We start from the raw sequence: 115,343 nt of genomic DNA on the forward strand, positions 1-115,343 counted from the left end.
TCCTTATTCTTTTCAATCTCCTCCTGAAGATTCTTATCGGAATCAAGTCCCCGCGGTCCATAAAATTCCACATATTTATCGAATTCTGTCATCTCACCGGTGACTGTGACTTCCACCTTGCACTTTTTCAGTTCATGGTTTCCAAAGTTCACCGCAACCGGATTGAAGAAGCTGTCGCTCTCATATTCCGTCTCGATAAAGCCGAAATCATTTCCGCGGATCGCAACCTTTACCTTTCCTTTAAAGTAGAGATCCATGTTGTCCGCAAAGGTTTCGAATGTAAATGTTCCATTCTGATATCCCTTACAGGTGTCTCTCATGTACGGGAATACATCTGTGAAGGTGCTGTAGGAGGTCTCATCCCGGAACGGTTCCGTTCCATCCTTGAATGTCAGTGCAGGGTTTGTTGTCACGATGTTGACACCCTCTGTGTTGACAGCGAATGCCATATCGGTAAACGAGCCTGTTTTCAGATCTGCAATACGGATGATTCCTGTTCCCGTCTTCTCCGGTGTGATGGTAAGCTTCTTTGTATCCGCATTGTAGAAGAGACTTCCAAGATACTTCTCCTCACTTCCGTCAGCACCACTGACCTCACGGACCGTCACGGACGGTTCCTCCGTCACTCTTGTATTGCTGATTCCCACCGGGATCTCCACGGTATTTCCAAGAATCAGGTTTAAGGTATCCGGAACCTCAAAGAGGCTGACCGGCTCCAGACTTCTGTAAAGGCTGTTATTGTCGGTTGTGTACTCATAGCCCTCTTTCTCGTTCCCGGCAAGAATCGTAAATCTGAGATTCATGGACTTTGTCGGGTCCTTCTCATCGTAGCAGGAAACCGGAAGCTTCATGGTTCCTGTCACGTTGATCGCGGATCTTGCGCTCAGAGTCTTGACCACATCTCCGTCCTTATCCTTCAGAGTAAAGATTCCATCGCTGCCGGCACTCCTTCTAAAGAGGCTGAAGAGAGAGGTTGCCTTGTCAAGCTTCCACTCCGGTCCGGCGATCAGGGCTTCTCCCTCTGTATCGACCGGATACCAGACCGTCTCCTCAACACCGCCTGTCTTCTCGATCTTCGAATACTCGACCTTGATCTTCAGACCATCTGCGGATTCTGTACCGGTATTGTTGATCTGCATATCCGCATAAACCTCAACCGTCGGCTCTCCCGCGGCTCTTGTCCGGCTTCTTGTCGTGATCGTCGTGTGACCTTCCGCTCCGACCTTCAGATAGCCAAAGCCAAGCTCCGGTTTTTTTCCGACAAAATAGCTTGCATTTGCCGTTCCGACCGAGCTCCAGGAGAACGCGTTTTCATGGAAATAGCTCTGATCCTCCGAGATCGTAAAGTACAGGGTCATCTCATCGATTCCTGCCGGAAGTGCTTTCGTCTGGGATTTCAGACCGGACGTATCCACAAGCTCCGAGGTATCTGCCTTCGCGCCTGCGAGGATATTCTCCTTCACCGTCCAGCTCATGAGCTCCTTCGCCTCTCCGTTTACGGAACCATCCTCATTAAGCTTCGCTGCCATAAGTCTGATGGTTGCAGGGTTGTCCTTGCTCGCACGGATCGCCGTATCTCCGCTGTTCCGGAAAGAGATCTGTGGTGTCAGGCATGCGCCCTCCACGAAATTGTAGGAGTCAAATTTCAGGGAAGCTTCCCCGATCTTCTGGTTTCCGATTCCGTAGGAAATCGCGTAATAACCGGTATCATATGCCATGCGGCCGTTTCTTGTCGCCGGGATGATCTCCGTTACCTCTTTACCTTCACGGTTCTTATACGGTTTCGCCTTAGTAAGTTCCGTCAATGTACCCTTTGTCACGATAAGAAGAGTTGCCTCTTTCGCATCCTGTAAAACATCGGCCACATCGCCGTCATCACTGCCGGCTGCTGTCTGTCCCGCCATGCCGCCGTTTTCATCATCTCCTGTATCCGGAGTGATCACTGCCACGGACTTTTTCTGTCCGAGAGCGATCGATGGTGCCGCAAAGATAAACCGGTCCATGCCGCCCTTATGAGTTTCATCGAAATAGTAGTCCCGGATCGTCTCATGATCCAGTCCGCTTCCTGCAGTATCCTCATAGACCTGCATGTGGTTCATCGCCAGCATCACCGGCGCGCCCCAGGTTTTGACCTTTGCGTCATAACGGCTGATATACAGCGCATTATTGACCGTATCCGGAACAGTATCCGTATAAACTGCTGAAATATTTCCATCTCCGTCTGCCCCAATGATCACATCGGAGCGGACATCGGCTTCCTGGCGCACGGTTCCGTCGGAATCCTGATAGGTCGACGGGGTAAAGAATGGCTTCACAGATACAGTGCCGTTGCCATTCAAAAGTGTCTCCACACCACGCTCATCAATCACATACGTATTTCCGTTCATGCCGAACAGGAAGAAATCTTCCACCTCCGGCGTCGTTCCATCATCGGACATGTGAAGCGCCCCATGAAGGAAGTTTAAGTTCGTAAAATACGGATTTTCGAAGGATTCCACAAGGCTTCCGCCGCTGTAGCTTCCATCTTTTGTTGAATCCTTATCGTTATCCACCAGTGTGTACAGAAGAACCGGCGTGCCGATTTCCGGTACACCGCCATCCGGATCAAACGTTACCTTCTGCAGGAAGAGCTGCTTTACATTGCTCTTCTCGCTGTCTCCATCCACCTGTGTGCCTGTCGTGCTGTATGCAAGGTAGTAAACACCTTCGCCTTCTGCCTTCCGCATCACGATGCTGTCGATTCTCGTGTGATTCTGCTTCCATGCATTGGACGGGCTTGCCACATAGACCTTCCAGTCTCTGGAGGCATCGGATGGGCTTGCTACTGCAAAGTTTAAGAACGAATAATCTCCGTATACACGGTCGATATCGTAGTTGACCGCCGCATTTGCCGCCGCGTGCGGATCCCCACTTCCTTCCGTGTGATCTTTGTCGATTGTCTCGCCGTCCCGGGTATTGAAGTACTCGTCATACGCATTTTTCCGCTCTTCAAGTGCATTCGCATCGTACGGATGGACCTCGGAGAATACCACAAGATCGTCACCTGCGGAAACCGGCTGGAAGCAATAGCCGTTGGAATCGCTTGCTTTCCACTCCCGTACGGTCTCTGTTACACGACCATTCTCATCTTCCAAAGTTCCGCCGAGCTGAATCTTCGTTGTTTTCACAACCGTATTCCGGCTCATGAGATAAGCTGCATTGGACGGGGACGCATCCTTCGGGAGCAGACCTGTTCCCTTATAGCTCACCCATGAAACATGGAGCGTTCCGTCCTTGTCAACAGAACCGTAAAAGTCCAGATCCCCCGCTGCATCCGGAGTTCTGAGATTTTTGTCTACAACGACATACAGCTCACTGCCATCCGGTTCAAACGGATTTACAAGACCAAGCCCCGTATTTCCTGCTTTCGATTTTGATACAAGCTCTGAAAGGACAAGCTTGCTGTCCTGCATATTGTGATCGCGGTCCTCATTGCTGTCAGTCAAATCCTTGCTGATCACATAGAGCAGGTAGTTATGATCTTCCCCGTCTGCATCCGTCCAGGTGAGAAGCTGGTATCTTGTACCACTTCCAAGATTTTCTGCCAGCTTATAGGCACTGGCGGAAGAACCGAAACCGCTGACCTCAAACGGCATATCATCTAACTGGATCGCTCTTGAGGACGGATCAGGAAGATTGTCCTCCGGCGCATAGATCCACTGGTCGTATTCCCGATCCTCCGGCCACAGGATATGGATTCCACGTTCCTCGTAGGCATCGTCGATGCTCTTTCTCGATCTTATGAGACTTCTTGTCCCGCCGCCGAAATTCTCTCCAAGCGCATGCCAGCGGAAGAACCATGTGTTCGCTCCGTCATCGGACCGGTTCTTATCATAGCCAGTCTCATAGCCGATGAGATCCATCTCATAGCTTAAGAAAAGAAGTGTGATCCTCATACCGACTGCACCGGTCGTTACAAATTTATCAAAGCTCGCTGCCGCGTCTTTTGTTCCAAAGGATGCCGCGATCGCCACAGAGAACTTCAGGTAAAGCTCTACATTTGCGACCTCCACACCGACACCGCCGCCTGCCTCGATATAGACTGTCGGGCTGATCTCAACACCGGAGAAGATCACCTTACTTCCCCTTGTGCCATCCGCCTTTGTATACTCCTCGACCTCCAGCCCTGTCTGGACTTCAAGATCTGCGCCAAATACAACAAATACATATACAATATGGACAGGCTCCGGATAGACCGTCATCTTCACAGAACCGCCCGCCGCCAGAAGGAATGCGGCCTGCTGGAATTCAAACTTGTTGCTGATCTGGCTGTATTTCCACAGGAAGGTCATATTGAGGGCAAGATCAAAGCCTTTCTCACTGGTCTTTCCCTGTGGTTTAACATAGTTCGTACCGTATGTTCCGGTTGTCTGGGTATTCGATTTCCTGCTTGCCGCGTCGCGAAGCTGGGAGATCGCGTTTTCTCCCTTTTCTCCAAATCCAACCGCATTCTTCATGTCATTTAATGCGTCTCTGGATTCCGTAAAGGTATTTCCCGTCTTTGTCTTACTGATCTTCTCGATCTTCGGCGTTTCCTTGGAATTCGGAAGATTGTTTCCCTTCTCCACATACTCGGTTTCCGTCTTCTTACTATAAAGCGGAATACCGATGGAAAATCCGACGGTATCACCATCCATAATCAGCTCCGCCGGGCCAAAACCAAGGTTCAGGTTCGGAAGCTTGATCTTCGGATCTGTCTTTGAGAGATTTGAGCCCTGACCGGACTGCGTGATATTCGAGTCCACCCCTACCACCGGCATCTCATCCTGATTGAAGGAGAAGGATCCCTTGGACGGTCTCGCATAAAAGCTTCCGAGTCTGGAATTTTCCAGCTGATCCCGGTAGAGGATCGTCAGCGCATATGTATCATTTCCATGAAAGCTTCCGAGATACGCATTGATCTGGTCTTTCCCCGTTGCCGCCGGATACTGGTCCGTGGTCATCATCGTATCATCCAGCCGGATCTCGCCCGGGTTCTCAAAAGCCTTTAAGAGTGCTCCGTGCCACTCCGGATTCCAGGCATATGCATTTTTACTGTCTGCCGTGTTTCCGGTATACTCTGCCGGATTATAATCACCGCCAAGTGGGAAGGAAACATAGCCTACCGAAGCTTTCTCCGTATAGACCTTCTGTGTCATCGTATCGCCGCCGTTGATCTGGCGATAAGACTGCATTTCCTTTGTGAGACGTGACTTCTGCTCCTCGTTCGTCACGATCGTCGTAAAGTTCGGAACGATCTTGCAGGTCTCATCCGCAGAAGCTCCCGGCGGAACTCTCAAACAGCGCGGGATCATATTGTAGCGGACAAATACCAGCTGGTTATACGTCTCTCCTTTGATGACCACCGGTTCAAGGGTTCCGATATCATAGCTGTCGTCCACAAGTGCCTGAACTAAGAGATCTGTCTTTCCGTCAACCTCCTCCAGTTCATAGAGACCTGTCTCCGGATTCAGCTTAACATCGACCTTTCCGTTCTCATTATAGTCTACATAAAGAGCCGCCTCCGCGATGCTGCCGATCTCCATCGTGCGTACATGTCCAAGAACGGTGTAATCGTAAAACTGGAATTCCAGAGTTTGCATGGAAAGCTCCGCAAGACTTACCGGGATCTCCTCGTCGCCCTGATACAGTTCACCATTGAACAGGATCACATCGTCATGCTTCAGATGGAAATTGACGGACTTTAAGTTCTTCACACCGGCCAGAAAGAAGGTATTATCCTTTACTGTAAGACCTTCCAAGGCAACCGTCCGGTCCTTATAATATTTATGGGTCCCTTCTGTGAGATTCTTATCGTACACGCCCTGGGTGATCGTTGCATTTTTCAGCATGCTCTCCAGACCGGACTTTGTGGACTCATATTCCTCAGCCGTCTTATTTCCGTCATTGTCCTTATCGATGGAGGCGGAAAAGTTTAAGACGAAATTCTGCGTTCTGTCTAACGGAACGTCCACATAGTAATTATCATTTCTGTTTGTCAGCTTATTGTCGTTCCGCAGTAAAGTGATCGACGCTGACTTTCCATCCGGCATTGCCGTATTCACGATCTTCTGGCTCCGGCAGTCGATCAGGCGTACCGTGTCATGGAACTTATAGATGCCGCTCTGGCTGTTTTCCATCAACTTCAGCCGGCTGCCTACGTACAGATTTCCCCATTCATCCGTACCGCCGTCCTCGATCCTGACGGACGGGGCAAGCTTCTTCCGGATAAACTGATCCGCTGCTTCGCTCTTTGCATCGGAACCAAAATTGCGAAGATCGTCCAGCATCTGGTCATCCGCCGTATGGATCCGGAGGATCGGGTTGTCCGTAAACGCATTTCGTTTTAAATACGCATTCCTGATCTGCTGTCTTCCGGTAATGTTCTTGTTTGCCTGGGACTCAACACGCATGTACAGATAATTGTAGTTTTTCAGTGTATCATATGACACACTTCCGCTTGTCACTGCCTGCCACAGGTTTACGGTTGTTTTCGTGTTTGATGTCCTCGCATCACTTCCGCATCCGGCCTGTCCGCCGAGATAGAATGCTTTTCTCTTATAATTTCCGGAATTTTCCGAGATAAAGGTACCATCATTCCGGAACATGACATTGCTGTCCGCGGCTTCATTTCTGAGAAACCTTTTTGCATTGTCCTGTCCGTCACCATAGGCCATATCCTTCGGATACTCATCATTCAGGTTTCCGACATAAGCAAAGGTCGCATTGTATTTTCCCGCTTTTTTGTGGGATGTATAGTCACTGTCCACATAGAGCGACTCATATTTATCGTACAGATGATCGATATAGAGTCTCGCGTAGATCGTATTGTTTGTTGCGATCTTCCATCCGTTGTCGGAAAATGTGAAATTTGTTCTATCCCTATCTGTACCGGAATCCACATACCTTCCGTACTTCCAGTACCAGTTGGAGCCTCCTGCTCCCTCCTTCCGTCTGGAGTCCGCGTTTGCGTATCCATTTACATCGTCAGATGCCCCAGGAGCCGAACCGGCGATCCGGGCATACTGCTTCCAGGCTCCTTGATTGCTTCCAAACTGGAGCGCGTCCCCGTAGAGGAATGTCCGTGTCATCGGCTGGCTCTCTGCGTCACCGAGAACCGGCGTAATATCGAGTGCTTCCACCGTTTCCCCGTCGTTCTCAACAACCTCTGCCAGAACGGTATCTCCCTCTGCCGGAGCAAGTGCCTCATCACTCATCACAAGACGGTCTGACGCGTCCTCCGCATCCGGAAGGTAGGTCAGCGTCGCAAGATTTTTCCTGTCGGCACTGTTCGTATTATAAAGGGAAACTTCGATGGTATCCCCACCGTCCGCCAGTGTCGCCGCCTTCGGATTCTTCAGATGGACCGTAAATGTCACGTCGTCCGCCTCATCAAGAGAAGCTTCCCCGTCATTGATCAGCTCCACGGTGATCGTCGTCGTATCGATCCCGCCTGCGAATCCGGTGCTGCCTTCTGCCTTCACATAGTCTTTTCCGGCTTCCGCAGTTCCATCCTCTGTGTAATAATCCACCTGGCTCACATACTGGATACCGCCGGTGCGTTTTAAGACAAGCTGTGCCTGTCCCTCTGACCGGTCCACACGGAGGTCCGACACTTCAAAGCCGATCTCACTGTCGATCGCTTCTTCATTATCGGTAACGCATACCGTCAGACGGTTTGCGGAGTCGTTAAATTCCGCCCCGGAGGCGTCATAGATCATAGCCAGAAGGAATTCCTCTGCCTCATGCTCATCATCGTCCACTGCAAAGATCAGGATATCCTTTACCCACTCACCATCCGCAAAGGTAAGGTCAACGAATAAGGTGCCAAACGGGTCCTCCGCTTCTGTGTCAAGCTCCGTGTAGGTCACTCTTGCCGCCTCCGCAGAGCTCGAAGTCGCGATCCATTCGGTACCGACCGGATCCTCCACCCTAAGCTTCACATCGTTCCAGCTCACTGCGTTCGCGGTGTTTAATTCTTCTCCCTCTTCCTCCATCTCTGCCGCGGCAGGTGTCAGTGCGATATGGGCAGTTGCCTCCCCAGCCCGGCCACCGAGACGGTACACCGTGAGCTTCTTTTCCTTTTTATCTCCCTCTTTTAAGTAAACTGCATTGTCTTTAAACGCAAAGACACCGTTCGGAAATGTTTCGATCCAGTCTTCCGTCTCACTGATCCCTGTTCCGTCATTTCCGGCTACGGTCTGCCTGCCGCTTTTCGGTTTGATATAACCGTATGCCGGCATACCGCCCTCGGCCGCCATAGCAGCCGCAAGAAGGACTGCCGTCCCCTGCCTCAGCCGCGATTTCCATTTCTTTCTCATATGATCCCTCCCAAAAATCTGATCTCCTGCTGCATAAAAAAGAATCTATCTTTTTGTGTGTTTTGGAATTCTTCAGAATCTGTTGCACAAAAAAAGCCTCTATACCTATATTGTACAGAAGCTTTCTTTTCATGTCCTCACCCCTAAGTAGTAACCTTTGAGGGATTTTTCCATGTTTCTATTCTATTTTTTTACCGGAAAAGCTTTTCCAGCTGCCGCCTTTTATCACGGCTGCTGCCGCCGATCTCCAGCTTTGCATAGATGTTTTTCATGTGGGTCTTCACTGTGTTTTCGGTCAGGAACAGGCGTCTGGCGATCTCCTGGTTGCTGATGTATTCCGATGCCAGTCTGGCGATCTCAAGCTCCCGCTCTGAAAGCACTGCGAGACCATCTCCGGAAGTTCCCGGGAACGTCATTCCCCTATAATGCCCGCAGATTCCGGCGATCTGCCGAAGATCATCCTGATAAGCCGGCACATCCGAAAGGGTTTTCCACAGCTTTGCCGGAATCTGATCCATGTTTTCCACAAACGGCATGTAGATCCTGTCAACAAAGGCAAGCTCCGCAGCTTTCTTTAACGCTGCTTCCGCCTCCTGTTCCTTTCCAAGGTGTGAAAATGCCGCTGCTAGCTGGATCTCCAGATAGATCGCAGGCATGACATAGACCACCCGGCTTCCGAGAAACTGCTTTTCCATGCTTTCTTTTCTCGCCGCAAGCTTTGAGTATTCTCCCCGCGCCAGCAAAACCTGATGGTAGATCGTAAGCGCCGATGCCATCGCTGCCCCTAACACGGAGGAGCTTTCCAAAAGACCGTCCGCGACCCACGGCACGATCTTCTCCGTCTCCCCGCGCAGAGCCGCAATAAAGCTGTCGCAGAGATCCAGACTGTGGATCATGATATACTGGCGGTTTTCCATCAGCCCCCGGCGGAAGCTTTTCCTCTCCTCCCCGAGCGTTTCAACCCCGCCATTCTTTTTTGCCATCCGCATCTTTAAAAAGAGACAGCAGGTCCGGATCCCCCACTGGCCGTAGCGCTTTGCCGCATCCACTGCCTTTTCCATGGCGATCCGCGCATCTGCATCCATCCCCCGGTCAAAAGCGGCCTCCGCCGCCATCATGTGCTCTGCCCCCTGTCCATGTCCCTCTGTCAGGCGGTAATAATACGGCATGCACTCATGCATCTCGTCCATTTCCCGGTCAAGGGACCCGCTGCCGCTGTGATACAGCCATAATACCGACGGCGAACCAAACGTCCAGCTGTTGGTGGTATCAAGCGTCACCGCCTTCTCCCTCATCAGGCTTCCCGCTTTCCGGTGAAGGACACTCATGGCGGAGATCTTATTGTATTCCAGGAAGCTCATATTCATATAAAATTCACCGAAATACTGGTTTCTCTGTTTTTCGTCGATATCTTCCGGATCTTCCATGCAGGAAAGGAAAAATTCCTTCATCTTCATCATCTCCGGCATCATCCCAAAGAAAAAGAACCGCCGCATGCAGATGATCTGAGCCAGATAATGCTTCTTTAAGATCTCCGGCGGACAATGTTCCAGCCAGACCTTTAACCGGTTCCGGTACTCATTGCTCTGCCAGGAGGACTGGGTCGTCTCCAGCGCCCCAAGCATGGAATCATAGTCTCCGGCACGGTAAAATGTCTCGATCGCCTCCGGGATCTCTCTGTTTTTCATATACCAACGGCCAAGATCCCGTAAATACTGATCCTGTTCCGTTTTGGGAAGTTCACAAAACGCCTCCCTTGCACATGCAAGCAGCATATGATGATAGCGATAGATTCCCGTCGTCCTGTCACAGCTGATAAACGCGTTTCCCGCAGTCAGGTCCTCCAGAAGCTTTTCACAGGAGCCTCCCCATAAAAACTCCGCCTGCTCCGCGGTAAATCCGTCTGACACAGACATGACCCGGAGAAATTTTTTATGAAGCTCATCTACCGTGTCAAAAAACAGCTTTCTCATTCCATCATAGATGGACTCGCCATCCGAAAGCAGACGTCCGCTCGAAGAAAGCTCCTTAAAATTCAGATAGATCATGGAGATCCAGCCCTCTGTCATTTTACTTAAGCTCTCTCCCTGAGCTTCACTTAAAGTGACGGAACAGTGCTTCGCGTACTGGAAGATCTGCTGTTTTTTCAGACACAGATCCTCTTTCCGGATCTCTAAAAGCCGGCGTCCGAGCTCCTGCTTTTCCTGTCCCTCAAAGACCTCACTCCGGCTCATGATGATAAGGCGGAACTGTTCCGGCAGCTGTTTGATCAGAAACAGGAGAAATTTCCGGATCGGTTCTTCTTTTACAAGATGGAAATCGTCCAAAACCAGATAAATATCCCGCGTCTCACTCTCAAGACCGTCAAGCAGGATCTCGAGAAACAGAGCTCTCGCCGCATCGTTCTTCGGCATTCCCATCTCGACGAATTCCTGTCTCAGCTTTGGAAAATTCCGAAAGCTCCGGCAGAAGCTGCTCCAGAAGATACTGCCCTCATCCGCCAGCATGTTCAGGCGGAATATAAGCGCAGAACTCCCAAGCCCCTTTAAAAAGCTGGTGACCGCCGTGGTTTTTCCGTATCCCATCGGGGCAACCACCGTCGTCACCGTATATTCCGGAATACTTTCCAGGATCACCTTCAGGCTTTCCTGTATGTAAATATCGTTCAGTTTCCCCATGTCCATACTCCCTGTAATACCGAAATGATCTGGTTCCATTTTATCATATCCGGCAGCGTTTTGTGAACATAAAAGATCGTGCTTGGGCACATTCTCGCGCCTCGCGCGGTCGCCTGCGACAATCTACAGTTTCACGCGAGTGCGCATCATTGGCACACCGTTAGGGTCTTTTGTGTAACAGGGAATTCTGCGGAATTTCCTGTTATATAAAAAACAGCATGTATTTCACGGAAACCGACCCGAAAAATACATGCTGTTCTTTTGTTCACAGATGTCCGCCAACCTCAGCCGGACACCCTGCCATATTCATATGTTATGTAAATCTACATTAAGCCTCCGGCTTCTCGTAGCTGCGATGCATGGAGAAGGAATCCATATCGTAATTCTTTAAGTTCTCCCATACTCCGCGGCCGTCTGCCTTCGCGATCACGGCGTCACGGTCTTTCTTGAATGCCATCTCCTGTTTCATGTTGCTCGGTCCGCCTACGCAGCCGCCCTGGCACATCATACCCTCAATGAAGTCTTCCGGAAGTCTGCCTACTTTGAGAAGAAGAAGGGCTTTCTTGACCTCAGCCGCACCGCTGCAGCGTGCAACCTTCACGTCTGTGCTCTCTCCCTTTTCCTTTAAGCACTCGATCACCGCGTTTGTCACGCCGCCGCCATTGCCGAAGCGTTTTCCGAAGACACTGCCTTCCTGCTTCGTCTCCTCGGCCGGCTCAAGCTCAACTTCTTTTCCGCGCAGCATTTCGATCGCCTCACCGAAAGTCAGAACATAATCTGCATTGTTCTCGATGGACTTGTCCGCAGCCTCGGACTTCTTCGCCATACACGGTCCGATAAATACTGTGATCGTCTCCGGATCGATCGCTTTTAACATTCTGGATACCGCACACATCGGGGATACCGTTGTGGACATATTATCGATCAGAGTCGGATAGTGTTTCTTGATCATATTTACAAATGCCGGACAGCAGGAGGTTGTCATCTTCTTGCCTTCCTTAAATGCCTCTGCCCATTCCATTGCCTCGTAAGCTGCTGTCATATCAGCACCGGCGGCAACCTCTACCATATCGGCAAAGCCAACCTTCTTTAATGCAGTACGCCAGCTCTCCATTGTGATATCCTGGCCGAACTCACCTTCAGCCGCCGGAGCAACCATAGCAACGACCTTCTTGCCGGCCTTGATCGCCTCGATCACCTGTACAACATATACCTTGGAGGAAATTGCACCGAACGGGCAGCTTCTTACGCAGGCACCGCACTGGATACATTTCTTTTCATCGATCTGGCAGATTCCTGTCTCCGGATCCATTGTGATCGCATCTACCGGACATGCGCGGCGGCACGGACGGATCAGCTCGGCGATCGCATTGTACGGACATGCCTGAGCACAGCGTCCGCACTCTTTACAGATACCCGGATCAATATGGGCACGGTCACGGCCGATCGAGATCGCACCAAAGTTACATGCGTTCTGGCAGGCTTTACCCATACATTTCTGACAGTTATCGGTTACAACGAATCTTGTGATCGGACACTCCTCACATGCAGAAGAGATGACCTGAATGATATTGTCGCTCTGTTTGTCACTCGGACATTTTCCCTCCGCGAGACGGATTCTCTGACGGATGATCTCTCTCTCCTTGTATACACAGCAGCGGAACTGTGCCTTCGGGCCCGGGATCAGTTTGAACGGGATATTGTCTCTCTCTTCCTCCAGCTTTCCCTCAAAAGCCAGCTTGGAAACTGTGCGCAGCACGTCATACTTGATCTTAAGCAGTGCCTCATCGTTGGTTTTCATACACTTTCCTCCTGTTTTTTCACAGCCGGTGATTTCATAAGATCCGATCATTTTTCATCGATCTCTTCTGTCTTCTACTCCCCTGAGACAAAAGAATCTTTACCGTTGCTCCATGAAATCTTTCCATATTTCAATTGCCATATTTATCCGAGTCATATTATCGCATATCGCCCTTTTCAAAGCAAGAAGCAAATTGTATATTTTTTAACGCAATATAAGGAAAAACCTTATTTTCTTAAATTGTATTCCAGAAAGTACAGCCCCCGCAAATTTCCCCTTTTCCCCGTATTTCCATGTCTTTCCATGAAGGATTTTTGTTCGTGTGCGGCGATGATATCACTCAGATATTTTGATAATTATTTAACATTCAGAACAATTCCACTGCCTACCCCACCGCCCTATGGTACTTCTTTATAAACTATTTCTACCAGCCAACCAAAACCGCCATCTCTGCGCCTGCCAAGCGATGAGCTTCCGCCACGATTGACATTCCTCACTCCCCATGCTATATTCTACTTAACTTGGTCGTGCTAACCCCAAAGGTCATAGAAAACATGTCCTGAAGGCAAAGACGAAAAGGATCCGGCGCAAATTGAATCTATATATGACCTCCCCAGGCTATCTTATCGCCTTTAAGGTCATCCCCATGAATTCACCCCGCCCGGTATGCTCTTTTCGTGTGCATACCGGGCTTTTATTATTCAACTTTCATGGAGGAACCAATTATGAGAAAAATGTTATCCGTCATGATGGCCGCTGCGATCGCAGGCTCTCTCCTCGCAGGCTGCTCATCATCCACAACCGAAACAACTGCTGCCGCTTCTTCCGCAGAAGAGACAACAGCAGCCGCTGAAACCGCCGCTGAAGCTTCCACAGAAGCAGCTTCCGCTGAGACCTCCGGTGATGAAACCGTTGTCCGCGTCGGCGGCTTAAAAGGACCGACAACCATGGGACTCGTAAAACTCATGGATGAGTCCGCAAACGGTGAAGCAGAAAACAACTACGAATTTACAATGGTAACCGCTGCTGACGAGATGACCGCAATGGTCGCAGGCGGAAAAGTCGATATCGCCCTGCTCCCGGCAAACGTTGCAAGCGTTCTCTACAATAAAACAAACAAAAACATTTCCGTGATCGACATCAACACACTCGGCGTTCTCTACTTCGTTTCCGCCGACAATTCCGTGACAACGATCGATCAGTTAAAAGGAAAAACTGTATATCTCCCGGGCAAAGGAACCACACCGGAATACGCACTCCGCTATGTGCTCTCCGCTGCAGGGCTCGGCGAAAACGACGTGACTCTCGAGTTCAAATCGGAAGCATCCGAGGTTGCTTCCGTACTCGCGGAAGACCCGAACGCCATCGGTCTTCTCCCGCAGCCGTTCGTTACAGCAGCTCTCGCCCAGAACGAAAAACTCTCCATCATCATGGACCTCACAAAAGAGTGGGACAATGTCCAGGGCGAAGCTTCCGGAAGCCACCTTGTAACAGGCGTCACGATCGTAAACAATGACTTCTTAAAAGAGCATGAAGATCTCGTCGACACCTTCTTACAGGAACATGAGGCGTCCATCCAGTTCACCTCCGAGGACCCGGATACCGCTGCTGAGCTCATCGCAAACGCTGAGATCGTTGCAAAAGCCCCGATCGCCAGAAAGGCACTTCCGTACTGCAACATCACCTTCCTCTCCGGAACTGAGATGAAAGAGGCACTCTCCGGTTATCTCCAGGCTCTGTATGACCAGAACCCGGCATCCGTCGGCGGCGAGCTCCCGGATGATGGATTCTACTATGTAAAATAATCACATCCGGATCATGAGCATGGGGTATGGCGGATTAGTCAGCCATACCCCATATTTATGTCTGTCAGTGTCAGCTCCTTTGTTTGTTCCAGAAGCGATCAACGTTCTGGAGATAACACAAAATTTATGCACCTAATTCATCTTTAAAATAATGGAAACACAGTACATGTTTTTCAAATGTATTAAGTGCTAAAAATATCTGCTATAATTATCTTATCCATTCATTCTGCACATTGAATAATTGTATCGATACACTTTTTCATTTGATTTCTACTTCTCAAGGAGGCACCTGCCATGAATAAACAGCTCCCCGGCTTCGCCCGCAGAATCCTGATCATCCTCTTCTGGATCATCCTCTGGCAGTTCGCGGCCTCCCTGATCCGGAACCATATTTTCCTTGTCGGTCCCGTCGACACACTGCGCGCGCTCTGTGAACAGGCCCTACTTCCGGCTTTCTGGTCCGCCATCCTGTTTTCCTTCGGGCGGATCTGTCTCGGATTTTTCCTTGCCTTTTTCCTCGGGCTCTTCACTGGGTCCCTGGCGTACCGTTTTCCCATCGTTTCCGAATTTTTAGAACCGCCGGTGCAGCTCATGAAAACAGTGCCCATCGCCTCTTTCGTGATCCTGGCACTCATCTGGACCGGATCCCGGAATCTCTCCGTGTTCATTTCCTTTCTCGTCGTCTATCCGATGATCCATGTGAACACGAAAGCCGGTCTCTTATCCACGAACCCGGAGCTTTTAGAGATGGCATCTGTTTTCCATATCCCGCTTATTCGAAGAGTCTGGTATCTCTACCGCGGCGCGCTCTATCCATACTTAAAAAGCGCCTGCCGGACCGCGCTCGGCATGGGCTTCAAGTCCGGGATTGCCGCCGAAGTCATCGGAGTTCCGGACGGATCGATCGGGGAAGGTCTGTATCTCGCAAAGATCTATCTGAGCACTGCAGAGCTCTTCGCATGGACCTTCATGATCATTGTGGTCAGCACACTGTTTGAAAAATTATTTTTGTGGATCTTAAAGAAATTTGCAGGAAAGGGGGCTCTTATCGATGAGTAAAAACACAGCTGACATCCCGGCTCTGTCTCTCCGCTCCATCTCGAAATCCTACGATGGACATCCGGTCCTCACCGGTCTTTCGATGGATTTCTTCTCAGGAACCGCCTACTGCCTGATGGCGCCGTCCGGAAGCGGAAAGACAACACTCTTCCGCCTGATCCTCGGGCTGGAATCGCCGGACCGGGGCGAAATTCTATTTAAGGGCTCACTTCGCCGCCCGCAGATTTCTGCAGTCTTCCAGGAAGACCGCCTCTTAGAGGGATTTTCCGCTGTTGAAAACCTGTTTTTTGCGCTCGGGAACCGGTATTCAAAAGAAACACTCACCACTTCACTTCTCCGCCTTCTCCCCGCAGATGCGCTCGAAAAACCGGTCTGCGAATTCTCCGGCGGAATGAAGCGGCGTCTTTCCGTCCTCCGCGCACTCCTCTCTCCGGCCGAAATTATCCTCATGGACGAGCCGTTCACCGGACTGGATCCCGCGACAAAGCAGACCGTCATCGATCTGATCAACGAACTCTGCAGCGGAAAACTTCTGATTGCTTCCACGCACGCGAAGGAAGATGCCGTGCTTCTTAATGCCAAAATCATCCTCTTATAGTAAAATGCCCACCAACACGCGATGCAGAATTCCGCATCATGCGCTGGTGGGCATTGATTTTTTATCCCTGATTCCCCATAAACTGCCGTTCCAGCCCTTTCATATGCCGGAAGTAGATCACAAACATCGATCCACCTGTAAACAGCCAGGACGCCACATACACATTCATCAGCATCTCATAGCTCGTAAACATCCGGAAGATCGTCATGAGCGAAATTCCGAGAACTGCCCCGAATGTCAGGATCGTGTGGACCATGCTGTTGATCTTTCCGCGGTTTTTCTGTCCGATCAGGTTCGCAAGCGCCGCGTTCGGTCCTACCGCGAGTCCGCCGTTTAACATATCCATTTCTTTTGACTTTTTTCCTGTCTGCTCCACTGTCTGTTGTCCTTTCCGATCTTTTCTTGTGTAAAAAATCAGCAAAAAGAGATGCCGACGGATCAATATGAGCCACCAGCATCTCTTTCTATATTTACGTATTTTAATTATTTTGTTATCCGGCTATTTTAGTTCCCGTCCCCCGGAAATCCCGCGATATTTCCGATCGCTTCCGTCGACGGAGTCGCCGTCGTCTCCTCACCAGGTCCATTCGGAGCTGCCGCAGTTGTAGACGCGGCCGTCGTCGGAGCTGCGGTTGTCGCCGCCTCAGTCGCTGCAGTTGTTGCTGCTGCGGTTGTGGATGCCGCTGTCGTCTCACTCTGACTGCTCTTCGTCTCGCTGTGCGTGCTCTTTGTCTCAGAGCCACTTGTAGGCGCCGCAGTTGTTGCCGCTGCAGAGCTCTCCGGCGCAACACTCTCGCCCGGAACATATCCGTCCGGCATTCCGTCGATCGCTGCCGATGTGGACTCCGCAACCGTCGTCTCACTCGCAGCAACCTTCACAGATCCGGTATTTCTGCGGATCACCGCCGCATGTCCCTTATATGTCTTCGCATGGTCTTCCGTCTTTTCCACGACTGTGCCATTCTTCGATACGATCTTGTAAGTAATCCAGCGACTTCCGTTTGTTCCCGCCTTCTGGGTCACTTCCGTTCCAGGATCCAGAGTCGGATCTTCCACATACGTCGGCTCCGGCGGCGGAAGTTCATCCGTCTTCTCAGACTCCAGACTCCATGTAATTCCCTCTTCGAGGACCGGAACTCCGTAGAAGGAAACCGTCATCTTCCGGTTGCTGTAATTCGCACGGATCCCGATCGCCGCCTTTGAGGTATTGATAAAACGGAAATCCGGGATATCCCAGCTGATCGCCGCATCCTGTCCCGGAGTTACGTAGTTCGGCTCAAAGGTATGAGATCTTCGGAACGTGATCTGCATACCGGACTGAAATGCCACACGGTACATCGTGGAAGATACCTGGCAGACACCACCGCCCGGTTCCTGTACGACCTCGCCACCGCTGTACGCGGCAGCTTCCTGGTAGCCTTTTTCCGCTGTACGAGGACCAACAACCTTGTTAAAGGAGAATTCCTCTCCCGGCTGTACGATCGTTCCGTTGATCGCCTGCGCCGCCAGCTTGACATTCGTATTTCGCTTCTCGTTCGCGGTCGTCTCCGTCGTAAACGTTGAAAGTCTCTGATACTGCTCTCTCGCATCGGCCTCGGAAAGCTCCGGTGCCGTCTCATTGACCTCCGCCTGGATCACCGCATCATAATTTCCACTCGTCACAGCCGCAACAAGATCCGACGCAAGTTTTTCCTGATCCACGGCCTTACCCGGCGTTCCGTCTGTGAACAGGAACTTATCACTCGCTGCGTCATACTCGGAGATCGAGCTGTTCTTCGCCTTCACATCCCATTTTGCCGCTGCGTCTGCCGCTGCCTTTGCCGCTGCGGACTGCAGATCTTCAGAATCTTCCACCGAGAATGTATATTCTCCGCCATTCTTGTCAGCAGAAATCCCGTCCAAAAAGGCATCCAGCTCGGTGTCGATCATATTGTCCGCGTCCACGCTCTCCCCGTTGTAAGAGATCTTCACATTCCACGGAAACTTCGCCTCGATGGCAGCTTTCGCCTCACTCTTTGTCATTCCCTTTAAAGAAATCCCGTTGACGCTGATATCGGATGCCTGGAATGTGGATTCCTCCGCGGAAGTATCCGTTGTCTTCTCTTTTCCATGCCCGAACAGACCGGAAATAAGCCGGATCGCTCCGATGATCAGGATCAGGCAGATGATCGCTCCGCCGATCATGATCCGTCGTCTTAAGATCTGTTTTCTCTTCCGCCTCTGCGCCCGGATCCAGGCCGGGGAATGCTGCCTGTACTCGTCTCTCTGGTCTCTCTGGGTTCTGGGATCTCTCTGGTCTCTCGGTCCCCTTGATCCCCTCTGGTCTCTCTCTCTGTTCATGTCTGTATTTTCCTTATTTTACTTTATCAGAATTTATCAGGATGCAATGACAGGGTCCGCACCGAAATGGTGCCGAACCCTGATATGTATCGGTTATGATTATGTAATATCGTTCCAATTACGGTATTTTTACAAAATCTCATCTGTCTGTATCAGACAATTATTCATTATATCGGTACCGGAATGCCTTGTCAAGAACGCCGGACAACAAAAGTTATGCCGATGCTCCGCATTCCGAATCGGCAAAATCCGCACTCCAACGGTATCATACGGAATTTTCAGTTCAGAAAATTCCTACCCGTGAAAAGTAACCTCTTAGTCCAAAAATGGACCCCCGGAAGTTTTCTCTCCCAAAGATCTATTTTTTCAACTTCTTTATCTGTTCCGGTCCTCTCCTGCTGCCGTTTTTTCGTGATCCGGCCGCGCTTTTCAGGCTCAGCCAAGGAATCCAAGATGCTCCAGCAAAATCTTGATCCCCATGAGGACCAGGATCAGTCCGCCGACAAACTCTGCCTTCGACTTGTACTTCATTCCGAATACATTACCGACCTTCACGCCGATCGCCGACAGGATAAATGTCGTACATCCGATGAAGGTCACTGCCCAGACGATGTTTACATGTAAAAACGCAAATGTCACGCCGACCGCAAGTGCATCGATACTGGTCGCCACCGCCAGGGCTAACATCGTCTTCACGTCAAAGCTGGCGTTCAGTTCTTCGTCCTCATCCTCTCTGGATTCCTTGATCATATTGATTCCGATGATCCCGAGAAGAACAAATGCGATCCAGTGATCGATCTGTGTGATCATGGACTCAAACTGGCTTCCGAGAAGGTAGCCGATCGTCGGCATCAGAGCCTGGAATCCGCCAAAATATGCACCGCAGATCAGTGCGTGCTTCGGTTCCATCTTTTTTACCGACAGCCCCTTACAGACAGACACCGCGAAAGCGTCCATCGACAGTCCTACCGCAAGAATAAAAAGTTCCAACAGTCCCATGATTCCTATTCCTCCTAAATTTAACCCATCATAATTTCTTCTTTGAATGTATCCTGCTTCCCGGGTCCGAGCTTTTCGCATAATAGTCCGGAGCGGCTTTCATCTTTACATACAATGTTTTTTATGCTGCCATGAATTTTCCATTACATAAAACAAATCTCTTATGGTACATTCTCACACCAGGCGCAGTCACTTGAGATGTTCTTCCATTTCACACGAGTGCACATCTTAGATACACGGCGTTTCTCTGTTCAGCAGGAAATTCCATTGAGACTTCCGATCATACAAAAAAAGAGACCTTCTCTGTCATCTTCCGACAGATAAGTCTCATCATTTCAAGTAAAGCCAGGAACATTTCCAGTATGTTGACCTTACTGCGCTTTCCGGCGCCGACTACTCCCTTATTCTGGTAAGTCCGTAACTGTATTGTATCGTCACAGTTACATGAGTATCTTTTTGTTCTACAGAAGAGTGCGGATGAAGGGATTTGAACCCCCACGGTTGCCCGCCAGCTCCTAAGGCTGGTGCGTCTGCCAGTTCCGCCACATCCGCGCATTCTCCGATAGACTCTCATTATAGCGTGTTTGAAAAGAATTGTCAATTATGGATTTTCTTCGTCTCCTCATCGTAGTCATCCAGGAAATTGTAACTCCAGTCTCCCTTGTGATATCCGATGACCGTCTTCAGATTGATGTTGTGAACACTGTTGAAGATGTTCATGTCGATCGTGTCACAGCGCTTTCTGAGCTCCGCGATCAGCTCCTTCATCTCGTCGCGCTTCGATCCCTTTTCGCCGCCGCATGTCGCACAGCGCTCCGTGAAACGGCACGCGCACTGGATAAAGTGGAGGTGGTTGTAATCTCTCCACGCCTTGATATCCGCCTCGCGGACCATGTACATCGGGCGGATCAGCTCCATACCCTCAAAGTTCTTGCTGTGGAGCTTCGGCATCATGGTCTCGACCTTTCCGCTGTACAGCATTCCCATCAGCGTTGTCTCGATCACATCGTCAAAATGATGTCCGAGCGCGATCTTGTTGCAGCCGAGCTCCTTCGCGTGGGAATAAAGGTACCCGCGGCGCATTCTCGCGCAGAGATAACACGGGCTCTTATCCACGTCGGCAACGATATTGAAGATATCGCTGTCAAACACCTGGATCGGGATTCCCAGAAGCTTCGCGTTATTTAAGATGATATTCCAGTTGTCCTCATTATATCCCGGATTCATCACGAGAAATACAAGGTCAAACTTCACTTTTCCATGAAGTTTCAGCTCCTGTAAGAGCTTTGCCATGAGCATCGAGTCTTTTCCGCCGGAGATGCAGACCGCGATCTTATCGCCTTCCTTGATCAGCTCGTAGTCATGAACTCCCTTTGTAAACCGTCTCCAAATCGATTTGCGGTATTTTGTGATGATGCTGCGCTCGATCGCCTTCGTGCGCTCCGCGACCTCCTCCTCGTTCATGACCATCATGGACAGGGACAGGCGCAGGAAGGAGCGGTATCCGCCTTCCACGCTTCCGGCATCAAATCCGGCATCGCTCAGAAGTTCCGCCACATACAGGCTCTTGTTTCCCGTATGGCAGAGAACCCAGACCGGCTTGTCCTTCGGGATCGCCGCGAGAAGTTTTCCAACATTTACGCCCTCTTCCCAGGCCTTTCCCTCTCCGATCGTTCCGGACTCCATGTCCGCCTCCTCCGGATTCTCCAAGTATTCCACCAGCTTGTCCTCCGGGATATTTAATGCGGCGTCCATGGACCCTTTTTTATATTCCTCCGCCGGGCGGATATCAATGATCGTCCGGTCGAAGGTTCTTCCATTGATCAGCTCTGCGGCTGTGATCGTTTTAATCATTCTTTTTCTATTCTCCATTTACGGCCATTTCCCTGATCTGGGCGCCGTCTCCTGTTATTTCTATTTTTCCAAAATATCCTTCAACATATAAACCCTGTTGAACGGGAATGAGAAGTAATATCCGTCCGCGAAGTCCTCCACCAGCTTCATGACTTCCTTCGCAAGCTGGATGCCTACGGCCTCGCCTTCCTTCCGGCTGGATTTTTCAGGGTATCTCGCGACGATCTCATCCGTCACATTGACGCCCGCGATCTCATTTTTCATGAACATCGCGTTCTTTCTGCTGATGAGCGGCATGATCCCGCAGAGGATCCGCGCCCCGGTCTCATCCTTGATCCGGCGCAGTCTCGCCGCGTCCTCCTCCGTGAATACCGGCTGGGTCAGGAAAAACTCCGCTCCCTCTTCCATCTTCTTCTTTACACGTCCGATCTCCACGTCCAGGTTCTTTCTTCCCTGGTTGATCGCACCACCGTAGCAGAGCGGATTCTTCGCGAAGACATCCTCGTTCATCTCCTTCGCGATCTTCATAAGCCCCGTGGAATCCGAGTTGAACACCGCTTTGACCGTCTGTCTCGCCGTCGACGGGATCGGATCTCCCGTGATGATCAGGAAGTTGTAAATATCATTGATGGCAGCTCCCAGAAACAGGGACCGCATCGCGATCGCATTCCTGTCACGACAGCAGATATGCGGCATCACGTTTAATCCCGTCGCCTGGCGCACCTTGTTCGCCATGAGGACAGAATCGACTCTCGTTCTTCCGGACGGGGAATCCGGGAATGTGAGGACATCCACGCCTGCATTCTTTAAAAGATGGGCGGATTCCAGGAGTTTCTCATCATCCGCGTCAAACGGCGGCGCCAGCTCGACCGCGATAAGCTTCTTCTCTTTTCTGTTTCCGTTCTCATCATAGAGGAATCCATGTCTTACCACATGTTCACTCTGTCCGCTGCTCTCCGCCTCTTTTTCCGGAGCACTTTTCTTCAGGATTCCGTCCCGGGCGGACATTTCACGGATAAATTCCGGATCCGTTCCACAGCAGCCGCCGAGAATGTCAGCACCGAGCTCCTGAAGCTCCTTCATCTTCTCCGCAAAATATACCGGAGTGTTGCCAAACTGAAGTTTATTTCTCGTCAAAGTCGGATATCCCGCGTTCGGGATCGCCAGCAGGAATTTATCCCCAGGACGTCCCGCTTTTTCCAGGATCTGGCGCATATGAGCCGGTCCCACACCGCAGTTTAAGCCCACCGCATCGATCTCCGAAACAGCCGCCGCGTCCGCCAAAAGGCGCTTCGCGCTGAGTCCTGCCGCGCTGTAGCCGAACTGGTTCACGGAAAAAGAGACTGCGATGAACATGTCATACTCGGCGCGGATCTTTTTGATCGCCGGAAGGATCCCGTCGAGGTCTGCAAACGTCTCAAAGTCCAGGACTTTGACTCCTGCCTCCGCAAACGTCTTTGCGATCTGATAATACTCGTCCGCCGCTGCCGCCGCGTCCTCCGTCCCATTCACCGGGATCGGACCGATATCGCCTGCGATCCAGACGTTCTTCCCCTCCGCCGCGCTCCTTGCGATCTCCACCGCCGCGCGGATGTTCTTCTCAACTTCCGGAAAGCTCTCCTGCAGCGTCTCTGTGTTCGCCGCAAAAGTATTCGTCCGGATAAAATTTGCTCCGGCATTCAGATATTCCTCATGGATCTTCTTTACTTTCTCCGGGTCCGAGAGATTCGCAAGCTCCGGGATCTCCTGCGTCTGGTATTTTGCTGCAAAGTAAGTTCCGAACGCGCCGTCGGTGATGAGGTTGGTTTCTTTCAGATATTCACGTAAATTCATGCTCGTCCTCCTGGGGGGTAAAAAAGAATGGGCCTTGGCACATTCCCGCGCCGAGCGCGGTCGCTTACGACGATCTTCATCTTCGCGCGAGTGCGCATCTTAGGCACGCAGTGCCTTTTTGTTTAACAGGAAATTCCGACGGAATTTCCTGTTAAACAAAAAATCGGACCTCTAAATCCAGAGGTCCGACGCTTCAAAAAGCGGGTGATGGGAATCGAACCCACGTATCCAGCTTGGAAGGCTGGTGTTCTACCATTGAACTACACCCGCGTATAAACAATGAGAGGCAGCTGCTGATATGAGGAAAATTTCGTTGGGAGCTTGCTCACATAAGAAATTTTTCTCATATCAGCAGCTATCGCCGTTGCAAACGGCGATTATGGAGCGCAGCCCCATAATACCTCGGAGCCACCACAGCCATTCCCTTAATCTTTCCATCTCATCAAGCCTTATATCATCAAAAATGGGCGGAGGTGGATTCGAACCACCGAAGCAAGTTGCAGCAGATTTACAGTCTGTCCCCTTTGGCCACTCGGGAATCCGCCCATATCATTCTGACAAGTCAAAATGATACCATACATCGATTCAAAAATCAAGCATTTTTTATGACCAAATGCCCTTGAAAACACTGCGTATTACAGTCCCGGCACACGCACCATGATCGCCATCTACTCGCCTTTACTCCCAATAAAGATCATCGCCCCATTCGCCGCGATCTCCACTTCCATCACACCGTCCGTCACCGGATACCGCACAGTGCCCGCGTTGTACCGCTCCGCATCCGTCGCCATCACGCGGTCCATAAAATCGCCGTTCACTTCCGCTTCCCACACCGGAATCCGGATTCTCTGGGAATAATCCTCACTGTTCACAACGACAACTCCCTGGTCGTCCGCATCAAAACGTCCATACGCGATCACACCATTCTCCGCCAGCAGCGGCTTTAACGCCCCGTGTCGGAACGCCGGAGTCCTGTTCCGGATCCCCGTGAGATACCGGTGAAATTCCGTGAGTTCCAGGTCTTCCTTTCCCCAGGGGAATGTTCTCCGGTTATCCGGGTCCGTCCAGCCAAAGACGCCAGCCTCATCACCGTAATAGATCGTCGGTGCCCCCGGCCATGTCATCTGGATCACCGCGCCGGAGCGGAAGGTTCCGTAATTCACGCCGATCTCCGCTTTCTCCGCGTCCTCCGGCTTATAAAGCCGTCCCACGACGCGGTTCGTCCTCGTGAGGAATCGCGAATGGTCATGGTTTGAAAGTTCATTCATCGCCGCATAGAGAGATCCCGTCTGCATCCGGCTCATGTTGGAGAGCATGGAGCACATGAACGCCTGACTGTTGTGCAGAAGGTGGTCATCCTTCCGCTCGCTGTGCTTTTCCAGACCGGTCAGGAACCAGGATACCGGTTCCATGAACGCGTCATAATTCATCACCGTATCCCACTGGTCCCCGGAAAGCCATGACGTGGCATCCCCGTAATGTTCCGCCAGGATCAGCGCGTCCGGATTCGCCTCCTTTACGACCTTCCGGAAATCTCTCCAGAACCGGTGGTTCATCTCCGGCGAATGACCGAGATCCGCCGCCACATCGAGACGCCAGCCATCGATCGAGTACGGCGGGGAAAGCCACCGTTTCGCGATATCGAGCACATACTGATACAGCTTTTCCGATCCCTCATAATTTAATTTCGGCAGCGTGTTATGTCCCCACCAGCCTTCGTAGGAGTCATTGTCCGGCCAGCCGTTCACATCCTTAAACAGAAAGAAATCCCGGTACGGACTGTCCGCTGAGAGGTATGCACCCGGCTCATACCCGCCGTCCTTCTCATAGATCTTCTCCCGGTCCATCCACTTGTTGAAAGACCCGCAGTGATTAAAAACTCCGTCCAGGATGATCCGCATGCCCCGCTTGTGGACTTCCTGCACAAAACGGGCAAAAAACGCATCACTCGCCGCCAGGTTCTCCCGGTCGGAGGTCCGCACGGAATACCGCTTCGCATTGCGGTTATCCGACGCATCCGCCGCCACAAGTTCCCCTTCATCCTTCACGATCACCCCGTAATGAGGATCGATATGTTCATAATCCTGGCAGTCATACTTGTGATTCGACGGGGACACAAACACCGGGCTCAGGTAGAGCACTTCCACCTTCAGGCTCTGCAAATAGTCGAGTTTGTCCCAGATTCCCTGGATGTCGCCGCCGTAAAACCGGTCCACATCAAGGACGGAAAGCCGCTCATTCCATTTTTCCACCTTCGCCACCGGAAATCCGATGTAGACATATTCGTCTCCCAGGACATCGTTCGTCGGATCCCCGTTATTAAACCGGTCCACGAAGATCTGGTACATCAGGGCGCCTTTCGCCCACTCCGGTACATGGAATCCAGGTGTGATCACAAACGGAGCGTCCATCCCTCCCGGCTCCGACACACCGAGGCAGTTATAGTGACAGACTTCGTCTCCTTTTACAACCTCAAAATCATATATCAACGGGGTCTCCCCCAGTTGGATCGTTCTCTCATAAAAATCAAATCTTCCGGCCGTCTCCGCCTTCTCAAGCTCCAGCCGCCTGCACTCATTCCGGTTTCCGCCATCACGGATCACCGCGTATACATGGTCCACGTCCCCGGCCCCGGTCCGGAATCTTATCTTAACATTCTCCCCGCACTCCGGCTCTTCCGGGATGCGGTACTCTCTCGTTCCACCGCTGAAAAGTGCCGCCTTCAACATTTTGAATGGCCTCCTTGTTGGTCTGATGCAGCCTCTCTTGCGATATCCGGGCTGCATTTTCTGTATCTGTTCTCACTCATTTCTCACAAATGTTATTATACAGGATTATATCCCCATTTGCACGTTTTTTCTGAAAGTTCACTCCGGCGATCCTCAAAAACTGTTTTTGCAGATTAAAAAGAATGTGCCTCGGCACATTCGGGCGCCTCGCGCGGTCGCTTGCGACAACCTTCATCTTCGCGCGAGTGCGCATCTTAGGCACGCAGTGCCTTTTGGGTTAACCGGAAGTTCCATCGGAATTTCCGGTTAACCTAAAAATCTGAAGCTCCCGCACGGCACAGCAGGAGCCTCAGATTTTTTCTTTAAAATGGGCAGAAAGAAAGCCAGCGGGGGGAACCACTGGCTTTCTTCCGGAAAAGGTATTATGTCTCTTATGGGGTATAGCAAAAACTATATAATGTATTGGGGGGTTACGAGTAGTAATATAGCATAGGAGTCCGGATAAGTGTGCACAAACATTTAAAAACATGAAAAATTTTTTTGTTCATATTGCCACCGCCCCGGTTTTCTTTGTGCATTTTTGTCATTGTAAGTAAAAAATCGACGTTTGTCTGCATTTCTTTTGCACAAACGTCGATTTACTTAAGCTTCTAAAGTTTTCTGTTGTGAGATCTTCTGCCGGGGTGCAAATCCGAAACCTTACTCTAACTCCGGCTTCTCCGTTCCCTCAACGAACAGGCTGTCAAACTCTTCCTGTCCGATCTTCTCCTTCTCGATCAGAAGAGCGGCACACTTATGAAGGATGTCCTCGTGTGCCAGGATGATCTCCTTCGCCTTCGCGTAGCACTCATCGATGATCCTCTTGACCTCGCTGTCGATATCGGAAGCAACACGCTCACCGTAAGATCTCGTATGCGCCAGATCTCTTCCGATGAAGACTTCGTCATCGTCGCTGCCGTAGTTGATCATTCCGAGCTTCTCAGACATTCCGTACTGGGTTACCATCGCGCGGGCGATCGCAGATGCCTGCTTGATATCCTGGGATGCCCCCGTCGTCACGTCTCCGAAGATGATCTCCTCCGCGATCCGGCCGCCGAGAGAAACCATAATGGTCTCCAGCATCTTATTCTTTGTGTTGAACATCTCGTCCTTCTCAGGAAGCGGCATCGTATATCCTGCCGCGCCCATTCCGGTCGGGATGATGGAGATCGTGTGGACCGGTCCGACATCCGGGAGTTCATGGAACAGGATTGCATGACCTGTCTCATGGTAAGCTGTGATCTTCTTTTCTTTCTCGGAGATCACCTTGCTCTTCTTCTCCGCGCCGATCCCGACTTTGACGAACGCCTGCTCGATATCAGCCTGGAGAATATAGCGGCGCGCCTGCTTTGCCGCAAGGATCGCAGCCTCGTTTAAGAGGTTTTCCAGATCTGCTCCGGTAAATCCGGCCGTCGTCTGTGCTACTTTCTCTAAGTTCACATCGTCGCCCAGCGGTTTTTCCTTCGAGTGGACCTTTAAGATCTCCTCGCGTCCGCGGATATCCGGTTTTCCGACTCCGACTTTCCGGTCGAAACGGCCCGGACGCAGGATCGCCGGATCCAGGATGTCCACGCGGTTTGTCGCCGCCATCACGATAATTCCTTCATTGACTCCGAAACCGTCCATCTCAACGAGGAGCTGGTTTAACGTCTGCTCACGCTCGTCATGTCCGCCGCCCATACCGGTACCGCGGCGTCTCGCAACGGCATCGATCTCATCGATAAAGACGATACACGGAGCGTTTTTCTTCGCATCCTCAAAAAGATCGCGGACACGGGAAGCGCCGACACCGACGAACATCTCGACGAAATCAGATCCGGAGATCGAAAAGAACGGAACTCCCGCCTCACCGGCAACCGCCTTCGCGAGAAGTGTCTTACCGGTTCCCGGAGGTCCTACCAAGATCACGCCCTTCGGGATCCTGGCACCGACATCCGTATATTTCTTCGGATTTTTCAGGAAATCAACGATCTCTTCCAGTTCTTCCTTCTCCTCCTCGAGTCCTGCGACCTTGGAGAAGTTCACGGAATTCGTCCGGCTCATCTTCGCACGGCTCTTTCCAAAATTCATCATCTTGGAGTTTCCGCCGCCGCCCCCGCCGACTCTCGCGTTCATGAACATAAACATGAACATGATCACAACGGCGCTCAAAGCGACCGGGATAATGACAGACATCAGGTAGTTCTCCTGCGGGACATTCTCAACGACGTAGTCGATGGAATTGTCCTGGAGAAGTTTTTCCGCGTCCTTGACATCGGATACTGCAACCGTTGCCCGGTCCCCGCTTTTTAAGAGGATATCCAGGGTACCTGTCGGCGGCTGCTGGTTCTGATTGATCTCCACGGATTCGATCGTCTTATTCTCGACGGCCACCATAAATTCCTGGTGGGTCATCTCCTGGCTGAATAAGCTCCCCTGGCTCGTCAGGCTGGACGCGAACATGATGAGCGCGATCACAAGCAGGACAAGGCCAAGTCCGCGGAACTGCTGGTTCTGTTTCAACTTGGGGTGCCTCCTTACTGCTGCTCCACAACGCCGATGAACGGAAGGTTGCGGTATTTCTGGTCATAATCGAGGCCATAGCCTACAACGAACTCATCCGGGATCGTAAAGCAGGTGTAATCAACCTTCACCTGTTTCTTGACACGGCGCTCCGGTTTGTCGAGCAGTGTGCATAAGTGGATGGAATTCGGATTTCTCTTGTGTAAGATATCGATCAGGTATGCGAGAGTCCGTCCGGAATCTATAATATCTTCAACGATCAGGACATTCTTTCCCTCTAACGGCTGATCCAGGTCTTTTACAATCTTTACAACGCCGGAAGACTGGGTTCCGCTTCCGTAGCTGGATACGGACATAAAGTCAAGCGTTACCGGAACGGTCAGGCGTTTTGCGAGCTCGCAGGTAAAGAATACGCCGCCCTTTAAGATGCAGATCAGGTGAACTTCTTTTCCTTCATAATCCTTATTGATCTGGTCCGCGATCTCTTTGATCCGCTTGTCTACTTCTTCTTCACTTAATAATACACGAATTTTATCAGCCATGGTCTTCTCCTTTGCAATTCCAGATGCCTGCTCTCCCACCGCCGTCTTCCGACCGGTCTCCCCCGTCAGGCAGGATCATCTCCGCCTCCAGGACACGTTCAGTCTCATCTGTTATTTTATAATAATCACTGATCCGGTATCCGATCACCCATAATATATGGTCTCCGTCCGCCAGGACCGGAATTCGGTCCCGCTCTTTTTCCGGGATCTTTTCATCGATCATAAACCTTCCGAGCTTCTTTTTCCCTCCGCCGGAAAGTGTGAAATAATCCCCGTTTTTCCTGTATCGTATGGATAATCCATCTTTTATTTTATCATAGTCAAACCATTTCGTATACTGGTTTTTCGGAATTTCCAGTTCTTTTTTCCGTTGGGTGACATGAAGGCGGATCATGGTCGGACCGAGCTGCAGGATCTTTCTCTCTCCCGCTTCCGGATCGATCTTCTTTTTTTCTGTATCCAAAAGCGCTTCGCAGGATAAAGTTTTCAGACCTGCCATTTTCACCTCTGTGCATTCCAGGTCCTCTGCATTTTTCCTGAATTTATAGGCCGAAATGTCCCCAGTCTTCTCTCTTCTTTCTTTTTCTCCCACCTGGCACACTTTCCGGATCTCCAATGTCTCATACCCGCGGACCGCCTGCAGATCATACGGAAGGTCCGCAATACAGCCGCCGCCCGGACCGGAAAGATCCATGACCAGCCGAATGTGACGCTCCGTGATGTCTTTCGCCTTCCCGGCGGCATTTAAGATCATTCGGCGGATGATGTAGGTTTTTAAGATTTCGGGCTGGGGATCAAGGATTTCGGTGCGGATCTTTACAGAATTTCCGGTTCGGCTCTTTTCCTTCCGCTCACTTTCCCTTAAGACCCGCTCCGCTTCCGCCTCGAAATACGCATCCGCTTTGGCAGCAAACTCCGACACCGCCAGGATATGTTCCGCCGCCCGGCTGTTGATGTTCTCCGTCACCCAGGGCAGGAGCTCGTTGCGGATCTTATTTCTCGTGTAATCATTCTCCTTGTTTGTGGAATCTTCACACCAGGAATGTTCCCGTGATGTCAGGTATTCCTCGATCTCTTTCCGGGAGACGCATAATAATGGGCGGATGATCTCCGCTCTCACCGGCCGGATTCCCGAGAGCCCGGGAAGTCCGCTCCCGCGGAAGAGATTTAAGAGCACCGTCTCCGCATCATCGTCCTCATGATGGGCGACGGCGATCTTCGCACAGCCGTATTTTTCCGCCGTCTCCTTCAGATGGCGGTAGCGCAGGATCCGCCCGGCTTCCTCCGTCGACAACCCGTGATCCGCGGCATATGATCCTACTTTCTCATGCACCACGGTAAGCGGAACCCCCATCCGCCCGCAGAGTTCCTTCACGAACCGCTCATCCCGGTCCGCCTCCGCGCCGCGGATCCCGTGGTTCATATGGAATGCAGAGACATGGATCCCGAGTTCTGCTGCCAGTTCACACAAAAGCAGTAACAGGCAGACGGAATCCGCGCCGCCCGATACCGCCGCCAGGACCCCGTCTCCCCGGTCTGTCATATGATTTTTTCGCATAAAGGCAAGAACCTTCTGCCGGAACCGACCGATTCCTGCATTCATTTTTTCGTTCATTTTTTTCTCCGTTTTTCTTTTATCGCATTGATCCTATCTCTTCATCCTCAGCTTTCCCGGATTTTCACCATTCATCATACGACGGATCCATCCTGTTCCAACCTGGTCTATGAAGTTTTTCACCTGCGCTTTTACGCTCAGATCAGTAAACCCGCCTTCTGAGGGCAGCTTCCATTTCCAAATTCTTCCCGCCGCGTATCACCCGTAGATCCCGCCGACCAGCACCGTCATGTCATCACGCGGCTCTCCCTCAAACGACAGCGCAAACGTCAGGATCATCTCCGCCGTCTCCTGCACGCCGGCGTCGGGCAGTCCGTCGAGGAAATCCCGGAAAGTCTGCTCCTTTTCTGCCCCCGGCATCGCATCGAGAACGCCGTCGCTCACTAGGATGATCTTGTCCCCGTCCCATAGTTTCCGCGATATCATCACCGGCTCCACGGGATTCAATACTCCTGCTGGAACCGTCTCCGACTCCAGGATCTCCGCCTCCCCGCCGGATCTCCGGTCCGGCAGGAGAAAGGACGCCGCCGCCCCGAGTTTCATCATTTCCAGAACGCCCGTGTAAAGATTTACAAGTCCCAGATCCAGCGTCGCCGGCCGGTCGCCCATCCCGCTCAGCAAAAGCACCGTATTGATCAGCTTCAGCGTCGATCTCGCGGAGAATCCCGTGTCGAGAAGCTGTTCCGCGAGCTCCATGACCCGCCCGCTGTCCGCTCCCGCCGCCGGTCCGCTCCCCATTCCGTCTGAGAGACTCAAAGCAACCTGCCCTGGGAGTGTGTTCCGGAACATATAGTTGTCGCCGGAGACCTCTTCTCCCTCTTTCGGGGTCCTCGCAGCTCCAAACAACAGCCGGTAATTTCCTTTCTCGATCAGGCGCACCGTGGAAGTTTTTCTTGTGACCAGCGTCTTTCCGTTCCGCGATGGGACAAACTCCGCTCCGGCAGCCTGTCCGAACAGCGCCGCCATGTCCTTCACAGTTACACAGCGCCCGTTTGCTGTCCGCACCGTAAGGAATGCTTCCCGTCTTCCGTCCCCATACTTCAGGACCAGCATGTCCTCCAATGCAATCCTGCGTTTCCGGAATGCAGACCGGACCGCCGGGATCAGCGTCTCCGTCACGTCCGCCGCCTGCTCCATCTGTCCGGAAAACTCCCCGAGGATCCCCGCCATCTCCTCAAACTGCAGCATGACTGCGTCCCGGCTCTCGAGGAACCGGTTCTTCCAGGCGAGATTCATCGTGGAGCGTCCGAGACTCCGGTTCAATTCTCTGAGATAATCCGTCTTTTTCCGGCACCGGTCCAGAAACTCCCTGGGCATGTCCGGGTACTCCAGCGCACCTTTTTTCTCGAATGCGCGGAGCAGGTAATATAGGAAATAATGTTCCCCGTCCTGTTCATCCAGGCACTCCTGCTTCATGCCGCACCTGTCGCAGCTCCCGCAGACCACGGATGCCGCCGATTCCAGCGCCGTGATCCCGTCCTCTCTGGAAAGTCCCGGATCTTCACCGGAATTTTTCATGATCTTTGCGAGCTGCCCCAGTGAATCCGAGATCTCCGCGAGTCTTCCCGCCGCATATCCCCCGGCTCCGGACAGCTTTCTATGTATCTCCCGATCTCCAAACACAAAAATTCCCTCCTAACCTGCGTACCCTGTCACAAAAGACCATCCAGGTCTCCATGACCAGCCAAACGACGCGGAATACGCCATTTTATTATATGCAGGCAGGCGGGAAATATTTGTCGGATTCCCGTATTCAGTTTTTAAAAATTTACGACATCATCTGCGCTGATTTGAGCCAGACATTCATCCACTGTCATTTTACAGATGATGCGGCTCACAAGTTTTTCAGATGATCCGCCGATAAACATCAGTTGGATTCATCCGCCTTAAAAAGGATCTCATCCTTATTTACAAGTCCCAGTTTTTCTTTTGCGACTTTCTCGATATACTGTTTCGTCTGGACATACACACGGTACTCTTCGAGTTCGGCGGCTCGCGCCTCCTCCTTCGCCAACGTCTTCTCGAGTGCCTGTTCCCGTGCCTGGTATTCCAGATCACGTTCTCTCAGGGAAGTTCCGCCGATATGGACAACCACAGCAAGGCTTCCTACGACCACCGTGATCCCGATCAGCGCCATCCGGTTACCCAGACTGTTTCTCGATCTTCTTTTGTTCCGTCTGTTCCGGTTTTCTCCCATGACTCCTCGCTTCCTTCTTGATCTTGCCTTCTATCCTGATCAACCGGTCCATTCCGTTTCCCGTGCATGAACATGCCCATTCATGACAGGCAATCCATTTTCCTGTGGATTTTCCACACTCCCACGTGTTTCCGGGAATGACCTTTTATTTCTACATTTCAGACGGCCTGTTTCTTCTCTTTTCTGAGGCAGTCTTTCTTTTAATTTTATACCATTTTTTCAGCTTTTTCAATAGGTGGAACACATTCCTGCTGATGATTTTATCGTAAAAGATCATGCCGAAAAACACGCAGGCGATCACATAGGCACGGACGATCCCGCTGTTCTCATAAAACAACAGAAGAAAGGTCATGACAGCCGCGCAGATCCAGTAAAAAAAGTCCTCGATCCCCGTCCAGACCAGCCCGTGCGGAACAAAAAAGCGGAACCATCTTAACAGATCATAGCTTGCCATCAGAATGCATCCCAGCACGAAACTCATCCAGACAAGTCTCACTTCCACGGCAAGATATGTGCTCACTCTGCGATTCCTCCACAATTAAAAATCCATTCCGAATCGGCTTCGCCGATGGGATTTTTGCCTTCCACCCCATGTTTTATTACGGTCAGCGCAGCAAGTCTGCAGACCTGCTGAATCGTTACTATTATTTAAACAGTTTCGCCCAAAAGCTTCCCCCGCTCTTCGTGCCGCCGCCCGCCGAGTACACAAGGCTGTCTGTCCTGCCCTCAATGTCGATCTCGCCCTTTTCCAGGCTCAGCCTGTTCACATGGAGGTCTTTCCCCTTGATGGTCAGAAGTCCCATGTCTGTGTCCAGCACGATGGTATTTTCATCGAACGAGATCACATCCAGGATCCCCGTGAGATTTCCCTGATCTCGGTTATTCAAAACGATCTTATGCGCCATTCCCGGATTCTCTTCCATAAAGCACCTCCCGCATGTAAATCTGCCGCAAGCGACCGCGCCCGACGCAAAAATGCGCCGGCGTACATTCTCTTTTATATATATGATGGGAATAAAAATTTATGCCCACAGGCAGCGATCTCCGGGACGCCTTTTTCCCGGGGCATAAAGAAAACCTCACAGACTTATCGCCGTGAGGTTCCTTATTAAATATATTCGAACATTTCCTTCGTATCTTCCTTGCGGATCGTCTCCTGCACACTCGTCACACGCACCTTCACGGCCTTTGTTCCGAATGCGACCTCGATCATATCCCCGACCTTCACTTCCGCGCTGGCTCTCGCGACCTTGTCATTTAACATGACACGACCGCTGTCGCACGCCTCGTTTGCCACGGTTCTCCGCTTGATGATACGGGATACTTTCAGATATTTGTCTAACCGCATAACTGCTCCTTTTCGCGGCGATACCGCCGCCAGAATTCCTGCTGCCCGCCCCGGGCGGACACGTTTTCCCGGAAACAATAACCCCTCCGCAACGCACGTTCGCATCACAGAGGGGATTCACATGACCCGTCGCGATCAGGTCAAATTTATAAGTCAGTTCATTCCGAAAACAGAATTAAGCGTTTACCATATCCTTTAAAGCCTTACCAGCTTTGAATTTCGGGTTCTTGGAAGCTGCGATTGTGATCTTCTCACCTGTAAGCGGGTTTCTTCCCTCTCTTGCTTCTCTCTCGGATACTTCGAATGTACCGAAACCAACTAACTGTACTTTCTCACCTTTAACTAACTCTGCTGCAATAACATCTGTGAAAGCCTTCAGTGCCTTCTCAGCATCTTTCTTGGAAAGTTCTGCCTGCTCAGCAACTGCTGCGATTAATTCTGTCTTGTTCATTTGTTTTATTTCCTCCTAAAATTCATTTCAAAACCTGCGGACAAAGCCTGCCCGAAGGACCTTTGCATTGCACTCTTACATTTATATATGTTTCTGCATTCTTTGTCAAGGAGTTTTGCCCGATTTTACCGTGTTTTTCAGCGTTTTTCCCTTCCCGTACACACGTCTTCCCGGACATGCACAGGAACCGCATTTTGTCAATGCTTTCCGGCTTTTTTCTTCATTTCCCGTTCCTGTTTTTTGATCGCTTCCCAGAGATCTTTCTCGTCCTCGACCTCCGGGATCTCACCTCCGAAGATCCTCGGATGACGGCGGATCATCTTCTCGCAGATCCCATTTACCACGTCATCCACGGTGAAATTTCCGCGCTCCGCCTCGATCTCACTGTGGAACATGACCTGGAACAGGACATCCCCGAGCTCCTCACAGAGATTTTCCGTATCCCCGCTATCGATCGCCTCCAGCACCTCCGCACATTCCTCCACGAGATGCTTTTTTAGCGTCTCATGATCCTGCGCCCGGTCCCAGGGACAGCCGTCCTCTGCACGCAGCGTCTTCATGATCTGCTTTAAATCTTCAAACGTATACATGATGATTTCCTCATTTCTTTTTCATTTTTGCGATGTATAAATTCACCCTGTTTCCACATACTACCCATAAGGCACACAATATGGGAAACATGGTATGTGATATGCAGGAGGAATAAACGTTATGAAAGCTACTGGAATTGTAAGAAGAATCGATGATCTCGGCCGTGTAGTCGTTCCAAAGGAAATCCGGCGGACTCTGCGTCTCCGGGAGGGAACTCCGCTTGAGATCTTTACCGACCGTGAGGGAGAGATCATTCTGAAAAAATACTCACCGATGATGGAACTGAACGCGTTCGCAGGTCAGTACGCGGACGCGATGGCCCAGTCGACCGGGCTTCTCGTATGCATCACGGACCGGGACCAGGTAGTCGCGGCGGCGGGCGGAGCGAAAAAGGACTTTTTCCAAAAACCGATCAGCCGGGCGCTGGAGCATGTGATCCAGGAACGCACCGTCATCCAGGCAGGAAAAGAGGACCGAAATTTCACGCCTGTAACCGACGATGACGGGGACAGCATCACAGCCCAGGTGATCACACCGATCATCTGCGAAGGCGACGCCATCGGAGCCGTCGTTATCATGAGCCGGGAGCCGCGCGCAAAATTTTCAGATCCGGAACTGCGCCTGGCGGCAACAGCTGCCGGTTTCCTCGGGCGGCAGATGGAAAGCTAAGGAATCGCCGGGATCTCAAACGTCAGGAATTTCATCCCCTGATAAAGCTTTGAAGCGGTTGTCGTGACTGCGAGAACCTTTTTCCCGCTGCGGACGACCGTATCCCAGAAAAAAAGTGGCATTCCGGCAGGACCATCCCCTTCTCCGGTCATCATGGAGACATCAATATCTCCCGTGAGCTCCGGCTGAAGATAGATGTCCACGCCCGTCGGCTTCTCCGGGAAATTCCGGCTGATATAGTCATGGATCAGGCTGGTCGATAATTCCGCACAGTCGAAGGTGTGTCCGCCGCATACAGACAGCGGGATATAAGTAAAATCCATCTCCGAAGTCTTCCCGCCATCCCTGATACAGCGGACGATCTGGTAGACATAGCTTCCCGCGTCAAGACCGAGCTTTCGGCAGAGAACGGGATCCGCAGAGATGATCCTGTTCTCCAGGAGCGTGTGCGGTTTCTGTTCCGCTTTTTCCGGTGAAGCAAGCCGTATCCCGCCGCCGAAAGCAATCGTTCTCGATGCGGAAGCGGCGGATCCAGCCTGCGCGGCCGAAAAACCATCCGTCTCTTCCGAAATTTCCGGGTCGTCCCTCCTTACAAAGGTCCCCTTTCCCTGTCTGCGGACGAGGATCCCGCGGGCGGTAAGCTCTTTGATCGCGGTCGTGACCGTGATCCGGCTCACCCCGAACATCCGGACAAGCTCCGCTTCCGATGGGATCCGGTCACCTGTCTTCAGACGGCCGTTCCGGATCTCGCTTATAATATGATCTTCGATCTGTACATATTTCGGGGTGTAGAGTTTCTTGTCATCCGACTCCACTTACTTCGCCTCTTTCTTTTTCGAGTTTCCATAAATATACACCATAATGGAAGCGATCGCAACCAGGGCGCCGCCAAGGATCGAGGTATGTTTTACAGGCTCTCCGAGAACCACTGCTCCGAGAAGAATGCTGAACAGGATTCCGGAATAATTGTAGATACTGATCTCGGATGCCGGGGCAAAACGGTATGCGTATGTGATAAATACCTGTCCGAGAGAACCGAAGAGACTAATCAGCATCAGGAGCATGAACTGGCGCAGATCCGGCATGACAAAGTTTCCGATCACGAACGGCAGGGAGCCAAACACGCTGAATGTAGAAAAGTGCATGATGACGGTAATTCCATCGACTTTTCCTTTAAAATACCCTAAAAACGTGTACGCAATTCCTGATGTGATCGCGGAAAGGAGCGCAACGATCAGCGGAAACGGATCAGACTGGAAGCTCGGACGGAATACGATGAATGCGCCGAGCACGGACAGGACCAGCGCCGGGATCTGGATCGGGGAAAGCTTCTCCTTCATGAACACAGCTGCAAGCAGAGTCACGAAGATCGGAGAGAGCTTATTTAACACTGTGACATCGCCCTGCGCCGCATGGCTGGATGCGTAGAACAGGGTGATCAGCCCAAGGAATCCGAAGAACGAACGGCCAAAGAGATACGGCTGATACTTTTTCGGACCATAATAAGAACCGTGTTTCTTCCGGATAATGAAGAAAGAAACGATCAGGATGAAGAGATTGCGGACGCAGATCTGCTCCATCGTCGGAATTTCCCGGCTCATGCGGACAACCACCTGCATGGACGCAAAGGAAAGTGCGGACAGGATCATAAAGAGGATGCCCTTTTGTTTTTGTGTGATATTCATGATGTCCTCCTGAAAATTTAATAAAGAAATTCGTTCCCTGACACATGAAAATTTTTCTTAATTATCATGTTGACATGTCAAGTTGTGCAGCATATGCAAGTATACACCTGTCTGTGTCTTTCGTCAATTCCTGTCCCCTCGTGGCCACCTGCAGCCGGTTTACGCTTCTTGGGAATCTGCTTTCGGCTGCCGGTTTCATCGGAATTCCCTTCTGATCTGGAATGGGGATACAAAATGAGCTGCCGCACGTTAATGCGACAGCCCTTTCACACGATCTTACTTTTTTATTTTACTTCCACCAGCTCGATCTTAAAGTTCAGCTCTTTTCCTGCCATCTCATGGTTCGCGTCGAGAGTGATCATCTTCTCATCTTTTGCGGTAACCGTTACCGGGAACGGCTGGCCGCTCTGGTTTGTAAGGTATACCTTCTGGCCGACTTCCAGGTCCTCAGAACCCGGGAGATTTGCGATCTCAAGTGTGAGGATCGCGTTCGGATTCGGCATTCCGTAAGCTTCCTCCGGCATCAGATGGATCTCTTTGATCTCGCCGACTTCCATATCTGCGACAGCCGCATCAAATCCTTTGATCATCTGGCCTGCACCGCATACGAACTCCAGCGGCTCTCCACGATCGTAGGAAGAGTCAAACTGTGTACCGTCGTTAAAAGTTCCTCTGTAATGGGTCCGGCATGTCTTTCCGACATTGCGTCCTGTCATCGTATCCATTTTAAGTTCCTCCAATATTCTCTGTGAGTAACTTTCCAGCGCCTTCACGATTTCCCGGCAAAACTATCTTCCGGATTCGCTGCATAGGTCTGCTGAATCATTATCTCCATGATCTTTAATCTCATTCAGTATACCCGGTAAAGAGAATATTAGCAACCGGTTTTCCGCGTCTTCTCACATCCTGAAAATTCCGTTCTCACAAAATCCATGGCTTTGATCCAGGCTGTCGGATCTTCCAGCCGCAGATTACCGCCCATCAAGATCCGTTCAGCCCTGTCTGTTCTTTTTCTTTTCCAGTTCTTTCTCCTTCTGCCGCTCCTCTTCCAGTCCCGGAGACCACAGCGGCTCCTCATTCTCATCGAACACGATCTCCATCACATCCTCAACGCGGCAGTCCAGGATCCTGCACAAAGTTTCTACGGTATGAGTTGAAATATATAAATTTTTCCGCAGTCTGTTCAACTGACCGTTGCTGATCCCGTATGTCTTGATCAGGCGGTACTGGCTGATCCCTTTTCTCTGCATTGTCTCCCATAATCTCGTATATTTAACCATACTGTTTCCTCCTTTGTATCATTGAGCACCGTCGTTGTCTGCAATTCCTGTCAACATCCGAAAGAATCCGGCTTTTTTCCTTATATTTTCACAAATTTCCGACAATATCTTCTATTCTCTACTATGGCGGCTCTTTCGCCGCATTATATAAGGAAAGGAGGCATTCCTCATGATCGATTACAGTCCACTCTGGAACACCTTAAGATCAAAGCACATCAGCCAGTATCGCCTGGTCCGCAGCTATCATTTCAGCTCCGGCCAGCTTCAGCGGATCCGGAAGAATGAGCATATCTCCACTCATACTCTGGAAACTCTGTGCAGGATCTTAAACTGCAGTGTCGCAGACATCGTACGCATCTCATTTTGAGCCCGGCGAAAAAGAGGTTTAAAAACGGCTGGTCTTTATCGGAATCATTTTCCGGTAAAGATCAGCGTCCGTGAACCTGTTTTTCGCTCTTTTCGTCCTCGAAGGAAACTTCCATTACATCCTCGATCCTGCAGTCTAAGATCCTGCAGAGCGTCTCCAGCGTATGTGTAGAGACATATGTATTCTTTTTCAGACGGCTCATCTGACCGGAGCTTAAGCCAAACTCCTTGATCAGCCGGTACTGACTGATCTTTCTCTTTTCCATGGTCTCCCACAGGCGATTGTAACTTACCATTTTCTCCTCCGCACACGGCAATCCGGCACACGTTTCAGCCGAACAGATACAGGCCGAACAAACACTTTTCCTGATATCATCTATATACCATACATTGACACTATTTGTATATTGTCCATAATTGGACTATATATTTACCACAATTGGACAAGGCGGCATTATCAAAACGGCCGGCCAGCCATTCCTGACTGGCCGGCAACCATACTCACTGATCACACAATTGCAGGCACCGCACCTGCCGCTTTTTCATTTTCCCTGTTATTTTAATTGCCCGCGCACCGGCAGCCAGGCTCACCTTCCGTCCGGCTCTCCTTTTCGGCTTCCTCCTCCATCTGGAGCACCTGACATTCCAGCTGCAGTTTCTCCCGGTTCCAGCGGTAGATCGTCGACTGCTCCGCCGAACAGTTCCGCTCTCCTCTCACCGTCTCGATGATCGCCTCCCGCGCATAGTGCTTATGCGGGAGCATAATATCAGGAAGATTCAGGTGGATGCGTCCGCATATCTTGCATTTGTACCGGCGCAGAACAAACATCTGTACCGTCCCGTCGGACAGGATCAGCTTTCTTCTTTTACTGTCCCGGACCGTCATAGCTCCACCACAATGCGGGCATTCCGGAGCGCTCGATGGAATAATATAATACATTCCATTACGCTCAATTTTCGTGTACTTGTTTGATACGATCATATGTATTCCTCCTCCATTCGTTATCTGTCAGGACCCCATCGCCTTTCGGTTTGATCAAAAACCCGTATCCCGGTCTCATGGGTGTTGAGCCCGGAACAGCGCCCGCAAACTTATTGATCATGTCATATGATCCCGTTATCCCGCCTCACGAAAAGCCGCCGCCCGACGCCGTTTTCCGCATATATCCGACGCCGGCTCCCGCCCTTCCCGACAGGATCCGTTTTCCCTTAACATGTTCTACTAATATAAACGTAAGAAAATCAAAAATGTGACAGGAAAAATGAAAAAAGTTGAATTTTTTGACCAGGAAGAGATTCTTGCTTACGGGGTTGCATTTTGCAAGAAACGGTGTAATGTAATTGTTGAGAAGCTGAACAGATAAACTAAAAAAAGTGCCAAGTCAAAAGTTATCCCTTACGACTCGACACTTTTTATTTTCTTTACTCCACCGTCACACTCTTCGCCAGATTCCTAGGCTTATCCACATCCAGACCCTTTGCGACAGATACATAATATCCCAGCAGCTGCAGCGGGATCACCGCCAGACTCGCCGCGAATAACGGCTCTGTCTTCGGAATGTAGATCACGAAATCAGCGCTGTCCTCGATGCTGTAATTTCCATACGTTGTGAGTGCCATCAGGTACGCCCCGCGGCTCTTGCACTCGACCATGTTGCTGACCGTTTTCTCATAGAGATTCTGCTGCGTCAGAACGCCGATCACAAGCGTTCCCGGCTCGATCAGGCTGATCGTCCCGTGTTTCAGCTCCCCGGCCGCATACGCCTCAGAGTGGATGTAACTGATCTCCTTCATCTTTAAGCTGCCTTCCATGCTGACCGCATAGTCAAGCCCGCGCCCGATAAAGAACATATTCTGCGCATTCATCTGCTTTGCGGCAAACCACTGGATCCGCTCCTTGTCCTCGAGAAGCTTTTCGATCTTCTCCGGGATTGTCTGCAGCTCCGCAAGAAGCTCCGCCGTCCGGTCCTCATCGATCACACCGCGGACACGTGCAAACTCTGTTGCAAGAAGATACGACGCGATCAGCTGTGTGCTGTACGCCTTCGTCGTCGCAACCGCGATCTCCGGACCTGCAAGCGTATAGAAGACATGATCCGCCTCACGCGCGATCGTGGAACCGACCACGTTGACGATCGCCAACGTCTTCACACCATGCGCCTTCGCCTCACGCAGCGCCGCAAGACTGTCCGCCGTCTCCCCGGACTGGCTCACGATGATCACCAGGGAATTCGGTGCGAAGAGCAGTCTCCGATACCGGAATTCCGAAGCGAGTTCCACACGGACCGGGATCTGCGCCAGCTCCTCGATCACATACTGCGCCGCAACGCCGACATGGTAAGCCGATCCGCACGCCACGATATAGATCTGTCCAAGCTTTGCGATCTCCTCCTCTGAAAGCCCGACTCCGCTCAAGTCGATCTTTCCGTCCTTCACAACAGAATTGATCGTATCACGGATCGCCTTCGGCTGCTCATGGATCTCCTTGATCATAAAGTGCTCATATCCAGCTTTCTCCGCCGCTTCGGCATCCCACTGGATCTCTACCAGATCTTTTTCGATCTCGTCCCCGTCAAGGTTATAGAAGGTCACTTTCCCCTTCTGAAGACGGCACATCTCCATATTTCCGATATAATAAACACTTCTCGTATACTTTAAGATCGCCGGAACATCCGAAGCGACAAACGACTCGCCATCCGCCACACCGATGATCATCGGGCTGTCCTTTCTCGCCGCGTAGATCTCCTCCGGATAATCCTTGAACATGACTGCAAGCGCGTAGGAACCGCGGATCCGCACCATCGCGTGGTTGATCGCATCCACCGGAGTATGCTCATATTTCTTATAATAGTAGTCGATCAGCTTGATCGCAACCTCTGTATCCGTATCGGAATAAAACGTATATCCCTTATTCTGAAGCTTTTCCCGGAGTTCCTGGTAATTCTCGATAATTCCATTATGAACGCCGACAACGTTCCGGTCATCACTGCAATGCGGGTGCGCATTCAGCTCACTCGGCTCCCCGTGCGTCGCCCAGCGCGTATGACCGATCCCGCAAGTTCCATGCATCGCCATTCCATCATTCGTCTTCTCCGCGAGGACACGGAGACGTCCCTTCGCCTTGACGATCTCCACATCCTTCTCCCCGTCGCGGACCGCAATTCCCGCCGAGTCATATCCGCGATACTCTAACTTTGCAAGTCCCTCAAGCAAAATCGGGGCCGCCTGTCTATGTCCTGTAAATCCAACAATTCCACACATATATAAATCTTCCTGTCTTTCAAATTTTTATTCCCTGTCCGACGACAGTTATCCCGATTATATCATTTTCCGGCGGTCCATACAATAGCATCTTCGATGCAAAAGCCCGCAATGAAGAAAAGGAAGAAAAGGAAGCTCCTAAACAACAGAGCCGGTCCATCAACCGGAACCGGCTCTGTATTGCGAACTTTTCTACATGCTCTGGCAGGAGATTCCCCTTCCATTTACAGCATCTTCTCACACATCTCCAACGCCGATGCGATCACCGCATCCATATCATAATACTTATACTCACCTAAACGGCCACCGAATACGACCTTCTGCTCGCCCTCTGCGAGCTTTTTGTACTCCGCATAGAGATTTCCATTCTTCTCATCATTGACCGGGTAATACGGCTCATCTCCGGGCTTCCATTCGGAGCTGTACTCACGGCTGATCACCGTCTTCGGGATCTCGTTTCCTTCATCATCTTTTCCAAACTCAAACCACTTGTGCTCAATGATACGCGTCCACGGAGTCTCCGCATCCGTATAGTTCACAGCCGCATTGCCCTGGAAATTCGGTTTATCAAGAAGCTCAGTCTCAAAGCGGACGGAACGGTATTCCAATGCGCCAAGCTTAAAGTCAAAATACGCATCGATCGCGCCCGTGTAGATCACCTTCTCCGCCATTGCATCATACGCTTCCTTCTCCGCCAGATAATCCACACCAAGCTTCACCTCAATACCATCCAGCATGTTCGCGACCATCTTCGTATATCCGCCCATCGGGATTCCCTGATATAACGCATTAAAATAGTTATTATCAAACGTCAGACGCACCGGAAGGCGCTTAATGATAAACGACGGAAGCTCCGAACACGGTCTTCCCCACTGCTTCTCGGTATAGCCCTTTACAAGCTTTTCATAAATATCAGTTCCAACAAGGCTGATCGCCTGCTCCTCGAGATTCTTCGGCTCCGTGATCCCGGCCGCTTTCTTCTGCTCCTCAATCTTTGCAGCCGCTTCCTCCGGCGTTACAACGCCCCACATCTTGTTGAACGTGTACATGTTAAATGGCAGCGAATACAGCTCCCCGTGATAATTTGCCACCGGGGAATTCGTAAAACGATTAAACTCCGCAAACTGGTTCACATACTCCCATACCTTCCGGTTGTTTGTATGGAAAATATGCGCACCATATTTATGTACATGGATCTTCTCGATATCCTCCGTATAAACATTTCCCGCAATATTCGGCCGCTTATCGATCACTAAAACAGATTTTCCATGTTTCTTCGCCTCATGCGCAAATACTGCGCCGTAAAGTCCTGCTCCTACTACTAAATAATCGTACATTGTATTTTTCTCCTTCCAAAATATTTGATTCGTGTATACATACTTCATAACCTAAGCCTTATCGTCTCAACTCGTAATATGAAACACCCTAGGATCATAGGAATCAGAATCGACAACAGATACTCTGCAATTGAACCATCTCAGCTTCCGGTTCATACTGTCCTGTAATGACTGCATGATCATCTTTTTGCTGCGCGTTTTGCTTCCAAAATCTCCTTCCAGAAACAAGATTACATATTTCTTTTTTGAGTCATCCGAAAACGATTCAGATGACAAAAACTGGATAAACTTGTCAAATTCACTCAGACAATCTTTTTTATCCCCGAATGACTTTGCTCCGATTATGGAAGCTATTGTCATAGCTACTTTCTGTGTTACTTCAATATCCAGGCTATCTCTTCCTGTAAGATCAAGAGTTATACTGGCTGTTTCCTTTTTCTTGTTATCCGGTGCAATTCTCCATCTGCAATTGCCTTCATCTCCACTGCAGTTTTTCACTTCAATAAATGCAATCATATTCGAACTCACAGAAACAAAATCGACGCCTTTTGATCCAGGAAATTTATTGAAGTAATTTCGATAAAATAACGTATCATCAAACTTGATCACCATGCTTTTTTCAGGAAAGCCAAATTTCAATCCGCTTTCTTCTTTAATTACCATAAATAATCCTCTGTTCTCTGTCGTACATCGCATCAAACTCCTGCATGATCGCATTATGCGCAAGATCTGAAGCCGAATGAGTCATCTCATAGTGGACATCATGTGTCTTTTCATCCCTGTATAAAGATAAAAAGCGCACATCCAGCTTCGATGGATTCAGTTCCGGATAAGATGCAACCATATTAAATTCCTGCTGAATAAAATAATCGTGCGTTGATACAAAAACCTGTACCCCCATCTGCGCCAGGGCAACCAGTGCCTGCACGATCGGGCGAATCATTTTCGGATTCATATTCGTCTCCGGCTCGTCCCAGAATAAGATCGTATTCCTGTTCAGACTCCCCGACAGAATCATATAGATGATCATCGATAATTTTCTGTACCCATCAGAAAGCAATCCCATCTCAAATTCGCCTTCACCTTTTATTTTAAAATAAAACTTTTTATCTCTCTGCACGATATTACCTTTCATAATATCTTCCAGACTGCTTAAAATCTGATTCTGCTCATTTGTATTTGGTCCCTTGGAAAGAGGACGGTCCAAAAGTTTTGCAAGATCGTAATACATTTCCTCAAAGTCAATATGATACTCCTCATATAGTGTCACGAAATGTTCCACCGTAGAGATCATTTCTTTTGTCGGAATGTAAATCGCTTCATATTTCTCCGCAAATTTGCTTTTTATAATATTGATATCTGCATGATTCGCCTGTCCACGGCTAAATCCAGCCGAGACTTTCTGTTTTTTATCAAGATCCACCGAAAAATCTGTTCTCTTGTTTCCTCTTTTTCGACTCACCAAACGCCCCAGTTTCATTTCATCCGGTCGAAAAACTCCCTGCAGTTTTTTCACAAAATACTGCTCTTCCATCTCTTTTGTCAAATTTTCACGATTTACTTCATTTAAAGGCTTAATAAGAGAATACATCGCCTTCAGTAATGTTGTCTTTCCGGTACTGTTCTCTCCGCAGATAACATTGATATTATCCGACCAATCCAATTGTAAGTTTTCAAAAGCCATGAAATTACTCAAAGTCAGCTTTTTTATTTTCATATGCGCCCGTCACCTCCTACAGCAGCATCACATCTTTTTGATCCATTATGAGACAAAAGCAGACCGTATAAGCTTTCGTATGGTCTGCTTTGTGATTTAATATTTTTATCCTAATTCATCATCATTCTTCAGCCTGTATAACAATCTTCGGATTATAGGATCTCATCTACCTCTTCCTACGAATATACTGTACTATATTTTATCATAGGGGAATGTTGATTGCAAGAATAGGAATTCCTCACTCCCCCACAAAATACCTCCCATTCCTCTTCCGATCAAACAACGCATAATACTGCACCGTCCGGTACCTTTCAATCCATTCCCTGTAATCATTCTCCGCCCAGAGATCATACCAGTCCCCATCCGCGGTCATATATCCCGCGAAATTAAACACCGGGATCTGCTCTCTCTGGTTCATCCGGTAACGGTCATATGCGGACAGTTCCAGCCCCGCATACTTCCGGACCAGCGTCCCGAGATAATTCGTGCTGACCACATCTTCTCCCCGGGAATTCTTCATCGAATAATCCTCCGGGATCTCATAATTGCTCCAGATAAAATACGGCACCGTATAGATCTTCTCCGTCATCGTAAGATCCGTATCCGTGTCCCCTCTCCCGGCTTCCCTGAGCGTATTCTCGAAGTCCCCATTCAGCGCCGGCTGATGATCCCCGAAGAAGCAGATAAGTACCGGCTGGTCCACCTGCTCAAAATAGGAGATCAGATACGAAAGTGCCTGATCCGACTTCGCGATCAGCGATTCATACATCTGAAGATCCGAATACCCGCTGTATTCCTCATCGACATCGACGATCTCCTCCGGTTTCAGCTCCCCGATCCCGTCATATCCGCCATGATTCTGCATCGTGACATTAAAAATAAAGGTCGGCTCCGTCTGCGCCTCATAGACCTCGATCAGCTTCTGATAATCCCCAAGATCAGACACCCGGTTCCAGACCGTCCGCTCACTGTCCTCAAACGAGCTGATTGATAAAAATTCATCAAATCCGAGCTTCGGATACACAACACTTCTTCGCCAGTTCTCCGGATTTTCCGGATGCATCGCGATCGTGTGGTAGCCCTGTTCCTTTAAGATCGAGACCATGGACGGCACATTCGTGAAATCAAAGCTGGAATACGGATTGATCCCGTTTGTGTAGGTCATCGAATCCCCCGTCAGATATTCGAACTCCGTCGTGGACGTTCCACCGCCGCGGGTCGAAACATAATCCCATCCATACTCGATCGTATGCGGATCATCCTTCAGCGAATGGAAAAACGCAAGATCATCCTCCGTACACGCAAGCGGTCCCAGGACGCTCAGATCACTGAACGACTCGTTCATGATCGTAATGATCATCGGCTGCTCGCCGGTATCTTTCTTCTCCGTTTCCGCAGGAGCTTCCGCCACCCCGTACTCATCCAAAATTTCTTCCGCACTCTGCTCCGTATATCCATCCGGCTTACTGATCTTCATTCTCTGCCAGAACGAAATAAACGCCGGTGCAAAACCGGTTGTCTGATATGTATTTACCTGCGCCCAGAAATCAATCCAAATATTGTAAGTATCCGGGAAATCATAGCTGCCAATCCAGAAAAACAACGCCGCAGCTGCCCCGATTGCTCCGCAGCCCTTTATCAGGATCCGCTTCTTTCCCGTTCTCTTCTGAAAAATTTCCATCTTTCCAAGCGCCCACATACAGGTAAACAGAAAATACAGGATCAGAAACGTAAACGCCAGCTCCTCCGCAACCTCAAACGTATACTGTCCTGCGACCGACATGGCCGTCCGCAGTGCAAAAATATCCGTTGCAAGGAACGGCTGCCCGCGGAACTTCAGGAGATAATAATTGAGCGCACCAACAAGCCACACAAAGATATACAACGCCTGAAGCCCAAGCATCCCTTTCTGCATCAGGCACACAAACAATACTTCCAGAATCAGATAGATCAGAACATTCAGCTCCCCGTTTAAAAGGCTGATCCCCGTCACCGACGGGTTCCAACAGAGCTCCTCGAGGAAAAACGCAAGAAACGGAGTGATCGCCAGGAAGATCCAGTAAAGCGCTCTCGCACACTCCGGAAACCACCGGAGCACGTCCGTTCCATAAATCCAGATCGCAGTCGCCGCAAGGATCATGAGATCCGCCATCCCCGTACTCACCGGTGGGAACTGGTTTGCGATCTTCGTGACGCCGATCACATCATGCGAAAGATTCACATAATAAAACGCCAGGATCCCCATACCGATCGCCATCTTGATCGACATGGAATAAACCTGGTTCCGTTTCTCCGGTATGCAAATGAAGATCCACAACATCCGGCTGCACTGCGCCGCGATCAGCGCATACGTCAGGATCAGCCATATCGACAGGTAGTGGATATGGAACACCACCTTGATCGCAAATTCACAGCATATCGCTGCGAATAGGGAACAGCCGAGGTATGGTTTCTCTTTCCGATTCTTTTCCTGCTCCTGTTTCTTTCCGGTTCCTATAAAATATACAATGATCGCCGCTGCGATCCAGATTATTGCTTCCACTCCTTTGTATTTCCATCCTATTCTTAATTCTAACGCATCTTTTCCTGCATTTTCTCACACAGACCATAAATAGCTTACCATTTATTTTATGTAGGTAATCAAACGCAATGTAATTATACTTGAATCAGCTCCATGATTCTATATTTGCCACATTTTTACACCTGATTTTTTCAAGTTTTGCCGCAAATAATCTCTCTGCTCCCATCCACAAATTCAAAGTAGTCATCTTTCCACAAGACGCAGCAATTATAACCCGTACTTCTGTACTTGATCCCGTCAATTCCAATTCTCTTACAGCATGAAGCCACAAAATTCGGGAGCAGATAATTTTTCACAATTTTTCCGATCTCATTTTCTACTGTAAAACGCATATGCTCCATAAAGCGGTTTGTGCCCTTGATTTCTCCAGATAAATCTATCATCTTTGCATGCTTTACCGGTCTCAATCCAACTACCTGAATATCCAATTTCTTTCCGCCGCTATGTTTTCTTATTTCCGTCAGAGCTCCTTCTTTTGTCTCCGCAACATAATAACAGCTCTTCCCAATCGCATTATATCGTCCGTGAGAAGAGACATTTGTTGGTGCTTTCAGCATTTCCTGATCCAGGAACGGTGGTTTTCCCTCTTCAATCGGTCTGGCGTGAAAATATGTATCATGATCAAAATCAATAAAACTTTTCCACCCCTGAATAATCCCAAATATCTTTTTTCCTGTCGGATGCTCCATTGCAAATGTCACATCTTCATATAACTGACTTTCAAAAGAAAGCAGCTCGTCAAGAGAAATATTCGCAAAAAGAGTCTGAGAACTTTCAGCAATTGTAACTTGATCCGCAGTCAGTGCATATTCCGGAAAATCTTTATGATAGAATTCCTTCTTTTTCGGATCAAACATGATTTTTTCTGTCTGCGTCAGCTTCGCGGCGGTCGTCTTTGTCAAAGACTTTAGTACACGTTTGCTGCCCCAGGGCAATTTCAGTTTTTCATACTCAGGAATCACTCTGACAATGGCGAAATTCTGTGCCGCAATACTACGCTCTGCAATATTCGTCATCGCAAGTGCCTGATCCCATTGTGATGTCAAACTTCCTACATAATCTGAAACTACAGACGTTTTACCACTAAGCGCCGAAAGATTTCTTTCGAGCTGTGATTGAAATCTTAATAGTTCCGGAGTTTTCGTTGCAGATTCAATTACAGAAAGAATGCCGGAGTTGAAAAGCTGCATATCATGATATGGCTGCATCGCAGCTGCCACATTTTCTAATGCCCCACCCATAACATTCATATAACTCTCTGTCCCCAGCGGACGAACCACGCTGGCAATTGATGTTGCTGCCGCAGTCAGTGCTTGATCCGCATGGAAAATATTATGGAAAGGTTTTATCGTCGATCTAAGCGGTTCTATCGCCTTTGCAATTGCTCCGCAACTCTGATCAAATGTCGATGATGCAGCTGTCGCTGCCCGAATTGCCGACGAATTTATCATCTGATTGAACAGAGCATCTTGTTTTGCCATCTTTTGTGCCACCTGGTCACATACTGTTTTTGCTGAATGAATATCAGATTTTTCTTTTTCCAGTTCTTCTTTTTTCATTTGTATGCTCCCGTATTTTCACCGTGTTTTCAATCAAATTATATCTATATACTATAATGAAACCTCCATGTGTAGTGAATTTCTATCTTCTATCGACGGAATGGAGTAAAAATCTATTTCCTATCATCATTATGGACTACAAAATAACCAGTGAAAAGTCACCCAGAAATTAAACGCTTACATATAAAGTGTCCCAATTATCGTTTCCGATCTTTTGTATTTCCTGCCTTATCCTTTTTTCCTGAAAATAATCAATTTACTCGCCACATAATTTAAAATTACAACAAGCACATTTGAAGCGATCTTAATCAGAAGATCATTCATCCCCATGCAATCCACAAATACATACATGATCAGCAGATCGCATGCCCCGGTAAATAATCTGCATGATACGAATGACACAAATTCCTGCATCATGGCACGCAGCTGAAGATTTTTGCTCTCAAACACCCACCACTTATTCGTAATATACGCAAACAGTACCGATATGACCCATGCGATACAGGTACTTGCTACAACAGAGAAACGCAGTGGATGCGCACACAGATAGTATGTAATAATATTGACAGCAGTTGTACAAACTCCAAAAAATAGATATAAAATTGGCTGCTGATATTTTTTGAATAACTGCATTATCATTTCTCTGTATCTCCGTCTGCGTCTTTCTTCTCCTCAGTCCGCTCACTGATAATATAACGCGGACGATGCTTTACTTCCATATAGATTTTTCCGATATACTCTCCAAGAACACCAAGGCAGACCAGCTGGACACCTCCGAGAAGGCAGATAATACAGATCATGCTGGACCATCCGGCAACTGCATTGCCCATGAGCCGCATGACGATCGACCAGATCACCCCGAGAAAGCTCAGTCCAGCGATCACGGTTCCAAGAGCCGTAATGATCCGAATCGGTTTTACGCTGAGACTGGTAATTCCATCAAAAGCAAGTGCCAGCATTTTAGAAAGCGGATAATGGCTTTCCCCTGCGATTCGTTCATGTCTCTCATAATACACGCTGGTGCTCTTAAAGCCGACCAGCGGGAACATTCCGCGCAGGAACAGATTGACTTCCTTGAAATTTGCAAATTCTTTCAGCACGCGGCTTGAAACCAGTCGATAGTCTGCATGATTATAGACAACCTCTGCTCCCATCCAGTTTAAAAGCTTATAGAAGCCCTCCGCTGTAAAGCGCTTAAAAAATGTATCTGTATCACGTCTGCTTCTGACACCGTATACGATTTCGCATCCCTGATGGTACTGCTCGACCATTTCATCCATGGCATTAATATCGTCCTGACCATCACAGTCGATAGAAATCGTAATATCACATTTATCTTTTGCTTCCATCAGTCCCGCAAGAACCGCATTTTGATGTCCACGGTTACGGCTCTGGGAAATACCGATAAAATGTTCATCCTGCTTCGCCAGATTGCAAATGATTTCCCATGTTTTGTCTTTGCTCCCGTCATTGACAAATAAGATCCGGCTGCTATCAGAAATCTTATTTGACCGAATTAGTGATGTTAGCTTGTCCAAAAACATTTTTGATGTGATTGGAAGAACGGTTTCTTCGTTATAACATGGAATAACAATATATAATATGCTACTCATTTCAAGTCTCACCTTCCTGATCTTTTGTGTTGTTATTTAATAGCATTTCTACAAACATCAAATACAAATCTTATCACATATGTATCTGCTCACCCTTCAATTTTAATTTCATGCTAAGTGTTTCCATTACCTTCCAAAAAAATGTCAATAATACAGAAAGAGCATAAGAGACAGCAACCAGCATCATCAAGGACGGAACCGCCCATTTTGGAAATACAACAATCCTAACGATTGCATAGAAATAATAACAGCAAAAGGAATGGATCAGCCACATATTCGTGCTCTGTTTTCCGATTGCAATAAAAAACCGACTTAAAATATTTACCCGTTTCATCATATCCATACTCACAACAATCAGTATCGGCACATAAAAAATATCAGTCTCAGCTCCTGCAACCGAACGTCTAAGATACACGATAGCGCACCAGATGATCAAATCCATGACAGGATTTAATAATTTTTCTGTTTTCATTGCTCTGTCTAATCTATCTAGCAATCCATCCTTAGCTACTACCGCTCCCATCCAAAAGCACGCAGTAAATGGAGCACTCAAGCATAAAAAATGAGAATACAAATAATTGTTATTCAACTGACCGATTATCTCTATATTTCCTATCGCCGGTAAAAAATTTGTAATAATAATATTTCCTACAATAACAAGAAAAATATTAATGATCGCTGAATGCCTGTCGATGATCCATCTCAACAATGGAAATAAAATGATTGCCACTGCGTAGCTGTAAAGGAACCACCATTCCCCATTGTAGCTACAACTGATGCCTAAAAAATTGGCGATACACTCCTGGATTGAAAAATGACTGTATCTGCTATAAATCAGCTCATTATCACAGTATGGAGGCTGTGAAGAAAAGAACAGAAACGCAATCGGAATAAAAACGACAAACACTTTCCAATAGGGAACATATAGACTTTTCAGCTTTTTTATAGGATCAAATTCCTTGTTTCTGTTGCTGATGTACATTCCATAGCCACCTACAAAAAAGAAGAAGGAAACACAAATTTTAGCAAATACTCCAAAGTATTGGGGCATTGGTTCGCCAAATATCATTATACCATACCAGAGTACTCCACCCATAATTTTATCCGGGAATCCCCATAAATGATGTGACAGCATCAATATTATTGCAATGCCTTTTATAGCTTTGGTATCATCTCTGGATAAAAAGCTGTCTAGATTGCGGCTAACATTAATTTCCAAATCTTAATTTCCTCTCTCCGCCTATGTAATGATATCGAAAGACAAATTCCTCTATAGTATCTGGAAAGTGTGAATTTTCAACCACTAGTACCTTTTCATTTTACCACATTTCCGAGATAATCATTTTAAAAATATTTCTAAACATGTTTCCGTTCCATTCGCTCGAGTCACGCAATTCGTGTTCACTTTATTCAGGATGATTATCTCATGAATGCTAGACAAAAGTTTACCCGATCCATTTTCAGAAATAGACGATCCGCCTTGCTACGCAGAAGGCCAGCGGGCTTACCTCCAAACAATGGTGTGAACAAAATCATTGTTCTTGTTACGCTTTTTGCATTCTCAGATCCCGTTTCTCCTTTGGGAACAGATCCATCTGCAAATAGCTTAATTTCCGCATTCCAGCAGGATTTGTACTGAGTGATACTCATGTTTAACGGCTTGCTAAAATTCGACTACTGCCGTGAATCTTATTTTAATGAATCAATGATGTTAGCTTGTCTAAAAACATTTTAAACAGGATGGGAAGCATTCTTTCTTCGTTATATCATGCTGCTCATTTCAAGTCTCACCTTCTAGATCTTTTATGTTATTATTTAATATCGTCCCAAGGTATTTCTATAATTATCAAATAAAAAATCATATCTCATATGTCTTTGCTCGCCATCCAATTCGATTTTATATAAAGCCTTCGTATTATCTTTTAAAAAATGTTCTCATGCCCATATTAAAATGCCCGCTGATTATAAATGCCGTTCATTTACAGTACATAGATTAGTTGCTCATCTCTAATTTGTATAAATTTAATTTCATATTTTCTCCCGGAAATTGAATATTTAATTGGGATAAATCGGATACTGTAAAAGTTCCCATCGCTAATCCGCCTCCATCATATTTATCATATACAGATATAGCTTCTTGATTAACATCAATGCACGAATTAGCCGCTCGATCCCCCGTAATTTCAAATCCATATGTTCCAGGTTCTAAGTTTTCAAGAATTATCTGTTGTTGATCATTCTCTGTTTTCTCTTCCCAAGGTATGATTGTTGAAATTCTTTTTTTATTACTAATAATCTCAGTATTTCCTACTAAAAGGCCATCAATATAGTAGAAATTCAAGTATGGTAAAAGTTCTAACATATCATCGAATGTATCAACAATATACAAATCTCCTTTATCTTTCTTTCCAGACACTATATCATTATATTTTTTATTTTTATACCCCTCAATCTCCTTTGAGTTACGCCTAGAATAATAAAAATCATTAATCCCCAAATTATATTTCAACGCCTTATCTGCCAAATCGTAAAATGTGTATAATCTTAGTGGATTTTTGTTAAGTAATACAATTTCATTTTTATTTTTTAACAAAACGTTCCATTCATCACTCGATAATGAAGACACATATGGGAATTGGTTAATATCAAATTGATTATGTTTTATTACAGCCATTTTTGTAAAATCCACCATCTGAACTGCAACACAAATGCACAATACTATGCCTCTAGAATATTTTTTATATATTTTCCATGTTATATATGTTGCAAGTATTGCCATAATGTCCCATATTCCCCATAAAAACCTACCCGTAGAACGAAAAATGCTATATATTTTTATTACAAACGATGGATACGGAATTTCAATAAGTTTCCAACCACAAAACGTAATTGCTGTACCTAACGCTGCTATATATAGTAAAATAACTGCACTGAAAATTCCTAATATTTCATTTTTATAATATTTGATTATTTTTTTTATTGTTGCTAATGAGTTTCTATTTAAAAATATAAACAAACCCGATATTAACAATAGTAAAATGCCAGCACCAAGATATGCATATCCCTCATATTGTCCCTCTGTTGCTATTGGCCAGCTTTTCAATAAAGTAGAATATCCAGATAAATACTTTTCCGTCTCCATTGGATTAAATAATGAGTTTAAATTTGCTGAATAATATCCAAGTCCACTTGGTGCCGCATCATTTGAAGTTAGATGATAAAATCCACCATATAAATAGAAGCTCATTATAACAGAAAAAATTGAAACCATTAAATCTTCTAAACAAATCTTATAATTTTTATACTTAACTGCATAATACGCTATGTATATCAAAAATAAAATTCCTATGATTGGAATATAATACATATTAATTGACACACATAAAAAGAACATTCCGCCCCACCAGCAGGCATGCTTTCTCACTGAGCAGTCATTTACACATGACAGTATTCCAACTAAGCATAATATAATTAACCAATTCGCAGCTAATGCTGTATGCGTATATAATCGCTGAAGCACGATATTATTGAAGGAAAATAATATAGAGCCTACAATTGAAAATGTCATAGCATTTGTTAACTGATAAATTAAAATGCCTCCTAATGTTCCTGATAAAGCAAAAGAAAGTAACCCCCATAATCCAAAAAATTGAAACGTTTCCGGGAGAATTCCACTTAATGCTTTAAATATTACATTAAATAGTGGCACTGAATCAACATAAATAATAGATGTTAATTCGGGATATGCAATATTATCCATCAATCCAATTGGCCAATGCCACTCAGATCCTCTGAAGAAACGCCATCCATAGTAGGATTGTGTCAAATCTCCCCCTGCATTTAAAATCCAGTCTACATTGGTTACATTTAATACAGCAAAACCATAAATAGAAATGAACAATATGCACCCTATAAATCCGCCTCCAAATGCAGTTATATATAAGTGTTTCTTTGACTTCATTTTTGTTCCTCTTAACTTTTTTCTTGATTATTTTCAATCATATCACTATACTTTTCTAAGTGATTACCTCGTAGTATTATGCATTGGCGAAATCCATACACTGCCAAAATAATATATAATGGAGCATATATATATAAATATCGTGCTCGCGCCTCAAATAGTAATTCAAAAATTGTCAACCCTAAAATGCTCAACATAATAGTGCAAAAATATTTATTTTTAGGTACATGCCATGTGAATATATTTAAAAATAAAATTGTCATCCATATCATTTGCTCATAATTAGACCACAAAACATAATATTTTCCGATATCGGCATATTTCCCTGTATAATACAAACTGCGCAAAAAATCACATATTGGAGTATTCTTAGGATCAAATATTTCAAAAAAGAAAACACCTTCAGCCCCCCAACTAAACGTGCCGTTATAATAATTTGTCAACGTTTTTCGCACAAGCTGTTTGAATACTCCTATCATTTGCATATCTTTTATACGATTCCACGCTTCATGCAAATTTGCAACATTTCTTTCTGCACAGGTGGCAAACGTACCAGAAAATATTACATCATTTTCAGACCAAACTCCCATATCAACTGGATTCATACCCATCATAAAAAAATGTGCCATTCCAAAAGACATATTTTTATCAATAGCAAGAGGAATTGTAGATACTATACTTTTAATAATATATAATCCGATTACAATTCCAGAAATGATAATCAAATCATTTAACAATTTCTTTTTCAATTCAGTTCTTTTTATATCATCAAATGTTTCAACTAAAACAATAGCAATCAGCATTATAAATGTTTGTGGCTTTATTTTATATCCTATCGCAGAACATATACCTATAAAAAACCACATAATAAAAGAATTCGCTTTGTATATATATACAAGTATATATATACAAGGAAAAATCAAAGCCATAGAATCCGAATATGGTATTGAAACCCACGGAGAAATGCCTACCAAAAGTACATAAATAGTGTATCCAAAACCAGAAAATAGTGTATCTCCAAATAATTTCTCAATTATGCAAAATAACAAATACCCTGTTGCGGCATTTAAAAAACATTGAAATGACAAAATTACAAAATATTCATGTGCGTGCAATCCCATTTTATGTGCCAAAAATCTAATCGCTGAAAAAATCCATGCTAAGAACAGGTTATTGGGATATATAGAAAAATACCATCTATAATCACTTATGTTTTGATTATGTGCATATAGATCAGAAAATCTCATTAATATTTCAACGTCCCAGTCTGTATAAAAATAATAATTATATACAAAAAGGAGTTGCATTATAAATAAAATAATCGAAAATATTAATATATATTTCTTTCGTTGTTTTAGATTGAAATAATTAGTCATACTATAAATTCCAAAGAAAAAAATACTTCCAAGAAGTATCAAAAGTAAAGGTGGAAAAAAAATCACACCTTTCGTTGCATATTTTATTTTATTGAAAAAAATACATATTAACATTATCAAAAATATAGTACATGGATATACGTGTATTACAAGATTTTGTAATAATCGTTTGCTCTTCATTTTTCATTTTCCTTTTAGTAAAGTATCGTCTAATTAAAAAGCAGTATTCTCATTATTATCGCTCTAATTATTCATAATTCCCAGCAATGAATACTACTGGGAATCATGAAATTAATTGAATACTTTTTTAATGATTTTTTTTATTAAAGGCATATTATTTTCAAGTTTTTGTATACGCTCTTCATGCCATTTTTGTACTTCCCACTGATGATTAATGGACTTTTCATGACGATTTATTACTTCTTCATGACGGTTCACTACTTCTTCATGGCGATTTACTACTTCTTCATGACGATTTATTACTTCTTCATGACGATTTAATACTTCTTCATATTGAGGATTGATAGTAGTACAATTATAATCATTCGAATGAGACTGTATTTTATTTATTCCCCGAATTACATTTTCAAATAGCATATCAAGCATTAAAATTGATCTCGGATCTGGCTGATATTTAGGTGGAATAATAAAACTATCAAATAAATTTTTCCATGCAGATTTAATATCAAATGTAAGGAATTCTTTTAAACTATTACAAGCTTCTCTTCCCATACTCTTCCTTAAATTTTCATCTTTTAACAGTAAAATCATTCCATTTGCAAGCGCCAAAACATCTCCTTGAGGAACTGATATTATACCTTTTTTGTCTCGCGTCAATTCAAGATTAGGGAGCTCATACATAATGGTTGGTAGTCCATGCCCTTTTCCTTCTGCCAGTACCATTGAAAAGCTTTCACAAAGAGAGGTCATAGCAAGTATTGATGCATTTTTATAATATACTCCTGGCTCCAATTCATATCCACAAAAACGCACAGCTTGATCTATTCGATGTTGAACTGCATAATTCTGCAATCCTTCCATCCATTCTGGAGTGTCACCATCTCCAATCATAGTCAACGTAGCATTTGGAACAGATTTAATCACAATAGAAAACGCTTCTAATATATCATATGGTCTTTTTTCTTCAGCTAATCGTCCTACCCAAACAATGTTTTTTGAAGTACAATCAGATATTTCTGTTTCTGAAATAGCATCTAATGGATTAGGAATATAATATGTTGGTGCGTAATTGTTCCAAAATGATACATCAATTTCAGATAATGCTACCACTCGGTCAACCATTCTATATATACGTGGAAGATAGCTTGAAAATCTAGCATCATACCACATAGAACCGCAAAACATAGAATGCGTCTCAACTACTAGATTACACCCAAGTCCTTTTATCAGGCAAGTATCCCATAATAAAGTAATAGAAGTGCATGAATGATACAAGATTGTATCAATATCATATTTCTTTATCATTGCCTCCCAATAACGCGCTCTTTTTTTATACTTAGCTGCTTGATATTCAGAAAATTTAGGCAATACAATCCTAGTGATATCGGTGGGTATTGGATAATCGTCATCCGTCGCTTTTTCATCGGTGAAAAGTATGAGATCATATCCCATGTTCTTCCATACGAATAATAATTTTGAAAGAACTTTTTCAACTCCACCATTGCGCATTCTATGATAATATATCCCTATGCACTTTACCCTTTTCCCTGGTAAAATATTACGTTCTCTTGTAACTAGTCTATCTAATAATTGAGGACTGTCATTCCAATGTACTTTTGCCAGTTCTGAAACTACCGTACTTGCTCCAAGTTTTTTCAGAAGTAGATCATAGCCACGCTTTGAATCCGATAACGATAAGTAATTGTACCATTGGTAAAGTAAGTCAGTAATAATATTATTTTTTATCGTCCTAATCAGTTCTATATGTTTTTTATCAAGTCCTTTTTTACATGAAAACTCAGTTAATGCTTCTGAAACCTTTAATTTTGTTACATGTTTTTCAAACTGAGTAAAGTCAAGTCTAGAAGAATTTGTGATTCCAATTCCAAAATTATAAATGTATAACTTGTCATGAATGCCACGATATGTTGTCGAATAAAAGCTTATGAAAAAAAAGGCATATAAATCTTCTGAAACAATAATATATGTATCTTCAATCTCTGCATAAGCTTTTTTGCATATGTCTGCATTATACGCTTTATTCCATAATGTAAATTTCCATTTTTGTTCCTTAAAGCATGCGGCACATAAATCTCCCGAATAGTGTTTATAATACGGCTTTAAAACATCTAAAAGTCCTTTTTTCTCTTGTAAAGAATGCGTACCCCAAAAGATAATATCCGTCTCAAATTGCAAAATGTCAACTGGATCCCTCTCCATCTCTTTACATACATGTTCACATGCCTCAGATACAAAAGCATCATCTGCATCGCAAAACATAATGTAAGATCCTCTAGCAGAAGATACACCTACTTTACGTGCATAACTCGTGCCAAAATTTTGTTTCAAGTGAAAAACACATACACGTGAATCTCTTTTTGCATAATTTTGAAGTATTTTTAAACTTCCATCAGTTGAACAATCATCAACACAAATAATCTCAATTTCATATAATGTTTGATTAATTAAACTATCAAGACATTTAGAAAGGTATTGTTCGACATTAAATACAGGAACAATAATTGATATCTTGGGAATGTTTTCCATTTTAATCTCCACAGAATACATACTAGACATTTAGTATGCTAATTTTAATTACAGAAAATAAAAGATTCATCTATAGGATAACTTTATCTTCTTTATTTTTTCAAGCTCCAATAAACCTTCTTAATCCATTCTCTCCGTCCACTATGGTAAGGCAATATAACATCTACGATTCCCCACATTCTGGATTTCTTAGGAATGTAACGAACCTCTGGCTCACAGGAAACAACCGGCGCATTTGCTTCATCATCAAAACATCTACGAATTCTCCGTAAGAGCATCGGATAATACGGTGACAATTTTGCATACTCCCAGAAATACTCTGCAAAATCGCAGTCTACAACATCCCATGGTTTCTGATATCCTGCGTAATGGATCAGATACGGCTGTTTACGGGCTGCGGAATATTCCTCAAAGAGTTTTCTTGGCGCCATCTTAAGAATCTGCATACGGCTGCGTCCCGGTTCCTGCCAGTCCATTAATGTATTCCACTGCTGTGGGAGATATGTAACCTTGTTTTTACAGATAATGTTTAAAACATCCTGATCGTGACACCGGAATGACTGGGAGAGTGCCAACTTGATCATCTTCTGGGATGATGCCGTCTTTCGAAGGCCGTCAAGATCCAGAATCAGAACTCCCGCCTGGAAATAGTCGTATGGACTATCCAGTCCCAATGTTTCAGTTGCGTAAGTCTGCCAGTTATTCTGATTTAAGTTTAACTGCCCGGCAACGTCAATATCCTTTGCCGCACCGATAATCGCGCCCTTTAAATCCAGATCGTAAAGTTCCGCAACATCATGATCAGCAACCATATCACAATCCAGATACAGAATCTTATGGTAGCTTGGCATGATTTCCGGAATGATAAGACGGTAGTATGTTTCTACCGATAAATGCTGATCTACAAATAATTTTCCGGCATCAAAGTATTCACATACACGTGCAAAGCGGATTGAAATATTTTCTTTGCCTTTTGCAGCAGACTTGATCAAACGCTGATTCCGCTCAGAAATATCATTATATAAAATGATAATATCATAGTTCCTCTTCTCCGATGCATTCGCGATCATAGAACGGATCATGATATCCAGATACGGAGAAAATCGATTATTTGCAGATAGGACAATCGGGACTGCATCTTGATAAACAGGCTCTAAAACAGCATGTGGTGCTGTATCCTGGAATAAAGTCTTCGGGAGTTCAAATGTCTTGATCCCTTCCTGTTTTTTCAGGTATGAATAGTAAATGCCACAAAGACGCTCTGCAAGATATCCCATGACCCGGTATTCTTCTACGCTATACCATGTTGTATCGATCTGCTTTTCTGCCTCAAATAAAATATCAAAAAGCCATTCACAGTACTTCCGGTAAACGTTCTTTTCCATGATAAACATATTGCATTCATGTGCAACATTGGATTTCATATATTCATCCGCAATCTCTGAAAATTCTGGATACTTCTGTTTTAAAATTTTTAATGTAAGATCCAGATCTTTTCGATGCTGGAATGGAGCAACTCCATACTCATGGTAAACATCCATCGGACAGTCTTCTTCCGCCTCCTGAGGATATTTTCTGCCTTTTACAGAGATCACATCATACTGGGTAATTATTTTTTTCATAGTAACCGGATCAAGCTTGAGCTCTTTAATTGCTTCATCGTCGATTCGGTCATATACAATATTTCCCCATCCATCTTCACGTGTGATGGACGGATCAAATGCAAAATATCTGCGATAATGGAAGAATCCATAATAATCCGCATCATCATTTCTCCATGCCCAATATTGAGCTGTCAATTCGCAGTATGTTTTATTCCGATCAGAAATATTGTCACCTTCATTATCATAAAGCATCCCTTCCAGTTTGTTTCCGGAAAGAGCTGTTCCGACCTGAATCGGACAAAGGTATGGATTATCCGGAACATATGACGGTTTATGGCATACCACATAAATTTTAATATTAGGATCTTTATTCATCGTAATAATTCCTCTCACGGATGTATATCACATCTAAAATGCTGCATTATCTTTTTTTCTAAATATTCTCTTTGGAATATAGCCGATCGTATACACGATTCCGTGATCCAGGACACACTGTACTGCACCGCGGAATATATTTTTATGATTATTATTTCCGGTCTTACCGGTTGCTCTGTTCATCCGCCCCAGCATAATTTCATAATACGCTGTCCCTCTCGCACACTCCCAGAACTGCATTCCAAAATCCATTTCCGGTTCAACCCATGGCTTTTGTGGGCCTGCGTAGTGGATGATTTTCGGATTTTTTCTGGCTTCCTGATACATCTCATTCAGCCATCTCGGTGCCAATGCGATGATCTGATTGATTCTTACACCGGCAAAATCGACCATGACGTTCCAGCTCATATCGATATATTTGACTGCGCCTTCACACAGTTTATTTAAAATATCCTGATCAAGCAGCTGCCACTTTTCCGAAACTGCAAAGTCCAGAATCTGTTTCGTTGTATATCGTTTGCGGAATTCCTCAAGGTTTAAAAGCAAGACACCTGCTTGAAAATACTGGTAGGGTTCTTTTAATTTCAGGACCTTATCGGTATATTCTTTTTTATCCTTTTCATATCCGTTATATAATCCAGCAGTATCTGCATCATGGCACGCTGCCAGGAGATAACCGTCAATATTTTCATCATAAATCTTTGCAACGTCATCCATCGCGATCATATCAGAATCAAGATAAAGGACTTTATCGTAGTTTGGTAACAACTCCGGTAATACAAGACGATAATAAGTTTCTTTACTAAAATGTCCACAAATATAGAATATGTATTGATCAATTAATACACTCGGATCAATCACCCGTAGAGAAATATTGCTCCATGCAGAAAGCAATTTTTCTACGTGTTTTACATTGATATCCGAAACATCCTGAGACAGTAAAAGAATATCGTAGTTCTTTTTACTATCGCTATGCTCTGCAACCGATTTCAAAAATGTAGCGCAATACGGAATAAAGTAATCGTTCGCCGCAACTGCGATCGCTACATTGTTTTCTGAAAAGGCAGGGGCAGTCCGCTTCGCCTGAGCTAACGTCATCTTCTGATCTGTTTTCAAAAAGAGAACCGTCTGGAGTCTTTTTACCCTGAGACTCTTTTTCTTCTCCATATACCAACAGAACACCGTCAGCAAACGTTCCGCGAGATGTCCGGGCGTACGGTAACCTTCAACCGTATATTTGCTCATGTCTGTTTGTTTCTCGAATTCAAAGAGGATATTAAACAGCCAGCTCATGTATTCATGAAAAAGCTCTTTTTTCATGATATACATATTGCAAAGGCAGGTCTTTCTGCCTTTCATGACATCTTCAAAGGTATCCAGATAATCCGGATATTTAGCGGCGATGATATCACGCACCAGATCCAAATCCCGGATATTTAAGGATCTTCCATTTTTATATTGCTCATACACAGACGCATTTCTGTCCGGCATTTTTGCAACATTTTTTTCTTCCGATAAAACCAGGTCGTATGTTTCAACCAGGTTTCGGATACAGTCATCGTTCAGATTATATTTTTTCAGGCAAGTATCGTTTAAACGTTCCTCCGTGATATTCTGCCATGAATCTAACGAATATTTGTTCTCTGAAAAGTTCAAATATCTTCTGTAATGAAAAAAGCCATAATAATCTGCATCCAGATTCTTCCATGCCCAATACTGTGCTGTTAATTCGCAGTACATTTTATTTTTAGCGGAAATATTATCGCCGGTATTGTCCTGGATATAACCTTCAATATGCCTACTACGCAGATCCGCCCCGACCTCAATTGGAAGCATGATCTCACTGTCTGGTACTATGCTCTGTTTATGACAAGAAATTAAAATCTTTATGTTTCCCACGACTGTTCCATGATACTTTTAAGATAAAAAGTAACCCTTTCGTTTAGCTCAATGCCTCCATATAAGCATCCCCAACAGCTTCCACATCACCGATCATTTTAACATTCCCCTTATCGAGCCACAGTGCATGATCACATACACTCTTTACGGATTCGATGGAATGTGACACATACAAAAGTGTGGTCCCGTTTTTCCGCATATCGCTCATTCTCTGCTCACACTTCTGCTGGAATGCATAGTCTCCGACAGAAAGGACTTCGTCACAGATCAGGATATCCGGTCTTACGACCGTTGCGATCGCAAAGCCAAGACGGGCCGCCATACCAGAGGAATAGTTCTTGATCGGCATATCAAGGAAATCCCACAGCTCTGCGAAATCAACGATCTCATCAAAATGCTGTTCCATAAACTGCTTATCGTATCCAAGAACAGCTCCGTTTAAGAAGATATTCTCCCTTGCGGTGAGGTCACCGTCAAATCCAGCCCCAAGCTCGATCAACGGGGCGATCGAACCGTTGATCAGGACTTCTCCCTTATACGGTTTTAAGATCCCGCAAATCAGCTTCAGTAACGTTGATTTTCCGGATCCGTTTGTACCGATGATTCCCCAGGCCTCTCCTTTTTTTACCTCAAAGCTTACATCTTTCAATGCGAAAAATTCTTTGAACATCAGCTCTCTGCGGACCAGTTTTACAAAGTATTCCTTAAGATTGTCGATCCGCTCGGAGGCCATATTAAAGCGCACGACAGCATGTTCAACGCGCACTGCATATTCGTTATTCATAATTTTGTCCTCATTCAATTAGATATACAGGATAAAGCGATCCTGGCTCTTTAAAAAGGCCAGTGTACCAACTCCCAGCGTAACAAAAGCAACTACAAAGCCATATAAAACCATTCCCATATCCGGGCAGGCTACATCGAGAACGATCGTCCGGAACTGGGTGATATAGGTGTATAACGGATTAAAAGTTTTGATCGCTGTCTGTAAATTTTCAGGAAGCTGACTGAGCGGATAAAAGATCGGAGTAACGTACATCCATGCAGTTAAAAACGCACTGTAAATATACTGGATATCTCTGAAAAATACGTTCCCTGCTGCAAGGAGCATTCCTAATCCCAGTGCGAAAATATATACCTGGATCAGGATTACCGGAATAAAGAGCATATTTAAGCTAAAGGTAACTCTGCAGATAATGAATACAAGAAGCATAGCTCCCAAAGCAAAGAGCGTGTTTACGAACGAACTGGTTACTTTCGATAACGTAAAAATGTACTTTGGGACATATGTTTTTTTCAGAAGTGCCGCATTGCCGGTGATCGACCACATCGCCTGGTTTGTTGATTCCGAGACAAAGTTAAAGATTGTCTGTCCAACGATCAGATATACCGGATAGCTCTGGATGTCGAACCGGAACATATTGGAAAATACGAGTACCATGATCCCCATGATCATTAACGGGTTTAAGATACTCCACACATATCCGAGGAAGCTTCTCCGGTACTTTAGTTTAATATCTTTCGTGACCAGCTGCGATAACAGTGGCTTATAGTGCTGAAAGGTTGCCAGCCTTTTTATGAATTTACTCATCGTTATTTCAGATTCTCCTCCGTTTTTGCTTCATTTTCTTTTTCGAGTTTATGATTATGCCGCAATTTATTATAAACTCCGGAATGCAGCATCTTCTCATACATCGGATATGAAATTCCAAATCGGTTCATCCAGAGATAGATCCGGTACTTCCTGCTGACGCGGTTCCAGATTTCCGGATTCAGAGTTCGGATCATTGTATTGTATCGAAGACAATCGCTGCGACCGTTTTTTTTATTCGGATTCATGATGCATCCGGCTACATAGTAGCTTAGAATGACACCTTCTGTTTTTTTGTAGATATATTCCTTCGCTGCATCCGAAAATTCCGGATGTGCATTATAATGGCGGATCAGATCCTCCGTTACTTTTTCCACATGGCTCATTCGCTTTAATCGGTTTGTGACCGATACGCTCTGTTCCGCGTTTCCTACCAGATACTGATACAGATACAGGTCGATCGGATAAATACTTGCCGCATACGAGCAAGGGATCGTTGTGTATTCATGATCTTCATAGAAGATTTTTTCCGGCAATTCATAGCGGTGTCTCTGGTAAAATTCCCGGTTATAACAGATTCCGTGGAATGCAAAACAACGGTCAAATTTCTTCCAGTTTTGTACGACATCCTCCAATGTATAGGTCACTTCATACCGGTCCAGGAACATTTTCCAGACCGTTTTTTCTCTGGTCTTCATATCGACCTGGTGATATGGATTTAAAACGACGTCCGCTGTGCATACTGCCAGCTTGTCGACAAGCTCCTTTAAGTTTTCTGTGACTACCCAGTCATCCGCATCGATCACCTTCAGATATCGCCCGACAGCTGCTGCCGTTCCCGCATTGATTGCGGAGCCATGTCCGCCATTTTCCTTTGAGATCAGGCGAAACAGCTCCGGATATTGTTTTACATAGTCTCCGGCGATCCGGGCGGTCCGGTCTTTCGATCCATCATCCACAATGATTACTTCCATCTGTTCGATCGCCTGTGGATTCAAAAAGGACGAGAGACATTTTTCCAGATATTGTTCCACATTATAGGATGGTATGATAAACGATATGATTTTGTCCATAAAAACCTCTTTGCATATTTTCTATCTGCACATGCTCCTGACCATCAGATTTACCAGATAATATGTATGATACTGTGTTTTTCTCAGCAGTGAGACTGCCTTGTTGATATTGCTGTCGTAGATGTCCCGGTATTGAGTTTTCAGATTCTGATCATACTGCTTAATCTGCTGTTTTTTCTTTGCAGATGGTGAAAAGCTGAGCATGATCTTGAATTTGCCGGCAATGACACGAGCGATCAGTCTTGCAATGTACTGTTTTTTGATTTCCGTACACGGAACCTGATTACCAAGTTGGCGGTAAAATTTCAGCAGCGATTCCAGTACCTTGTTGTAATTCTCCTCATTCTTCTGCATCTTCTCAAGTCCAACGCTCTGTCCCGCCCGTCCAAGGCGATAGTAATAGACAAATCCATCCACAAAGCAGATCGTCTTTACATACGGGATCGGGTAAGTGATGTACTCGGTATCGACGTAGTAACAGTGTTCATCAATGTGAATCTGATTTTCGCGGAGAATTTCTGTCTTGATCGTCATGTTATGCATCTTCATATAGAGCTTGTCCGCGATTGAATCAAACGAGTACGTTTTCTGGTATTCCACGCCTTCAAAAGGGATCGTGATCTCCGCTTTTGTCTGAAATTTCGTCTTGTCGGTCTCGCCATTGTCGTAAGTCCATAAGAATCCGGAATAGACGACATCTGCGTTACTTGTCTTTAAGGTCCGGACCAGATCACAAAAGGCTTTTTCGCCGACCCAGTCATCGGCATCGACCACTTTGAAATATGTTCCCCGCGCATTTGCAATCCCGCAGTTGATCCCGGAGCCATGTCCGCCGTTTTCTTTTGTGATCACACGGTAGGTATCCGGATACTGCCGGACATATTCCTCAGCGATCTCAAGGGAATGGTCCGTAGATCCATCATTGACGATCAGGATCTCAAGATCTTCCATCAGGTCCGGAATTTTAAAGGATTCCAGATTGTCTCTGAGATATTTTTCAGCGTTGTAAGTTGGAACGACTACTGTTAATATTTTTCCCATCTTTTTATCCATTCTATTCTTTTAAAGCCGGATCCTCCCAAAGACCTTCCTCGAAACCATCCGTGGATTCCTTCATAAGAAGGACCTTCGGTGTCATAAGGATCAGCTTTAAGTCAAGCCAGATCGAGTAATTTCGGATATAGGTCAGATCCAGTTTCAATTTGTCGTAGCTGGTCGTGCAGTAACGTCCATGCACCTGTGCATATCCGGTGAGTCCTGCCTTTACTTTCAGGCGATACTCGAACTCCGGGATATTTTTTGTGATAACTTTCGCGAGCTCCGGCCGTTCCGGTCTCGGTCCTACCAGGCTCATATCGCCTTTGAGGATGTTTAACAGCTGCGGAAGCTCGTCCATACGCGTTGCGCGTAAGAACCGTCCGACCGGAAGAATACGGGGATCTTTTTCTCCCGCTTTTACCGGTCCGCTTTTCTTTTCCGCATCAACGATCATCGTCCGGAACTTATAGATCCGGAAGATCTTTCCGTCCTTCGTCAGGCGTTCCTGTGTATAGAAAATCGGTCCTTTATCGGTATTCCAGATCAGGAATGCGATAATGAGGAAGAACGGGCTCGTCACAAGGAGCATCGCCCCCGCAACGATGATATCTTCGATCCGTTTTACGACTGCCTGATCCCAGGCCAATCCCCCGTCATTTCTTGAAAGATACAGCGGGGAATCAAAGATGTTGAGTTCTACCGAAGTGCGAAGCAGGATATCGCTGATCTTCGGGACCGTATAGCTGCGGATATTTCTCGCATAGCAGAGTTTCATGAGCTGGTTTCGCGCTCTCGCCGGGATATCTCCGATGATCACACCGTCATAATCTTCCGCCTGTTTGATGATTCTCTCAAGACCGGTGTCGATCGAGATATTTTCCGCGATCTCATATTTATCGTCGCGGGTATCGATCCTGTTCACAAGGTGGAACATCGGTTTCTTTCCGTAGATCAGCAGAAGTCTCCGTTTTGGGAACATCGCCGCATAGATTTTTTTAAATGCAAGTGCCCAGAGCAGGACCATCACGAAATCCAGAGCAGTGAGTCCTAAAAGCGCTGCCGGATTATGCATTTTCTTGTCGAACAGAACGACCTGAACATACGAAAAGGCATTGACTCCGACGATCGAGAGCATATGGGAGTATACAAGCGTCCAGTATTTATAAATCCCGACCTTCAGACCGCCGTACAGCCGGTGCAACACCAGAGACAGGATCAGATATTCGCCTGCGATCAGCCAGTTTCCGCGCCGCCAGAAAGCCACTGTCATATTTCGGTTATAGTAGTTCATCCACACATAATAATAGGCGGCCAGTTCCAGAAGCACAATGATTGCCGATCCGGCAAATTTTACCACGCGCTTATATGGTTCAAAGTTGTTATTTATCTTTTTTGTATTCATTCCATTTGTGATTCCTTAATCGTAACTTCATCCGGTCTTTGCAGCTGCCCTTAGCATTCTGTCGCTGACCATTTTCTGAATGGTCCGGCAAAAGCGGTGCCGCAATCCTGGAAAATTTTTTCTTCAATTTATTTAGTTTGTTCAATTAAGCAAAATAACCCTTATTACAGTATACCACCTAACAGGGCTTTTCGCAATATTGGGTAAATGGGTCTTCCATCCATTTATGGGTTATTTTCATCCTATTTTTCACAGTTGCACTTTTCCAAACTGAAAATTCCGTATTTTGATACACCACAGGGGCATTGTGATCCGTTTTCCGTTCACATGCCCCTGTCTATAATTTCTTATTTACGAAATGTTTTATGTTCTCATGGTTGTCTGATCTGCTATATGTTTCCTTCCGTCCCGGCAGTTGTGTTCACTGGTTTGATTTCCCACAATCCGCAAGCAGTTCATACGCACAATCCCGCCGCTCCAACAGCTATATTCATTGGTTTGTCTTTTCGTAATACCCAGTGTCTTAGCAATTGCAAATTTCTCATTACTATCCGGAGTCTTAACAGTTTCCGTTTTCTCCTGGCACTTCCATACCTCTATATTTGCAATTCCCCTGCTAATGCTTTTCCGCCTCTTCTACTGTTGTTTTCTTAATTTTTTCTCATATAAGAACCGCCGCAGCGAATTCGGCATCAGACTCACCAGAACCCGAACTACCGTCATCGGCAGGAACTCTCCGAATGTGATGACCCGATTCCGGTACATTTTCACGCGAAAATCGATCACACACTTCGCATACCGGATCCCGCCCCGCCGCTGGTGCATTCCGTTGATCCGCATGTAGAGCAGTGTATCCGGCAGATTTGCAAACACCGCATGCTCTTTGTACATCCGCACCCATAGGTCGTAGTCTTCAAAATACGGACACGGCTGATATCCTCCGGCGGATTCCACTCTTGATTTCCGGAACATCACGCACGGATGGTTGATCGGATTTCTCTGTTTGATGTAGGCGGCTATCTCTTTCTGTGTTTCCGGTACGGTCTTATAGGAGATCACCGCTGTTTCCGCCGTTTTTCCATCGAGCGCGTCTCCCTGAAACTCCGCGATCGTTCCGCTCAACGCGTCAACTTCCGGATGCTGTTCCAGGAATTTCAGCTGTTTTTCGCATCGGTCCGGCGCCGAAAGATCGTCCGTATCCATCCGTGCGATCCATTCACAGGAGCAGTGCTTGAGTCCTTCGTTCAGCGCTTTCCCGAGACCGCCGTTTTCCGGAAGGCGGACTACGCGAAAAGCAATTTCATGCTCCTCATACTCCGCGATCACTCTGTCCAATGCCTCTGTCAGCGGTCCGTCACAGACCAGCACCACCTCTTCCGGTGGCACCGTCTGCCCCAGAACACTCTCCACCGCTGCCCGGAGATATTCCGGATTTTCTTTTTGATATACCGACATCAAAACTGAATATGCTTGTTTCACGATACTGGGCCACCTGATAATGTTTTTTCTATATAGTTTCCGAATTGTTCTTTCGTGTATGTGTGTACTTTGCGGAAATACAAATGCTGATATCGTTCCAGATCAAACAGGATCAGCTCCTGATTTCCCTTTCCAAGAAAATATCTGCTGATTTCAGTGCGGGATGGGGCATCTGCGGTCATCTGCTTCTTATACTGATTTGGAAGCGGATTCTTTTCTTCATTATACACCACAATAAAATCTACATATTCTCTGGTATAGGATATGGTCTTCTGTGTAAAATCGCAAAATAACAACAAGCTGTCACGGATTTTATCTTTTACATTCCGGTTATTCACTTTCCCATTTTTAAATTCTACAAAGGCCAGTCCTGTATCTGTCTGAAGGAGCGCGTCCGCAGAGGCAGCACATTCTTCCGAAAGTCTCAGATCATTCGTGTATTTTGTCTTAAATTTATCAAAATTTACAGCTTCTATCTGAGACTCCGTCATAAATTTGATGGTACTGCCATCGCTGTTGTCTCCCGAACATTCTTTTAACGTAGATTTGTGATCGGCAAACATGGCATAAATGCCAAAATCATTCATAGCGGTACCTCTGATTCTCTAATTCCTGCAGCGGTCTTGCAAGTTTCCTGTAAATTTTCTCAATGTTATCTGATACATCTTCAATCTCAGATGTCTTGCCTGTGCTCTGCATCAGATAATACTTACATTTGTCTGTGACCTGGTATTTCGCAGCATACACCTCGATCGCATTCAGGAAATATGGGCTGTGTGTGTTTAAAAGAATGTGAAGTCCAAATTCTTTGTGCAGGAGAACGATCAGTTCCGCAAATACCAGCTGCCATTCTGGATGAAGGTGGATTTCCGGTTCGTCAAGAATGATGGTTCCATTCATCTCGATACAACCATTGGTCAGAAGTCTTTTTAAAATCGCAAAGGTTTTGAGGCCTGTTGACATATTTCTGACTTCCAGACGTTGGTTTCCAATGTGATATCCTACGGAATCATGTTTTTCATCCACAACATCGCCTTCACAGACTGTTGATATTGTCTGGTAGATTTGTTCAAGCTTTTTGTTCGCCACAATTTCATCAACGACATTATGCTTGTCCGAAACAGAAGTCAGACATTTTTCCAGATGCGCCCTGTGGTCCAGATAATTCTGCATTCGCGTCCAGTTTCGTGATTCAGATCCTGTAAGTTCATCCAGCACAAACGGATCATCCATGTAGATTGTTTCTGTTCCCAGTCTGATCGGATTTCTCAAATCTGCGATTTTATTGTTCAGGAACTTTACTTCCACATTTTCATTCTGAATCACAAGCCGGATTAAGCTTTCTGCTTCATAGAAGACATTTCCGATCTGTCCACGAAATTCTGCATCCATATTCTTTTGTAAAACAGTTTTTAATATCTCTTCGTCTGGTATCAACAAGCTCCTTGCAATCCGTTCCGCGCAGCCATCGATTGCATCCTGCGAAAGAGTATTTGATTTTTTCTTGTTATATTCTGAAATGATATCCGAAATTTTTTTCCGGAGTTCCTCTTCTGATTTCTTTTGTTTCACAAGAGAGATAATTTCTTTTGTTAATTCGCTATAATCAGTGAGAAAGAACCATCCTGACCTGAAGTCCTTGGACACTGCAAAAAGCTGATTATCAATACTGTTTGCTCTTTCCGACATGATTTTTCTATCAATATTGTAGAAGCTGTTAAACACGGAAAAGAGTGCTTTCCCAACGGTACTTTTACCCGTATCGTTTTCTCCCGCGATGACCGTGATTCCATTGATCTCCACGGCAGCATTCTGCACTTTTCCAACATTTTTCAATACCAGTTTCATAGATTCCTCCTGATTTGAAATCATGCTTTCCATCACTTATATGGTATCGGGGTCAAAAAGCGTTTGACCCCAACAACATTATATGCGTCCTACCTCTTCTCATACGTCTCCGGTGTATAATGAATGACTCTCGTACCGCTGTTCTCAAACTCAAACGGCACATATAAGAGTTCTTCCATCGCCTTGTGGACCTGTTCCTGTTTATCCGGCTCAACGTAGAATAAGAGGAATCCGCCGCCGCCGGCTCCGAGAAGCTTTCCGCCGAGTGCACCGGCCTCGATTCCTTTCGCGTAGAGTCCGTCGATGGAATCCGTGGAGATCCGGTTGGAAATTCCGCGTTTCAGCTTCCAGGTATAGTCGAGAAGTCGGCCGAATTCGTTGAGGTCCGTCTTGGAAGTCAGAACTTTCTCCGCGTCATCGACAAGAGACAGCATCTCAAGGAGCTGTGCCTGTTTATCGACAAGCACTTTCTCCGTTGTCTGCTGGATATCGGAGGAAAATCTCGAAAATCCGGTAAAGAAGAGCATCAGGTTATTGTTTAACTGTGCCTTCCGCTCCGGGGAGATGATCACCGGATTTACCTCGTATCCGTCTGCATTGAAGTTGATCCTGTTTAATCCACCGAATGCCGCCGCGATCTGGTCCTGAACGCCACCGCTCTCGTTGCAGAGGACACGTTCTAAGTAGATCGCATCATCTGCGAGTTTTCTCTTATCCGCATATTTTCCTTTTAATGCATAGAATGCGTTTAACATGCCGACTGCGAAGGAACTGCTCGTTCCGAGTCCGGATCTCGCCGGAAGGTCTGCCTCGTAAGTCAGGCGGATTTCCTGCATATCCAGATACTTCATCGCCTCGCGGATCGCCGGGTGGTTGATGTCGTTGACATCTGTCACGCGCTCGATCTTTGAGTAGGAAAGCTCGGTCGAATAGTCAAAAAAGCGCGGCAGATGACGCACATTTACATAGCAATATTTATCAAATGTCGTGGAAATGACGGCTCCGCCGTGTTCCTTATAAAAGTCTGGGAAATCCGTTCCGCCGCCGAAAAAAGACATGCGGAAAGGGGTCTGTGTAATGATCATGGTTTCTCTATTCTCCTGTGATTTACTCTATCAATCGTTTACTCTCTGGCTGCTCGCATCGCCTCTGTCCATCAAAATTTATGGCAAACAAGCCAGTACCCTCGCTGCGATGCTGATATCTCTTGTCCATTTAATTTTACGCAGCTATATATCATTTATTTCTGACGTTTTCACTCAGCAATTCCTAACATTTAACTGTTCTCTTCTGCTGAGTTTTCATATTTTATCTTAACGATCTTCGCTTTTCAAGATCTTCTCCACCGCATCCAGCAGATTTTCACACACCAGATCCGGCTTCACGTCGTATTTCTTATCCTTCCCGGCTTCCCCGGTCAGCACAAGCGCTGTCCGCATTCCCGCATTCACGCCTGTCTGGATGTCCATCGTCGTATCCCCGATCATCCAGGATTCCTTGAGGTCAATGTTGAACCGCTCCGCCGCCTTCTCGATCATCCCGGTCTTCGGCTTTCTGCACTCGCACGGGATCTTATAAGCCGGATTCTCCTCCGGGTATCCTTTGTCCGGATGGTGCGGACAGAAGAAAACATCGTCTAAGAACACGCCCTCTTTTCCGAGCAGTGTCTCCATCTTTTTATGGATATTCTCCACGTCCTCAATTCCGCAGAGACCTCTTGCAACAACCGGTTGATTCGTAATCACGATCCCAAGTCTTCCGGACTGGTTGATCTTCCGGATCGCATCGACCGCACAGTCTTCCAGAACGAAGTCATCCTCTTTGTATACAAGTCCCTTATACTGGTTGATCGTACCGTCACGGTCCATAAAGATACAGCGCTGCTTATTTTTCAGGCATTTATCCGCGATCACGCCTCGCGTGATGTCTGCCAGTGTCTGCTCTACACGGTCAACCGTACCAACATCCTTCACATACTCCGGGGAGCAATAGCCGTAGATCGGCTCTCCCGCGTCCAGCATTCCTTTGATCACATCGTTCTCCAGATTCCTTTTCACCGGCTCCGGCACATAATCGCAGATCTTCTTTTCAAACACAAAAATTCCTGCGTTGACGCAGTTCTTATACCAGTAATCGCGGACGTTGTGTTTCGAGTCGAACGCTGTTACCTTATCATTCGCATCCAGAACAAGAAGATCCGAGTCAAACGGATGTCCGTTCGGATGAACAAATAATGTGGCAACTGCGCCTTTTTCCTCGTGGAACCGGATCATGCGCTGAAAATCAATATCGAAGAACAGATCCCCGGACATCATCACAAACCGGTCCCCGTGGATCATGTCTTTCAGATAATAAAAGGATCCCGCAGTCCCGAGCGGTTCCGTCTCCTCAAAATACCGGATGGAAACGCCAAACTGCTCTCCATCGCCAAAATATTCCTTAATTTTATTTCCGAGATGTCCGATCACCATGATCAGATCCGTGATCCCATTCTCTTTTAGCCTTTCGACCTGCCATAAAAGCAGCGGTTTTCCGGCAACCGGGACCATCGGCTTCGGGATCTCATCCTTTGTGAGCGCCGCCAGTCTCGTTCCCTTTCCGCCGGCCATGATGACTGCCTGCATTGTTCGTTCCTCCCTGTGTTTGTCTCTGCTTTGATTTTCCTGTTATTCAGCTTTTTCTTCCGCTTTGTCGGCCGTTTTCTTTCTTCCGACTCCCATCGCAAGAAGCTGTAAGATGATCGGCATTGCGATCGGCAGGTTGATATTGACAACCGCCTGGATCGCATACGCGAGAACTGCCATCATGACTGCTGCCACGATCGGCTGCTCCTTGATCTTCTTCGCCATCGCAACGATCGAAGAAACCATAAATACAAGGTAAGACGCCATTCCGACGAAACCGGTCGTTACCAGATAATGTAAGTACTCATTATGTGCACTGTCGAAGATCACCATACGTCCGTTCTGCATTTCGCCCGGATAATAATACTGCATGATCAGCGCAAACGTATCCGGTCCATATCCGAAGATCTTCTGGAGAAGATTCAGCTTCTTTGTATAGATCTCCATCGCTCGCTTCCACACATATCCACGCTGGGTTCCCCACTCATCATTGAATACAACGTAGGAGCTGAGCGCGCCATACTTATCTGCATGACCTCCAAGGTTCGCATCATAAAGAACGAAAAGAACCGCAAGGCAGACAACCGCGATCACACCGATCCAGATATAGACTGCGATCTTATTCATAGAATCATCCGTTGTCCTGTTCATCAGGGCCTGTGGTTTTCTGTTCATAAAGATAAGTACCACAGCGATCACCCAGAGAAGCACTACAAGTACCGGAAGAAGTTTCGTCCCCGCGATCAGATTAAACGCACTGTCGATCCCGAGAACGGATGCCGCATACGCCTTATTGATCCCGTTGATGCAGAGGATCACCGTAAAGAATGTCGCCAGGGAGATCACATATCTGCGAAGTCCTGTCTTTGTCTGAAACAGCCATAACGGTGCCAGACCGAAGATCGCTGCGAGGGACAGATATGCGTTATCACTGCTGCCCATGATCAGCGCAAAGCTTGTCAGGATCATATTTCCATAGTACCAGAACATTCTCTTCTGGTTTTTCTCCTGTGTAAACAGGATCATGGAGATTGCTAACAGCGCTGCCACATAGATCGTATAAGTATTGATATTTCCGAATGTGGAGGTGTAGATGGATTTCTGTGTATCCATCATATTTACCTTAAATCCAAGGATATCCATCTGGAAGTAGTCAGTAATTCCAAACACGCATACAAACACGCCGACTACGAGGAATGCGTCCAGATACCACTGTTTTAACCGGTAAAAACGGGTGACAAGGAAATATGTCATCATGTAGATCGTCATGAGGAATACGCCGTTATAACGTCCGGATGTTCCCCAGAATGCCTCCCATCTCCAGTCCTTGCACAGGATCCAGGAGATCACGTTTGTGAGCCAGAAAACAACCATCGCCCAGTCCCCGATGCTCATGCTCTTTCTCCATGTCTGGAAATTGAACTTCGAGAACCACTCGAGCATCTTTCCGCTCGCGAGGCCATATCCGCCCATGATCACAAGCGCAGCGATCGCAACAACACTGTAAAACTGATATTTTGTCTCCAGGATATCAAAATAGAAATCGTGGAACACAAGCGGGAGCACGCAGAGTACGATCAGCGTGAACGCCGCCATGATCAAAGCAACATTATCCTGATAGCTGCTTTTCGTATCCTCTTTCTTCTTTATTCTGTTTGCCATGATTTACTTCCTCGTATTATAAAGTAGTAGTGTTTATAGACCCTCTCCAAGGTCTGTATCATGTACCGTCAGAAATACCGTGGATCGTTTTTTCTCTCTTCCACCCGTATGTCATAAAAAATCTATTATATTATAACATCCTTCGACTTTTCCCGCAACTTGCGCCACCGGGAATTTCCTTCCTTTTGTGGGGTTTTTTATGAAATTATTCTTAAAATTTGCTCAAAACAGGTCGTTTCCCCATCTTGTGATAATTTTACTTATCGGAAGTATAATGGCTTCGTAATGCAATTAGGAATTTCAAAAAGCGTTTCAAAAAAACAAAAGGAGAGTGCATTAATTATGAGAAAGCAGACTAAAATTGCTGCAGTCGTATCCGCAGCAGCTCTGTTAGCATTAGGCGCTTCCATGACATCTTTCGCAGCTTCCAAGGGAACCTGGATGATGGTTGATGGCGAGTGGTATTGCTACGACAAAAACGGTGACGCATATACAAACGTATTCTGCTCCAGCAATGGTAAAGAGTACTACGTAGGAGACGACGGACAGCTCGTTCGTTCTGAGTGGGTTGAGTACGATGGAGATTACTACTTCGTAAACAGCAGCGGTGCTAAGATCACAAACGACTGGAGATTAACAACTCCGTATGATGATGACACAGCTGATGAGGAGTGGTTCTACTTCAAGTCCAACGGTAAGAGAGCCGAGAACGAGAAGATTACTTACAAGGGAAAAACATACTACTTCGATACAGACGGAATCATGCTCACAGGTTGGGTTAACACAGGTGACGGTACATCTGCAGTTAACGAAGCTACAGGCTATGATGCAGACCACACATTCTACTGCGACGAGACAGGTGCTCGTGTAGAAGGTGCTTGGGTTAAGGACGTAGAGCCGGGTACAGACGATGACGATGCAGATGCAGACGAGTACTGGTACTATTTAAAGAAAGCTACTGGTAAGCCGGCAACAGGCAAACAGTCCAACATTAGCGGTCAGATCTACCTCTTCAACGAGTATGGTCAGATGCAGTATGGTTGGGTAGCTCGTTCCGATTCTAAGACAAAGAAATTTGTTCAGTTAGACAAAGAGGACGACGAGCAGGCAATGATCACTCTCGCTGAGGAAGCAGACAGTGAAGTTTACTACTGTGGCGATGAGGATGACGGACACGCTAAGAAGAACAAATGGTTAAAGACATGGCTTCCGGACGATACAAACGAAGAAGAAGATGATATGAAGTGGTTCTGGTTCGATAAGAACGGTAAGCTTTACAGAGCATCTGGTTCTGACGCTGTTAAGGCTCAGAAGTACAAACTTGAAGAAGGCAAGCTTGTTTATGACGGTTCTGAGATCACTGGCGTAGATAAGAAGAAAGTAAATTCTAAGGATTACTGGTTCAGACCGGATGGAGCTATGATTTCTAAGTTCTATGAGATCAATGGCAACATGTACTACTTCGGTGGTTCTGATGATGGTTCTATGAAGACTGGTTCCCAGTCTGTTAAGGACAACACAGGCGATACTTATAAGTTCTACTTCGAGACAAAGACTGGTGCTAACAAGGGCGCTGGTGTAACTGGTAACCAGAGCAATAAGCTTTACTACTATGGTATGCTTATCCAGGCTGATGACTATAAGTATCAGGTAGCTAATATCGATGGCGTTAAGTTTATCGTTAACTCCAACGGTTCTATTCAGCACTCTTATGACACAACATACAAAGAGGATGGCGATGAGCTGATCACAGTTGATAAGTCCGTAGAGAAGGGCGGAAAAGCTGCATACAACACAACTGGAGCTTATAAGTATGGCTTCACAGCTGGCGTTCAGTCCAAAGTTGATGATGTTGATATGTCTAAGTTCATCGAAGGCAAGAACGGCTTCACAAAATAATCAATTATTCTAATTAGAAATTCTAATTGCAAACAGATCGGGCAGGAAGAAATTCCTGTCCGATTTTCTGCATTATGGAAACAAAAACGGACAGGAATCTCTTCCCGTCCGCGCTTTTGCAATTAGAATTTCGCAAAGTTTGCAAGCATACTCATTCCTAAAGTTTTTCCAAAGCGCCGTGGACGTGTGATCAAGGTAACCTGCGCAGGTGTATTTTCTAAAAGAGTAGATATAAGTCCGCTTTTGTCAATGTAGTAATAATCCTCTTCTCTGATCCTTCTAAATTCTGAAATCCCGACGGGAATATTCATATTGGACATTTACATCCTCCTCTCAGCAATAGCACATATTTAACAATATTATATAGTCCGCCCCAAAAAGATGCAAGAAATAACGGTCGAAATGCCCCATTTCCGAACCCACGATAATTTTACTTAAATGCTATCGTAATGCAATTAGGATTTTTGAAATCAATTTCAAAAACGCAAAAAGGAGAGTGCATTCATTATGAGAAAGCAGACTAAAATCATAGCAGTTGTTTCTGCATCTGCCCTGCTTGCATTAGGCGCTTCTCTCACATCTTTCGCAGCTTCCAAGGGAACCTGGATGATGGTTGATGGCGACTGACCAAATATACATGTTAGAAATCGTTCTTCACAATCTCTCCAAGTGAATATAAATAGCAGGAATTCTGGTCACGCGGAATCTTTTCATCAAATCCATTCTCTGAAAATAGTGCATAGTAGAAATCCGCATCCTTTTTCAATGATTCCAGCTTCGCAATGGTATTCAGATATTCTGTATACGTAAATGGCTTTCCCTTGAACTTACATTCTCCTACCAGGAAATTCTTGCTATATCGATCAATTGCCAGAAGATCGATCTCGGTCTCAGCAATCCTGGTCCCGCTTTCAACAGCCGGATCGCGAACTGTTGTTTTTCCCATCCATCGTCCAATTCTTGCATAGCGGAATGGTAATTGATTCTTCCGCTGGAGCTGTTTTACAAACTCCAGACAAATATCTTCAAACGCAGCTGCGCAAAACTCATGAATTTCAGGCTTTATAATATACTCATAGACTCCGTCAACATCACCGTCTTCAAGCTGGGAATAATTAGCAAATCCAAATGCATACCAGAAGCGAAAAAAATTATCTGTCAGTTTATAGATTCCGCGATTTGCATTTGCCTTCTCTTTCACAGAAGTTTCAACAGAAAATTCCCGTTCAATGATCCCAAGTTCAATAAGATTCTTTAAATAGACACTTGTTTTTGAAGTATCATCGATCAGAGATTTCTTGCTGATCTCATTTAATTTTGTGCTTCCGAGCGCAATGGCCTCGATAATCGTGTTATATAGAGCAGTCTCGCGAAGTTCCTGATGAAGAAGAAACTCTACTTCACTGTACAAAACACAGCCTTTTGACAGGATATTCTTTTTAATGTTCTCCTCAACAGACCAGTTCGGATTCCATTGCTTCAGATAATGCGGAATTCCCCCAAGAATCGCATATGTGACGATCTTATCATAATCCGAATAGCCTGGGAAAAATTTTATGGCATCATAAAATCCCATTTCCTTCATCTTGTAAATTCCGGTTGCACGCCCGTACAGAGGATTTTTCTCCGAAAGCAGCTCTTTTTCAATAAAGCTCATCGCGCTGCCGCAAAGAATAAGCATGACATTCTGGTCTTTCAGTTTGCTGTCCCACAGGTTCTGAAGGATTGAGGGAATGCTCATATTTCCACGGCACATATATGGGAACTCATCCAGCACCACCAATTTTTTCTTCTCCCCGTATGGAAGATCTGTGATAGCGAGAAATGCCTTTTCCCAATCGTCAAATTCTGATAGATATTTCCTGGCCGGAATGTCCTCACGGAGCAGGTGTTGTGAAAATTTTGCCAGCTGCGCGCGGTCGGTCGTCTGCGTACACGAAAAAAATACATGTGGCTTACCTTTACAAAACTCGCGAAGAATCTCGGTTTTTCCAACTCTCCGTCTTCCGTATAATACGATCAGCTGCCCTTGTGGCTCTGAATATTTTGAATTCAAAAAATCAAGTTCCGCTTTTCTTCCTATAAACAAAACTCCACCTCCCCTTATGATACCAAATCTTGATTTACTAAATCGTGATTTGAATATAGTGTAGCTGATTTTTGCTTTATAATCAAGGACCAAAATGCAAAAATTTTTCTTTTTTTCACCACATTTTGGCTCTCTGAATGCAGATGAAAGCAAACCAAAATCGCTGCAGTAGCTTTTGCTTCCATGATATCCTCCGCCGCTTCCAAGTGGACCTGAATGACGGTTGATGGCGAGGAGTACTGCTTCAAGTCCAATGGTAAGAAAGCTGAGAACGAGAATATTGCTTGCAAAGGAAAAGCCTGCTACTTCGATACAGGCGGAAAATGCTGCTATTATTGAGACTCACAACATTGTTAATTTTCAGGATCTCATTAGTTCCACTCTTTCATCAACAGAAATTCCTTAATATTCCTGTGTTTGATACCATTTCTACTAAAATCGAGTTCATCCATTGAAACAACGTATTTAGGAAAATTATCATGGATGGAATCATATATTCCAAACTCGCGCTGAATCGTCTCTTCGGATGCCAGGAGATAGGTGACTTGTATATAAACCTTCTGATCCTGCTTTTGGCAGATAAAATCGATTTCCTTCGTGCCGCTTTTTCCTACGGTTATGGTATATCCTCGGCGCAATGATTCCATGTATATAATATTTTCAAGTATCAGATTGATATCACGCATGTTTCCACCAAAAACAGCTTCTCGGAGTCCATGATCGGCCATATAATATTTTTCATTTGTTGACAAAATCTGTTTTCCATGGATATCCTGTCGTTTTACCTGATAAAACAGATATGCACTGATACAATACTGGATATAATTTAATACTGTGTCAGTGGCCACGGTACGGCGCTCACTCTTTAAAAACTTAGCAATCGATGTGGCAGCAAATGTAGTTCCGATGTTTCCAATCACATAAGTAACAATTCTTGTAAGTAAATCGATGTCACGTATTTTGTTTCGTTTTACCACATCATTCAAAACAACAGAATTGTAAACATCGGTAAGGTATTGTTTGCTCGGTTTTTCTGCGTAACGAAGGTTTGCCAGGTAAGGCATTCCGCCCAGAGTTAAATATTTCTGAAATACAGCCGAATCAGATGCATCCGGAAAAATATCTTTGTATAAATCCATAAACTCTGCATATGAGAATGGATAAATCGTAAATTCTACATATCGTCCGCCCAGGACAGTCGCCAGTTCTCCTGAAAGAAGCCGTGCATTCGATCCCGTGATATAAATGTCGCAGTCCATCTCAATCCGCAGAGAGTTGATACATTTTTCCCAGTCTGTCACTTCCTGAATTTCATCAAAGAAGAGATACACTTTTCCGGAAATTTCAGATGCGCGTCTGACTACTTCATCATGAAGAGCCGTTGCTGTACAGAAATTTGCATTCCTCATATCTTCAAAATTGAACGTGATAAACTGTGCTGCAGAGATTCCCGATTCTTTCAACTCTTCTTTTATTAGATCCAACATAACCGATTTCCCGCAACGACGAATTCCTGTCATAACTTTAACCAAATCTGTTCCGATGAACGGACGGATTCGTTTCATATATAATTCACGCTTTATCATAAAAGTCTGCACCCCATTTCTGTAAAACGAATTTCAAATCATAGTCTCAGTATATCAAACTTATAAACGATTTTCAAATATATTATACATATTTTGTCGATTATAATCGACAAAATATTCAAATTTTAGATTCTACGATAATTTTCTTATCGGAAGTATAATGGCTTCGTAATGCAATTAGGCGCTTCCATGACATCTTTCGCAGCTTCCAAGGGAACCTGGATGATGGTTGATGGCGAGTGGCAGTGCTACGACAAAAACGGTGACGCATATACAAACGTATTCTGCTCCAGCAATGGTAAAGAGTACTACGTAGGAGATGACGGACAGCTCGTTCGTTCTGAGTGGGTTGAGTACGATGGAGATTACTACTTCGTAAACAGCAGCGGTGCAAAGATCACAAACGACTGGAGATTAACAACTCCGTACGATGATGACAGCGCTGATAAAGAGTGGTACTACTTCAAGTCCAACGGTAAGAGAGCTGAGAACGAGAAGATCACTTACAAGGGAAAATCCTACTACTTCGATACAGACGGAAAGATGCTCACAGGTTGGGTAACAACTGGTGACGGCACATCTTCCGTAAACGAAGCAAGCGGCTATGAGAAAGACCACACATTCTACTGCGACGAGACAGGTGCTCGTGTAGAGGGTGCATGGGTTAAGGACGTAGAGCTGGGTACAGATGACGACGATGCAGATGCAGACGAGTACTGGTACTACTTAAAGAAAGCTACCGGTAAGCCGGCAACAGGCAAGCAGTCCAACATCAACGGTCAGATCTACCTCTTCAACAACGAAGGTCAGATGCAGCACGGCTGGGTAGCAGCAACATCTGCTGACGAACAGTTTGTACAGCTCGACAAAGAGGACGAGGAGCAGCCGATGAGCGCAGCAGGTGATTTTGATGTTTACTACTGCGGCGACGAGGATGACGGACACGCTAAGAAGAACAAATGGGTTAAGACATGGCTTCCGGACGATACAAACGAAGAGGACGACGACAAAGAGTGGTTCTGATTCGATAAGGAAGGTAAACTCTTCAGAGCAAGCGAAAATAAAGAGCAAGCGAAAATAAGAAGAATTCCGTCGAGACAGCAGCTGACGCTGAGAAGTACAAACTTGATGGAGGTACTCTTACATCGGATGATGGTAAGGTAGCAAAACTCATCGGTAAGAAGAAAGTAAACTCCAAAGATTCTGGTTCAGAGACGATGGCGTAATGCTCTCCAAGTTCTACAAGATCAATGATGCTATGTTCTACTTCGGTGGCGCTGATGATGGTTCCATGAAGACTGGTTCCCAGTCCATCAAAGATAACGCCGGTGACACATACAAGTTCTACTTCTATACAAAAGATCAGACTACAGATAAGTACCAGACTCCGAAAGCTGGCAATAAGCTTAAGAAGGGTGCCGGCGTTGTTGGTAACCAGAGCAACAAGCTTTACTACTATGGTCTCTTACTTACAGCTGATGATTACAAGTAGCAGGTAGTTACCCTTAAGGACAATGATGGTCAGAATGTTAAATTTATCATTAACTCCAACGGTTCTATCCAGCGCTCCTATGGTACAACATACAAAGAGGATGGTCAGGATCTCATCGTTGTTGATGAAGTACTTGGCAAGGAATACAAAGACAGCGAAGGTAATGCACAGACTGGTACAGCTAAGTATGTAGAAGATGGTCAGTACAAGTACGGCTTCAAGTCTGGTGTTGAAAATAAAGTATCTGACGTTGATCTTACAAAGTTCTATAACTAGGTTGATTTGATCAATCTAAATTAGAAATTCTAATTGCACACGTGGACCGGGCGAGAAAATTTCGCCCGGTCTTTTTGAAATTAGTAAGACGTTCTATCTGATTATATAATTTTTTCAACAATAAAAAATCCCAAAGCATGACAATCCTTAAGCTTAGGACTAGAATTGAATCATGTTTTGGGATTTTTATTCTTTTTTTTCAGATACTTTGTGCGGTAAAAAATATATAGTGTAGATAATAAAATGGGATGTTCGTGAAAATATATGTGCATTTTGCATTTAAGCAGATTCCTTAATGGAGGAAAATTATTCCAGATAATTGTTTTGGGTTTGCGCATTAGTATGTACGTCAAGAAGACCGGGCGAGAAAATCTCGCCCGGTCCACATGTGCAATTAGAATTTCTAATTTTTATGAATTACTTTCTTACAGCCGGTACAAAGAATGTGCCAAGATCCACATCGCTTACATTCTTTTCAACTGTATTTTCGTTAGTAATTGCATACTTAACCTGAGCTGCTGTTGCGAACTCTGTGTCTGCATCTACACCCGTTTTGATGAGGATGTCGCCGTCCTCTTTGTACTCAGTGCTCTTGGAGTGCTGAATAGTACCGTTAGAGTTAACGATAAATCTATACGGAGTACCTGCTACCTTGATTTCAGCAACCTGATATTTGTAATCATCAGCCTGGATCTGAAGACCATACCAGTAAAGCTTATTACTCTGGTTACCAACTACGCCAGCACCTTTCTTGAGACCCTTAACATTGTTGTTCGGAGTCTTAAACTCGCTGGACTGATCCTTTGTGTAGAAATAGAACTTATATGTGTCACCTGCGTTGTCCTTAATGGACTGGGAACCAGTCTTCATAGAACCATCATCAGATCCGCCGAAGTAGTACATAGCATCGTCGATTAAGTAGAACTTGGAAAGCATTACGCCATCGCTTGTGAACCAGTAATCTTTGGAGTTTACTTTCTTCTTACCAATCGTAGCTACCGGAGCATTAGCATCCTGTACAAGTGTGCCTTCATCAAGTTTGTACTTCCAAGCATTAGAAGCGGTTTCAGCAGCTGTGTTGTAACCTGCTCTGAAGAGTTTACCTTCCTTATCGAACCAGAACCACTCTTTGTCATCTTCCTCTTCGTTTGTATCGCTCGGAAGCCATGTCTTCATCCATTTGTTCTTCTTTGCGTGTCCGTCATCCTCGTCGCCGCAGTAGTAAACAGCCTTTGTAGCATCGCTCATTGGCTTCTCATTGTCCTCTTCGTCAAGCTGATAGAACTTAACATCAGAACTGGAAGCTGCTTCTGCTACCCAGCCGTGCTGCATCTGGCCTTCGTTGTTGAAGAGGTAGATCTGACCGTTGATGTTGGACTGCTTGCCTGTTGCCGGCTTACCGGTAGCTTTCTTTAAGTAGTACCAGTACTCATCCTCATCTGCATCATCATCAGATGTGCCCGGCTTAGTATCTTTCACCCATGCACCCTCTACACGAGCACCTGTCTCGTCGCAGTAGAATGTGTGGTCTTTTTCATAACCGTTAGCCTCGTTTACAGAAGAAGCATTATCACCAGTTGTTACCCAACCTGTGAGCATCTTTCCGTCTGTATCGAAGTAATATGTTTTTCCCTTGTAAGTGATCTTCTCGTTCTCGGCTCTCTTACCGTTGGACTTGAAGTAGTACCACTCCTCATCAGCGCTCTCGTCATCGTACGGAGTTGTTAATCTCCAGTCGTTTGTGATCTTAGCACCGCTGCTGTTTACGAAGTAGTAGCTTCCATCGTACTCAACCCACTCGGAGCGAACAAGCTGTCCGTCATCTCCTACGAAGTACTCTTTACCATTGCTGGAGCAGAATACGTTTGTATATGCGTCACCGTTTTTGTCGTAGCAATACCACTCGCCATCAACCATCATCCAGGTTCCCTTGGAAGCTGCGAAAGATGTCATGGAAGCGCCTAATGCTAACAGAGCTGCTGCGGATACGACTGCAGCAATTTTAGTCTGCTTTCTCATAATTAATGCACTCTCCTTTTGTTTTTTTGAAACGCTTTTTGAAATTCCTAATTGCATTACGAAGCCATTATACTTCCGATAAGTAAAATTATCAATAGTTTTTTTACAAAAAATGAAGAATTTTTAATAAAGGGAACTATCTTACTTCGCTTCCAGAAATACTCTGTACCTCGAATACACTGGTATTATAGTATAATTTCTTAAGAATTTCCATATCTTTTTTGTTTTTATTTTCTTACGAAATTCTTACACGAACGCCATTTTATGGCGTTTTTGTACGGATATCAGTACAATTTGCCTGTTTTTTCACTTTGTGGCAGCTTTGTGGCAGGAATGTGTCATAATGGTATGTTCATTTTTATGCATAACTAAGGGTATTTTGAACATTGTAAATTCATATTCAAAATATCATCTTGTATTATCGGAAGTACGTGTTATAATGTTCATATGTATCTATTATTTTTATTATTTTGAACACGTTCATTTTATCAGTTTCTTCCTTATTATTAAACATATATTTTCAGTCACAAACGTGTGGACACTCTCCCACGTTTCCATGGCCGCATGTTTCATGATAAGTGTCGCAAACATGATTCAACTGATTCGGAGGATGACTATGGATCGTTTGGGATTACTCTGCAGAAATATTTATGAGAACAACAAGATGACACAGCGGGAGCTGGCGGCAGCGATGGATCTTTCGCTCGGGACCTGCAACCATCTCGTGAAGGATGGGTTGGCACAGGAGCTCTTCACGTTTGATCCGGCTGAGGGGACTTATTCCTTATTAAAGGGCGGTGTGGATCTTTTAAGAAAATACCGGATGGACAGTGCCGTGATCCTGGCGGCAGGATTCGGGTCCAGATTTGTACCGCTGACATTTGAGACGCCGAAGGGACTTTTAGAAGTCTATGGCGAGCGCATGATCGAGCGCCAGATCAAGCAGCTTCATGGGGCCGGCGTCACAGATATCACGATCGTGGTCGGTTATTTAAAGGAGAAGTTCGAGTACCTGATCGACAAATTCGGCGTCAAGCTTCTCTATAACCCGGAATATCACAATAAGAACACGCTGACAACGCTCTACCGCGCCCGGGAGTGTTTTATCGGAAGGAACACTTATCTCCTCTCTTCCGACAACTGGATGCGGAATAATATGTACCACACTTATGAATGCGGCGCTTGGTACTCTTCCGTATTTATGAAAGGCGAGACTTCCGAATGGTGTCTTGAGACAAGCAAAAAGGGATTGCTCACCGGCGTTAAGGTCGGCGGCGCGGACTCCTGGGTCATGTATGGTCCGGTGTTCTTCTCAAAAGAGTTTTCGGAACAGTTCTTCCCGATCCTTGAAGAATATTATCATACCCCGGGAACGGAGCAGATGTACTGGGAACAGGTTCTCGCAGACCTCTTAAACGGTGAGGTCGACAGCCATCTTCCGGGCAAGCATCACTTCCCGGTGCCGGAAATGTATATCAACAAACAGCCGGACAACCAGGTGTACGAGTTTGAGAACCTTGAGGAGCTCCGCCTTTTCGATGAGCGCTACCAGAATCATTCCGACAATATCGCGATGGAACTGATCTCCGAGGTCCTTCATGTTCCGGAATCCGAGATTACAGGGATCAAGTGCCTGAAAACGGGTATGACCAACAAGTCTTTCCTGTTCAAGGTCCATGATAAGTCCTATATCTGCCGGATTCCTGGTCCGGGCACCGAGCTCTTGATCAACCGGAAACAGGAAAAGGCTGTCTACGATGCCGTAAAAGGATCCGGGATCACCGAGCATGTTGTATACATGAACGGGGAGACTGGTTACAAGATTTCTGAATATTATGAGGGCGCGCGCAACAGCGATCCGCGCAACTGGGATGATGTGGCGAAATGTATGGCGCTTGTGGAAAAGCTCCATGATTCGAAGCTCCATGTTGACCATTCTTTCGATATCCGGGAGCGGATCAGTTTTTATGAAGCGCTGTGCCGCGGTTACGAGAAAAAGCTCTTTGAAGATTATCCGGAAGTAAAAGCTCACATGCTCACACTGCTCGACCGCCTCGACCGTCTGAACCGGCCGAAGGTCCTGTCCCATATCGACAGTGTATGCGACAATTTCCTGTTCCTGCCGGACGGTGATATCCGCCTGATCGACTGGGAGTACTCCGGCATGTGCGATCCACTGATCGATGTGAGCATGTGCGCGATATATTCTTATTATAATGATTTTGAGGTCGAAAAGCTCATTACGACTTACCTGCACAGGGAGCCGACTTCCGAGGAGCGGTTCGTCTACTACGCATATATCGCTCTCGGCGGATTTTTGTGGTGCCTGTGGGCAGTGTATAAGAGCAGTGTCGGCGAGGAATTTGGCGATTACACGATCGTGATGTACCGGTATGCGAAGCAGTTTTATAAGAAGATCATCACTGCGCCGGAATTTCTTGGGATCGGAAAAGCCGAATAGTTGCCGCATTTTTCTGTGAATTTTTTCAAGACGTATCTGTATTTTTATGCTATACTGAAAATACGCAGATAACGTCCATATGGTCCCGGGATGGAGCTGTGATAAAATGCCAGCTGTCCCGGGATCTTTTACATTGAAAATACCGGGGCAAAGACTGTTTGACCCCGTTCTTATTGAAATACAAGTTTAAAAGGGGGATCTCCATGAGACAAAAGAAACGAGCGGCGGCGCTTCTTCTAAGTGCCGTCATGGCTTTTTCCGCTGTGAGTCCGGCGCTTCCAGCCTGGGCGGCGGCCTGGCAGAAGAACGCATCCGGCTCTTATATCGGAAGTGATGGTTCCGTGCTTACCGGGATCCTGTCGCGGGGTGTCGATGTTTCCCAGTGGCAGCAAAATATCAACTGGTCTGCAGTCGCCGCTGATGATATCCAGTTCGCGATGATCGGAGCCCGCTACAACAACGCGGTAGACCCATATTTTGAGACAAACGTGCGCGGGGCGGCCGCTGCTGGTCTCCGGGTCGGCGTTTACCTCTACTCCTACGCGACAACAACTGCGATGGCGGAATCCGACACAGATTTTGTCCTGAACCTTATCAAGGACTACCCGATCTCCTATCCTGTCGTCCTCGACGTGGAAGCACAGGAGATGAACAATCTGACTCCGGCGCAGCTTTCTGATATTATCAACGCATTCTGTAAAAAAGTCGAGACAGCCGGATATTATCCGATGGTCTATACCAATGATTACTGGCTCAACAATAAGATCGATATGACGAAGGTCCACTATGATGTCTGGATCGCCCGCTACGACGCAAAACCGTCCTACCAGGGTGCGGCATTCTGGCAGGCATCAAACCAGGGAACCGTAAACGGGATCAGTGGAAATGTGGATATCAACTTTTCTTTTAAGGACCTGAGTGGAAAACTTCCGGCGAACCGCTGGCGCTTGATCGGGGACAAGTGGTACTATTATAAGAATTATGTAAAACAGACGGGCTGGATCAATGACGGACAGAGCTGGTATTACCTGAATCAGGATGGAACCCAGTATAAAGGCTGGCTCCTCTTAAACAACCAGTACTACTATCTTCTCCCGACCACCGGGCAGATGAAGACCGGATGGCTGCAGGCGGAGGACGCATGGTACTATCTGAATTCCGACGGCACGATGGCAAAGGACTGGATCCAGGTCGATGGGAAATATTACTATCTGTTAAACGGCGCGATGGTAACCGGATGGCTGCGGATCGATACGGATTACTATTATCTGCGCGGCGATGGTTCGATGGTAACCGGCTGGCGGAAGATGGACGGAAAATATTATTATTTTGGCAGCAACGGAAAGCTCGTCCGCGGGTGGGCGGATATCGACGGAAAGCGGTATTTCCTCCAACAGGACGGAACGATGCTGACCGGCTGGCAGACGATCGATGGGCTTCTGTACTATTTTGACGCGAGCGGCGCAATGGCGGCCGGATGGACGAAGCTTGACGGTTACTGGTATTACTTCAATAACGAAGGAAAGCTGATGACCGGCTGGATGCAGCTTGACGGGAAGTTCTATTATCTCCACACCGACGGGCGCATGGTCATCGGATGGCAGAGTGACGGAACAAACAAGTATTACATGGATACGGTATCCGGTGTGATGTCGGTTGGCTGGAAGCAGATCGAACAGAGCTGGTATTACTTTAACCAGTCCGGACATATGATCACAGGCTGGCTGAACGACGGCGGAAAGTATTATTATCTGAATCCGGCAGATGGAAAGATGGTTTCCAACGGCTCATTCGTTGTAAACAATGTCAACTATACCTTCAATAAGAGCGGTGTCTGCCTGAGTGAGACGTCTGCGATCGGCGGCGGGTCCGCGGGAAGTGTATACACGCCTGGAACGTCCGGAACGCAGATCAACGGAAGTAATTATACAGGAACTCCGGCGACCGGAAACAGCCAGAATGGAATTACGACCGGAACGCAAGCGGGATCTGCGCCGGGCGGAAATGCAGGAACGACTGCGACTTCTCCTTCTTCGAATCCGATCGGAAATTCGTCAGGAACCGGAATGGCGGCTGGAAATTACCAGACAGGTGGTCCTGGGTACTCATCCGGTTCAACCGGCAGCACTTCCGGAAGCTCGGCTTCCACAACCGCCCCCGGCGGCAGTACAGGTACTTCGACCGTAAGTCCTGGTGGAAATAGCGGAACGAGCAGCAATAACAATTATTATACAAATACCGGCAGTGTGACCGGTCCTGGAAGCGCCGGCGCGAACTACAACTACAGCTCCGGCTCATCCGGCACCAGCACACCGGGAAGTTCCGGTTCTTCGACCTCCGGAAATCTGTCCGAGTATCAGACGGGCGGACCGAAGTAGGGATGAATTTGAACGCAGATAAGCATTCCCCCGCTTCAAGTGCGCGGAGCACTAAGCGGCGGGTGAGGGGGATGCTTATGTCAGTGGGAGTTGAAAGCTCCCACTGACAGATCGCGAAGCGACTGCGTTCATGAGCAAGTAGCGAAGCGGATTGCGAATGTCCGCTTTACTTATTTGGAATTTTTCCGTTTACAAAAAAACACCGCTCCGGCAGGAAATCATACATTCCTCCCAGAGCGGTGTTTTTATGTACTAATTTTCACCATTTTATGTTACAGTGATCACACCTCAAAGATCATATCCCCATAACTCGGGATCGGCCAGTATTCTTTGTCTACGATCATTTCCAGCTGATCTGCCGGGTCACGCAGAGTCTGCATCGCCGGGATGATCTCGTCGTAGCAGAAGTGGGCGCGTTTTTCCATGCTGTCGATGTGCTGATACTCTTCTACGAGATCCTCGAGCTTCGCGCGGGCAACCTTCATGTCGGAGAGAAGGTCGGAAACTTCGATGAGAAGTTCTGTCTGGACGCTGTTGTCAGCTTCCGGGCATGCAGTCTTCACAGCGCTTAAGGACTGTGCGAGAACTGTCGTATAGCGGACAACCGCCGGGATCAGCTGCTTTCCGGCAATGTTGATCATGGATTTCGCCTCGATATTGACGGATTTCGCGTAGGATTCATACTCGATCTCCGCTCTCGCAACAAGCTCTTCCTTCGTGTATACACCGAAATCGCCGAACAGTTTGAACGCTTTCTCGGTCACAAGTGCCGGGATGGAATCCACCATGCACTTTAAGTTCGGGAGTCCGCGGCGCTCTGCCTCTTCCACCCACGCCTCACTGTAGCCGTTGCCGTTGAAGATGATACGGCGGTGCTCAGCGAGAAGTTTCTTGATCATATCATGAACCGCAAGGTCGAAATCCTCTGCCTTTTCAAGTTCATCGGCAGCTTCCTTGAATGCCTCTGCAACGATCGTATTTAACACAACGTTTGCGGAGGAAACGGAGTCGGAGGAACCGACCATACGGAACTCAAACTTGTTTCCGGTGAATGCGAACGGGGATGTACGGTTTCTGTCTGTCGCATCTTTATCGAAATCCGGAAGTGTCGTAACACCGGTCTTTAAGGTACCGCCGATCTTTGAGTGAGTCGCGGAACCTGTAGAAATCAGCTGGTCGATCACATCCTCAAGCTGCTCACCTACGAAGATGGAGATGATCGCTGGCGGTGCCTCCTGAGCGCCGAGACGGTAGTCGTTGCCCGGAACAGCCGCAGACTGGCGGAGCAGATCCGCATGGCGGTCAACTGCTTTCATAATGCAGGCAAGGACAAGCAGGAACTGGATGTTCTCATGCGGAGTCACGCCCGGATCCAGCATGTTGATGCCGGTGTCGGAAGCCAGAGACCAGTTGTTATGTTTACCGGAACCATTGACGCCCTGGAACGGTTTTTCATGGAGCAGACACGCCATTCCGTGACGGCTTGCAACCTTTTTCATTGTTTCCATAACGATCTGGTTGTGATCAACGGCAAGGTTTGCCTTTGTGTAGATCGTTGCGAGTTCATGCTGTGCCGGAGCGACCTCGTTGTGCTGGGTCTTTGCGGTAACGCCCAGCTTCCAGAGCTCTTCATTTAACTCTTTCATATAGGAACCGATCCGCTCGCGGATAACACCGTAATAGTGGTCATCCATCTCCTGTCCCTTCGGCGGCATCGCGCCGAATAAGGTACGTCCGGTGTAGATCAGGTCTTTTCTCTTTAAATATTTGTCGCGGTCGATCAGGAAGTACTCCTGCTCCGGTCCTACGGACGGAGTAACACGCTTTACTTCTGTGTGGCCGAAAAGGTGGAAGATTCTTGTCGCCTCTTTGTCGATGGCCTGCATGGAGCGGAGAAGCGGGGTCTTTTTATCGAGCGCTTCGCCTCTGTAGGAACAGAAGGCGGTTGGGATACAGAGTGTTACGCCGGTTGCATCTTTCTTTAAGAATGCCGCGGAAGTGCAGTCCCAGGCGGTATATCCACGGGCCTCGAAGGTCGCGCGCAGGCCGCCGGACGGGAAAGAAGAACCATCGGTCTCGCCCTTGATCAGCTCTTTTCCAGAGAGATCCATCAGAACTTTTCCCTGGGAATCAAAATTTCCGATAAAGGAATCATGTTTCTCGGCGGTCACGCCGGTCAGCGGCTGGAACCAGTGGGTATAATGGGTCGCACCGTTGTCGACTGCCCAGTCTTTCATCGCATGGGCAACCACGTCAGCGATCGTCGGGTCCAGTTCGCTGCCATCCTCGATGGTCTGCTTTAACTTTTTGTAGACACTCTTCGGGAGACGTTCTTTCATCACGGAGTCGTTGAACACATTCTCTCCGAAGATCGCCTCTACATTGATGTTTTCACTCATAAACTGCTCCTCCTCGTTTCTGTATAAATAGCCAGCCGCCGTATGGGGCATTTTGCTGCGTCACGCGCGTAAAACACACGGCTACAGCTGATCACGGCTGTCGGAAAAATCATACGTTTTATCCTGTATGCAATTACCTGATACTCCGGCTCTTTCCGCAAAAAGACCAGGATCAGACGGATTTGGTTCAAAAATCGTAACGATTCAGCAAGTCTGCGCATCTACTGCACTGATCAGTAGGAAAATACTGGCTTGAAAAAATGTTCTCCCTGCTGCGAGGGAGAACATTTCTTTAACTGCATGATAATGCAAGCTAAACGGATCAGTCAGCTTTGCCGACAGAACCGAATAACTCCATTTTTGTCTTAACGGTCTCTTTAATTGCGTCGAAGCCCGGAGCAAGAAGTTTTCTCGGGTCGAATCCCTTTCCTTCAAGGTCCTTTCCTGCTTCGATGTATTTTCTTGTAGCTGCTGCGAATGCAAGCTGGCACTCGGTGTTTACGTTGATCTTCGCTACGCCGAGGGAGATTGCTTTCTTGATCATATCTTCCGGAATACCGGTACCGCCGTGAAGAACGAGCGGCATATCGCCAACTGCCTCTTTGACAGCTGCGAGTGTCTCAAAGCTTAAACCTTTCCAGTTTGCCGGGTATTTTCCGTGGATATTGCCGATACCTGCTGCGAGCATATCAACGCCGAGGTCAGCGATCATCTTACACTCGTTCGGATCTGCGCACTCGCCCATACCGATCACGCCGTCTTCCTCGCCGCCGATCGCGCCAACCTCTGCCTCAAGGGACATTCCCTTCTCACGGCAGATACGGATCAGTTCTTTTGTCTTTTCAACGTTCTCTTCGATCGGGTAATGAGAACCGTCGAACATGATGGAGGAGAATCCGGCATCAATACACTTTAAGCATCCCTCGTAAGTACCATGGTCTAAGTGAAGAGCAACCGGAACAGTGATCTTCATCTCTTCTAACATTCCGTTTACCATGCCTACTACGGTCTTAAAGCCTGTCATATATTTTCCTGCGCCCTCTGAAACACCCAGGATAACCGGGGATCTCAGCTCTTCTGCCGTCTGCAGGATCGCTTTTGTCCACTCAAGGTTGTTGATGTTGAAATGTCCTACTGCGTACTTGCCGTCTCTTGCTTTCTCAAGCATTTCTTTCGCTGTTACTAACATATAGGCCTCCATTTGAATCGTTATTTTGACAGAACAGCCTGTCCCGCCGGATCTTCCGTCTGTTTCCATTTATATGCGGAGCAGATGCCATCTATTCCCAACAGGTACTGTTGTCATGATAATTTTATTATAACCGATTTACCCTACTTTGAAAAGGTTTGTTTCACAGTTTCTTCCATTTCCTCCGGTTTGCACTGGCGGTTGTGGAGGATTTTTGCATCGCGGATCTCCTCGATGGCCTGCGGGATCTTCACGCCGGAAATGCGCTCCATCTCGTCGATCAGAGCGAACTCGTCGGCATCCTCTTTCTTTCCGAGAACTGCCTCCATAACGCTTCTGGAGAACTTATACGGGCTTGCAGTGGATGCGATGATCGTCTTTGTCGTATCGCCGGTCTTCGCCTTATACTGTTCGTAAACGGCCGCTGCGACACCTGTGTGGGTGTCAATCAGATATCCGGTATCGTCGAATACTTTCTTGATCTCCTTCGCGTTCTCTTCCATATCTGCGTAACCGGCGGAGAAGTCTTTCATGAACTCCTTCATCTCCGGTGTGATCTCGTATTTTCCGTTCTTTGAGAGCTGCTCCATCAGTTCCTTTGTCTTTGCGGCATCTCTTCCGCAGCTTAAGTAGAGCAGGCGCTCTAAGTTGCTGGAAACGAGGATGTCCATGGACGGGGATGTGGTCAGGATAAACTCGCGGTTTTTATCATAGGTTCCTGTCTGGAAGAAATCATACAGGACCTTATTGTCGTTGGACGCGCAGATCAGCTTTCCAAACGGAACGCCCATCTGTTTTGCGAAATATGCTGCCAGAATATTTCCAAAGTTTCCGGTCGGCACAACAACGTTGACCTTCTCATCCTTTGCGATCTCGCCGTTTGCGAGAAGTTTCGCATATGCGTATACATAGTAAACAACCTGCGGAACGAGACGGCCGATATTGATGGAGTTTGCGGAGGAAAGCTGGAATCCCATTGCATCCAATTCTTTCGCGAATTCTTTGTCGCCGAAGATCTTCTTGACGCCAGTCTGGGCATCATCAAAGTTTCCTTCGATCCCGACTACAGATGTGTTTGCACCTTTCTGGGTCAGCATCTGAAGCTCCTGGACGCGGCTGACACCGTTCTTCGGGTAGAATACGATGATCCTTGTTCCCGGTACATCGGCGAAGCCGGCCATCGCTGCTTTTCCTGTATCACCGGAGGTTGCTGTCAGGATCACGATCTCATTTTTCGCATGGTTTTTCTTTGCAGCTGTTGTCATAAGGTACGGCAGGATCGAGAGCGCCATGTCCTTGAATGCGATCGTTTTTCCGTGGAACAGCTCCAGGAAGTACATTCCGTCTGCCTTTGCGAGTGGAGCGATCTCCTCGGTGTCGAATTTCTCATCGTATGCATGGGAAATGCAGTATTTTAATTCTTCTTCCGTATAGTCTGTTAAGAACTGCTTCATTACCGCATAAGCAGTCTCCTGATATGTCATTCCGGCAAGCTCGTCCATCGTCACATCCAGTGTCGGAATGCGCTCCGGAACATAGAGGCCGCCGTCATCTGCAAGTCCTTTTAATACCGCCTGGGATGCTGTCACGCCAGTCTCCCCGCCGCGGGTACTTCCATATAATAATTCCATCGTTTTTCCTTCCTCTCTTTACGCAGATACAGTGGTAAACTTTACGGAAAGTGTAGCATACTTTAATGTCGCTTGCAAGATAAAATCAATGAAAACAGGGATCTCCTCATACACAAATATTCCTCACAAAAGTCTATTTTTTATCTCTGTTTACGAGAAGAAACCCCTCAGAGATGCCGCTCTGAGGGGTTTCATTTTGTGTAAATTTGAACTATGTTCTATTTCTTTCTTAGCCATTATATCATATGCAAATTTTCTTTACAATATACTCCGATATAACTTTCATCCATTTCTTCTATGCCACAGCCGCTTTCTTCTTTTTCATCATCTGCAGTGCCGCGGAGATACCGACAAGAACAATGCCGACAAGGTCAGTCACGGTTCCCGGAATGATCAGGCAGAGACCTCCGACGATGGATAAGAGTCTCTCGATCACATTCAGGTTCGCGAACATGTAGCCTTCAAGACCGGCTGCAACACCGAACAGACCGATCAGGGAGGTAATGATGATCGTCACAACTCCGAGAACACCGGTATCAATGAAGAGCATTGCCGGGTTGAATGCGAAGATATACGGTACGATGAACGCTGCGATCGCAAGACGTGATGCGTTTAACGCGGTCTTCATCGGGTTAGATTTCGCGATCGCGGATCCTGCGTAAGCTGCAAGAGCAACCGGCGGTGTGATATCTGCTACGATACCGAAGTAGAATACGAACATGTTGGCAGCGATCTTGTTGATTCCCATACCGTTTACAAGGATCGGTGCACATGTGGTAGCCATAATGATGTAGTTTGCAGTTGTCGGAACGCCCATACCAAGAACGATACAGGTTAACATAGTAAGGAACAGAGCTACGATCACGCGGTCACCGGCAACACCGACGATTGCGGAGATCAAAAGCTGTCCAAGACCGGTCATTGTTACGACACCGGCGATGATTCCGGCAACGCCGCAGGCAACAGCTACGGAAAGTGTATTCTTACCACCTGCCTCCAACGCGTTGATGAATCTTGTCGGGTTCATTCTTGTTTCTTTATTCGGCATGCTGACAAGGATTGCAAGGGCGGTAGCGATGATCGCTGCACGGGACATCGTGTAGCCCATCATAACCATTGCAACAAGGGCAACCAGCGGAATAAGAAGATAACCCTGACGAAGGAATAACGGTCCGAATTTCGGGAGCTCATCCTTCGGGATACCCTTTAAACCAAGTCTCTTTGCTTCCAGGTGTACTGTGATGAAGATACCTGTGAAATAAAGAAGTGCCGGGAAGATCGCTCTCATCGCGATCTCGCCGTACTGGACGCCTACCATCTCAGCCATTAAGAATGCAGCGGCACCCATGATCGGCGGCATGATCTGTCCGCCGGTGGAGGAAGCTGCCTCAACGGCTCCTGCGAATTCGCCTTCGTAACCGGTCTTTTTCATTAACGGGATCGTTACGGAACCGGTTGTTACGGTATTACCAACAGAGCTTCCGGATACCATACCGCAGAGAGCGGAGGAGATAACGGCTACCTTTGCCGGGCCGCCGGTGGAAGCGCCTGCTAAGGAGTTTGCGAGCTGGATAAAGAACTCGGAAATTCCCGTCGCCTCAAGGAAGGCACCGAACAGGATAAACAGTGCGATGTACGTCGAGCAGACACCGATCGGAGTACCGATGACGCCGCCTGTCGTGTAGAACAGGTTGTATACAACAGATTTTAAAACGACTGCAAATTCTCTGCCCTGTCCGAGTCCGTTGTAGAATGCGTAGCAGATAAAGAATGTCGCTACACAGAGGATCGGGATACCGACAACGCGGCGGCAGGTCTCTGCGAGGATCAGGATACCGATCACGCCGACGATAACCTCCGTCTGGCTGATTCGGGTCGCATGACCGATGATCGTTTTAAAGTTGATAACGAAGTAGAAATAAGCACCCGCTCCGAGTACCATGAGGATAATATCGTAGATTGGGATCGAGTTTTTCTTTGTGCTGCCTTTCTTCATCGGATATATGAGGAACGAAAGGATGATAACAACGCCTACAAAAAGAGAACGGCGCACACGCTCATCCCAGTTTGCAAACAGGTTCATGTAGAGCATTAACAGTGAAAATGCTGCCAGAAGATAGCGGATCACCTGTTTTGGAACGCCTTCCCAGACTCGGGTATTCGATTCACGATCATACTTTTTCATGATGGCTTCGACGTCTTCCGCGGTACCGGTCTCAACATCCGCAACAGGAGATGTGTTGACTTTCATATTGTCTTTCTCTGCCATACAAATCCCTCCTTTTTTCACATTCCGTTCTTCCTCCCTCACACCCCTGAAGAGTTCCGGAATGCTTTCTGCCTTTTGTTCACATTTTCTGTCTCAGAGTCCTTTATGTTCACACGAGAACTCTACTTTACTGTTTCGCCCGCAGAGTTCCCTCAGACTGATTTCTTTTCCATGGATCGTGAGTATATGGTCCGAGACCGTACCCACGATGTACGAAAGATACGGCATCTCCTTATCAAATCCGGAAATGACCATCTCCCCGTTTTCATCATACGTCAGTGTCTGCCCATCCTCGAGCTCCGTCTGGACGCCCGCGCCAAAATTGTTGTAGATGGTGCGGACCACATAGATTTTATGGTCGCGGATCTGGTAGACATCCGTCAGCGGATACTGATTGACCGAGTGGATGAACGTCACTGAGAATTCATCCCCCTCTTTTACCCGGAAGCGGGCAAGCTCTTCATTCGTGTCCCCGTTCCTTAAGACCAGACAGTCCCCGCTTCGAAAGGTATATGCAAGAACGGCGGCAATAATTGCCGTGATTATTGCCGCCGCTGTAAAGAATCTTGCTTTCCTGTTTTTCAAGGTAATTACTTGATCGCTCCAACTTCTTTGAAGTACTTCTCAGCACCCGGATGGAACGGAACAGAAATACCGGAAACTGCATAATCGAGATCAAGCTCTTCGCCCTTTGCATGGGTAGCAGCGATTTCATCTTTGTTCTCGAAGATAGCTTTTGTGATATTGTAAACGGTCTCTTCAGAAAGCTTCGGAGATGCGATCAGAGTAGCTTTGATCGCTACAGTCTGTACATCGTCGTCAACGCCCTTGTAGGAGCCGCCCGGAATACTATAAGTTGTGTAGAACGGATGTGCATCAGCAAGGATCTTTGCATGCTCATCGTCTACAGTAAGAAGGTTGATCGTGTTTGTTGTAGCGAGCTCTACGATCGCTGTTGTCGGAGCACCTGCTGTACAGAAGAAGGCATCGATCTTGCCATCTTTTAATGCATCTGCGGAATCACCGAAACCAAGGTTGTTGACCTGGATATCGTCGAAGGAGATGCCGTAAGCTTCAAGGATCTGACGTGCGTTGAATTCAACACCGGATCCGGCGTCACCAACGGATACTCTCTTGCCTTTTAACTCATCGATGGATTTGATATCACCGGATGTAACGATCTGGCAAACCTCAGCGTAGAGGGCTGCAACTGCTGTAAAGTCTTTTGCTGCACCTTCTTCTGCGAAAAGGTCGGTTCCGTTGTAAGCATAATCCATAACGTCGTTCTGTACCGTTGCGAGATCTGCTTCACCGTCATTTACAAGGTAGATATTTGCTTTTGAAGCACCGGTGGACTGTACATTGATGTTTACACCGATGTCTTTGCTGTTAAGGACATTCGCGATTACGCCGCCGTACGCGTAATATGTACCGGTTGTACCGCCGGTTCCCATTGTCAGCTTCTGAACGTCACCACTCGGAGCTGCGGCTGCGGTTGTCTCTGCTGCGGCTGCTGTTGTATCAGCTGCTGCGGCGGTTGTCTCTGCCGGTTTGCTGCCGGAGCAGGCGGTCAACATCATCGCACAGGACAGTGCAAGGGCAATTGCTGCGGAAAATCTCTTTCTCATATCTTTCTACCTCCTTTTTTCTGTTCCTTTGTTCAGTTTTTAACAAAGGAAGCTTACGAATTTATTATACAACGCGTCTGTAACTTTTGCAACAAATTTTGTTATTTTGGGTAAACGTCTGAAATTTCGACTCTTTTCTTATCTTTATCGCAATCAGCCGTGTTTGTTTCCATAATATAAAGTATTGATGTGCAATTACTTAAAATTATAAAATTGTTGCGATTATTTGTGCATGATTATACTTTCAAATTGTACATATATGCATAGGTTGTGCAATTATTACAATATCTCAAAATTCATGTCGAGCAGAGATCATACTCCTCCCACTAAGATGAATCTGTATTATCCACCATCCAAAAATGCGGAAGTCTTATCTGACTGAGATAAAATATGGCGGCACAGTTTTCTCTTCTGTGCCGCCATACCTATACAGTTCTATTTTCAGTCTGCCTTTCACTTATCTTTATTTCTGCGTTTTCTCCAACAATGTATCCGTGACTCTCTCACTGAACTCCCCTATCCTGTCTTCGATCCCCGGCAGCTTCATCGCCGCTCCGGCGTTGTTCGCCGTCTCCATCATACAGAAGTTGCCCGGGAGATAGAACGTCTTGTTCATGTTTAACGCCGTGACGAGCTGACCGGCGAGGAGATCACTCCCCGAATATCCGGATACGATGATCGCAAACAGCGCCTTATCGTAAAATCTCGTTGTACGGAACAACGCCGTCAACCGGTTGATGAAGGCCGTCATATTGGCCGAAAGCGCATCATTATAGTTTGGACAGAGGAGCAGGATCGCGTCCGCCCACTTGACCGCCGGATAGATTGCTTCCACCATGGCTCCGCCGTAGAAACACTTTCCCTGTTCACCAAAATGCAGACACATCTGATACGGGCATCCCGAGCAGTCCACAAGCGTACCGTTCCGCAGGTTGACCTCCTGGATCTTGATCCGATCATCCAGTTGTTCCTTCACCTTCTGCCAGATCGCCAGCGTATTGGACGTTCTATGGTTGGAAGCGTGGAGCACCAGCAGATGTGCTTCTTTCTTCGGCTCCCACTCTGTCTCCAGGATCTCATGAGCCAGGATCTGCGCACTCTTTTTATAGGCACCGAACCGGTCCGTGTTCATGTTCGCAGCCTGGATCAGATAGTTGTCGAGAGAGGCAGTTCCTTCCACCAGCGGCCGTCCGACAAACGCGCAGCCGGCACGGTTCGCCGCGACCGCCAGCTCCCGCGCCGTCGCTTTCGTGTAAAATTCACTCTCCGCATCGATGATCATGCCGCCGACAGCACCGGAAAGGACCTGTTCACCGCCGCGCAGCCAGGCGAGGACTTCATAGTAACCGCGGTTGATGCCGTTTTTTCCGAGCGGAACTGCGAACAGGAGCCGCCGTCCCCGGTATCTTTCCGGGTCCTGTTCCAGGAGATCCATGTTCTCCACGATCTCTGCATCGATCCCGTCCAGTGCCGCCTCTAAAACCTCATCCAGCCGCGCCCGCTCTTTCTCCGAACCACGTTTTTGCGGGTACAATACAAGTAATCTGTCGTTCTCCATGATGTCTCACTCTCCTATAAAAAAGAAACAATATGCGTTCCCCAGCCTCTACACGATCTTCGCCAGGTTCTCCGCCGCAAATTCGATCCTCTCGTACAGCTTTTCCGGCAGCGCCAGTGCCTCCGTCTCGAGTCCATGATCCGTATAGCGGTTCTTCACGCCCATGTAGACGCCGCCGAGGAAGACGGATCCGCAGTGCCACTGTTTTCTCAACGTCATTAAGATCGAGATCGCGCCGGAAGAGAAGGCCGGTGCGACAAACGGTTTGTAGCCGATGGCGCGCATGTGAAGGTTTGCGGTGACAGTCAGGTTTGTCAGCTCTTTCGAGAGCTCATCGTTGTAATTTTCGATGGAATCCGCAATGACAAGGTCCTGTCCGTGCGGTCCGAAGGAACGCCCCTCTGTCAGGAACTGTTTGAATCTCGGATCGCGTTTTGCATAGTATGCAGCCCGGGCATTCATGACTCCGAGACCGAATCCCTGGATCTGCTCCGGGAGAAGTCCCATCCAGTCATATTCCCCGGCCTCATTCTTATTGCTCTCGAGAAATGCGGTCTTTGCAAGCGGATCCACCGGATCAGATACCGCGCAGAAAAGTCCCTTAAAGTTCTTCTCTCTCGCCATCTTCGCGTAATGGCCGATGATCTTCGAGTTATTCTCAAACTGGTACATGCGGACGTCCTTGACGCCGGAGCCGACCGGCGGGATTCCCTTTGACGCGACAAATACGAACACATCGCAGTCAAAGAGATGTTCCGGGGCCACGATATCCACCTCCGGCATCGCGTCGTAGTCCCACGGATATGCGATCTGGTTCTCCTCAAACTCCCAGCGGGCGGTCACTTTGTCGGAGATATCGCAGATCCCGATCGAGGAGATTACATCTCCGCCGAGAAGGTGAAGTCCTGTCAAAAGCATGCTTCCGACATCGCCGATCGCCAGCACATGGACACGCTTTTTTCCGTCTTTCGGCTCGTATGCCAAGATTTCCTTAAATTTCGGATGGGATGCGTTGACCGCGCGGAGTGTCCCGGTCTTGATCTGGTCCATGACTTCCTGCGGGAGCTCCCCGATCTGTCCGTCAGTTGCGGACGCATCCAATCTGTTTGTATTTAACCAGCTGACATCCTCTTTTTCTGCAAAGAGTTCCGCCGGGTGATCGACAAGAAATGACGCGCGGCGGCTTCCTGGATCTCCGGTAAACAGCCAGGTAAGCTTTGTTCCCGCTGCCGGTTTTTCTGTTTTTTCATACGGCAGATTGCCGTGAACGGACGCGCAGAACGCATCCCCGATCTTATAATATGTAACCATTTTATGATGCCCCTCTCTATTTTACTATCAACAAGTGAAAACACGCTTCGCGAGTTTCATATCTGCAGGCAGAACTCCATTAAGATATCTCTGCCCCGGTCGATGCCGGCGTGTATCTCTGGTTCATAACACCTTCCGTCAACAAGACTTTTTCCTGCAAGTCCGTTTTTACAGTCAGTACAGTCAATACACCGACCTACTGGATCGTTACCATAAACTTTCTCATCCTCTGCAGCATCTCCAGATCATTTTCTAGATAAACCGATGCCGCGAGATTCTCATCGTACTCCATGCAGCTTCCCTTATCCGGGCAGAGCGGCAGGATAACTGCCTCGGAGAGGCGCGACAGCGTCAGGTTCTTCGCGTACTGTTTCCGGTACTCCGCCTCCAGGACCTGTAATAGATCCCTGGAATTCTCGATACAGCAGGCCGAAAACTCCACCAGTGCCTCCCTGCTGCAGCCGGAGAGCTTCGGTGTCGCATACGGCAGGATCATGTTGATGGACGGCTGAAGTCCCGCAACTTTCATTTCCTCCCGGCGCACCGTGTCACCACCGATAAACGGGTACAGCGTCGATTCCACGAACCACTGGCGCACATTCGGCATCGAGTAGATGCTCTCGACCGGCACCTTCAGCTGCTGCATCAGATCCCGTCCGTAGCCGGACAGAACTCCGACAACGACTTTTTTGATCGGAATCCCCGTCTCCCTGAGCTTCGGAACGAGTACCCGGAGACGGTCTGCCTTGTGGACAAGGTCGTCGACCAGGATTACCGGACGGTCGAAGGAACGGATCGTCTCGATCTGACTGTTTAACGGTGAATAATACGGGAACGGCTCGATCGTGTAGCTTTCCAGATCCGGCTCATAGACCTTATCCGTGTGCAGCGTCTTTGTCACCGTATTCGGGACAACTTTTCCTCTGAGGATCTTGCCGAACGGAACGCACATGTTCTTTCCGAGCCGTCTCGGAACGAGCGGTTCTCTCGGCACATCGTTCAGCGACGTAATCCTGTCCACAAGGCGGTGATGCATGACCCCGGAGGATAAGGAAAGGACGAGATTTCCCGGATACAGCTTCGTCATCGCGATCTGCAGTTTCTTATGATTCTTCTCGATTGCCCTGAGGACCGCCGGATTGCTGGCAAACGGTTCCTTGATCGTTGTCTCCAGGTTATGCAGGAACATGAGCGGTTCATGCATGTCGACTAGGTAGATCGTCCTCTTGTCATTTTCGTCTGCCAGGTGCGGACGCACAAAGCCCTGTCTTTCCAGCGCGTACACGACATGCTTCGCCGCCGTTCCGCGCTCTGCCACGAACAGCGCAAAGCTGTAATTCTTCTCCAGCTCTTTCGCAACGACCTCCACCAGGAGCTGCTGTGCGGCATCCCGGATCATCTCGCTGTCCCCGGTATTCTCCTCTCTCGCGTAGATCCCCGTGATCAGGAGGATCTCCCGACTGCTCTTTCCGCGCACCAGATTCGCAAGCTCCATGTCCTTTAAGACTCCGTACAGCTCATCATTCCCGATCTCCCTGTAGCTTGCAAAACCGACCGGCCGCTCGCCTTCCACGGTGTTCCTCAGGATCAGCAGGCTGTCGTTCTCCACCTGGATCCTCGTGAAAATCGCCTGGGCGTCCGGATGTCCGTAGAGGACGGTATTTCCGAGCTCGTCCAGGACCGCATGGTCTCTTCCGGAGGCATTCTCAAAAGCGATCGCTTTCGCTCTCAGGATCGGCTTGAACTCCGGCTCACGCAGGTACATTCCCTTATGGTAAATGTACTCCTGAACAACCGGATCGATCAGGCTGGAAATATCACGGTGGTTATCGATGTTCTCTCGAATCTTTGTGGAGCTGATATCTTCCAGCTCGCGCGGCAGCTCCAGCTGCACGACTTTTCCCCTGATCTCATTGTAGACCTCGGTCGGATGTGCTTCTCCGGCCCGTCGGAATACGATGTGATTGAAGAAATGGATCGAATTTTCTTCCGGCTCTTTCTTATAGGAACTTGCATTGTGGATGACGTCCGATCCGACCACGATGTAGAGTTCCTCATTCGGGAACATTTCCTTCAATCTGCGAAGGTCCGCCGGGTTCGCGATATTGACCGGCGTGTTGTCCGGGAACAGATGCACATAAAATTCATCCGCGATCGACATGTTCACGATCTGGCGGCGAACCAGATGCGGCTGGGTCTTCTTCGACCAGGAAAATTCATCCACCGCGAGAAATACCGTAAATCCGAGTTCACGGATCTTTCTGGCGATCTCCTTGTGGGACAGGGTGAACGGATCGAAGGTCCCCGGGAAGAATGCCACTTTATTTCTCGTCATGGTCTCCACGTCACCGCCGAAGAGCTGGTAGCGGGAGATGAAACGTCCGATGTGGGACAAGGTCGCCGCACGGTAGTAGAGGCTGAGCTCTCCGCCTTTATTCTCATTCAGGAGGAACAGCAGTTTTTTCGCACACAGAGAGAACATCCGGTTCTTATCGCGCTCTGCAAGGATCTGGGAGCCGAAAATATGCTGCCCGATCACAAGAAGCGCCTCCTGGCGGACCTGTTCTCTGTAGTTTGCAAGGCAGCTTAAGATCAGTCCCAGGATCTTCATCCTCCGGTCCTCGGCGATCTCATCCGGCTCCTGGAAGCGGACCGGATATCTGGAATAGCACTCCAGAATGATCCCCAGTGTGTCGAGTGCGACGGACACGATCCGCTCATTTCCGTTCGCGAGCAGGATATGCAGGCGCTCAATAATGTCATCGAGCTGTTCCGGCGGAAGCCACAAGGCAAATTCGCCGAGATATTCCGGAATATACTTCGAGAACTCGTATTCGCCGACTTCCAGGCCTTTTAACAGCTCGACCGCGATCTCGTTCCTCTGGTCCGTCGTCAGAAGGTGGGCCAGGCGCAGGAGTGCACGTCCCGCATCGTGGCGGACTCCGACCTGCTCACTGACCTTGATGAGGTTCGAGAAGTGGGCACAGATATGGAGCAGATGCTCTCGTTTTCCATGGTCCACCTGATCTGCCAGCAACTTGATATTGACGGATTTTAAGATCCACGGGGTCGCCGATTTCAGGTTTTCAAGGAAGATATCGCTAACCACGTCATGTCCGTACAGGACTTCTCTCTGTCTGCTCGTATCAAGGCGCAGATTTGTAAAGATCCGGTACTGCAGGAAGAGGAGTGTGATCGTCTTCGGATCGATCTTTTTCGCCGCATCGCAGGCAAGCCGGTAGCACGCGCTCTCCGGTGTCACCGCCTGCGTCAAAACTTTCAGGACACGGACCGCAGCGATCTGGATCTTCTCATCCTCGTCTTCCATGTGTTCGATCGCGAAACTGATCAGGCTCTCCAGATGTCCATCCTTGCTGCTGAGATCGAGCGGCAGGGAAAAGATGCAGTCTAAAAGGTAGAAGACCGGATCCCCCACGAGGCGGTGTTTTCTGTCAAACCATTTCATAAATACCCCGAACAGCTCCTCCCGGACCTTCTCCGAGCTTCGCTCCATGGCAGACATCATGACAAATTTTAAGGAGTTCTGGATCCGGTGCTTCTGCTGTAATGTCAGGCGATAGTCCGGGCATACGAGCTGCGCCATGTATTCTTCCCAGAGCGTCAGAGCCGTCTTGTCATCCGGATCCGGCATGTTTTTCGGAAGTTCTTTCCGGTATCCGGCGTTGAAGTCCGCGAACATTTTTCCGACCAGGGCCGCCGCCTGCCTGCGGATGTCTCCCTCTCTGTTTAACAGGAGCTCATATAAGAAGCTGATCGTCTGCTCTTTCTGGCGGTGGTTCAGGTGAATCGAATATTCATTGAACATGTTTAAATATGCGCGGACATTCTTCCAGTCTTTCTCGCTCCGCGCCGCCTCGAGAATGTTTCCGAACTGGCGCTCGGTGCCGAGCCGGTGCATGACGTCGATGTTGTGCTCGATCCCCCAGAATACAAACGAGCGCACCACCTGTTTTCCGGACTGCAGGACGATGTCCACCGGCTTTTCTGCCGGGTCCGGATGGCCTGTGAGGTCCACATCCACGCCTTTTGAACGCATGTAGCGCTCAAATTCGTACAGACGGGAATAAACGACACGGTAGCGGTTCCGTTTCTTTTCATCCACGTTGTCGAGCTTGGACAGGATGACGTCGAAGGAATCCTTCAGTGTATAGATCTTCGTGAGTTCTCTTCCGTCCTCGCCGCGCATCTGCTTGACACGGAAGTCCGCATAGATCAGCACCAGGGACTCCACGGAGATGTTGTCAAGCTCCAGATCCCAGGTTGAATGGTTGGCAGCGATATGACCGATCCCTTCCATATGGTAGGCGGTAAACCACTGGTTCGTATAATAATAGTGCAGATACGGAACCCGCTCATTCGGTTTGCACCCGAATTTTCCGAGATCATGGCCGGCCGCCGCGCCGGATGCCAGCGCCAGATCGATCGGAACGCCTGCCGCATAAAGTCCCTGGGCTACCGTCATGGCAACATAGTGGACACCCGCGATATGACCGAGTGTCTCGAAAGGCGTCGCCTCACGGTTTAACCGCATCATCTCGTAGACGTACTGGTCGCGGAACTCACGGATAAAGTGCTCATATTCATCCGCACGCTCAAAATGCGCATATTCTTCTTTTGTTAAAAAGCGGAAATCATCATATGGATCGAACGGCATCACTTTCCGTTCTTCATCAAAGAAATACTGGAGAACATTTAAAAAGTAGAGCGCAGACGGCGCACAGGAAGCCGCGGACGCAGAGAATTCATCATCCGGATACAGGATGTGTGTCACATATTTATAAGTGAAGGAGAGCCAGCCCTCTTCCGGCTCATTTCCGAGCTTTTCCATATCTTCCCGGCAGAATTCCAGGATTTCCGCGCAGGAAAAGCGTCTCGTCACCGGAAAGGCTTTCTCGAAGATCACTTCCCAGCGGTCTTTATCAAACAGCTGCTGCATACTGCGGCGGCTGAGGCCGATCTTTTTTAAAAATTCTTTCTCTGACAGGCGGTTTCCAAGCTCTGTCACAAGATGGCGGATGTGTCTGTTATACATGGAGCTACCTCCGTTTCGTGGGGTTGATGTCTGATTTATGAAAATATGATATAGAAATAGTATAAACACCTCACATTTCATTTTCAAGGAATTTTTGTTCTTCTGTTTTGTAACTTTTTATCACAGATACTTGACTTTCAAAAGTTATGATGTTATTATTTCAGTAACAATTATCATTATTATTGTCTGTTTAAATTTAGAAATGATCCAGAAAGGAGGTTTCCCATGAAAGCATTAAAATTCAGCCGCCAGCGTGAGTCCATCCGGGAATGCCTGAAGAACCGCACTGATCATCCTACCGCCGATGCCGTATATGTGACGATCAGCAAAGACTATCCAAAAATCAGTCTGGGGACTGTGTACCGCAATTTAAATCTTCTGGCGGATATGGGCGAGATCCAGCGTTTTTCCAGCGGGGACGGCTCAGAGCACTTTGACTACAATACTGATCCACATTACCATTTTGTATGCAGGACCTGCGGAGCGATCATTGATATGCCTCTCGAGCTGGTTCATGATACATCGGATCTTCTCTCCGCCCCGTTTCCGGGACGCGTTGACTCCCACACTGTTTTCTTTTACGGCGAATGCGAGGACTGTCTGAAAAAGAAAAGCTAAAAATTCAAAAATTCTATTGACATTCGTTGTCAATTAGAATATAATAACGATAACAGTTACTATTATTTATTTAAAAATAACTGTGATCCATGTTGCATCATTTATGATCAGAGATTTTGATACTCCCTGATCCCAGATAATAAATCTTAAAAAGGAGAAAAATACTATGAAAAAATTTGTATGTTCTGTATGTGGTTATGTATATGAGGGCGAGGCTGCTCCGGAAAAATGTCCGCAGTGCGGCGCTCCGGCTTCCAAGTTCACTGAGCAGTCCGGCGATATGACATGGGCTTCCGAGCACGTAGTTGGTGTTGCAAAGGGCGTAAGCGAAGATATCCTTGAAGATTTAAGAGCAAACTTCAACGGCGAATGTTCTGAGGTTGGTATGTACCTCGCTATGGCAAGAGTTGCTCACAGAGAAGGTTATCCGGAGATCGGTCTTTACTGGGAGAAAGCAGCTTACGAAGAGGCTGAGCACGCTGCTAAATTCGCAGAGCTCCTCGGCGAAGTTGTTACAGACAGCACAAAGAAGAACCTTGAGATGAGAGTTGAGGCTGAGAACGGCGCAACAGCTGGTAAGACAGACCTCGCTAAGAGAGCAAAAGCCGCTGGTCTTGATGCGATCCATGACACTGTTCACGAGATGGCAAGAGACGAGGCAAGACATGGTAAGGCATTTGCTGGTCTCTTAAAGAGATATTTCGGCTAAGTTCTGAATAAAATAGTTAAAATTAAACTGGAGCGGCTTGTTTTTTCAGGCCGCTCCAGTTATAATGAAGTCAGAAAGGTACTCGGATATACGTCCGATGCCCTCAGTATGTTATAGTATAAAAAGAACTAGCATTTTACTTTGGTCGGTTGGATGCTAGTTCTTTTTGTCTCTATGGTTATCGATGTATGACAATGCTGAAAATATAACTAGTAATAATGTTAGGACTTCCATTGTATTCATACGACTTCACCCCCTTTACAATCAGAGGGCACCGGACATCAGAAACGCATCCACGCTTTCCGCTCCATTACAGAATAATTTTACCATATAAGTTAACGGATGTCGATTGAACTATTTGGCCACTTTTACGCCTGTTTTTTCTTTAATTTAACGCATATTTTAAACTGAAGTAACTTGATAAAATGTGTTTTATTCGTTATGATATGTACAAAAGAGTAGCTTTTTACCGCGGGAAGTAGGATGCTAGTTCTTTTTGTCGTTTGGGTGGTCAATATAAAGCAAAAAGCAAGGCAGAACTAAATGAAGTTCTTCCCTGCTTTTTGCTTTATATCTCTAATTATCTGTTATTTCTTTATTTACTCATTTTCTACTAATGCTTTCACTTCCTCTAACGACATCCCCTGCTCTCTCGCGATCTTTGCAAGGTCTTCATATTCCAGCTTTCCACGAACTACACCGTAGCCTTCGGAAACCTTCTCCCGGACCACGCCATACGGGGTCTCGTGTTCTTTCATGGTTCTTGTCAGGGTGTAGCGTTTGCTAATACTCTCACGAATGCCAAGCGTTGTTGTGTGTTTAAAGATCAGGGAAACCATCTTTTCTTTGTCATTGCAGCGGCACATGCAAGTTAAAAGGATTCCCGGGCGGCTCTTCTTCATGCCGATCGGGATCGTGTAGACCTCAAGGGCACCTGCGGCAAAGAGGATCTCCTGAACGAAGCCGAGAGCTTCCGGAGTCATATCATCGAGATTACAGGAGAGCTCTGCCACTTCACTTCCTGTCTCCTCCGTTTCACCAAGGAGAACACGGACACAGTTGGCACGCTCAAAGTCTTTCTTTCCCATACCGTAACCGATCGCCAAGGTCCGCATGACCGGCATTTCCTTAAATTCTGTCACAAAGTGCTTTAACAGTGCCGCTCCGGTCGGGGTGCAGAGCTCTCCTTTGATGACTCCGCTGTAGATCGGAAGTCCCTGTAAAATAAAGGCGGTTGCCGGAGCCGGGACCGGCAGGATCCCGTGCGCACAGCGGACGTTTCCGCTTCCGACATGGATCGGGGATGCGATGACCTTCTGTGGGGCGATCATATGCATTAAGAGGCAGACTCCGGCGATATCCGCGATCGCGTCCGCAGTGCCGACCTCGTGGAAATGGATCTCCTCGACGGTCTTTCCATGGACATGAGACTCCGCCTCGGCGATCAAGTGGTAAACCGCAACAACATCCTTTTTGACCTCATCAGGCAGATTTAAATGTTCAATAATGTGAGAAATCCCAGCCATGCTTGTGTGATGATGGTGTGGGTGGCCGGAATGCTCTTCTGTGTGAGTTTCCTCGTGGGTATGAGTGTGATGGAAGTCGTGCTCATCATGGTGGTTATGATCGGGCTGGTGATCATGGTCGTATGCATGTATGTGAGTATTGTCCGCCATATCAGCGGCCATCTCATGGTGATGGACCTCAGCCTCATGGTGGTGATGGTTCCCCGCTGCTTCGTGGTCGTGGCAATGTTCATGATGGTTATTAGCATGCTCGTGATGCTCTGCATGGTCGTGTACATGCTCCTGCAGATCCACATCCACGCTCTCCTCTTCCTCTCCGTGGATCGTCACCTTCATATGCGTTCCGGTGATCCCGCACTTCACAGCCGGTTCTGCCTCAACAGAGAGTCCCGGCAGCCCCATCGCATTCATTGTCTTTAAAAATCCTGCCTTGTCCGGGCAAATCTCATAGAGGGACGCCATCAGCATGTCACCCGCAGCACCCATTCCGCAGTCAAAATATAATGTTTTCATTCGAAATACCTCCGCTTATCTCCAATATCATCCACGCATATGATTCATCATGCTCGCCAGATACCCAGCTCCGAATCCGTTATCAATATTTACCACACTGACGCCGCTCGCGCAGGAGTTCAGCATGGAAAGCAGTGCGGAAACACCGCCGAAGGACGCCCCATACCCGATACTCGTCGGCACCGCGATCACCGGGCAGTCCGCAAGACCGCCGATCACGCTTGCGAGCGCTCCTTCCATCCCCGCGATCGCGATGATCACTCGGGCATTCATGATCGAATCCATATGGGACATCAGGCGGTGAAGTCCCGCAACTCCCACATCATAGAGGCGCTCCACCTGATTTCCGAGTGCCTCGGCCGTAAGCGCGGCTTCCTCCGCCACCGGGATATCGCTGGTCCCACCGGTCGCCACGACAATCGTGCCGACGCCGTCTTTTTCCGGGAAGTTTCCGCAGATCGCGACCTTCGCATCCTTAAAATACCGGTATCCGCTGCCGTCCGGATAGATTTCCGACAGCAGTTTTTCTGTTTTTATGTTTTTTTCTTCATCCACCCGCGTGATCAGGATCGTCTCCTGTCCGCGTTTCTTCATCGCCTCCACGATCCCGGCGATCTGCTCCGGAGTCTTTCCCGCCCCGTAGATCACTTCCGCCGCGCCCTGGCGCAGTTTCCGGTGTGTGTCCAGCTTTGCAAATCCCAGATCATCATATCCGGCTGCCGTAAACGGCTCCTTTTTCAGTTCCAGGACAGCGTTATCCACAGACAATTCGCCTGCTGCTACCTTTTTCAACATTTCGCGTATATCTTCCACTTTTGTTCTCTCCTTATGTCAAAATCTGCTGCTGCGACGGCATTTACCGGCAGCTGGATGCCCGAAAGGATTATGCTCCGGCATAGTCCCGTACCGCGCGGTCGCTTGCGACAATCTTTCTCTTTCACATGAGTGCGCATCTTAGACGCACAATGCCTTTTTGTTTCACAGGAAGTTCCTCCGGAATTTCCCTATGAAACAAAAAGCCACGAAAAGAGCAGCCAGTCATTCTGACTGACTTTTTTGCTCCCTTCATGGCAACTTTTCATTTTATGAGATGTGCTTTTTTATCGTCACACCGGTTCTTGCCGCATTCGATCATGCATGAAGCAATCCCCTCTCATTTTACTCCCCAACAGTATTCTTAAGAGTCCCGATCCCTTCAATAATGCATTCCACAACATCGCCTGTCTTGAGGAATTTAGGCGGTACGAATCCCATGCCGACTCCTGCCGGCGTTCCTGTCGCGATGATCGTTCCTGCCTTTAATGTCATTCCTTTTGTAAGTTCGCAGATCACTTCTTCAATTCCATGGATAAAAAGTCCCGTGTTGGAATCCTGACGGAGTTCTCCGTTTACTTTTGACTGGAGTTTTAACACCGGCGGAAACGCAGTGGAATCGACCGTCATGATACACGGGCCGAGCGGTGTGAAACCATCCAGGCTCTTTCCGAAGTACCACTGTTTATGTTCCGTCTGCACCTCCCTGGCGCTGACATCGTTCATGATCGTATAGCCGAAGATGTAATCCTTTACCTCCTCCGGCTTTACGTCCTTTGCGTCCTTTTTGATGATGACCGCAAGCTCTGCCTCGTAATCCAGCTGGTTCGTCAGATTTTTATGCGACGGAATGATCCCGTCCGGGTCATTCGTCCGGTTGACGCGCTTGGAGAAATAGATTGCCTTCTCAGGTCTCGCAAACTCCTCTTTCTGGAACCTCGCGGATTCCTCCGCATGATCCATATAATTGATCCCCAGGCAGATGATATCCTGATCCGGCTCCGGGATCGGAGAAACGATCTTAATTTCTTCCACTGGTGCTGCTCCGGTCACATCCCCCGGTGCCTTTTTTGAAATATAATCCAGCATTTCCATCTCCGATGGTCCTGCCTCGCGGATCAGGTCCTTCATGGACCGGTATTCCATTCCCGCTGCCGAAATCGGATAAGCCCAGGTTTCATCCTCGTTGAAAACACCCAAAAATGGTCTTTTGTCTACTTCATATGCCAGCAATTTCATAACTACTCCTTATGGGACGTTATTCTAGTTACCCAAAATCCCGTTATCAGTTATTATAGTACAAATATTCTTGCGAAACAAGGTCAAATTGAAGCGCAATATCTCCCCCTGGATTTTACTGATGCTTTGTATTCCGGATCGGCAAAATCTGCGCTCATAACCGAATCATACGGCATTTTTGTTTCCAAAAATTTGGGGAAAATTTCTGCCATCGCACAGTAACTTGCATTCTTTCCCCATTCCCTTTATAATAAAACTGATACAGGCAGACATCATCACGTCTGCGGACAACAATCTGTAAAACTCATGAAAGGGTGTATCTTATTATGGAAAAGATCACAAGCTTCACTGTCAATCATCTGAAACTGGTTCCGGGTGTTTATGTATCCCGGAGAGATATCGCCGGAGACAATCATGTTACCACCTTCGATATCCGTATGACCCGTCCAAACTACGAACCGGTCATGAATACTGCTGAGATCCATACAATTGAACATCTCGGTGCGACTTTCTTAAGAAACCACCGTGTATACAAAGATAAAGTTCTCTACTTCGGACCGATGGGATGTCGGACCGGCTTCTATCTGCTCCTCGTGGGTGATTACGAATCCGCAGATATCGTGCCGCTCCTCCAGGAAATGTTCCTCTTCATCCGCGATTTTGAGGGAGATGTTCCGGGTGCCGCTGCCCGCGACTGCGGAAACTATCTCGATATGAACCTTCCGATGGCAAAATATCTTGCCGGAAAGTTCTACGATGAAGTTCTGGAGAATATCCGGGAAGAACAGCTGGTTTATCCGGAATAAGCAGAATCCCTGCCACTGAAATGATACCGCAAAACAGAAGTTCTTAAGCTTCCGGCGGTTCTCATCTCATGGCAGGGATTTTTTATATCCAGGAACGCAGTGCACAATTTTCAGTTTATTTACTTTTACAGCTCTTTTCCATTTTCTGGTGTACTTTTCTCTTCCTTTTCACAGGACTTTTCGACCAGATCTGTCTTCTCATTCTTCTCTTTTTTGCTCCCGCTCTTTCCTTTTTTCGTCTCCTTCCCCGCATCCGGATCCTCAAAGCTTTCGAGGATCATGATCCCGCGCGGCGGCACTGCCAGCATCATCTGGTTTTTCAGGACTTCTCCGGTTCCATCAGACGGCAGATCTTCCACATCCGGATCCGCCGTGCTGCAGATCACATGCCACTTCGCGCCTTTCGGCAGATGGGGAAGCCCGAACATATGCGGTTCCCAGTGCATGTTGTAGAGGACATAAAAGTTCGCGTCATCCGTCCCGTCCGGTTTCTTTGCGTAAGCGCCCCAGTACAGGATCCCGAACTGCCGCCGGAAATTTTCAAATTCCGGTTTCCAGGCGTTTTCGCCGTGGTAGGAGACATCCGGACGGCCGCAGGACTTGTAGTCCATGATCCGTGGTTCCCGGTCCATGTGGAACATCTTGTGGGATTTCCGGAAGGCGATCAGGCGTTTCACAAACTCCACCTGGTCCATATGCGTCTCCAGGAGCTTCCAGTTTAACCATGAGACCGCATTATCCTGACAGTAGGCGTTGTTGTTGCCGTCCTGACTGTTTCCAAACTCATCGCCAGCCATCAAAAGCGGTACTCCCTGGCTCAAAAACAGGAGCAGATATGCGTTTTTGATCAGCTGTTTTCTGAGCTCCACGATCTTTTTCTTTCTCGTCGGTCCCTCCGCTCCGCAGTTCCAGGAATAATTGTAATCGCTTCCGTCCCGGTTCTCCTCACCGTTTTTCTCATTGTGCTTCCGGTCGTAGGAGACCGCATCCATCAGTGTGAAGCCGTTCGTGTTCGCCATGTAGTTGACAACCGCATACTCCGCCGGATTCCTGCGGTTCCGGAATTCGAACGCCTGGAGCATTCCTTCATCACCTTTTAAGAAACGGCGCATATCCTCCATAAACTGCATGTTGTACTCGGCAAGATTCTTTTCCGCAACGGAAACCGGACCGTCTCCCGGCGTGATATAGCCCTTTTTCGGGCGGCGATCCATCACCTCGTTCCAGTTTTCCGCAAAAAGCTTCGTCCTCTTTAAGAACGGGTCCTCCGCCGCCAGCAAAAGATTCGGGAATCCCAACAGATGAAAGCCGTCCACATGATACTCCTCTACCCAGTAGCGAAGGACCGATACGATCTCCCCCGGAAGTTCTTTTCCGGTAAAATACAGTTCCGGAATACATTCGATCCCGGCCCTGTGCAGCTCTTTTACCAGCGTTTTAAACTCGCTCTCCGCCGACATCTCCCCGTGAGACGCATATGCCGACTTCACCGCATAGAGATATGACGGTCCATATCCCCAGTAATTGATATATCCCGTCGGTTCCGGTTTCGCATCATGAAATCCATTTCCGGATGACGACATCATGACCTCGTCAAACTCCGTCACCGGCATCAGCTCCACCGCCGTGATCCCGAGGTCTTTCAGATATGGGATCTTCTCCACGATGCCTGCATACGTTCCGCGGGCAGAAACATTCGAGGACGCATGCGCTGTAAATCCACGGACATGAAGTTTGTAGAGGATCGTATCGGCATACGGGATTTCCGGATTTGCATCATCTTCCCAGTCAAACGCTTCCGACAATACCCGGCACTGCACCGGCTTTCCGGCAC

At 47.2% G+C, this 115,343-nt stretch carries 82 protein-coding genes and 3 tRNA genes (2 of these 85 cut by a window edge); 14 read left to right on the plus strand and 71 right to left on the minus strand.

The features are described 5' to 3' along the window. The 3 genes from FN001_RS12115 to FN001_RS12125 all read right to left on the minus strand — a co-directional run. Positions 1-8,339: the 5' portion of a Calx-beta domain-containing protein gene (locus tag FN001_RS12115; protein WP_142411998.1), read on the minus strand. It extends 2,863 nt beyond the left edge of the window; the window shows 8,339 of its 11,202 coding nt (coding positions 1-8,339); it begins with the start codon at positions 8,337-8,339; its stop codon lies off the left edge, out of view. Positions 8,340-8,530: 191 nt separating this feature from the next. Beyond that, entirely contained in the window at positions 8,531-11,017 is a 2,487-nt protein-coding gene (locus FN001_RS12120; protein WP_185911915.1) for a helix-turn-helix transcriptional regulator, read from the minus strand. Positions 11,018-11,345: 328 nt separating this feature from the next. Further along, complete coding sequence (locus tag FN001_RS12125; protein ID WP_142412000.1) at positions 11,346-12,818, minus strand: 4Fe-4S dicluster domain-containing protein; 1,473 nt, start codon at positions 12,816-12,818, stop codon at positions 11,346-11,348. Positions 12,819-13,543: 725 nt separating this feature from the next. Here FN001_RS12125 and FN001_RS12130 point away from each other — a divergent pair. The 3 genes from FN001_RS12130 (at position 13,544) to FN001_RS12140 (ending at position 16,280) form a co-directional block, all read left to right on the plus strand. Beyond that, entirely contained in the window at positions 13,544-14,623 is a 1,080-nt protein-coding gene (locus tag FN001_RS12130; protein WP_142412001.1) for an ABC transporter substrate-binding protein, read from the plus strand. A gap of 294 nt (positions 14,624-14,917) precedes the next feature. Beyond that, positions 14,918-15,682 carry an ABC transporter permease gene (locus FN001_RS12135; protein WP_142412002.1) on the plus strand — a complete coding sequence of 255 codons (765 nt, stop codon included), beginning with the start codon at positions 14,918-14,920 and terminating at the stop codon, positions 15,680-15,682. Beyond that, the gene (locus tag FN001_RS12140) at positions 15,675-16,280 is read left to right on the plus strand and encodes an ABC transporter ATP-binding protein (RefSeq protein WP_142412003.1); all 606 of its coding nucleotides are present in this window, start codon (positions 15,675-15,677) and stop codon (positions 16,278-16,280) included. The genes FN001_RS12135 and FN001_RS12140 overlap by 8 nt, the downstream gene beginning before the upstream one ends. A 61-nt stretch (positions 16,281-16,341) precedes the next feature. Here FN001_RS12140 and FN001_RS12145 read toward each other — a convergent pair whose 3' ends face one another. The 19 genes from FN001_RS12145 to FN001_RS12235 all read right to left on the minus strand — a co-directional run bounded on the left by FN001_RS12145 (position 16,342) and on the right by FN001_RS12235 (position 35,319). Then, the gene (locus tag FN001_RS12145; RefSeq protein ID WP_142412004.1) at positions 16,342-16,656 is read right to left on the minus strand and encodes a hypothetical protein; all 315 of its coding nucleotides are present in this window, start codon (positions 16,654-16,656) and stop codon (positions 16,342-16,344) included. Between the two features lie 128 nt (positions 16,657-16,784). Next, positions 16,785-18,620, minus strand: coding sequence for a VanW family protein (locus tag FN001_RS12150; protein ID WP_142412005.1), 1,836 nt, complete (start codon positions 18,618-18,620; stop codon positions 16,785-16,787). Between the two features lie 435 nt (positions 18,621-19,055). Beyond that, the gene (locus FN001_RS12155) at positions 19,056-19,619 is read right to left on the minus strand and encodes a manganese efflux pump MntP (protein WP_118298318.1); all 564 of its coding nucleotides are present in this window, start codon (positions 19,617-19,619) and stop codon (positions 19,056-19,058) included. A gap of 472 nt (positions 19,620-20,091) precedes the next feature. Then, positions 20,092-20,171, minus strand: a tRNA-Leu gene (locus FN001_RS12160). A gap of 45 nt (positions 20,172-20,216) precedes the next feature. Next, positions 20,217-21,473 carry a PP-loop family protein gene (locus FN001_RS12165; RefSeq protein WP_142412006.1) on the minus strand — a complete coding sequence of 419 codons (1,257 nt, stop codon included), beginning with the start codon at positions 21,471-21,473 and terminating at the stop codon, positions 20,217-20,219. Positions 21,474-21,533: 60 nt separating this feature from the next. Then, entirely contained in the window at positions 21,534-23,306 is a 1,773-nt protein-coding gene (locus FN001_RS12170; RefSeq protein ID WP_142412007.1) for a bifunctional homocysteine S-methyltransferase/methylenetetrahydrofolate reductase, read from the minus strand. A 199-nt stretch (positions 23,307-23,505) separates the two neighbouring features. Beyond that, a tRNA-Gly gene (locus FN001_RS12175) sits at positions 23,506-23,576 on the minus strand. A gap of 194 nt (positions 23,577-23,770) precedes the next feature. Beyond that, a tRNA-Tyr gene (locus FN001_RS12180) sits at positions 23,771-23,852 on the minus strand. Positions 23,853-23,974: 122 nt separating this feature from the next. Then, positions 23,975-26,035 carry an alpha-glycosidase gene (locus FN001_RS12185; RefSeq protein WP_142412008.1) on the minus strand — a complete coding sequence of 687 codons (2,061 nt, stop codon included), beginning with the start codon at positions 26,033-26,035 and terminating at the stop codon, positions 23,975-23,977. Positions 26,036-26,734: 699 nt separating this feature from the next. Beyond that, complete coding sequence (gene ftsH, locus FN001_RS12190; RefSeq protein WP_207705625.1) at positions 26,735-28,576, minus strand: ATP-dependent zinc metalloprotease FtsH; 1,842 nt, start codon at positions 28,574-28,576, stop codon at positions 26,735-26,737. A 14-nt stretch (positions 28,577-28,590) separates the two neighbouring features. Beyond that, positions 28,591-29,118 carry a hypoxanthine phosphoribosyltransferase gene (hpt, locus tag FN001_RS12195; RefSeq protein WP_118298322.1) on the minus strand — a complete coding sequence of 176 codons (528 nt, stop codon included), beginning with the start codon at positions 29,116-29,118 and terminating at the stop codon, positions 28,591-28,593. Continuing rightward, positions 29,111-30,733, minus strand: a complete 1,623-nt coding sequence (tilS, locus tag FN001_RS12200) for a tRNA lysidine(34) synthetase TilS (RefSeq protein WP_142412009.1) — start codon at positions 30,731-30,733, stop codon at positions 29,111-29,113. Before tilS ends, hpt begins: the two co-directional genes overlap by 8 nt. 198 nt (positions 30,734-30,931) lie before the next feature. Further along, on the minus strand, positions 30,932-32,356 hold the full coding sequence (locus FN001_RS12205) for a SpoIIE family protein phosphatase (RefSeq protein WP_142412010.1): 1,425 nt from the start codon (positions 32,354-32,356) through the stop codon (positions 30,932-30,934). Positions 32,357-32,600: 244 nt separating this feature from the next. Next, positions 32,601-32,930, minus strand: a complete 330-nt coding sequence (locus FN001_RS12210) for a septum formation initiator family protein (protein WP_118298325.1) — start codon at positions 32,928-32,930, stop codon at positions 32,601-32,603. Positions 32,931-33,081: 151 nt separating this feature from the next. Beyond that, positions 33,082-33,450 (minus strand): spore cortex biosynthesis protein YabQ, encoded by a 369-nt coding sequence (yabQ, locus tag FN001_RS12215; protein WP_243122006.1) that lies wholly within the window; start codon positions 33,448-33,450, stop codon positions 33,082-33,084. A 124-nt stretch (positions 33,451-33,574) separates the two neighbouring features. Then, positions 33,575-33,853, minus strand: coding sequence for a sporulation protein YabP (gene yabP, locus FN001_RS12220; RefSeq protein WP_118298327.1), 279 nt, complete (start codon positions 33,851-33,853; stop codon positions 33,575-33,577). 185 nt (positions 33,854-34,038) lie between these two features. After that, the gene (locus FN001_RS12225) at positions 34,039-34,278 is read right to left on the minus strand and encodes an RNA-binding S4 domain-containing protein (RefSeq protein ID WP_142412097.1); all 240 of its coding nucleotides are present in this window, start codon (positions 34,276-34,278) and stop codon (positions 34,039-34,041) included. A 175-nt stretch (positions 34,279-34,453) separates the two neighbouring features. Next, positions 34,454-34,729, minus strand: coding sequence for an HU family DNA-binding protein (locus FN001_RS12230; RefSeq protein ID WP_015552342.1), 276 nt, complete (start codon positions 34,727-34,729; stop codon positions 34,454-34,456). 197 nt (positions 34,730-34,926) lie between these two features. Then, positions 34,927-35,319 carry a MazG nucleotide pyrophosphohydrolase domain-containing protein gene (locus tag FN001_RS12235; RefSeq protein WP_118298328.1) on the minus strand — a complete coding sequence of 131 codons (393 nt, stop codon included), beginning with the start codon at positions 35,317-35,319 and terminating at the stop codon, positions 34,927-34,929. Positions 35,320-35,440: 121 nt separating this feature from the next. On the opposite strand from FN001_RS12235, the gene spoVT reads away from it, so the two are divergent. Beyond that, entirely contained in the window at positions 35,441-35,989 is a 549-nt protein-coding gene (gene spoVT / locus FN001_RS12240) for a stage V sporulation protein T (RefSeq protein WP_142412011.1), read from the plus strand. Here the strand turns inward: spoVT and FN001_RS12245 are convergent. The 4 genes from FN001_RS12245 to FN001_RS12260 form a co-directional block, all read right to left on the minus strand. Beyond that, positions 35,986-36,804 carry a GntR family transcriptional regulator gene (locus FN001_RS12245; RefSeq protein ID WP_142412012.1) on the minus strand — a complete coding sequence of 273 codons (819 nt, stop codon included), beginning with the start codon at positions 36,802-36,804 and terminating at the stop codon, positions 35,986-35,988. The two genes, spoVT and FN001_RS12245, sit on opposite strands and share 4 nt — an antisense overlap. Beyond that, positions 36,805-37,674, minus strand: coding sequence for a DMT family transporter (locus FN001_RS12250; RefSeq protein WP_118530294.1), 870 nt, complete (start codon positions 37,672-37,674; stop codon positions 36,805-36,807). Positions 37,675-37,958: 284 nt separating this feature from the next. Next, positions 37,959-38,399: an FKBP-type peptidyl-prolyl cis-trans isomerase gene (locus FN001_RS12255; RefSeq protein WP_243016271.1), complete on the minus strand. Its 441-nt coding sequence runs from the start codon at positions 38,397-38,399 to the stop codon at positions 37,959-37,961. 267 nt (positions 38,400-38,666) lie between these two features. Then, positions 38,667-38,954 (minus strand): helix-turn-helix domain-containing protein, encoded by a 288-nt coding sequence (locus FN001_RS12260; protein ID WP_142412013.1) that lies wholly within the window; start codon positions 38,952-38,954, stop codon positions 38,667-38,669. 169 nt (positions 38,955-39,123) lie between these two features. Between FN001_RS12260 and FN001_RS12265 the strand changes: the two genes are divergently transcribed. Then, on the plus strand, positions 39,124-39,321 hold the full coding sequence (locus FN001_RS12265; RefSeq protein WP_118298333.1) for a helix-turn-helix domain-containing protein: 198 nt from the start codon (positions 39,124-39,126) through the stop codon (positions 39,319-39,321). A 61-nt stretch (positions 39,322-39,382) separates the two neighbouring features. Here the strand turns inward: FN001_RS12265 and FN001_RS12270 are convergent, their stop codons facing one another. The 27 genes from FN001_RS12270 to FN001_RS12400 all read right to left on the minus strand — a co-directional run bounded on the left by FN001_RS12270 (position 39,383) and on the right by FN001_RS12400 (position 76,047). Next, the gene (locus tag FN001_RS12270) at positions 39,383-39,616 is read right to left on the minus strand and encodes a helix-turn-helix domain-containing protein (protein ID WP_118530298.1); all 234 of its coding nucleotides are present in this window, start codon (positions 39,614-39,616) and stop codon (positions 39,383-39,385) included. Between the two features lie 263 nt (positions 39,617-39,879). Continuing rightward, positions 39,880-40,302, minus strand: coding sequence for a DUF6431 domain-containing protein (locus FN001_RS12275; RefSeq protein ID WP_142412014.1), 423 nt, complete (start codon positions 40,300-40,302; stop codon positions 39,880-39,882). Between the two features lie 440 nt (positions 40,303-40,742). Then, positions 40,743-42,581, minus strand: coding sequence for a glutamine--fructose-6-phosphate transaminase (isomerizing) (gene glmS / locus FN001_RS12280; protein WP_142412015.1), 1,839 nt, complete (start codon positions 42,579-42,581; stop codon positions 40,743-40,745). Positions 42,582-42,805: 224 nt separating this feature from the next. Further along, positions 42,806-43,918, minus strand: a complete 1,113-nt coding sequence (gene glf / locus FN001_RS12285; protein WP_142412016.1) for a UDP-galactopyranose mutase — start codon at positions 43,916-43,918, stop codon at positions 42,806-42,808. Positions 43,919-43,984: 66 nt separating this feature from the next. Continuing rightward, complete coding sequence (locus tag FN001_RS12290; RefSeq protein ID WP_142412017.1) at positions 43,985-44,581, minus strand: DUF6661 family protein; 597 nt, start codon at positions 44,579-44,581, stop codon at positions 43,985-43,987. Next, positions 44,571-45,635, minus strand: coding sequence for an AAA family ATPase (locus FN001_RS12295; RefSeq protein ID WP_118322316.1), 1,065 nt, complete (start codon positions 45,633-45,635; stop codon positions 44,571-44,573). The genes FN001_RS12290 and FN001_RS12295 overlap by 11 nt, the downstream gene beginning before the upstream one ends. A 238-nt stretch (positions 45,636-45,873) precedes the next feature. After that, positions 45,874-48,177, minus strand: coding sequence for an LTA synthase family protein (locus FN001_RS12300; protein ID WP_142412018.1), 2,304 nt, complete (start codon positions 48,175-48,177; stop codon positions 45,874-45,876). Between the two features lie 170 nt (positions 48,178-48,347). Beyond that, positions 48,348-49,775, minus strand: a complete 1,428-nt coding sequence (locus FN001_RS12305; protein ID WP_142412019.1) for an RES domain-containing protein — start codon at positions 49,773-49,775, stop codon at positions 48,348-48,350. A gap of 228 nt (positions 49,776-50,003) precedes the next feature. Continuing rightward, the gene (locus FN001_RS12310) at positions 50,004-50,414 is read right to left on the minus strand and encodes a GtrA family protein (protein ID WP_142412020.1); all 411 of its coding nucleotides are present in this window, start codon (positions 50,412-50,414) and stop codon (positions 50,004-50,006) included. Beyond that, the gene (locus FN001_RS12315) at positions 50,411-51,388 is read right to left on the minus strand and encodes a glycosyltransferase family 2 protein (RefSeq protein ID WP_142412021.1); all 978 of its coding nucleotides are present in this window, start codon (positions 51,386-51,388) and stop codon (positions 50,411-50,413) included. The genes FN001_RS12310 and FN001_RS12315 overlap by 4 nt, the downstream gene beginning before the upstream one ends. 73 nt (positions 51,389-51,461) lie before the next feature. After that, positions 51,462-52,607 (minus strand): acyltransferase family protein, encoded by a 1,146-nt coding sequence (locus FN001_RS12320; RefSeq protein WP_142412022.1) that lies wholly within the window; start codon positions 52,605-52,607, stop codon positions 51,462-51,464. A gap of 774 nt (positions 52,608-53,381) precedes the next feature. Then, on the minus strand, positions 53,382-55,349 hold the full coding sequence (locus tag FN001_RS12325) for a DUF6311 domain-containing protein (protein ID WP_142412023.1): 1,968 nt from the start codon (positions 55,347-55,349) through the stop codon (positions 53,382-53,384). Positions 55,350-55,360: 11 nt separating this feature from the next. Beyond that, on the minus strand, positions 55,361-56,905 hold the full coding sequence (locus FN001_RS12330) for a glycosyltransferase family protein (RefSeq protein ID WP_142412024.1): 1,545 nt from the start codon (positions 56,903-56,905) through the stop codon (positions 55,361-55,363). Between the two features lie 111 nt (positions 56,906-57,016). Further along, entirely contained in the window at positions 57,017-59,452 is a 2,436-nt protein-coding gene (locus FN001_RS12335; RefSeq protein ID WP_185911916.1) for a glycosyltransferase, read from the minus strand. A 92-nt stretch (positions 59,453-59,544) separates the two neighbouring features. After that, complete coding sequence (locus FN001_RS12340; protein ID WP_142412026.1) at positions 59,545-61,431, minus strand: DUF4422 domain-containing protein; 1,887 nt, start codon at positions 61,429-61,431, stop codon at positions 59,545-59,547. Between the two features lie 33 nt (positions 61,432-61,464). Beyond that, a complete protein-coding gene (locus tag FN001_RS12345; protein WP_142412027.1) occupies positions 61,465-63,330 on the minus strand; it encodes a DUF4422 domain-containing protein in 1,866 nt (621 codons plus the stop codon). 43 nt (positions 63,331-63,373) lie between these two features. Then, positions 63,374-64,114 carry an ABC transporter ATP-binding protein gene (locus FN001_RS12350; RefSeq protein ID WP_142412028.1) on the minus strand — a complete coding sequence of 247 codons (741 nt, stop codon included), beginning with the start codon at positions 64,112-64,114 and terminating at the stop codon, positions 63,374-63,376. An 18-nt stretch (positions 64,115-64,132) separates the two neighbouring features. Further along, positions 64,133-64,921: an ABC transporter permease gene (locus FN001_RS12355; RefSeq protein ID WP_142412029.1), complete on the minus strand. Its 789-nt coding sequence runs from the start codon at positions 64,919-64,921 to the stop codon at positions 64,133-64,135. 2 nt (positions 64,922-64,923) lie between these two features. Continuing rightward, the gene (locus FN001_RS12360) at positions 64,924-65,994 is read right to left on the minus strand and encodes a glycosyltransferase family 2 protein (RefSeq protein WP_142412030.1); all 1,071 of its coding nucleotides are present in this window, start codon (positions 65,992-65,994) and stop codon (positions 64,924-64,926) included. 21 nt (positions 65,995-66,015) lie between these two features. Continuing rightward, entirely contained in the window at positions 66,016-67,035 is a 1,020-nt protein-coding gene (locus FN001_RS12365) for a glycosyltransferase family 2 protein (RefSeq protein WP_142412031.1), read from the minus strand. Positions 67,036-67,048: 13 nt separating this feature from the next. Further along, complete coding sequence (locus FN001_RS12370) at positions 67,049-68,434, minus strand: sugar transferase (RefSeq protein WP_142412032.1); 1,386 nt, start codon at positions 68,432-68,434, stop codon at positions 67,049-67,051. A 636-nt stretch (positions 68,435-69,070) separates the two neighbouring features. Beyond that, complete coding sequence (locus FN001_RS12375; RefSeq protein WP_142412033.1) at positions 69,071-69,913, minus strand: glycosyltransferase; 843 nt, start codon at positions 69,911-69,913, stop codon at positions 69,071-69,073. After that, the gene (locus tag FN001_RS12380) at positions 69,910-70,500 is read right to left on the minus strand and encodes a hypothetical protein (protein ID WP_142412034.1); all 591 of its coding nucleotides are present in this window, start codon (positions 70,498-70,500) and stop codon (positions 69,910-69,912) included. Before FN001_RS12380 ends, FN001_RS12375 begins: the two co-directional genes overlap by 4 nt. Beyond that, positions 70,493-71,761, minus strand: a complete 1,269-nt coding sequence (locus FN001_RS12385; RefSeq protein WP_021904213.1) for an AAA family ATPase — start codon at positions 71,759-71,761, stop codon at positions 70,493-70,495. The genes FN001_RS12380 and FN001_RS12385 overlap by 8 nt, the downstream gene beginning before the upstream one ends. 89 nt (positions 71,762-71,850) lie before the next feature. Beyond that, positions 71,851-72,846 carry a GHMP family kinase ATP-binding protein gene (locus FN001_RS12390; protein WP_142412036.1) on the minus strand — a complete coding sequence of 332 codons (996 nt, stop codon included), beginning with the start codon at positions 72,844-72,846 and terminating at the stop codon, positions 71,851-71,853. A gap of 228 nt (positions 72,847-73,074) precedes the next feature. Beyond that, on the minus strand, positions 73,075-74,385 hold the full coding sequence (locus tag FN001_RS12395) for an HAD-IIIA family hydrolase (RefSeq protein ID WP_142412037.1): 1,311 nt from the start codon (positions 74,383-74,385) through the stop codon (positions 73,075-73,077). 42 nt (positions 74,386-74,427) lie between these two features. Next, positions 74,428-76,047, minus strand: a complete 1,620-nt coding sequence (locus tag FN001_RS12400; protein WP_142412038.1) for an O-antigen ligase family protein — start codon at positions 76,045-76,047, stop codon at positions 74,428-74,430. Positions 76,048-76,389: 342 nt separating this feature from the next. On the opposite strand from FN001_RS12400, the gene FN001_RS12405 reads away from it, so the two are divergent. Then, positions 76,390-77,946, plus strand: coding sequence for a hypothetical protein (locus FN001_RS12405; protein WP_185911917.1), 1,557 nt, complete (start codon positions 76,390-76,392; stop codon positions 77,944-77,946). Positions 77,947-78,068: 122 nt separating this feature from the next. Here the strand turns inward: FN001_RS12405 and FN001_RS12410 are convergent, their stop codons facing one another. From FN001_RS12410 to FN001_RS18135, 3 genes are all read right to left on the minus strand, one after another. Next, complete coding sequence (locus FN001_RS12410; protein ID WP_142412040.1) at positions 78,069-78,266, minus strand: AAA family ATPase; 198 nt, start codon at positions 78,264-78,266, stop codon at positions 78,069-78,071. Between the two features lie 320 nt (positions 78,267-78,586). Then, positions 78,587-80,035, minus strand: a complete 1,449-nt coding sequence (locus FN001_RS12415) for an AAA family ATPase (RefSeq protein ID WP_142412041.1) — start codon at positions 80,033-80,035, stop codon at positions 78,587-78,589. Between the two features lie 14 nt (positions 80,036-80,049). Continuing rightward, positions 80,050-80,220: a hypothetical protein gene (locus tag FN001_RS18135; RefSeq protein ID WP_185911918.1), complete on the minus strand. Its 171-nt coding sequence runs from the start codon at positions 80,218-80,220 to the stop codon at positions 80,050-80,052. A 31-nt stretch (positions 80,221-80,251) separates the two neighbouring features. Between FN001_RS18135 and FN001_RS18625 the strand changes: the two genes are divergently transcribed. After that, the gene (locus FN001_RS18625; protein WP_279230964.1) at positions 80,252-80,374 is read left to right on the plus strand and encodes a hypothetical protein; all 123 of its coding nucleotides are present in this window, start codon (positions 80,252-80,254) and stop codon (positions 80,372-80,374) included. Between the two features lie 32 nt (positions 80,375-80,406). On the opposite strand, the gene FN001_RS12420 is transcribed toward FN001_RS18625, so the two are convergent. Then, the gene (locus FN001_RS12420; RefSeq protein WP_142412042.1) at positions 80,407-81,621 is read right to left on the minus strand and encodes an ATP-binding protein; all 1,215 of its coding nucleotides are present in this window, start codon (positions 81,619-81,621) and stop codon (positions 80,407-80,409) included. Positions 81,622-81,810: 189 nt separating this feature from the next. Between FN001_RS12420 and FN001_RS12425 the strand changes: the two genes are divergently transcribed. Beyond that, on the plus strand, positions 81,811-82,644 hold the full coding sequence (locus tag FN001_RS12425) for a PspC-like choline-binding domain-containing protein (RefSeq protein WP_185911919.1): 834 nt from the start codon (positions 81,811-81,813) through the stop codon (positions 82,642-82,644). A gap of 202 nt (positions 82,645-82,846) precedes the next feature. Continuing rightward, complete coding sequence (locus FN001_RS12430) at positions 82,847-83,113, plus strand: hypothetical protein (protein WP_142412044.1); 267 nt, start codon at positions 82,847-82,849, stop codon at positions 83,111-83,113. Between the two features lie 693 nt (positions 83,114-83,806). Here FN001_RS12430 and FN001_RS12435 read toward each other — a convergent pair. Next, positions 83,807-85,408, minus strand: a complete 1,602-nt coding sequence (locus FN001_RS12435; protein WP_185911920.1) for a PspC-like choline-binding domain-containing protein — start codon at positions 85,406-85,408, stop codon at positions 83,807-83,809. Between the two features lie 616 nt (positions 85,409-86,024). Between FN001_RS12435 and FN001_RS12440 the strand changes: the two genes are divergently transcribed. Next, positions 86,025-87,869, plus strand: coding sequence for a sugar phosphate nucleotidyltransferase (locus FN001_RS12440; RefSeq protein WP_118532589.1), 1,845 nt, complete (start codon positions 86,025-86,027; stop codon positions 87,867-87,869). Between the two features lie 203 nt (positions 87,870-88,072). Then, the gene (locus tag FN001_RS12445) at positions 88,073-90,247 is read left to right on the plus strand and encodes a GH25 family lysozyme (protein ID WP_142412046.1); all 2,175 of its coding nucleotides are present in this window, start codon (positions 88,073-88,075) and stop codon (positions 90,245-90,247) included. A 281-nt stretch (positions 90,248-90,528) separates the two neighbouring features. On the opposite strand, the gene FN001_RS12450 is transcribed toward FN001_RS12445, so the two are convergent. From FN001_RS12450 to FN001_RS12490, 9 genes are all read right to left on the minus strand, one after another. Then, positions 90,529-92,646, minus strand: coding sequence for a glutamine synthetase III family protein (locus FN001_RS12450; protein WP_142412047.1), 2,118 nt, complete (start codon positions 92,644-92,646; stop codon positions 90,529-90,531). A 322-nt stretch (positions 92,647-92,968) separates the two neighbouring features. Further along, positions 92,969-93,835 (minus strand): class II fructose-1,6-bisphosphate aldolase, encoded by an 867-nt coding sequence (gene fba, locus FN001_RS12455; protein ID WP_118298368.1) that lies wholly within the window; start codon positions 93,833-93,835, stop codon positions 92,969-92,971. Between the two features lie 143 nt (positions 93,836-93,978). Next, complete coding sequence (gene thrC / locus FN001_RS12460; RefSeq protein ID WP_142412048.1) at positions 93,979-95,466, minus strand: threonine synthase; 1,488 nt, start codon at positions 95,464-95,466, stop codon at positions 93,979-93,981. Positions 95,467-95,761: 295 nt separating this feature from the next. Beyond that, positions 95,762-97,735: a TRAP transporter permease gene (locus FN001_RS12465; protein ID WP_142412049.1), complete on the minus strand. Its 1,974-nt coding sequence runs from the start codon at positions 97,733-97,735 to the stop codon at positions 95,762-95,764. 93 nt (positions 97,736-97,828) lie between these two features. Continuing rightward, positions 97,829-98,320, minus strand: a complete 492-nt coding sequence (locus FN001_RS12470) for a DUF1850 domain-containing protein (RefSeq protein WP_185911921.1) — start codon at positions 98,318-98,320, stop codon at positions 97,829-97,831. A gap of 5 nt (positions 98,321-98,325) precedes the next feature. Next, positions 98,326-99,363: a TAXI family TRAP transporter solute-binding subunit gene (locus tag FN001_RS12475; RefSeq protein ID WP_142412051.1), complete on the minus strand. Its 1,038-nt coding sequence runs from the start codon at positions 99,361-99,363 to the stop codon at positions 98,326-98,328. A 463-nt stretch (positions 99,364-99,826) separates the two neighbouring features. Then, positions 99,827-100,921 (minus strand): flavodoxin family protein, encoded by a 1,095-nt coding sequence (locus FN001_RS12480; RefSeq protein ID WP_486463515.1) that lies wholly within the window; start codon positions 100,919-100,921, stop codon positions 99,827-99,829. A 48-nt stretch (positions 100,922-100,969) separates the two neighbouring features. Then, positions 100,970-102,232 (minus strand): lactate dehydrogenase, encoded by a 1,263-nt coding sequence (locus FN001_RS12485; protein WP_142412052.1) that lies wholly within the window; start codon positions 102,230-102,232, stop codon positions 100,970-100,972. A gap of 196 nt (positions 102,233-102,428) precedes the next feature. Then, positions 102,429-107,285, minus strand: a complete 4,857-nt coding sequence (locus FN001_RS12490; protein ID WP_142412053.1) for a nicotinate-nicotinamide nucleotide adenylyltransferase — start codon at positions 107,283-107,285, stop codon at positions 102,429-102,431. A 225-nt stretch (positions 107,286-107,510) separates the two neighbouring features. Here FN001_RS12490 and FN001_RS12495 point away from each other — a divergent pair, with 225 nt between their 5' ends. Then, positions 107,511-107,903 (plus strand): Fur family transcriptional regulator, encoded by a 393-nt coding sequence (locus FN001_RS12495; RefSeq protein WP_118603999.1) that lies wholly within the window; start codon positions 107,511-107,513, stop codon positions 107,901-107,903. 166 nt (positions 107,904-108,069) lie between these two features. Beyond that, a complete protein-coding gene (locus FN001_RS12500; RefSeq protein ID WP_118298377.1) occupies positions 108,070-108,612 on the plus strand; it encodes an NADH peroxidase in 543 nt (180 codons plus the stop codon). 599 nt (positions 108,613-109,211) lie between these two features. Here the strand turns inward: FN001_RS12500 and larC are convergent. The 3 genes from larC to FN001_RS12515 form a co-directional block, all read right to left on the minus strand. After that, the gene (gene larC, locus FN001_RS12505) at positions 109,212-110,651 is read right to left on the minus strand and encodes a nickel pincer cofactor biosynthesis protein LarC (RefSeq protein ID WP_142412054.1); all 1,440 of its coding nucleotides are present in this window, start codon (positions 110,649-110,651) and stop codon (positions 109,212-109,214) included. A gap of 27 nt (positions 110,652-110,678) precedes the next feature. Continuing rightward, positions 110,679-111,446: a nickel pincer cofactor biosynthesis protein LarB gene (gene larB / locus FN001_RS12510; protein WP_142412099.1), complete on the minus strand. Its 768-nt coding sequence runs from the start codon at positions 111,444-111,446 to the stop codon at positions 110,679-110,681. Between the two features lie 363 nt (positions 111,447-111,809). Beyond that, positions 111,810-112,703: a fumarylacetoacetate hydrolase family protein gene (locus FN001_RS12515; RefSeq protein ID WP_142412055.1), complete on the minus strand. Its 894-nt coding sequence runs from the start codon at positions 112,701-112,703 to the stop codon at positions 111,810-111,812. 326 nt (positions 112,704-113,029) lie between these two features. Here FN001_RS12515 and FN001_RS12520 point away from each other — a divergent pair, with 326 nt between their 5' ends. Continuing rightward, positions 113,030-113,509: an S-ribosylhomocysteine lyase gene (locus FN001_RS12520; protein ID WP_118298381.1), complete on the plus strand. Its 480-nt coding sequence runs from the start codon at positions 113,030-113,032 to the stop codon at positions 113,507-113,509. A gap of 125 nt (positions 113,510-113,634) precedes the next feature. Here the strand turns inward: FN001_RS12520 and FN001_RS12525 are convergent, their stop codons facing one another. Continuing rightward, on the minus strand, positions 113,635-115,343 hold the 3' portion of the coding sequence (locus FN001_RS12525) for an alpha-amylase family glycosyl hydrolase (RefSeq protein ID WP_142412056.1). The gene runs 310 nt beyond the window's last position; 1,709 of the gene's 2,019 nt are visible here — the last part of the coding sequence; the start codon falls outside the window, past its right edge — the gene reads right to left on this strand; its stop codon occupies positions 113,635-113,637.

The sequence above is a fragment of the Clostridium sp. Marseille-P7770 genome (assembly GCF_902143525.1).
GTDB lineage: Bacteria > Bacillota > Clostridia > Lachnospirales > Lachnospiraceae > Pilosibacter.

Bases quoted from the DNA above. Each gene is read 5' to 3' on its own strand.
- glmS (WP_142412015.1), bottom strand. From the start codon at position 42,581: ATGTGTGGAATTGTTGGATTTACAGGACATAGACAGGCGGCCCCGATT.
- fba (WP_118298368.1), bottom strand. From the start codon at position 93,835: ATGTTAGTAACAGCGAAAGAAATGCTTGAGAAAGCAAGAGACGGCAAG.
- glf (WP_142412016.1), bottom strand. From the start codon at position 43,918: ATGTACGATTATTTAGTAGTAGGAGCAGGACTTTACGGCGCAGTATTT.
- FN001_RS12420 (WP_142412042.1), bottom strand. From the start codon at position 81,621: ATGATAAAGCGTGAATTATATATGAAACGAATCCGTCCGTTCATCGGA.
- FN001_RS12440 (WP_118532589.1), top strand. From the start codon at position 86,025: ATGGATCGTTTGGGATTACTCTGCAGAAATATTTATGAGAACAACAAG.
- FN001_RS12210 (WP_118298325.1), bottom strand. From the start codon at position 32,930: ATGGGAGAAAACCGGAACAGACGGAACAAAAGAAGATCGAGAAACAGT.
- FN001_RS12330 (WP_142412024.1), bottom strand. From the start codon at position 56,905: ATGAAGAGCAAACGATTATTACAAAATCTTGTAATACACGTATATCCA.
- spoVT (WP_142412011.1), top strand. From the start codon at position 35,441: ATGAAAGCTACTGGAATTGTAAGAAGAATCGATGATCTCGGCCGTGTA.
- FN001_RS18135 (WP_185911918.1), bottom strand. From the start codon at position 80,220: ATGGAAGCAAAAGCTACTGCAGCGATTTTGGTTTGCTTTCATCTGCAT.
- FN001_RS12310 (WP_142412020.1), bottom strand. From the start codon at position 50,414: ATGATAATGCAGTTATTCAAAAAATATCAGCAGCCAATTTTATATCTA.
- FN001_RS12515 (WP_142412055.1), bottom strand. From the start codon at position 112,703: ATGAAATTGCTGGCATATGAAGTAGACAAAAGACCATTTTTGGGTGTT.
- larC (WP_142412054.1), bottom strand. From the start codon at position 110,651: ATGAAAACATTATATTTTGACTGCGGAATGGGTGCTGCGGGTGACATG.
- FN001_RS12385 (WP_021904213.1), bottom strand. From the start codon at position 71,761: ATGAAACTGGTATTGAAAAATGTTGGAAAAGTGCAGAATGCTGCCGTG.
- hpt (WP_118298322.1), bottom strand. From the start codon at position 29,118: ATGGCTGATAAAATTCGTGTATTATTAAGTGAAGAAGAAGTAGACAAG.
- FN001_RS12405 (WP_185911917.1), top strand. From the start codon at position 76,390: ATGAGAAAGCAGACTAAAATTGCTGCAGTCGTATCCGCAGCAGCTCTG.
- FN001_RS12485 (WP_142412052.1), bottom strand. From the start codon at position 102,232: ATGGTTACATATTATAAGATCGGGGATGCGTTCTGCGCGTCCGTTCAC.
- FN001_RS12340 (WP_142412026.1), bottom strand. From the start codon at position 61,431: ATGAATAAAGATCCTAATATTAAAATTTATGTGGTATGCCATAAACCG.
- thrC (WP_142412048.1), bottom strand. From the start codon at position 95,466: ATGGAATTATTATATGGAAGTACCCGCGGCGGGGAGACTGGCGTGACA.
- FN001_RS12500 (WP_118298377.1), top strand. From the start codon at position 108,070: ATGAAAAAATTTGTATGTTCTGTATGTGGTTATGTATATGAGGGCGAG.
- FN001_RS12170 (WP_142412007.1), bottom strand. From the start codon at position 23,306: ATGAATTTACGTGAATATCTGAAAGAAACCAACCTCATCACCGACGGC.
- FN001_RS12150 (WP_142412005.1), bottom strand. From the start codon at position 18,620: ATGAACAGAGAGAGAGACCAGAGGGGATCAAGGGGACCGAGAGACCAG.
- FN001_RS12370 (WP_142412032.1), bottom strand. From the start codon at position 68,434: ATGAATACAAAAAAGATAAATAACAACTTTGAACCATATAAGCGCGTG.
- FN001_RS12165 (WP_142412006.1), bottom strand. From the start codon at position 21,473: ATGATTAAAACGATCACAGCCGCAGAGCTGATCAATGGAAGAACCTTC.
- FN001_RS12250 (WP_118530294.1), bottom strand. From the start codon at position 37,674: ATGAATATCACACAAAAACAAAAGGGCATCCTCTTTATGATCCTGTCC.
- tilS (WP_142412009.1), bottom strand. From the start codon at position 30,733: ATGAACGAAAAAATGAATGCAGGAATCGGTCGGTTCCGGCAGAAGGTT.
- FN001_RS12395 (WP_142412037.1), bottom strand. From the start codon at position 74,385: ATGCAGGCAGTCATCATGGCCGGCGGAAAGGGAACGAGACTGGCGGCG.
- FN001_RS12490 (WP_142412053.1), bottom strand. From the start codon at position 107,285: ATGTATAACAGACACATCCGCCATCTTGTGACAGAGCTTGGAAACCGC.
- FN001_RS12275 (WP_142412014.1), bottom strand. From the start codon at position 40,302: ATGATCGTATCAAACAAGTACACGAAAATTGAGCGTAATGGAATGTAT.
- yabP (WP_118298327.1), bottom strand. From the start codon at position 33,853: ATGGAAGAGAATCCGGGAATGGCGCATAAGATCGTTTTGAATAACCGA.
- FN001_RS12325 (WP_142412023.1), bottom strand. From the start codon at position 55,349: ATGAAGTCAAAGAAACACTTATATATAACTGCATTTGGAGGCGGATTT.
- FN001_RS12255 (WP_243016271.1), bottom strand. From the start codon at position 38,399: ATGGATACGATGACAGGACGCAATGTCGGAAAGACATGCCGGACCCAT.
- FN001_RS12120 (WP_185911915.1), bottom strand. From the start codon at position 11,017: ATGGGGAAACTGAACGATATTTACATACAGGAAAGCCTGAAGGTGATC.
- FN001_RS12265 (WP_118298333.1), top strand. From the start codon at position 39,124: ATGATCGATTACAGTCCACTCTGGAACACCTTAAGATCAAAGCACATC.
- FN001_RS12425 (WP_185911919.1), top strand. From the start codon at position 81,811: ATGACATCTTTCGCAGCTTCCAAGGGAACCTGGATGATGGTTGATGGC.
- FN001_RS18625 (WP_279230964.1), top strand. From the start codon at position 80,252: ATGACGGTTGATGGCGAGGAGTACTGCTTCAAGTCCAATGGTAAGAAA.
- FN001_RS12295 (WP_118322316.1), bottom strand. From the start codon at position 45,635: ATGAAAATAAAAAAGCTGACTTTGAGTAATTTCATGGCTTTTGAAAAC.
- FN001_RS12480 (WP_486463515.1), bottom strand. From the start codon at position 100,921: ATGGAGAACGACAGATTACTTGTATTGTACCCGCAAAAACGTGGTTCG.
- FN001_RS12445 (WP_142412046.1), top strand. From the start codon at position 88,073: ATGAGACAAAAGAAACGAGCGGCGGCGCTTCTTCTAAGTGCCGTCATG.
- FN001_RS12380 (WP_142412034.1), bottom strand. From the start codon at position 70,500: ATGAATGATTTTGGCATTTATGCCATGTTTGCCGATCACAAATCTACG.
- FN001_RS12400 (WP_142412038.1), bottom strand. From the start codon at position 76,047: ATGGCAAACAGAATAAAGAAGAAAGAGGATACGAAAAGCAGCTATCAG.
- FN001_RS12315 (WP_142412021.1), bottom strand. From the start codon at position 51,388: ATGAGTAGCATATTATATATTGTTATTCCATGTTATAACGAAGAAACC.
- FN001_RS12140 (WP_142412003.1), top strand. From the start codon at position 15,675: ATGAGTAAAAACACAGCTGACATCCCGGCTCTGTCTCTCCGCTCCATC.
- FN001_RS12270 (WP_118530298.1), bottom strand. From the start codon at position 39,616: ATGGTAAGTTACAATCGCCTGTGGGAGACCATGGAAAAGAGAAAGATC.
- FN001_RS12185 (WP_142412008.1), bottom strand. From the start codon at position 26,035: ATGTTGAAGGCGGCACTTTTCAGCGGTGGAACGAGAGAGTACCGCATC.
- FN001_RS12260 (WP_142412013.1), bottom strand. From the start codon at position 38,954: ATGGTTAAATATACGAGATTATGGGAGACAATGCAGAGAAAAGGGATC.
- FN001_RS12390 (WP_142412036.1), bottom strand. From the start codon at position 72,846: ATGATCATTACACAGACCCCTTTCCGCATGTCTTTTTTCGGCGGCGGA.
- FN001_RS12450 (WP_142412047.1), bottom strand. From the start codon at position 92,646: ATGAGTGAAAACATCAATGTAGAGGCGATCTTCGGAGAGAATGTGTTC.
- FN001_RS12305 (WP_142412019.1), bottom strand. From the start codon at position 49,775: ATGAAAAAAGAAGAACTGGAAAAAGAAAAATCTGATATTCATTCAGCA.
- FN001_RS12435 (WP_185911920.1), bottom strand. From the start codon at position 85,408: ATGAGAAAGCAGACTAAAATTGCTGCAGTCGTATCCGCAGCAGCTCTG.
- FN001_RS12410 (WP_142412040.1), bottom strand. From the start codon at position 78,266: ATGTCCAATATGAATATTCCCGTCGGGATTTCAGAATTTAGAAGGATC.
- FN001_RS12135 (WP_142412002.1), top strand. From the start codon at position 14,918: ATGAATAAACAGCTCCCCGGCTTCGCCCGCAGAATCCTGATCATCCTC.
- FN001_RS12365 (WP_142412031.1), bottom strand. From the start codon at position 67,035: ATGGGAAAAATATTAACAGTAGTCGTTCCAACTTACAACGCTGAAAAA.
- FN001_RS12430 (WP_142412044.1), top strand. From the start codon at position 82,847: ATGCTCTCCAAGTTCTACAAGATCAATGATGCTATGTTCTACTTCGGT.
- FN001_RS12130 (WP_142412001.1), top strand. From the start codon at position 13,544: ATGAGAAAAATGTTATCCGTCATGATGGCCGCTGCGATCGCAGGCTCT.
- FN001_RS12360 (WP_142412030.1), bottom strand. From the start codon at position 65,994: ATGGACAAAATCATATCGTTTATCATACCATCCTATAATGTGGAACAA.
- FN001_RS12495 (WP_118603999.1), top strand. From the start codon at position 107,511: ATGAAAGCATTAAAATTCAGCCGCCAGCGTGAGTCCATCCGGGAATGC.
- FN001_RS12355 (WP_142412029.1), bottom strand. From the start codon at position 64,921: ATGAGTAAATTCATAAAAAGGCTGGCAACCTTTCAGCACTATAAGCCA.
- FN001_RS12350 (WP_142412028.1), bottom strand. From the start codon at position 64,114: ATGAATAACGAATATGCAGTGCGCGTTGAACATGCTGTCGTGCGCTTT.
- FN001_RS12290 (WP_142412017.1), bottom strand. From the start codon at position 44,581: ATGGTAATTAAAGAAGAAAGCGGATTGAAATTTGGCTTTCCTGAAAAA.
- larB (WP_142412099.1), bottom strand. From the start codon at position 111,446: ATGTTGAAAAAGGTAGCAGCAGGCGAATTGTCTGTGGATAACGCTGTC.
- FN001_RS12155 (WP_118298318.1), bottom strand. From the start codon at position 19,619: ATGGGACTGTTGGAACTTTTTATTCTTGCGGTAGGACTGTCGATGGAC.
- FN001_RS12520 (WP_118298381.1), top strand. From the start codon at position 113,030: ATGGAAAAGATCACAAGCTTCACTGTCAATCATCTGAAACTGGTTCCG.
- FN001_RS12230 (WP_015552342.1), bottom strand. From the start codon at position 34,729: ATGAACAAGACAGAATTAATCGCAGCAGTTGCTGAGCAGGCAGAACTT.
- FN001_RS12465 (WP_142412049.1), bottom strand. From the start codon at position 97,735: ATGGCAGAGAAAGACAATATGAAAGTCAACACATCTCCTGTTGCGGAT.
- FN001_RS12335 (WP_185911916.1), bottom strand. From the start codon at position 59,452: ATGGAAAACATTCCCAAGATATCAATTATTGTTCCTGTATTTAATGTC.
- FN001_RS12235 (WP_118298328.1), bottom strand. From the start codon at position 35,319: ATGTATACGTTTGAAGATTTAAAGCAGATCATGAAGACGCTGCGTGCA.
- FN001_RS12125 (WP_142412000.1), bottom strand. From the start codon at position 12,818: ATGAAAACCAACGATGAGGCACTGCTTAAGATCAAGTATGACGTGCTG.
- FN001_RS12475 (WP_142412051.1), bottom strand. From the start codon at position 99,363: ATGAGAAAGAGATTTTCCGCAGCAATTGCCCTTGCACTGTCCTGTGCG.
- FN001_RS12225 (WP_142412097.1), bottom strand. From the start codon at position 34,278: ATGCGGTTAGACAAATATCTGAAAGTATCCCGTATCATCAAGCGGAGA.